Source organism: Paenibacillus sp. N3.4, from assembly GCF_008017805.1.
Lineage (GTDB): Bacteria > Bacillota > Bacilli > Paenibacillales > NBRC-103111 > Paenibacillus_E.
Map to the genome: position 1 here is coordinate 1 of NZ_VRTT01000005.1, position 115343 is coordinate 115343.

100 protein-coding genes, 16 tRNA genes, 1 rRNA gene, 6 pseudogenes and 3 riboswitches (1 of these 126 running past the window's edge) are annotated in these 115343 nt (G+C 45.4%); of the genes and pseudogenes, 92 read left to right on the forward strand and 31 right to left on the reverse strand.

Translation table 11 applies throughout. The features are described 5' to 3' along the window. The 24 genes from FU659_RS04275 to FU659_RS04390 form a co-directional block, all read left to right on the forward strand. A 23S ribosomal RNA gene (locus tag FU659_RS04275) occupies nt 1-101 on the forward strand; the annotation flags it as partial. A gap of 146 nt (nt 102-247) precedes the next feature. Next, nucleotides 248-323 (forward strand) — tRNA-Asn (locus FU659_RS04280). Nucleotides 324-326: 3 nt separating this feature from the next. Beyond that, a tRNA-Ser gene (locus FU659_RS04285) sits at nt 327-418 on the forward strand. Nucleotides 419-433: 15 nt separating this feature from the next. After that, nucleotides 434-508 (forward strand) — tRNA-Glu (locus FU659_RS04290). 14 nt (nt 509-522) lie between these two features. Continuing rightward, a tRNA-Val gene (locus FU659_RS04295) sits at nt 523-598 on the forward strand. Between the two features lie 80 nt (nt 599-678). Further along, nucleotides 679-755, forward strand: a tRNA-Met gene (locus FU659_RS04300). 28 nt (nt 756-783) lie between these two features. Next, nucleotides 784-860: transfer RNA gene (locus FU659_RS04305), tRNA-Asp, on the forward strand. Between the two features lie 26 nt (nt 861-886). Next, nucleotides 887-962, forward strand: a tRNA-Phe gene (locus tag FU659_RS04310). Between the two features lie 18 nt (nt 963-980). After that, nucleotides 981-1056 (forward strand) — tRNA-Thr (locus FU659_RS04315). Nucleotides 1057-1134: 78 nt separating this feature from the next. Next, nucleotides 1135-1219, forward strand: a tRNA-Tyr gene (locus FU659_RS04320). 12 nt (nt 1220-1231) lie between these two features. Next, nucleotides 1232-1305, forward strand: a tRNA-Trp gene (locus tag FU659_RS04325). 20 nt (nt 1306-1325) lie between these two features. Continuing rightward, nucleotides 1326-1398 (forward strand) — tRNA-His (locus tag FU659_RS04330). A gap of 22 nt (nt 1399-1420) precedes the next feature. Continuing rightward, nucleotides 1421-1492 (forward strand) — tRNA-Gln (locus FU659_RS04335). Nucleotides 1493-1500: 8 nt separating this feature from the next. Continuing rightward, nucleotides 1501-1575, forward strand: a tRNA-Gly gene (locus tag FU659_RS04340). A gap of 12 nt (nt 1576-1587) precedes the next feature. After that, nucleotides 1588-1661 (forward strand) — tRNA-Cys (locus FU659_RS04345). A gap of 7 nt (nt 1662-1668) precedes the next feature. Beyond that, nucleotides 1669-1757 (forward strand) — tRNA-Leu (locus FU659_RS04350). 20 nt (nt 1758-1777) lie between these two features. Next, nucleotides 1778-1856, forward strand: a tRNA-Leu gene (locus FU659_RS04355). Nucleotides 1857-2051: 195 nt separating this feature from the next. Next, complete coding sequence (locus FU659_RS04360; RefSeq protein WP_147946425.1) at nt 2052-3824, forward strand: sensor histidine kinase; 1773 nt, start codon at nt 2052-2054, stop codon at nt 3822-3824. Then, nucleotides 3814-5430: a response regulator gene (locus tag FU659_RS04365; RefSeq protein ID WP_147946426.1), complete on the forward strand. Its 1617-nt coding sequence runs from the start codon at nt 3814-3816 to the stop codon at nt 5428-5430. Before FU659_RS04360 ends, FU659_RS04365 begins: the two co-directional genes overlap by 11 nt. Before the next feature lie 174 nt (nt 5431-5604). Next, nucleotides 5605-6582, forward strand: coding sequence for an ABC transporter permease (locus tag FU659_RS04370; RefSeq protein ID WP_147946427.1), 978 nt, complete (start codon nt 5605-5607; stop codon nt 6580-6582). Nucleotides 6583-6617: 35 nt separating this feature from the next. Beyond that, nucleotides 6618-7529, forward strand: a complete 912-nt coding sequence (locus FU659_RS04375; protein WP_147946428.1) for a carbohydrate ABC transporter permease — start codon at nt 6618-6620, stop codon at nt 7527-7529. A gap of 70 nt (nt 7530-7599) precedes the next feature. Further along, a complete protein-coding gene (locus tag FU659_RS04380; RefSeq protein ID WP_147946429.1) occupies nt 7600-9168 on the forward strand; it encodes an ABC transporter substrate-binding protein in 1569 nt (522 codons plus the stop codon). Nucleotides 9169-9396: 228 nt separating this feature from the next. After that, nucleotides 9397-10167 carry a class I SAM-dependent methyltransferase gene (locus FU659_RS04385; protein WP_147946430.1) on the forward strand — a complete coding sequence of 257 codons (771 nt, stop codon included), beginning with the start codon at nt 9397-9399 and terminating at the stop codon, nt 10165-10167. A gap of 75 nt (nt 10168-10242) precedes the next feature. Beyond that, the gene (locus tag FU659_RS04390) at nt 10243-11457 is read left to right on the forward strand and encodes an ROK family protein (protein WP_147946431.1); all 1215 of its coding nucleotides are present in this window, start codon (nt 10243-10245) and stop codon (nt 11455-11457) included. Here FU659_RS04390 and FU659_RS04395 read toward each other — a convergent pair. Then, entirely contained in the window at nt 11447-12172 is a 726-nt protein-coding gene (locus FU659_RS04395; RefSeq protein ID WP_261807605.1) for an alpha/beta fold hydrolase, read from the reverse strand. The genes FU659_RS04390 and FU659_RS04395 overlap by 11 nt on opposite strands. Before the next feature lie 354 nt (nt 12173-12526). Here FU659_RS04395 and FU659_RS04400 point away from each other — a divergent pair, with 354 nt between their 5' ends. Beyond that, nucleotides 12527-12904 carry a hypothetical protein gene (locus FU659_RS04400; RefSeq protein ID WP_147946433.1) on the forward strand — a complete coding sequence of 126 codons (378 nt, stop codon included), beginning with the start codon at nt 12527-12529 and terminating at the stop codon, nt 12902-12904. Here FU659_RS04400 and FU659_RS36235 read toward each other — a convergent pair. Next, entirely contained in the window at nt 12901-13074 is a 174-nt protein-coding gene (locus FU659_RS36235; RefSeq protein ID WP_222708479.1) for a hypothetical protein, read from the reverse strand. The genes FU659_RS04400 and FU659_RS36235 overlap by 4 nt on opposite strands. A 19-nt stretch (nt 13075-13093) precedes the next feature. On the opposite strand from FU659_RS36235, the gene FU659_RS04405 reads away from it, so the two are divergent. Both FU659_RS04405 and FU659_RS04410 read left to right on the forward strand, forming a co-directional pair. Further along, nucleotides 13094-13348: a response regulator gene (locus FU659_RS04405; RefSeq protein ID WP_147946434.1), complete on the forward strand. Its 255-nt coding sequence runs from the start codon at nt 13094-13096 to the stop codon at nt 13346-13348. Further along, nucleotides 13345-14076 (forward strand): sensor histidine kinase, encoded by a 732-nt coding sequence (locus tag FU659_RS04410; RefSeq protein ID WP_187273890.1) that lies wholly within the window; start codon nt 13345-13347, stop codon nt 14074-14076. Before FU659_RS04405 ends, FU659_RS04410 begins: the two co-directional genes overlap by 4 nt. A 44-nt stretch (nt 14077-14120) precedes the next feature. Here the strand turns inward: FU659_RS04410 and FU659_RS04415 are convergent, their stop codons facing one another. Further along, nucleotides 14121-15107 (reverse strand): RluA family pseudouridine synthase, encoded by a 987-nt coding sequence (locus FU659_RS04415; RefSeq protein ID WP_147946436.1) that lies wholly within the window; start codon nt 15105-15107, stop codon nt 14121-14123. A gap of 170 nt (nt 15108-15277) precedes the next feature. Here FU659_RS04415 and FU659_RS04420 point away from each other — a divergent pair, with 170 nt between their 5' ends. From FU659_RS04420 to FU659_RS04430, 3 genes are all read left to right on the forward strand, one after another. Further along, nucleotides 15278-15502 (forward strand): hypothetical protein, encoded by a 225-nt coding sequence (locus tag FU659_RS04420; protein ID WP_147946437.1) that lies wholly within the window; start codon nt 15278-15280, stop codon nt 15500-15502. Nucleotides 15503-15593: 91 nt separating this feature from the next. Continuing rightward, nucleotides 15594-17357, forward strand: a complete 1764-nt coding sequence (locus tag FU659_RS04425) for a B12-binding domain-containing radical SAM protein (RefSeq protein WP_147946438.1) — start codon at nt 15594-15596, stop codon at nt 17355-17357. Nucleotides 17358-17478: 121 nt separating this feature from the next. Then, nucleotides 17479-17760, forward strand: coding sequence for a pyridoxamine 5'-phosphate oxidase family protein (locus FU659_RS04430; RefSeq protein WP_261807606.1), 282 nt, complete (start codon nt 17479-17481; stop codon nt 17758-17760). A 95-nt stretch (nt 17761-17855) separates the two neighbouring features. On the opposite strand, the gene FU659_RS04435 is transcribed toward FU659_RS04430, so the two are convergent. Then, a complete protein-coding gene (locus FU659_RS04435) occupies nt 17856-18083 on the reverse strand; it encodes a DUF3934 family protein (RefSeq protein WP_147946439.1) in 228 nt (75 codons plus the stop codon). Nucleotides 18084-18296: 213 nt separating this feature from the next. Here FU659_RS04435 and FU659_RS04440 point away from each other — a divergent pair, with 213 nt between their 5' ends. After that, a complete protein-coding gene (locus tag FU659_RS04440; protein WP_147946440.1) occupies nt 18297-19799 on the forward strand; it encodes an IMP dehydrogenase in 1503 nt (500 codons plus the stop codon). A 94-nt stretch (nt 19800-19893) separates the two neighbouring features. On the opposite strand, the gene FU659_RS04445 is transcribed toward FU659_RS04440, so the two are convergent. The 3 genes from FU659_RS04445 to mnmL form a co-directional block, all read right to left on the reverse strand. Then, complete coding sequence (locus tag FU659_RS04445; protein ID WP_147946441.1) at nt 19894-20859, reverse strand: type I phosphomannose isomerase catalytic subunit; 966 nt, start codon at nt 20857-20859, stop codon at nt 19894-19896. A 70-nt stretch (nt 20860-20929) separates the two neighbouring features. After that, nucleotides 20930-21508, reverse strand: a complete 579-nt coding sequence (gene mnmM / locus FU659_RS04450; RefSeq protein ID WP_147946442.1) for a tRNA 5-(aminomethyl)-2-thiouridylate-methyltransferase MnmM — start codon at nt 21506-21508, stop codon at nt 20930-20932. A 58-nt stretch (nt 21509-21566) separates the two neighbouring features. Further along, nucleotides 21567-22526, reverse strand: coding sequence for a tRNA modification radical SAM protein MnmL/YtqA (gene mnmL / locus FU659_RS04455; protein WP_147946443.1), 960 nt, complete (start codon nt 22524-22526; stop codon nt 21567-21569). 144 nt (nt 22527-22670) lie between these two features. On the opposite strand from mnmL, the gene FU659_RS04460 reads away from it, so the two are divergent. Further along, complete coding sequence (locus FU659_RS04460) at nt 22671-23282, forward strand: WGxxGxxG family protein (RefSeq protein ID WP_147946444.1); 612 nt, start codon at nt 22671-22673, stop codon at nt 23280-23282. A gap of 488 nt (nt 23283-23770) precedes the next feature. Next, complete coding sequence (gene trmB, locus FU659_RS04465) at nt 23771-24508, forward strand: tRNA (guanosine(46)-N7)-methyltransferase TrmB (RefSeq protein ID WP_147946445.1); 738 nt, start codon at nt 23771-23773, stop codon at nt 24506-24508. Between the two features lie 119 nt (nt 24509-24627). Here trmB and FU659_RS04470 read toward each other — a convergent pair whose 3' ends face one another. Further along, entirely contained in the window at nt 24628-25701 is a 1074-nt protein-coding gene (locus tag FU659_RS04470) for an MGDG synthase family glycosyltransferase (RefSeq protein WP_147946446.1), read from the reverse strand. Between the two features lie 5 nt (nt 25702-25706). Then, entirely contained in the window at nt 25707-26234 is a 528-nt protein-coding gene (locus FU659_RS04475; RefSeq protein WP_147946447.1) for a phosphatase PAP2 family protein, read from the reverse strand. A gap of 177 nt (nt 26235-26411) precedes the next feature. On the opposite strand from FU659_RS04475, the gene FU659_RS04480 reads away from it, so the two are divergent. From FU659_RS04480 to FU659_RS04620, 30 genes and pseudogenes are all read left to right on the forward strand, one after another. Next, the gene (locus tag FU659_RS04480) at nt 26412-27608 is read left to right on the forward strand and encodes a glycosyltransferase family 4 protein (RefSeq protein ID WP_261807607.1); all 1197 of its coding nucleotides are present in this window, start codon (nt 26412-26414) and stop codon (nt 27606-27608) included. Between the two features lie 348 nt (nt 27609-27956). Further along, nucleotides 27957-29191: pseudogene (locus tag FU659_RS04485) on the forward strand (glycosyltransferase family 2 protein). A 221-nt stretch (nt 29192-29412) separates the two neighbouring features. Further along, the gene (gene infC, locus FU659_RS04490; protein WP_147946529.1) at nt 29413-29913 is read left to right on the forward strand and encodes a translation initiation factor IF-3; all 501 of its coding nucleotides are present in this window, start codon (nt 29413-29415) and stop codon (nt 29911-29913) included. Between the two features lie 32 nt (nt 29914-29945). Continuing rightward, a complete protein-coding gene (gene rpmI / locus FU659_RS04495) occupies nt 29946-30149 on the forward strand; it encodes a 50S ribosomal protein L35 (protein WP_147946448.1) in 204 nt (67 codons plus the stop codon). Between the two features lie 40 nt (nt 30150-30189). Then, complete coding sequence (rplT, locus tag FU659_RS04500) at nt 30190-30549, forward strand: 50S ribosomal protein L20 (RefSeq protein ID WP_147946449.1); 360 nt, start codon at nt 30190-30192, stop codon at nt 30547-30549. Nucleotides 30550-31155: 606 nt separating this feature from the next. Beyond that, the gene (gene ilvB, locus FU659_RS04505; protein ID WP_147946450.1) at nt 31156-32895 is read left to right on the forward strand and encodes a biosynthetic-type acetolactate synthase large subunit; all 1740 of its coding nucleotides are present in this window, start codon (nt 31156-31158) and stop codon (nt 32893-32895) included. Nucleotides 32896-32898: 3 nt separating this feature from the next. Next, entirely contained in the window at nt 32899-33390 is a 492-nt protein-coding gene (ilvN, locus tag FU659_RS04510; protein ID WP_147946451.1) for an acetolactate synthase small subunit, read from the forward strand. A gap of 151 nt (nt 33391-33541) precedes the next feature. Beyond that, the gene (gene ilvC / locus FU659_RS04515) at nt 33542-34534 is read left to right on the forward strand and encodes a ketol-acid reductoisomerase (protein WP_147946452.1); all 993 of its coding nucleotides are present in this window, start codon (nt 33542-33544) and stop codon (nt 34532-34534) included. 352 nt (nt 34535-34886) lie between these two features. Then, the gene (locus tag FU659_RS04520) at nt 34887-36434 is read left to right on the forward strand and encodes a 2-isopropylmalate synthase (RefSeq protein WP_147946453.1); all 1548 of its coding nucleotides are present in this window, start codon (nt 34887-34889) and stop codon (nt 36432-36434) included. A 91-nt stretch (nt 36435-36525) separates the two neighbouring features. Next, nucleotides 36526-37722, forward strand: coding sequence for an aminotransferase-like domain-containing protein (locus tag FU659_RS04525; RefSeq protein WP_147946530.1), 1197 nt, complete (start codon nt 36526-36528; stop codon nt 37720-37722). Nucleotides 37723-38058: 336 nt separating this feature from the next. Further along, the gene (locus FU659_RS04530; protein WP_187273892.1) at nt 38059-40071 is read left to right on the forward strand and encodes a sensor histidine kinase; all 2013 of its coding nucleotides are present in this window, start codon (nt 38059-38061) and stop codon (nt 40069-40071) included. Beyond that, nucleotides 40068-40775 (forward strand): response regulator transcription factor, encoded by a 708-nt coding sequence (locus FU659_RS04535; protein WP_147946455.1) that lies wholly within the window; start codon nt 40068-40070, stop codon nt 40773-40775. The genes FU659_RS04530 and FU659_RS04535 overlap by 4 nt, the downstream gene beginning before the upstream one ends. Nucleotides 40776-40915: 140 nt before the next feature. Next, nucleotides 40916-41383 (forward strand): SRPBCC family protein, encoded by a 468-nt coding sequence (locus FU659_RS04540; RefSeq protein ID WP_147946456.1) that lies wholly within the window; start codon nt 40916-40918, stop codon nt 41381-41383. A 53-nt stretch (nt 41384-41436) separates the two neighbouring features. Beyond that, complete coding sequence (locus tag FU659_RS04545) at nt 41437-42117, forward strand: lysoplasmalogenase (RefSeq protein WP_147946457.1); 681 nt, start codon at nt 41437-41439, stop codon at nt 42115-42117. Next, a complete protein-coding gene (locus tag FU659_RS36820) occupies nt 42092-42217 on the forward strand; it encodes a hypothetical protein (RefSeq protein ID WP_261807608.1) in 126 nt (41 codons plus the stop codon). The genes FU659_RS04545 and FU659_RS36820 overlap by 26 nt, the downstream gene beginning before the upstream one ends. 203 nt (nt 42218-42420) lie before the next feature. Continuing rightward, the gene (locus tag FU659_RS04550) at nt 42421-43059 is read left to right on the forward strand and encodes a hypothetical protein (RefSeq protein WP_147946458.1); all 639 of its coding nucleotides are present in this window, start codon (nt 42421-42423) and stop codon (nt 43057-43059) included. After that, the gene (locus FU659_RS04555) at nt 43056-46133 is read left to right on the forward strand and encodes an S-layer homology domain-containing protein (RefSeq protein WP_147946459.1); all 3078 of its coding nucleotides are present in this window, start codon (nt 43056-43058) and stop codon (nt 46131-46133) included. The genes FU659_RS04550 and FU659_RS04555 overlap by 4 nt, the downstream gene beginning before the upstream one ends. A gap of 193 nt (nt 46134-46326) precedes the next feature. Further along, on the forward strand, nt 46327-47148 hold the full coding sequence (locus tag FU659_RS04560) for a VanW family protein (protein ID WP_147946460.1): 822 nt from the start codon (nt 46327-46329) through the stop codon (nt 47146-47148). A gap of 120 nt (nt 47149-47268) precedes the next feature. After that, on the forward strand, nt 47269-47685 hold the full coding sequence (locus tag FU659_RS04565) for a MerR family transcriptional regulator (RefSeq protein ID WP_147946461.1): 417 nt from the start codon (nt 47269-47271) through the stop codon (nt 47683-47685). Next, nucleotides 47682-48215 carry a hypothetical protein gene (locus FU659_RS04570; RefSeq protein WP_147946462.1) on the forward strand — a complete coding sequence of 178 codons (534 nt, stop codon included), beginning with the start codon at nt 47682-47684 and terminating at the stop codon, nt 48213-48215. Before FU659_RS04565 ends, FU659_RS04570 begins: the two co-directional genes overlap by 4 nt. An 11-nt stretch (nt 48216-48226) precedes the next feature. Further along, the gene (locus tag FU659_RS04575) at nt 48227-48811 is read left to right on the forward strand and encodes an ATP-dependent Clp protease proteolytic subunit (RefSeq protein ID WP_147946463.1); all 585 of its coding nucleotides are present in this window, start codon (nt 48227-48229) and stop codon (nt 48809-48811) included. Between the two features lie 173 nt (nt 48812-48984). Beyond that, entirely contained in the window at nt 48985-50064 is a 1080-nt protein-coding gene (gene leuB, locus FU659_RS04580; RefSeq protein WP_147946464.1) for a 3-isopropylmalate dehydrogenase, read from the forward strand. A 233-nt stretch (nt 50065-50297) separates the two neighbouring features. Beyond that, on the forward strand, nt 50298-51833 hold the full coding sequence (locus FU659_RS04585; RefSeq protein WP_147946465.1) for a spore germination protein: 1536 nt from the start codon (nt 50298-50300) through the stop codon (nt 51831-51833). Beyond that, on the forward strand, nt 51830-52945 hold the full coding sequence (locus tag FU659_RS04590) for a Ger(x)C family spore germination protein (protein WP_187273893.1): 1116 nt from the start codon (nt 51830-51832) through the stop codon (nt 52943-52945). The genes FU659_RS04585 and FU659_RS04590 overlap by 4 nt, the downstream gene beginning before the upstream one ends. Before the next feature lie 105 nt (nt 52946-53050). Continuing rightward, complete coding sequence (locus tag FU659_RS04595) at nt 53051-54079, forward strand: GerAB/ArcD/ProY family transporter (RefSeq protein WP_397355076.1); 1029 nt, start codon at nt 53051-53053, stop codon at nt 54077-54079. Further along, entirely contained in the window at nt 54076-55194 is a 1119-nt protein-coding gene (locus FU659_RS04600; RefSeq protein WP_147946467.1) for a Ger(x)C family spore germination protein, read from the forward strand. The genes FU659_RS04595 and FU659_RS04600 overlap by 4 nt, the downstream gene beginning before the upstream one ends. Nucleotides 55195-55301: 107 nt before the next feature. Further along, nucleotides 55302-55850 carry a peroxiredoxin gene (locus FU659_RS04605; RefSeq protein WP_079414036.1) on the forward strand — a complete coding sequence of 183 codons (549 nt, stop codon included), beginning with the start codon at nt 55302-55304 and terminating at the stop codon, nt 55848-55850. Between the two features lie 82 nt (nt 55851-55932). After that, complete coding sequence (locus FU659_RS04610) at nt 55933-56316, forward strand: glycine cleavage system protein H (RefSeq protein ID WP_187273894.1); 384 nt, start codon at nt 55933-55935, stop codon at nt 56314-56316. Between the two features lie 161 nt (nt 56317-56477). Continuing rightward, entirely contained in the window at nt 56478-57266 is a 789-nt protein-coding gene (locus tag FU659_RS04615; RefSeq protein WP_147946469.1) for an ABC transporter ATP-binding protein, read from the forward strand. A gap of 3 nt (nt 57267-57269) precedes the next feature. Beyond that, a complete protein-coding gene (locus FU659_RS04620; RefSeq protein ID WP_147946470.1) occupies nt 57270-58904 on the forward strand; it encodes a hypothetical protein in 1635 nt (544 codons plus the stop codon). A gap of 48 nt (nt 58905-58952) precedes the next feature. On the opposite strand, the gene FU659_RS04625 is transcribed toward FU659_RS04620, so the two are convergent. The 7 genes from FU659_RS04625 to FU659_RS04655 all read right to left on the reverse strand — a co-directional run bounded on the left by FU659_RS04625 (nt 58953) and on the right by FU659_RS04655 (nt 70942). Continuing rightward, complete coding sequence (locus tag FU659_RS04625; protein WP_147946471.1) at nt 58953-60917, reverse strand: glycoside hydrolase family 15 protein; 1965 nt, start codon at nt 60915-60917, stop codon at nt 58953-58955. Nucleotides 60918-61136: 219 nt separating this feature from the next. Next, nucleotides 61137-64088, reverse strand: a complete 2952-nt coding sequence (locus FU659_RS04630) for a 1,4-alpha-glucan branching protein domain-containing protein (protein WP_147946472.1) — start codon at nt 64086-64088, stop codon at nt 61137-61139. Beyond that, complete coding sequence (locus tag FU659_RS04635; RefSeq protein WP_187273895.1) at nt 64085-64642, reverse strand: DUF4912 domain-containing protein; 558 nt, start codon at nt 64640-64642, stop codon at nt 64085-64087. The genes FU659_RS04630 and FU659_RS04635 overlap by 4 nt, the downstream gene beginning before the upstream one ends. Before the next feature lie 118 nt (nt 64643-64760). Then, the gene (locus FU659_RS04640; RefSeq protein WP_261807610.1) at nt 64761-65009 is read right to left on the reverse strand and encodes a hypothetical protein; all 249 of its coding nucleotides are present in this window, start codon (nt 65007-65009) and stop codon (nt 64761-64763) included. Between the two features lie 47 nt (nt 65010-65056). Further along, the gene (locus FU659_RS04645; protein WP_147946474.1) at nt 65057-67465 is read right to left on the reverse strand and encodes a sugar phosphate nucleotidyltransferase; all 2409 of its coding nucleotides are present in this window, start codon (nt 67463-67465) and stop codon (nt 65057-65059) included. Between the two features lie 57 nt (nt 67466-67522). Next, the gene (locus FU659_RS04650) at nt 67523-70426 is read right to left on the reverse strand and encodes a 1,4-alpha-glucan branching protein domain-containing protein (protein ID WP_261807611.1); all 2904 of its coding nucleotides are present in this window, start codon (nt 70424-70426) and stop codon (nt 67523-67525) included. A 12-nt stretch (nt 70427-70438) separates the two neighbouring features. Next, nucleotides 70439-70942 carry a DUF4912 domain-containing protein gene (locus FU659_RS04655; RefSeq protein ID WP_261807620.1) on the reverse strand — a complete coding sequence of 168 codons (504 nt, stop codon included), beginning with the start codon at nt 70940-70942 and terminating at the stop codon, nt 70439-70441. Between the two features lie 169 nt (nt 70943-71111). Between FU659_RS04655 and FU659_RS04660 the strand changes: the two genes are divergently transcribed. Then, nucleotides 71112-71534, forward strand: a complete 423-nt coding sequence (locus FU659_RS04660; protein WP_147946477.1) for a hypothetical protein — start codon at nt 71112-71114, stop codon at nt 71532-71534. Between the two features lie 58 nt (nt 71535-71592). Here the strand turns inward: FU659_RS04660 and FU659_RS04665 are convergent, their stop codons facing one another. Continuing rightward, nucleotides 71593-72378, reverse strand: a complete 786-nt coding sequence (locus FU659_RS04665) for a LytR/AlgR family response regulator transcription factor (protein ID WP_147946478.1) — start codon at nt 72376-72378, stop codon at nt 71593-71595. A 176-nt stretch (nt 72379-72554) separates the two neighbouring features. Here FU659_RS04665 and FU659_RS04670 point away from each other — a divergent pair, with 176 nt between their 5' ends. After that, complete coding sequence (locus FU659_RS04670; RefSeq protein WP_147946479.1) at nt 72555-73184, forward strand: hypothetical protein; 630 nt, start codon at nt 72555-72557, stop codon at nt 73182-73184. Here the strand turns inward: FU659_RS04670 and FU659_RS04675 are convergent. Next, nucleotides 73155-73796, reverse strand: a complete 642-nt coding sequence (locus FU659_RS04675) for a helix-turn-helix domain-containing protein (protein ID WP_187273896.1) — start codon at nt 73794-73796, stop codon at nt 73155-73157. The genes FU659_RS04670 and FU659_RS04675 overlap by 30 nt on opposite strands. A gap of 197 nt (nt 73797-73993) precedes the next feature. Here FU659_RS04675 and sigI point away from each other — a divergent pair, with 197 nt between their 5' ends. The 5 genes and pseudogenes from sigI to FU659_RS04700 all read left to right on the forward strand — a co-directional run. Beyond that, on the forward strand, nt 73994-74776 hold the full coding sequence (gene sigI, locus FU659_RS04680; protein ID WP_147946481.1) for an RNA polymerase sigma factor SigI: 783 nt from the start codon (nt 73994-73996) through the stop codon (nt 74774-74776). A gap of 24 nt (nt 74777-74800) precedes the next feature. After that, nucleotides 74801-76180 carry an anti-sigma factor domain-containing protein gene (locus FU659_RS04685; RefSeq protein WP_147946482.1) on the forward strand — a complete coding sequence of 460 codons (1380 nt, stop codon included), beginning with the start codon at nt 74801-74803 and terminating at the stop codon, nt 76178-76180. A gap of 210 nt (nt 76181-76390) precedes the next feature. Continuing rightward, complete coding sequence (locus FU659_RS04690) at nt 76391-77458, forward strand: aldo/keto reductase (protein WP_261807612.1); 1068 nt, start codon at nt 76391-76393, stop codon at nt 77456-77458. Between the two features lie 32 nt (nt 77459-77490). Further along, nucleotides 77491-78999, forward strand: coding sequence for a leucyl aminopeptidase (locus FU659_RS04695; RefSeq protein ID WP_147946484.1), 1509 nt, complete (start codon nt 77491-77493; stop codon nt 78997-78999). A 108-nt stretch (nt 79000-79107) separates the two neighbouring features. Then, a pseudogene (locus FU659_RS04700) lies at nt 79108-79467 on the forward strand (SDR family oxidoreductase); the annotation flags it as partial. Nucleotides 79468-79532: 65 nt separating this feature from the next. Here FU659_RS04700 and FU659_RS04705 read toward each other — a convergent pair. From FU659_RS04705 to FU659_RS04715, 3 genes are all read right to left on the reverse strand, one after another. Beyond that, complete coding sequence (locus tag FU659_RS04705) at nt 79533-79997, reverse strand: RidA family protein (RefSeq protein ID WP_147946485.1); 465 nt, start codon at nt 79995-79997, stop codon at nt 79533-79535. A 68-nt stretch (nt 79998-80065) separates the two neighbouring features. Continuing rightward, complete coding sequence (locus FU659_RS04710; RefSeq protein ID WP_147946486.1) at nt 80066-81157, reverse strand: alanine racemase; 1092 nt, start codon at nt 81155-81157, stop codon at nt 80066-80068. A gap of 18 nt (nt 81158-81175) precedes the next feature. Next, a complete protein-coding gene (locus tag FU659_RS04715; protein ID WP_147946487.1) occupies nt 81176-81898 on the reverse strand; it encodes a GntR family transcriptional regulator in 723 nt (240 codons plus the stop codon). A 560-nt stretch (nt 81899-82458) separates the two neighbouring features. Here FU659_RS04715 and FU659_RS04720 point away from each other — a divergent pair. From FU659_RS04720 to FU659_RS04745, 7 genes are all read left to right on the forward strand, one after another. Next, nucleotides 82459-83820 (forward strand): extracellular solute-binding protein, encoded by a 1362-nt coding sequence (locus tag FU659_RS04720; protein WP_187273897.1) that lies wholly within the window; start codon nt 82459-82461, stop codon nt 83818-83820. Nucleotides 83821-83881: 61 nt separating this feature from the next. Then, nucleotides 83882-84571: a carbohydrate ABC transporter permease gene (locus FU659_RS35115; RefSeq protein ID WP_187273898.1), complete on the forward strand. Its 690-nt coding sequence runs from the start codon at nt 83882-83884 to the stop codon at nt 84569-84571. Further along, the gene (locus FU659_RS04725; protein WP_261807613.1) at nt 84502-84792 is read left to right on the forward strand and encodes a carbohydrate ABC transporter permease; all 291 of its coding nucleotides are present in this window, start codon (nt 84502-84504) and stop codon (nt 84790-84792) included. Before FU659_RS35115 ends, FU659_RS04725 begins: the two co-directional genes overlap by 70 nt. 18 nt (nt 84793-84810) lie before the next feature. Beyond that, nucleotides 84811-85512, forward strand: a complete 702-nt coding sequence (locus FU659_RS04730) for a carbohydrate ABC transporter permease (RefSeq protein WP_147946490.1) — start codon at nt 84811-84813, stop codon at nt 85510-85512. Beyond that, nucleotides 85473-85730, forward strand: a complete 258-nt coding sequence (locus FU659_RS04735; protein WP_187273900.1) for an ABC transporter permease family protein — start codon at nt 85473-85475, stop codon at nt 85728-85730. Before FU659_RS04730 ends, FU659_RS04735 begins: the two co-directional genes overlap by 40 nt. Beyond that, on the forward strand, nt 85727-86719 hold the full coding sequence (locus tag FU659_RS04740) for an N-acetylglucosamine kinase (protein ID WP_147946492.1): 993 nt from the start codon (nt 85727-85729) through the stop codon (nt 86717-86719). Before FU659_RS04735 ends, FU659_RS04740 begins: the two co-directional genes overlap by 4 nt. After that, complete coding sequence (locus FU659_RS04745) at nt 86716-88026, forward strand: 6-phospho-beta-glucosidase (protein ID WP_147946493.1); 1311 nt, start codon at nt 86716-86718, stop codon at nt 88024-88026. The genes FU659_RS04740 and FU659_RS04745 overlap by 4 nt, the downstream gene beginning before the upstream one ends. Before the next feature lie 161 nt (nt 88027-88187). Here FU659_RS04745 and FU659_RS04750 read toward each other — a convergent pair whose 3' ends face one another. Next, complete coding sequence (locus FU659_RS04750; RefSeq protein ID WP_147946494.1) at nt 88188-88745, reverse strand: hypothetical protein; 558 nt, start codon at nt 88743-88745, stop codon at nt 88188-88190. A 129-nt stretch (nt 88746-88874) separates the two neighbouring features. On the opposite strand from FU659_RS04750, the gene FU659_RS04755 reads away from it, so the two are divergent. Continuing rightward, entirely contained in the window at nt 88875-90149 is a 1275-nt protein-coding gene (locus FU659_RS04755) for an MFS transporter (protein ID WP_147946495.1), read from the forward strand. Nucleotides 90150-90152: 3 nt separating this feature from the next. After that, nucleotides 90153-91073 carry a Gfo/Idh/MocA family protein gene (locus tag FU659_RS04760; protein WP_147946532.1) on the forward strand — a complete coding sequence of 307 codons (921 nt, stop codon included), beginning with the start codon at nt 90153-90155 and terminating at the stop codon, nt 91071-91073. A gap of 141 nt (nt 91074-91214) precedes the next feature. Here FU659_RS04760 and FU659_RS04765 read toward each other — a convergent pair. The 3 genes and pseudogenes from FU659_RS04765 to FU659_RS04775 form a co-directional block, all read right to left on the reverse strand. Beyond that, nucleotides 91215-92449 (reverse strand): annotated as a pseudogene (locus tag FU659_RS04765) (MFS transporter). Nucleotides 92450-92601: 152 nt separating this feature from the next. Next, nucleotides 92602-93075, reverse strand: a complete 474-nt coding sequence (locus FU659_RS04770; RefSeq protein ID WP_147946496.1) for a MarR family transcriptional regulator — start codon at nt 93073-93075, stop codon at nt 92602-92604. A gap of 196 nt (nt 93076-93271) precedes the next feature. Next, nucleotides 93272-93895: pseudogene (locus FU659_RS04775) on the reverse strand (transposase); the annotation flags it as partial. 75 nt (nt 93896-93970) lie between these two features. Here FU659_RS04775 and FU659_RS04780 point away from each other — a divergent pair. From FU659_RS04780 to FU659_RS04790, 3 genes are all read left to right on the forward strand, one after another. Beyond that, complete coding sequence (locus tag FU659_RS04780) at nt 93971-94966, forward strand: helix-turn-helix transcriptional regulator (protein WP_147946497.1); 996 nt, start codon at nt 93971-93973, stop codon at nt 94964-94966. Nucleotides 94967-95049: 83 nt separating this feature from the next. Then, nucleotides 95050-95436 carry a VOC family protein gene (locus tag FU659_RS04785; RefSeq protein ID WP_147946498.1) on the forward strand — a complete coding sequence of 129 codons (387 nt, stop codon included), beginning with the start codon at nt 95050-95052 and terminating at the stop codon, nt 95434-95436. A 12-nt stretch (nt 95437-95448) separates the two neighbouring features. Next, nucleotides 95449-95970 carry a DinB family protein gene (locus FU659_RS04790; protein WP_147946499.1) on the forward strand — a complete coding sequence of 174 codons (522 nt, stop codon included), beginning with the start codon at nt 95449-95451 and terminating at the stop codon, nt 95968-95970. 108 nt (nt 95971-96078) lie between these two features. Here the strand turns inward: FU659_RS04790 and gcvPB are convergent, their stop codons facing one another. The 3 genes and pseudogenes from gcvPB to gcvT all read right to left on the reverse strand — a co-directional run bounded on the left by gcvPB (nt 96079) and on the right by gcvT (nt 100010). After that, entirely contained in the window at nt 96079-97539 is a 1461-nt protein-coding gene (gcvPB, locus tag FU659_RS04795) for an aminomethyl-transferring glycine dehydrogenase subunit GcvPB (protein ID WP_147946500.1), read from the reverse strand. Continuing rightward, nucleotides 97536-98890, reverse strand: a pseudogene (gcvPA, locus tag FU659_RS04800) (aminomethyl-transferring glycine dehydrogenase subunit GcvPA). Before gcvPA ends, gcvPB begins: the two are co-directional and overlap by 4 nt. 29 nt (nt 98891-98919) lie before the next feature. Beyond that, nucleotides 98920-100010: pseudogene (gene gcvT, locus FU659_RS04805) on the reverse strand (glycine cleavage system aminomethyltransferase GcvT). Between the two features lie 99 nt (nt 100011-100109). Next, nucleotides 100110-100215, reverse strand: a riboswitch (glycine riboswitch). A gap of 3 nt (nt 100216-100218) precedes the next feature. Further along, nucleotides 100219-100319, reverse strand: a riboswitch (glycine riboswitch). Between the two features lie 193 nt (nt 100320-100512). Between gcvT and gcvH the strand changes: the two are divergent. The 4 genes from gcvH to FU659_RS36240 all read left to right on the forward strand — a co-directional run bounded on the left by gcvH (nt 100513) and on the right by FU659_RS36240 (nt 103031). Next, complete coding sequence (gcvH, locus tag FU659_RS04810; protein WP_147946501.1) at nt 100513-100902, forward strand: glycine cleavage system protein GcvH; 390 nt, start codon at nt 100513-100515, stop codon at nt 100900-100902. Nucleotides 100903-100929: 27 nt separating this feature from the next. Continuing rightward, the gene (locus FU659_RS04815) at nt 100930-101523 is read left to right on the forward strand and encodes a sulfite oxidase-like oxidoreductase (RefSeq protein ID WP_147946502.1); all 594 of its coding nucleotides are present in this window, start codon (nt 100930-100932) and stop codon (nt 101521-101523) included. 690 nt (nt 101524-102213) lie between these two features. Next, the gene (locus tag FU659_RS04820; protein ID WP_147946503.1) at nt 102214-102684 is read left to right on the forward strand and encodes a hypothetical protein; all 471 of its coding nucleotides are present in this window, start codon (nt 102214-102216) and stop codon (nt 102682-102684) included. Between the two features lie 155 nt (nt 102685-102839). Continuing rightward, nucleotides 102840-103031: a hypothetical protein gene (locus FU659_RS36240; RefSeq protein WP_222708480.1), complete on the forward strand. Its 192-nt coding sequence runs from the start codon at nt 102840-102842 to the stop codon at nt 103029-103031. A gap of 290 nt (nt 103032-103321) precedes the next feature. Here the strand turns inward: FU659_RS36240 and FU659_RS04825 are convergent, their stop codons facing one another. After that, nucleotides 103322-104599, reverse strand: a complete 1278-nt coding sequence (locus FU659_RS04825) for an erythromycin esterase family protein (RefSeq protein WP_147946504.1) — start codon at nt 104597-104599, stop codon at nt 103322-103324. A gap of 235 nt (nt 104600-104834) precedes the next feature. Here FU659_RS04825 and FU659_RS04830 point away from each other — a divergent pair, with 235 nt between their 5' ends. From FU659_RS04830 to FU659_RS04850, 5 genes are all read left to right on the forward strand, one after another. After that, complete coding sequence (locus tag FU659_RS04830; protein ID WP_147946505.1) at nt 104835-106373, forward strand: bifunctional GNAT family N-acetyltransferase/carbon-nitrogen hydrolase family protein; 1539 nt, start codon at nt 104835-104837, stop codon at nt 106371-106373. Nucleotides 106374-106387: 14 nt separating this feature from the next. After that, a complete protein-coding gene (locus FU659_RS04835; protein ID WP_187273902.1) occupies nt 106388-107281 on the forward strand; it encodes a nitrilase-related carbon-nitrogen hydrolase in 894 nt (297 codons plus the stop codon). 245 nt (nt 107282-107526) lie between these two features. Then, on the forward strand, nt 107527-107883 hold the full coding sequence (locus FU659_RS04840) for a gamma-glutamylcyclotransferase family protein (protein WP_147946507.1): 357 nt from the start codon (nt 107527-107529) through the stop codon (nt 107881-107883). 43 nt (nt 107884-107926) lie between these two features. Continuing rightward, nucleotides 107927-109966, forward strand: a complete 2040-nt coding sequence (locus tag FU659_RS04845; RefSeq protein WP_147946508.1) for a molybdopterin oxidoreductase family protein — start codon at nt 107927-107929, stop codon at nt 109964-109966. A gap of 180 nt (nt 109967-110146) precedes the next feature. Continuing rightward, entirely contained in the window at nt 110147-111889 is a 1743-nt protein-coding gene (locus tag FU659_RS04850; RefSeq protein WP_147946509.1) for a methyl-accepting chemotaxis protein, read from the forward strand. A gap of 118 nt (nt 111890-112007) precedes the next feature. Here FU659_RS04850 and queF read toward each other — a convergent pair whose 3' ends face one another. Next, the gene (gene queF / locus FU659_RS04855; RefSeq protein ID WP_147946510.1) at nt 112008-112508 is read right to left on the reverse strand and encodes a preQ(1) synthase; all 501 of its coding nucleotides are present in this window, start codon (nt 112506-112508) and stop codon (nt 112008-112010) included. A gap of 105 nt (nt 112509-112613) precedes the next feature. Beyond that, a riboswitch (PreQ1 riboswitch) is annotated at nt 112614-112657 on the reverse strand. Nucleotides 112658-112908: 251 nt separating this feature from the next. On the opposite strand from queF, the gene FU659_RS04860 reads away from it, so the two are divergent. Continuing rightward, nucleotides 112909-114723, forward strand: coding sequence for a PAS domain S-box protein (locus FU659_RS04860; protein WP_147946511.1), 1815 nt, complete (start codon nt 112909-112911; stop codon nt 114721-114723). Between the two features lie 177 nt (nt 114724-114900). On the opposite strand, the gene FU659_RS04865 is transcribed toward FU659_RS04860, so the two are convergent. Beyond that, a protein-coding gene (locus FU659_RS04865) for a type 2 periplasmic-binding domain-containing protein (protein WP_147946512.1) crosses the window boundary here: on the reverse strand, nt 114901-115343 show its end. The gene runs 1126 nt beyond the window's last position; only the last 443 of its 1569 coding nucleotides appear in the window; its start codon lies beyond the right edge, outside the window — the gene reads right to left on this strand; the stop codon is at nt 114901-114903.

The following is a 115343-nucleotide window of genomic DNA, read 5'->3' on the forward strand; positions in this document are numbered from 1 at the left end:
GTATGTAAGACCCCTTGTAGACGACGAGGTTGATAGGTTCGAGGTGGAAGTGCGGCAACGTATGCAGCTGACGAATACTAATCGGTCGAGGGCTTAACCAAACAATCCCAACCAAGTGAAGATAAGCTTTGTAGCAAATTCCGAATACTTGATTGGGGCCCAAGAACAAACCTAAGCAAATCTAACTTTACGCAAGTTTCGTATCTAGTTTTCAAGGAATAAACCTTGAAGTCATCAATGTTTCTATTCCCTGATAGCTCAGTTGGTAGAGCACTCGACTGTTAATCGAGTTGTCACAGGTTCGAGTCCTGTTCGGGGAGCCATATGGAGAGGTGTCCGAGCTGGCCGAAGGAGCACGATTGGAAATCGTGTAGGCGTCACAAGCGTCTCGAGGGTTCGAATCCCTCTCTCTCCGCCACTACTCTTTATGTAAGGCCCGTTGGTCAAGCGGTTAAGACACCTCCCTTTCACGGAGGTTACAGGGGTTCGAATCCCCTACGGGTCACCATTTTTACTTACCATGGAGGCTTAGCTCAGCTGGGAGAGCATCTGCCTTACAAGCAGAGGGTCGGCGGTTCGATCCCGTCAGCCTCCACCATTTACCCAAAAAAGTGAAGTGCAGCTTTGTAGCAACGCCGATTACTTTTTCGGGGAATATAAGAAACATGCTTTTAATGACGCGGGGTGGAGCAGCCCGGTAGCTCGTCGGGCTCATAACCCGAAGGCCGCAGGTTCAAATCCTGCCCCCGCAACCAACCTCTTAAATGAGGTCATGATAAACACGGAGCTGTGGTGTAGTGGCCTAACATGCCTGCCTGTCACGCAGGAGACCGCGGGTTCGAATCCCGTCAGCTCCGCCATTTTTATGGCATTAGCAACAAAGCTTGGCTCGGTAGCTCAGTCGGTAGAGCAGAGGACTGAAAATCCTCGTGTCGGCGGTTCGATTCCGTCCCGAGCCACCATTTTTCTTAATTGAATAAGCCGTTGTAGCTCAACTGGTAGAGCAACTGACTTGTAATCAGTAGGTTGGGGGTTCAAGTCCTCTCGACGGCACCACAAATCCCAAAAAAAGTGAAGCTAAGCTTTGTAGCAATGCCGATTACTTTTTCGGGGCCCGGTAAGGATTTATATCATGGAGGCTTAGTGAAGTGGCTAAACACGGCAGACTGTAAATCTGCTCTCTCCGAGTTCGGTGGTTCGAATCCATCAGCCTCCACCATTTACTTTTTCTAGGGGCATAGTTTAAGGGTAGAACAAAGGTCTCCAAAACCTTTGGTGTGGGTTCAATTCCTGCTGCCCCTGCCAAAAAGTAACTTCATATTGTGGCGGTCGTGGCGAAGGGGTTAACGCACTGGTTTGTGGATCCAGCATTCGCGGGTTCAAGTCCCGTCGTCCGCCCATTATTTTTAAAAGCAAGCATTGGGGATTAGCCAAGCGGTAAGGCAACGGACTTTGACTCCGTCATGCCAAGGTTCAAATCCTTGATCCCCAGTTTTATATGCGGAAGTGGCTCAGCGGTAGAGCATCGCCTTGCCAAGGCGAGGGTCGCGGGTTCGATCCCCGTCTTCCGCTCCATTTAATTTTTAAGGCGCCATAGCCAAGTGGTAAGGCAGAGCTCTGCAAAAGCTTTACCCCCAGTTCGAATCTGGGTGGCGCCTCCACGTACAAGCCGGAGTGGCGGAATCGGCAGACGCACAGGACTTAAAATCCTGCGGTAGGTGACTACCGTACCAGTTCAAGTCTGGTCTTCGGCACCATAAGTTTTACAAAGTAATATGCCGGCATGGCGGAATGGCAGACGCGCTCGACTCAAAATCGAGTCCGAAAGGGTGGAGGTTCGAGTCCTCTTGCCGGTATAATAAAGAAAGATCCTGAGAGATGATAACATCCTTCAGGGTCTTTTTTTGCATACAAAAAAGTTTTTAGAGTCAAAGTTGTAGTTTACAGCCAGCATGCTATAATTATTCCACAAACTTCCATTAAAACGAAACTAATTCTATCTACCCTAGAAGAGTAATTTTACAATGGTTAAGAGAAGGATGCGATAATCATTGAACTGGAGAAAATCTCTGACTTTTAAATTTGTAGCCGGATTCGTAATTATTATTTCTCCACTTATCATTTTCTTGTTTTATAATAATTTGTATGCAATTAGCGTCGTACGTGAACAGGTATCCAGTGCGAATAAAAACTTACTAGCTGATTATGTCAAGCAAGTGGATAAACAAATGAAGGAGATTAACAACTATTTGAATTTGGTTAATGACCGTGAGCCGGATGTGAACTGGTTGAATTTTATGGAATATGGCACCGATGATTATATGCTGACTAAGCAAAAAATATTTACTCGTTTTCAGGTTGATTTAGGTTATTTCCAAGTAATCGATACGATATTTTTGTATAACATTAAGGACAAGGATATTGTATTAAACACACGATCGGACTATTATTTGAACGAAAAGGTGATTGGGGATTATATTGAGGCTCATCCTCATGACGATGCAACCCAGACCACAGGGGCCTGGCAGGTTATTAAAGTAGGTAATGAGACGGCATTTATGAAGTTAATTAGAAATAATAATTTGGTTGTAGGTTGCTGGATTAAAGCGGATACGGTGGCTGAGCCATTAAAGTTTCTGGATGCGGACAATGGTGGCGGTTCTGCGATTATGATATCTGATGGAACGGTAGCATCGGATACGAAGCTTACACACTCACAAATTTCTATCATTGCTAATCCTCCGCAAAAGGCAGCGAAGCCTTTTCAAACTGTAACCGATTACAAAGATGGACGTTCTTACCTGATTGTCGACATTCCTTCGATTATGGTTCCTATCAAGTATGTAGTTCTTATACCAGAAGCAAGCATGTTGAAAAATTTGCCTTTTTTTCGTTTAGCCATCTACGTAATTCCCTTGGGGGGATTGCTGATTCTGTCGTTTTATTTTGTTTTTGTGCGAAAAGTACTGCTTACCCCGATGAAGAAGTTAATTCGAGGCATGCAAAGAATTACAAGAGGGGATTGGGATGTCAGGTTAGAGCAAGATAATACGACGGAATTCGCTTTCGTCATTCGAACGTTTAATAACATGGTCGGCGAAATAAGCAATCTCAAAATAGATGTGTATGAGCAGCAGTTGCTAACCAAAGAGGCTGAATTCAAGCATTTGCAAGTACAGATCAAACCCCATTTTTACTTAAACTCTTTGAATATCATTACGAGTCTAGCAGCGACCAAGCAATATGATGTTATACAGAAAATGGCTAGATATTTAGCGGAATATTTCCGTTTTAATATAACAACGTCTCGTCGTACAGTGACTTTGGAAGCGGAAATCAAACATATTCGTAATTATTTAGAAATCCAGAAGCTTCGTTTTCCGAATAAACTGACGTATGAGATTAATCTCCCTGATTCCTTGGCCGGGTGTTCTATTTTGCCACTCACGATTCAAACCTTAGTAGAGAACTCAATTATTCATGGCTTTATGAACCGTCGTCAACTTTTTGTTATCCAAATCGATATACACGAGGAATCTTTATGGATTGACGGCAATGAGGAAACTAATGTTTGGGTCTGTGTGCAGGACAATGGGGTCGGCTTCACGCCCGAAATACTGAAAAGGCTGCAAACAAATTATTTAAACGATCATTCAAGCAGCGAGCATCTGGGGTTACATAATGTTTTATTACGGCTGCAAATGCGGTACGGGGATCGGGCACAATTAGTATTCAGCAATGCAGTAAATGGTGGTGCGATCGTACAAATCCGCATTCCCGCAGTTTATTTAGAAGAGAAGGTTGAGAAGACCGATGACATATAATTTATTAGTTGTAGACGATGAATTCTACGCGGTGCAGGGCGTCACGCAAGGCATTGATTGGAAGGAGCTAGGCATTGGGCATGTTTATGAGGCCTTTGACTCAGAAGAGGCTGTGGAAAGACTGCTACAGTCACCAATTGATGTGATGATATGTGATATTGAAATGCCCAATAGGAATGGGCTTGAGTTAATTAAATGGGTAAAAGTGAATTCTCCCTCGACGGAGACGATATTTCTTACTGGTCATGCAGACTTCTCGTATACGCGAACTGCGTTGCAAGCAGGGTCATTTGATTACATGTTAAAGCCTTTTGATTATGATGAGCTTAAAACGGTCGTCAAACGGGCTATCGAGAAAATCACGGAGAAGCGTGAAGCCCAAAGTTTCAATGAAGTGCAGCAGCGTTATTATTCGTTATTTCAAACACATAAGCCGTTACTGGAAGAAAAGTTTTGGCAGGATCTCCTTTCTAGGCGAGTGGTTCCTTCTCGTTCGTCTCTATCGTCATTAATTGCTTCGTATGAGTTAAGTTTTTCACCAGATAGTTATGTCTTGCCAGTACTGATATCGGTAGAGTTGTGGAAAAAAGAGTTAAGTGCGCGGGATGAAGACATTATGGAATATGCGCTGCGCAATGCTGCCGGAGAAATCATTTTGGCTAGCCATGCTGGGGTCGTGCTTCAGGATCGAGGAGGCAATAATCTGGTTCTGTTTTATTTACCTCAGGATCATGCTCAAGCTTTGAATGCCAAGGAACTTATAGATCGTTGTAAGCATTACATTCGTTCATGCAATCATTATTTCTACTGTAATTTAAGCTGTTACTTGGGTGAAGAGATAGAGTTTAACGGCCTTCTGGAAATGTATGTAGAGCTGCTGGAGACAGAGCGCAGTAACATCACCCAAGCGAACAGCGTTATTTCCTTCGGAGAACGCCGCGGACCTGCTGGACAGACCTTTTCGATTCCGTGGGTGTCGGGGATATCCGTATTATTTGATTTAGGCAGCAAGGAGGATGTAAGACATAAGCTGGATGAAATATTCTCCATGTTGGAGGCTGAGCCTAGTCTAACGATAGAAACACTTGAATCTTCATTTCATGCATTGGTGCATATGATTTTTCAAGTATTTCATAAGCGTGGCTTTACCATACAGGAGGTGCTGGCTCCCCGGGATCTGTCCGATAGCGCATCGGTGACGCGTTCATTCCTTCAGTTCAAGGCTTGGTGTTATCGTGTCATATTAAACAGCATGGACTACATTATTACCCACGAAAAAGGAGAAGCCTCTGTTATTCAAAAGATTTCATCCTATATAGACGATCATTTGCGGGAGGATATTACCCGTGAACAAATTGCTGAGTACGTTCACTTTAATCCAGCTTATTTGTCCCGATTATTTAAAAAGGAGACAGGCAGCTCTTTGACCGACTACATGCTTGCCCGACGAATCGACAAATCGAAGGAGCTGTTAACTACATCTCAGTTGAAAATTGGCGACATCGCAGAAATAGTGGGCTATGAAAACGTCCCTTATTTCACGAAAATGTTTAAAAAATCCACAGGTCGAACGCCAAGAGAATATCGGAAAGAACAGCAGCATTAAGATGAGCCATCGTCCGTTTCCATCGGGAATGGCTCTTTTTTATGCGAGAAAGTAACCAAAGTAGAAGAAATGAGGTCACAATGAGTTATAGAGTGCAAACAAATCCCCCCCTATAATGAACTTATAAGCGAGAGACACAAACATACGAACTCGGAGCAGATAGGGGGAACATCAATGAGCAAAGCAGAAGCTCAACAGCTGCCTGCAAAGATCAGTGATCAATTACGGGTTGGATCGACAAAAAAAACGAGCTATTTTTCACAAAAGAAAGCGCTATATTTCATGCTGCTGCCAGGCGTGCTTTATTTACTGCTTAACAATTATTTGCCTATGTTTGGTATCATCATTGCTTTCAAAAAAATTAATTACACGGATGGAATCCTCGGCAGTCCATGGGCGGGATTTGATAATTTCAAGTATTTGTTTGCTACAGCCGATGCATGGACGATTACTAGAAATACGTTATTGTATAACGGGTTATTTATCATACTTAATCTCATTTTCGGTGTGACCATTGCAATCCTATTAAACGAAGTAAAGAAGAAGTTTTTATCGAAATTTTATCAATCGATCGTATTTCTGCCTTACTTTTTATCGATGGTAGTTGTGGGCTACGTAGTACTAGGCTTTCTGAGTATGGAAACCGGATTTATTAATAAATCCATTCTGGAGCCGCTTGGTTTTGAAGGCATTGACTGGTATTCAGAATCAAGTTACTGGACTCTTATCCTTCCGATCGTTAACACTTGGAAATATGTTGGCTATTCGTCAGTCATCTATCTGGCAGCGATCGTCGGCTTCGATCAGGAATTGTATGAGGCAGCTACTTTGGATGGAGCGACGAAAATGCAGCAATTTCGTTATATCACGATACCGCTGCTTTATCCGCTAATTATTATTACTACGCTGTTAGCTATTGGACGAATTTTTTACTCCGACTTTGGACTGTTTTATCAAGTTCCTTTAAATTCAGGACCGTTATTTCCAACAACGAATGTTATTGATACATACGTGTATCGTACATTCTTAATCAACGGAGATATTGGGATGTCATCCGCAGCAGGCTTATACCAAGCTATTGTAGGCTTTGTTCTGATCCTTGCCAGCAACAAGCTTGTCCGCAAGGTCAGTAAGGAAAATGCCTTATTCTAAACCATACACAATTGTCAGCGCTAGGGGGTTTATAGATGTCACAAACATTTACACAAAGTAGAAAAGTTAGTGGACTTGATGTGTTCGTGCATTTGTTGTTTATAGTCATAGCTATCTTATGCATCGCACCGCTTATCTTGGTCATTTCGGTTTCATTTTCAGATGAAACATCGATTATTGCGAATGGGTTTAAGTTTTTTCCAGAACATTTAAGTCTAAAGGCTTACGAAATCTTGTTCAAGGATTTTAGTCAGATTCTACGTTCTTATGGGATCTCGATATTCGTAACTGTTGTGGGTTCAGTCCTCAGTTTAATCTTAATCGCCTTATATGCGTATCCGTTATCCAGGGAAGATTTGAAATATCGAAATGCCTTTGCTTTCTTCATTTTCTTCACGATGTTGTTCAACGGCGGCTTGGTGCCTTGGTATCTGGTTTATGTCAATATCCTGCATGTAAAAAACACGGTCTGGTCACTCATTTTACCGCTATTAATGACTCCTTTCTTCGTTATCGTGATGCGCACTTTTTTTGTAACAACGATTCCAAGTTCTTTGCTTGAATCAGCTAGGATCGATGGTGCCAGTGAATTGAAAACTTTTTTAAAAATTGTTCTTCCTCTATCCTTGCCGGTTCTTGGCACAATAGCTCTGTTCAATACGGTGAATTACTGGAATGATTGGTTTCTTAGCTTGGTTTTCATCAGTGATAGTCATAATATTAGCTTGCAATATTTGATGTACAAAACACTGCTTAACATTCAATACATTACTTCGAACTCTGCCGTATTGAACGGAATTTCGAGCGGAGGCGGTCAGATTGATCTGCCATCCCGAACGCTTCAAATGGCAATGGCGGTTGTCGGTATCGGTCCAGTCGTAATCGCTTATCCGTTCTTTCAACGCTATTTCGTAAGAGGGCTAACGATTGGTGCGGTAAAAGGCTAGCCCCGGGTTTATCCCGGTTTCTATATAGGTTAGTATTCATTTATACAAACATATCTAAGGAGGGTTTTAAATGAAGAGAAGTAACAAAACAATGTTAACCGCACTTTCAAGCATGATGCTCGTTAGCATGGTTACGGTTGGTTGCGCTAAAACGGAGACAACCGGCACAAAAGCGTCACCTGCTGCAACTGCCGCAGCAACGACTGCCGTTGCAGCCACACCGGAAGCCAAAGCTAGCGGTAAAACAGAATTGGTGACGCTTTACTATCCAGGCGCAGAACAAAAAGATGTGAAGTCTGTTGAAGAAGAAGCGAATAAATATTTGAAAGACAAATTAAATGCGACAATTAAAATCAATGCGATTGATTTCGGTCAATGGAACGATAAACTGAATTTGATGATCGCCTCCGGCGAAGAAGCGGACATTATTTTCACAGCTGCATGGCAAAATTATACGGTTAACGTTGCGAAAGGCGCATTCTTGCCCTTGAACGATTTGTTAGCTAAGAACGGTCAAGACATTGTGAAAAACTTGGACCCTGCTTTCTTGGAAGGATCCAAAATTAACGGTAAAAATTACGGAATTCCAACGAACAAAGAGTTGGCAGCTACTCGCGGCGTTCTCTTGCGTAAAGATCTTGTAGATAAATATAAAATGGATCTGACGAACGTAAAGACTTGGAAAGATCTTGAGCCTCTGCTCAAAACAGTGAAAGACAACGAGCCGGGTATTACTCCATGGTTTATTTCGAACCAAGGAAATGGCGGCAGCAGTGGTATTCTGGATAACCTGGATTGGGATTATCTCGGTGATGCTTCCGTACCAGGCGTAATTTCGAAAACAGGCAAAGCTACAAAAGTATTAAATGCATTGGAAACACCGGAGTACAAAGAAGCAGCTAAGCTTATCCGATCTTACTACAAGGCGGGCTACGTTAATAAAGATGCAGCAACAACGACTGTATTCCCGAAAGATCAAGCAAAAGCAGGCAAGGTGTTTATGTGGACAGATGGACTAAAACCGGGTAAAGATGCTGAAACGGAAGGGTATGTAGGTTTTAAATTAACACAGTTGGACTTAACAGTGCCTACGATTTCAACAGGGGATGCTTCCGGCGCGATGTTGGCTATTTCCAAAACATCCAAACATCCAGATTTGGCTATGAAAGTGATTAACCTTCTGCATGCGGATAAAACGTTCAATAACTTGATCAACTTTGGTATTGAAGGTAAACACTATGTAAAAAAATCCGATACGGTGATTGATCTGCCACCGGGCAAGACAGCACAAGATACAGGCTATAACCCAGGCGCACAGTGGGAACTAGGTAACCAATTCCTGAACTACCTTTGGACAAATGAAGATCCAAACAAATGGCAAAAATTCAAAGATTTTAACGCGAAAGGCGTGAAATCTCCAGCACTTGGTTTTGCATTTGACAGCGAACCGGTTAAAAATGAAATTGCGGCTTGCGCCAACATCGGCAACCAATATGGTCCAGCACTTTCAGCAGGCTCGGTAGATCCGGACGAAGTCATTCCTAAGTTCCTGGAAAAATTGAAAGCTGCCGGTGTGGATAAAATTATTGCAGAGAAACAAAAACAATTGGATGCCTTCTTAGCGGCAAATAAAAAGTAAGCATGAAGTTGCAAAAGAGTTGGAGCCCTTGGCTCCAGCTTTTTTGTTCGTAGATAAGAAGTATATGTCTATACATTTGCTTCGCATCTACCATGACAAACTCGCTCGTCCCTGAAGGACGACGAAGTCGTTTATCCTTGCATCAGCGAAAGAGGGGAGGACCTTTAGGCGAGAGCCTTTTTTACGAAAATCAAGCTAGCGGCTGAACAAGAGGCATTCCCACCCCATATGGTAGAAAAGAGAAAGTGCATCAAACGTGGAGGTGTAGGTGCTATCGAATATTTAGATATGTTAGCAAAGCTGGGCGTAGGTAACGCGCATCCCGGTGGGTTCGGGGAGACGGTTGAACAATTGCGCAAGTACCCCATAGAGAAGGGGAAGCATGTATTGGAAGTTGGATGCGGAACTGGCAGGACCGCTTGCTACTTGGCCGAACAAGGCTGCCAGGTGACTGCCGTCGATATTCGTCCTGAAATGATTGTGAAAGCGATCAAAAGAGGTATTCAACAGAAAGTTGATGTTCGTTTCTTGGAGGGCGATGTTTGTCAATTGCCGTTTGAGGATCATACGTTTGATGTTGTCTTGGTGGAGTCAGTGACGAACTTTGCTGATGCGCAGAAAGCTGTCTCCGAATACTATAGGGTCTTAAAGCCGGGAGGAAAGCTTTATGATCGCGAAGTGATTCGGGTCAAGGAGATGACAGTAGGGGTACACCGTGCTTTGTGCAGCTTCTATGGGGTGAATAAAATTTACAGCATGGATGAATGGAAACAACTGCTTGAAAGCAGTAACTTCAGCCCAGTTGAGTTCTCCGGTGCACACCCTTTCCCGTTGACAATGTTCGAAGACCAAGTCCAGCATCCCGACCCAGTACATTTATCGGATAAACAATCGTTCATGGACCCGCGGGTTTGGCAAATAACGGCGAGATACGATGAGCTTGTCAATAAATATCATCCTTATATGGGGTACACACTCATGATAGGTTCTAAGAGTTAAGAACAAAGAGAGGCAGGAATCGCACCCCCTAATGGCGAATTATTTGAGAAAGATTATCATTGGGGGTAGTGTCTTTTGAATGTGGAAGTCCTAACAGAACGTATTCCGAATCGGAAAGCGAAAGAAATTTATGAGCGGATTTGCCGTCAAACAACCGTTTCCAAAACAGAGCTGTTAGATCAAAGCGGTTTGACTGTTTCTACATTAACACGATTGTTAGAAGAGCTAACGACGCTTGGACTCATTCTTGAGTCCGGTTTCGGTGCTTCGACGGGGGGGCGTAGGCCGATTCTTTACGAAAAGAATCCGGCCTATGCCTACATATTTGGTTTAGAAATATCCAGAACGCTGTCAAAGCTTGTGCTTGTAGATTTAGCAATGACAAAGCTGGATGCCAAAAGCTGGACCATGACTGCTGAAATGACACCGGATGAGCTCATTCGGCTGATTACGGAAGAAGCTCACCGCATGCTCGCTCAGCATCAGATCGATAAATCCATGCTGCTTGGAATTGGCATTGGCGCGGTTGGACCTGTAGATCGCCAGTCAGGTGTGATTCTGGAGCCGTCCTATTTCCCTGCCAATGGCTGGCGAAATGTTGAAATTTGCAGACGTCTAACAGAGCAGCTAGGTATTCCAGCGTTACTTGATAACGGTGCAAATACAGCCATTCTGGCTGAATCTTGGTACCAACGCACACAAAGCTTTAAGCATTTGCTCTATATACATGCCGGTATTGGCTTACGCTCTTCAATGGTTTCTGAAGGAAAGCTCATTTACGGCGCAGTCGATATGGAAGGCTCTGTCGGACAGATGATTATTCAGACCGATGGTGTCCCTCATCGTGACACTTCCGGCAACTACGGAGCGTTAGAGTCGTATGCTTCCTTATATGCGATTGAAAAAGCGGCACGCTCTGCACTCAAACAAGGAAGATCAACCCTACTCTCCCATTTGATCCATGATCCGGAACAGTTAACCTACTCCCACGTCTTACAGGCGCTCAAAAAAAATGATCCCCTTGTTGTGGAGATCATTTCGGAAGCAGCGACTTATTTTGGCATTGGACTGGCCAATTTATTAAATATTTTACATCCCGAGAAAGTGATTTTGGGAGGGCCCTTAATTGCAGAAGGCGAGTTGTTCTTTCAAATCGCGACACAAGTGGCCATACGTAAAGCGTATTACTACCCTGCGTATCAGGTTGTATTCAGTAAAGGGCAGTTAGGTGAAGAAGCTCTTGCTATGGGAGCAGCGGTGCTAGTTATGAACCAACTGGTTAAACTGTAATGTTGTTAAGAAAGTTCACGAGATGAGCATTAAAAGCTTCGGGCTTCTCCAGCGGCGTTAAATGAGAGGCAGCCGGTATGACATGAAAGCTTGCATTCGGAATTTGTTCAGCCATTTTCTTCATGATCTCAGGGGGAGCGATAGCATCCTGCTCACCCGCGATAACGAGTACCGGCACCTTAATGGAGCTGAGAAGGTTAGCCGAATCGCCGCGGTATGCCATAGCCAAACATGCATGGATAAGTCCTTCAGGGGACATTGATTCCATAACCGTGTTTAAGTTTTCCACCAGCGTAGGATGATCTCTTCTCGTTTGTTCCGTCAGCAGCTTAGGCAGCATAGCATCTCTAGCTGCAATCGCTCCATTGTCGTATAAAGAGATGGCCATATGTAACCGATTTTTACGAGCGTCGTGTCCGTCGGCTTCTGGTCGCGTATTTGCCAGTATGACCGCTGAGAAGCGCTCAGGGGCTTTACGCAGTAGAGCAAATGCTACATATCCGCCCATTGAGAAGCCGCCGAGAGCGGCTTTTTGTATACCCATTTGATCCATGAAGGCAAGGATATCATCGGCATACTGGTCCAAAGAGATATTCGTTGTCGGTACCTCTGATTGGCCTAGTCCACGTAAATCTGGTGTAATCACGCGATAATTTCCGGCTAAAGCATCGACTTGCCAGTGCCACATGTGATGATCCAGCGGAAAGCCATGCAAGAGGATGACAGGTGAGCCTTGCCCTCTTTCTTCTACAAATAATTCGGCGCGTTAATCGTTTTTTTCATGTACGATCGCACTCCCTTTATGAAATATAGGATATTTCAATTGCTGCATGGCTCCATCAACCAATTGGACATATTTACCACTCATAAAGTCCCAGATGACATACCGATAGTAGTTCTAAGGGAGCAGAATGTAGATAAATAGCGAAAAAGTTATGTCTTCATACTTTCATTATGGTTAACTCATACTTCTTTAACATTTCATTGGTATTCTCAGATTATACCTCTTGTTAGTAACCATTTAAAGCGAAGTATGAAACATTTAATTTAGTGAGATGGGGTTATCGAGATGACAAAAAAACCATGGTCCACCCAAGAATTGGACAAGCTTATCCGCCTTTCCGCAGAATGTCCCCCAGTTGTTATCGCGAGGGAGCTAGCGCGCCCTGTTACATCCGTACGTAAAAAAATGCGTGAAATTGGCGTCAGTTATGTCTCTGGTGAGCAGTGGAAAAGAAGTCAGATTCAATACCTCATTTCGGATGAAGGTGCTTCTTTCAAGAAGAACTTAACCCAAGAAACAAAAGAGAACGAGTTCGAGTCGCCTGTCCTTGATGAGTTTTGGACGACTTTAGTGAAAATGGCTAGAGTTGCGAAAAAGAGGGGGAAAAGGGTGGATGTACTCTCTTTCATTGATACATACCGCAAAATTCGAATTGGTGGTTAAACGGATCGGCAATCATTCATAAAAGGTAAAATCCGTTTCGACGCGATTTTACCTTTTTCTTTTTTCATCTGTAAGGAAAAGACCAGCACTACGCTATGACCGAACAGCTTGATGCAATTGTTATACATATGTAAGCTTTGTTTGATTTTTTTACGGTATACTAATTTCAAAGCTTGAGGAGGAAAACGTATGAGCTCACTCGTTCTTGTCGTTGATGATGAAACGAATATTATCGATGTATGCACGGTGTATCTGCAGCGGGAAGGATATCAGGTCATTGCTGCGACGAATGGCGAGGAAGCCATCCGTTTGTGGAGGCTGCATAGACCGCAGCTTATTCTTCTTGACCTCATGATGCCTGGCAAAAACGGCTGGCAAGTTTGCGAAGAAATTCGCAACGACCTGCCGAATTCCAACGATTGGCTGCACAATTTAATCAAATGACGAGCAATCTGAATGAGAGCTTTCAGAAATTGAGAACAGCAGAGGCTTCTCGTAAAGAGCTTATAGCGAATGTTTCCCATGACTTGCGGACACCAATGGCCTCGATCCAAGCCTTCGTTGAGGCTTTGCAGGATGATGTGATTCAGGATAAAGCAACCTTTGATCGGTATTTGCAAACGATCCGGCTCGAAACAGGGCGCTTGGATGGCTTGATTCAAGAATTATTTAAGCTTTCGCAGTTGGATGCCGGGGGGACTGTCTTTGCGCCTGAACGGTATGATGTTGACCATTTGCTGCTCGATGGCTTGCAAAGCTTAGCTTTTCATTTGGAGGAGAAACAACTGAAGATAGAAGTTGATTTGCCGGATCGACTGCCTCCCGTGGCTATCATGCCGCAGGAAATGAAGCGGGTGCTGTCCAACATTCTGCACAATGCGATACGCTATTCTCCGTTTGGAGGGACCATTCGTCTGAAGGCAGAACAGATTTCTGATCAGTTTGTACGTTTGGATATTGAGGATCAAGGTGAAGGCATGGAGGAGAGCGATCACATTAAAATTTTTGATCGGTTTTATCGTGCAGACCCATCAAGAACGCGTGCGAGTGGCGGAGCGGGATTGGGACTTGCGATCGCCAAGTCTATTGTTCATTTACATGGCGGTGCCATAGGCGTAGAGAGTCAAAAAGAGAAAGGAAGTCGGTTTTGGTTTACGATTCCTATTTATTAATATGAAAACCGCCCGAGATATCTCGGACGGTTTTTTAGTATGCTTTATTTTAATGGGGCATTTTCCTTAAACGGGTTCATAAACAATTTGGGAATCGGCGTCTCATAACGCATAAGCTCACCGGTAGTGGGATGCAAGAAGGCCAGCACGCGCGCGTGAAGTCCTAGTCGGCCGATTTCCTTTGTTTTCGAACCGTATTTCTTGTCTCCGACAACGGGGTGACCGATATCTTGCATGTGCACACGAATTTGATTTTTACGACCGGTCTCCAGATTCACTTCAAGCAGCGAAAAGCTTCGGTTGGTTTGAATCGTTTTGTAATGGGTAACGGCGTGTTGGCCGTCATTGGGATAAGGTGTAGAGAACATTTTGAGTGATTTGGCATGTTCCTTGAGCCACGATGTAATCGTACCCTCCGGTTTTCTCACAGAACCTTCTACCAAAGCGACATAAGTGCGCTCTTTCACACTTTCTTGCCAAGTGTTTTGCAGATGCTGCTGGGCTTTCTCGGTTTTGGCAAACATCATCACACCGGATGTATCACGATCTAGTCTATGCACAACGAAAATACGGGCTTTCGGGTCGTGATTGCGCACATGCGCGGTCAGTTGGCGATAAGCCGTTACTTCATTTTCCTGCGTATTCGCTGCGATCGAGAGGAGGCCGGCATCCTTTTGAACAACAATGACATCGTCATCCTCATACATAATGGTCATGCCTGCCAGTGGAATGTCTTCGACTAATTTATCTTTGCTGACTATCACGGTTTGCCCTGGAACCAGAGGGAAATTATAGGCCGTTGTCGCTTTGCCATTCACAGAAACTTGTCCACGGGCAAGAATGGCTTTGACGGCATTTCGTCCTAAACTGGAAAGCTTATCTATTAAAAAAGGCAGCAATTCGGAAGCTTCCTTGACCGTATATTGTCTTACGTTCGGTTCCGAACTGCTTTTCGATGGATTCTGACCCTGGCTGGGGCTGGGCCTGAATTTCGGCTTTTGGTTCAGTTGTTTATTTGGTTTCTTTTGCATCTTGTAAAACCTCCTGTGCGATCGTCCACCATATTCTCCATACAATATACCACGTTAGGAAAAGCAAAAGAAACGCTAAAGAGCGCTACTCTTACGAAAAGTATGGATATGTCGTAGAGGGGGAAGACTATAAAGCAAAATAGGGGCTACGAGAAGGAGAAAATTCCACGATGCTGCTGTATCAATTAACGCAATGGTTTGAAGAGAGAAATTCGCTGCAAAAAGCTTTACTTAGCGGAGTAGAAGATCCGACGGGGGATTTGCAACTGAGAATGCGGGAAGTCGAAGAGCAGCTCTATTCGCAGGCAGAACGTTGGAGGAATGAGATAGGGGAAGCTTCTTATGTGCAGTTCCCCTATGAGGCGCCATATTTGAAGGATGACATGGTTCTATAGTGCATTTGGCAGGCGCTGCCTTTGTATTTCCTCGGTTTTCGTGTAGAATTAGGTAGAACAATAAACGAGAACAGAACGAGGTTTTTATATAATGAAAGTACTTGTATCTACACTTAATGCCAAATTCATTCATACCTCCTTAGCTTTGCGCTATTTAAAAGCTTTTTGTGAAAAAGACTTTGATGTGGAAATATCTGAATATACGATTAAAGACCCCGTGATGAATGTTGTCTCGGATATTTATCAAAAAGCTCCGGATGTGCTCGGTTTTTCGTGTTACATTTGGAACATTGAAGAAACCATCACGATTATTAAAATGATTAAAAAGATTAGACCCGATTTGCTGATTATGCTCGGAGGCCCTGAGGTTTCCTACGATACGGAGTATTGGATGAACCGCATACCTGAGGTTGATTTCATCGTGATGGGCGAAGGGGAAGAAACCTTTCATCAATTGTTGACCGAAATTTCAACGACACGCAAGTATCACTTCGTTTATGGACTCGCTTACCGTAAGGGTGAGGAGGTCATTTTGATGCCGGGCAGACCCAAGCTAAAGTTGGACGATATTCCTTCTCCTCATCGTTTTGCTGAAGATGTGCCGAGCTTGGCTAATCGGGTTGTTTATTTTGAGACGAGCCGCGGCTGTCCCTTCTCTTGCCAGTTCTGTCTGTCCAGTATTGAGGTAGGTGTCCGTTATTTCGATATGGAGCGCACAAAGGCGGATTTGCTTTATTTAATTGATTCGGGCGCAAAGCTGATTAAGTTCGTGGATCGAACCTTTAACATTAAGCGGGATTATGCGATGGAAATTTTTGAGTTTCTGATTGCTAATCATCGCGGCACCGTCTTTCAGTTTGAAATTACGGCAGACATTATGCGTCCAGAGGTGCTCGATTATTTAGCAGAGAATGCCCCGCCGGGCACTTTCCGTTTCGAAATCGGCGTTCAGTCTACGAATGATACGACCAATGATTTGGTACAGCGCCGTCAAAATTTCTTTAAATTGAGCCGAACGGTTTCAAAGGTGAAAAACAGTTTGAAAATCGATCAGCATCTCGATCTTATCGCGGGGCTTCCGGAAGAGGATTACAACTCGTTCCGTAAGACGTTTAATGATGTATTCGAGCTGGGGCCGGAAGAATTGCAGCTTGGATTTCTGAAAATGCTTCGCGGCACAGGGATGCGCAACGATGCTCATAAATATGGTTATGTGTATATGGACCATGCGCCCTATGAAATCCTGGGGAATGACATTTTGCCATTCACGGATTTAATTCGTATTAAGCGCGTTGAAGATGTGCTGGAGAAATATTGGAATGCCCACCGTATGGACCATACGGTTAAGTACCTGATTGCGCAGGAGTTTACGTCCGCGTTCGATTTTTTCCAAGAGTTCGGTGATTTCTGGGAAAAGCGCGGTTGGCAGAAAATCGGGCATCAGCTTGAAGACCTGTTCACCCGTTTGCGAGAGTTCCTGAACGATCGAGGAACAACGCGTATGAACATCGTGGAAGGTCTTATGAAGATTGATTATTTCCTGGGTCATAAATATAAGCCGCGCAAAATATGGTGGGACTTCACCTTGGAAAAGTCGGAGCAGAACGCTTACTTCAGACTGCTCGCTGAACAGCCTGAACGCGTGAGCGGAGAGTTCCACCGTCTCCGCATCAATGAAAAGGACCTCCATAAGCATACGATGCTGGAGGTTATGCCGTTCGCTTTGCAGACGTATCTGCAAAGCGGGGAGATCGACACAAGCAGCGAGGAGCTGCTTGTGGTGCACTACCCGCCGGATGCACAGCAGCCAGCCAGCTGTTACGCCATGCCGCTGGAGCCAGCAGCGGTTATCTAATAAAACGAAGCCCCGCTCTTTCCTTTCAAGGAGAGCGGGGCTTCTGTATGTGTATCGCGTGCAGTCAGGTCATCGCGAGGTATTTGATTGAAATGCGATCTGATGGGGTAATCAATGTTAGTTGAAACATAAACTTCATGACCCGAGAGGAGAGCTATCTAAGATTGAAACGTCAACGAAACAACTGGAAGAACAGATTGTAAAGGTGTTGGACGCAAACCATGTATGTTCGTTTGGCACGGTTGACGGCAAGAAACCAAAAGTGCGCTACATGGCCTTGTTTCACGATGGCTTAACGCTTTATTTGGCGACGAATAATAAAATGGATAAAGTGGATGAAATTACACCGTCAACGATTGAATACATGGCCAAAAATGCCAAGCCTCAGGTTTGGAAAAAGTAAGAACATGCATAGTGTCCATAGCAAAGAAGCCTCCATACCACTACATTCAGTGGATGGGGGCTTCTTGATTCCTATTTAAAGGATGGACGCCTTGGTTATAGGGTCTTGGAGGCTGGCTTTATTGTTTTGATCTCTGTTTTTTTAACCGATGTAGCGACTTTGGCGCCGCCATTTTTGTTTTTGGAGGCTTCAGCTCCTTTGACACCAGGACCGGCAGCTGTCGTTTTTCGAACCGGCTTTCCTTTGCTGCTGGCTTTCCAACGTGTCCAGCCCTTACTGTCAGTGCCTCTTCCCGTTCCGCCTTTACCCTTCGCCTTGCTCATATCCGTTCTTCACCTCATTCTTATCAGCTTTCATTATACCATCAATAAGGAGAATAACATCCCACCGGACGCATTTACCTAAAATCGAGCTCACTATGGCAGCATTCATTCATGAGGTTGATTTGTTTTCCTTAAAAATCCATTGACCATAATGGACGTTAGTGATAAGATTGAAAAAATTTACCTAAGGAACAATGAGGAGGAAATCGTAAAGTGGCCACGTATTACTTTGAACCATCCCGCACATTCAGTGAGTTTCTGTTAATTCCCAATCTGACGACCAAGGAATGCAACCCGTCAAATGTGAAGCTTCAAACCCCACTAGTCAAATTTAATAAAGGTGAGAAGCCTGACATTTCGCTGAACATCCCGTTCTCTTCTGCTGTCATGCAATCCGTGTCCGATGATGGAATGGCGATTGCACTCGCGCGTTGTGGCGGGATTTCATTTATTTTTGGCTCGCAATCCATTGAGGAAGAAGCACGTATGGTACGGAAAGTAAAAGGATACAAAGCCGGTTTCGTCATTAGCCGCTCCAATTTGACACCAGATCATACGCTTAGGGATGTATTGGAACTCAAGAAAGAGACAGGTCACTCTACGGTCGCAATTACCGATGACGGTACAGCGAATGGGAAATTGCTTGGGATTGTAACAGGACGCGATTATCGGACAAGTCGTGATCCTCTTGATCGACCGATTCATCTTTTTATGACACCATTCGATAAATTGATTTACGGGAAATCAGGGATTTCGTTATCGGATGCGAACAATTTAATTTGGGATCATAAATTAAATTGCCTCCCAATTGTGGATGAACAGCAGCAACTGGACACGCTTGTTTTCCGCAAAGATTATGATGAACATAAAGAAAATCCGCTAGAACTGCTGGATGCGAACAAAAGCTACATTGTCGGGGCAGGAATTAACACGAAGGATTACATGGAGAGAGTGCCTGCACTCGTTGAAGCGGGCGTAGATATCCTGGTCATCGATTCTTCCGATGGTTACAGTGAATGGCAGCGTGAAACCGTTCAGTACGTGAAACAAAATTTTAATGTAAAAATCGGAGCAGGTAATGTGGTTGACCGTGAAGGCTTCCTATACTTAGTGGAGTCTGGTGCTGATTTCGTGAAGGTTGGCATCGGCGGCGGTTCCATCTGTATTACACGGGAGCAAAAAGGGATTGGCCGCGGACAAGCGTCTGCAATTATGGAAGTGGTTGAAGCCAGAGACCAGTATTTCAAAGAAACAGGCACCTACATTCCTATTTGTTCAGATGGCGGTATTGTCCATGATTACCATATTACATTAGCACTGGCTATGGGGGCAGATTTCGTCATGATGGGTCGCTATTTTGCGCGATTCGATGAGAGCCCGACCCGCAAGCTGCGCGTAGGGAACAACTTCGTTAAAGAGTTCTGGGGCGAAGGCTCGAACCGCGCACGTAACTGGCAGCGTTATGACACAGGTGGCAAGAACAAGCTATTATTCGAGGAAGGCGTCGATTCCTATGTGCCTTATGCGGGAAGCTTACAGGAGAACCTGGACAGAACGATTGGCAAAATGAAGTCGACAATGTGCAACTGCGGATCACTGACTTTGGATGAGCTGAAAAACAATGCAAGAATCACGCTTGTTTCCGCAACTAGTCTTGTAGAAGGCGGCGCGCATGACGTGATCTTGAAAGAAAGCAGTTTAACAGAGGAAGAATAAATAACAGCAAAAGGCTCTCCATGGTCATCGAAGATGACGGATGGAGAGCCTTTTATATTGAGGGTGGATGCACCTGAGTGAATCCCTTATACACCTATGGCAAATAACTGCGAATCACTGTCATGCTGCCTTCAAGCGAGTAGCTGCCAAGATCGGCTGGAAGCAGAAAACAGTCTCCCGGTTTTGTGGAAATGCTGCCATCAGCCCATGCTAGTGTGCCATTGCCGTCTGCAACAACGAGAATAACGAAGCTTTCCGGGGAAGTAGCAAGTTCCCATTTGGGGCCTACTAGACCTTTTTCTACAGTGAAAAAGGGAGATTCGGCAAGGGTTAACCAAGTGCCTGCTTGCCCAATATCAGTTTTCATACGTGTGGATCCAGAGCCTTCGTAAGCAATAACATTCAAGGAATCTTCGATGTGAAGCTCACGCAGCTTGCCATCAAGACCTGGACGTTTGTAGTCGTATAAGCGGTAAGTGGTATCTGAGTTTTGCTGAATTTCGGCAACTAGGACCCCAGCGCCAAGCGCATGAACTGTTCCTGCCGGTATGTAGAAAGAATCGCCTGCTTCTACTGTGACTTCTTGCAAGCAATCCAGAATGCGATCTTCGGCAATAGCTTGCGCCAAGCTCTCGCGTGTAACGCCTTCTTGCATACCATATATAATTTTGGCGCCCGGTTTGGCATCAAGGATATACCACATTTCTGTTTTGCCCAGTTCACCGGCAGCTAAGTTCTCGTAGTGATCATTCGGATGCACTTGTACGGATAAGTCATCCTCGCAATCCAACAGCTTAATTAGAAGTGGAAAGCGACCGTTCTTTTCGGAAAATCCTTTGGTGCCGAATAAAGTGCTGCCATATTTCTCGCGAATTTCATCAAGGCCTAAGCCTGCCAAGGGTCCGTTAATGACTTTTGTGGTTCCGTTGGGATGATCACCTATCATCCAACCTTCGCCAATAGCGCCTTCCGGAAGTTCAAAACCGAACTTCTCCAGGGCTCTTCCTCCCCAGACGCGTTCCTTCATTTCAGGTTTAAATTGAAGCGGGTATGATTTCAAAGCTCTCCCTACTTTCTGTAAATTTCCCTATTAAGCAGCGTTTATACGCTCTCTTGATTATAGCATGCGGTTATCTTTTTTCTACTGCCAGCAAATAGGGAGCATGTTGATTCGTATTCATGAACTGGTAGCGAAGCACCTGAAAGGCTGCTAGGGATAGCTCGCGAGCCCAATGCTCGACGGCAGCTGTCTCTTCTGAACCTCCCTCGTGACCGCTGTATAGCACGATGGTTACGACACCACCCTTGCGCAGCAGGCGGAGGGCCGCTTCCAGAGCAGGAATCGTCGATTCTTGCTTCGTGATTGTAGCCGCATCGGCACCAGGCAAATAGCCGAGGTTAAACGTAACCGCGGCTACCTTGCCGTGGCGGTCCTTCGGCACTGCCGCTTCCATGAGCTCATGACTGCATAAGCTCAGCTGTACATAAGAAGATGCGTCTGGGAGATCCTTCTCCAGACGCATCAGGGTTTGATCCAGTGCTTGCTGTTGGATATCGAAGCCGTATACGTGCCCGCGGCTTCCCACCAGTTTTGCCAGAAATAAGGCGTCCACACCATTGCCGAGCGTCGCATCAATAACCGTATCGCCGGATTGCGCCCGCTGTTGGATGAGTTGATGGGCAAAACTTAAAACAGAAACAAATCCCATAGGATGAAAGCCTCCAAGCATGCTTGCAAATTTTTTGGCGCTAGTCAGCTCGCCTCAATTAGTTTAACTTGCCAGGCCAGAACTTGCCTTGCCAAGTGTTTCTTCTTTTGAGCTCCGCGTCGAAAGCATTCAATACTTCCCACTTCTTCAAGCTCCACATTGGCCCAATTAAGAGATCACGAGGAGCGTCCCCAGTTAGACGATGTACAATCATCTCTGGCGGCAAAGTCTCAAGGGTATCTACAATGAGCTCAACATACTCATCTTTTTCCAAAAATTGCAGGAGACCAGCTTCATACTGTTTGACCATAGGTGTTTTTCGCATCAAATGAAGCAAGTGAATTTTAATGCCTTGAACATCCATTTGAGCAACAGCTCGTCCCGTATCTAGCATCATCTCGCGTGTTTCCCCAGGCAAGCCATAAATGATATGCGCGCAGGTGCGTATATTATGCTTTCGCAGCTTCGCCACGGCGTCCAGATAACACTGCGTATCATGCGCGCGATTAATTAGCTGCGAGGTAGATTCGTGGACGGTTTGCAGCCCCATTTCGACCCAAAGATAGGTTCGCTCATTCAGCTCCGCTAAGTACTCAATAACATCATCTGGCAAACAGTCCGGTCTGGTAGCAATAGAAAGTCCTACAACACCCGGCTGCTGTAAAATGACTTCATAATATTCTCGTAGTTGTTCAACAGGCGCATAGGTGTTGGTGTATGCCTGAAAATAACCAATATATTTAGCCTCAGGCCACTTCTGGTGTTGAAGATCGCGTATCGTGTTAAACTGCGTAACCAAATCATCGCGGCGGCTTCCGGCGAAATCACCTGATCCCCGCGCACTGCAAAATGTGCAGCCGCCTGTCGCTATATTCCCATCGCGATTAGGGCAAGTAAAGCCTGCATCAAGCATCACTTTAAATACTTTTTCGCCGAATACTTCTCGCATTTCATAATTCCATGTATGGAAACGTTTGTCCCCCCACAATAGAGGTGACTCCTGGATACTTATAGACATAAGGTCGTGCCCCTTTCCAACACTATTGTAGCGAAAATCAGACCTGAAAGCGACCCCTGTCTTTCCAACAAGTTCCCCGTTAAAGTAGCTCTAAGAGCACATGATAACTTGGCATAACCATTACAAGTCGAAAGGGGAATGAAGATGAAGAAATTTCGTACTGTAACTTTAACGGTAGCTCTTACGGCGGCAATGAGTTTGGGTGCGCTGGGTGCCCATGCCAACACAATGGGGACGACAACGACGAATAGCTACACGGGAAGCACAGGTACGACGAGCACGGGGATGACGGGAACGGGAACTATAGGAACGGGTACAGGAACGACAGGAACTTCAGGAACAATCGGGAGCATGGGAGCAGGAACTACGACACCATCGGGCTACACAGGAAGCAATTATGATGCAACGGTAGGAACGGGAACAGGCGTGAGTGCATATCCAAGCTCAAGCCCTTATCCGAATGTGAGTGGAACAGGTGTGAGTGCATATCCAAGCTCAAGCCCTTACCCGAATGTAAGTGGAACAGGTGTAGTTGATCAAATCAAAGGTTACGGCAACAATATGTTGGATCGTATGAGCACAACGGGGACTGGAATTAAACACCACGATGGCAATTACGATACATCATCTATTCGTACTTATGCGACTACAGCAACAGATAAGTCGTCTATGAACTGGGGATGGCTTGGACTGCTGGGATTAATCGGGCTTGCTGGTCTGCGTGGAAATAACAGAACACGTTCGGAAGAACATTAGAAGCCAAGCCATTTTACTATTCACGTAGCACGCCCTCCTGTCGGAGGGTGTTTATTTTTAGAGAGCTTATATGTTTGGTTAGGGTTAAGCGGAAGCTTAATCCTTATTAATTTTTTGTCAAAAATGTGGATATGGTATGTCTAGAAAGATAACACTGTTTTTCATTGCTACAGCAGTCAGTCCAAGCAATAACTCCACTATAACGCTGCAAAACGTGCTTACAGATAGACAAGTAGATCAAAAGCGACATATTTGGAATTTTAACACTGTTTTTCATTGCTACAGCAGTCAGTTTATGCAATAACTCCACTATAACACTGAAAAACGTGCTTGCAGATAGGATCGTCAGGATTTTCTGGCGGTTTTTCTCGTCGTTTTTTGTAAACTGTGGCCATTATGACATTCCTACATCAGAGATCCCTTTGATTTTTTCTCTGGAATCGTCTATGATTTGATTCGATAGCTTGGACGTGTAGGAGGCCTATTAGATGCGTTTACGGGGAAGAAAAGGAATTAGGGAAGATATAGAAAGTCAGAAGGAACTTGTGGTCTTGAATGCGAAGGATCATAAGGGGAAATGGGCCGAATTATTCGGCAACAACAATCCTATTCATGCTGAGCTTGGCATGGGTAAAGGACGGTTCATCAGCGAGATGAGCAAGAAGTATCCCAACGTGAATTTTATTGGCGTTGATATGTACGACGAGTTGATTCGCAAAGCCAGTGAGAAAGCGAAAGCCGCTCATTCCAATAGCCAAGAAGAAACAGATCAAGATGCTCCGCTTAGTATTCCTAATCTAAAGCTGATGCTTTTCAATATCGAACATATTGAGGAAGCTTTTGAGGAGGGTGAGCTGGAGCGGGTTTATCTGAATTTCAGCGATCCATGGCCGAAGAAGAAGCATGCGCGCAGACGCTTGACTCATCCGGGATTCGTAACGAAATATCAACAAATCCTCAATAGCAACGGTGAGATTCATTTGAAAACCGATTCCCAATCGCTATTTGAATTTTCTTTGAATTCTTTTGCGGATATGGGGTTGAGAATGCGTAACATTTCCTTGAATTTACATGTGGATGGAATCCATCCTGATCATGTAATGACAGAGTACGAAACCAAATTCGCCGGACAAGGGATGAACATTCATCGCTGTGAAGTTGTCATTGGAGAAGCTGCACTTGCGGCACATCTGGAACAATTGAATCAGCCGAAACCTGAATCCTAGCCAATGAAGAAAAAAGACGATTTCCGCTGCTAAGCGCAGTAGGAGATCGCCTTTTTCGTTTATACATCAACCGAGTAATTCCATGATGACCTCGGAGCAATCGGTCGAAGGCAAGCTCATCATTTTAAGGGAATTCGAGCGCGTTTAGCCTCCACGTCGGTATACCTGCCGGCAAGCATCGCCAGCCAGTTCGTGATCGTATCAGCAGACCGGATAGGCTCCCCAAACCCATGCTGTGTGAAATAATGCAGGTTTTCTTCTTCCTGACCCGGTATCGGATCGTAAAACAGCATCGGAATTGACTTTGCCATTCCCTCCGAGCAGGTCATGCCGCCGGGCTTGGTTATGAGCAAGTCGGATACTTCCATTAGCTTGCCAATCTCATCGGTAAAACCGAGCAGCCGGATATTCGGATGTTGATAACGAGTATCCATAGCAAGCTTGGCCAAGGCACGTTCATTATTCCCGGAACAGAAGATGAACTGAATATGATCTCTCCATCTCATCAGATGCTCGCTAAGCGAATGGCCGCCAATGAGTCCCCAGCCACCTCCCATCACAAGCACGGTAGGCATTTGCTTCAACTGGAATTGCTGTCTGATGATTGCTTTATCATGGGCTTCGCGAAAGCTAGGATGGACAGGTATGCCCGTAATTTCGACTTGCGCTTCAGATATACCGCGACCGAGCAATTTATTTTTGACGTCTTCTGTCGAAACCATATACTTATTGACCTCTTCGCTGATCCATGTCCCGTGTACATCGTAATCCGTAATTACCGTACATAACGGTATGGCTAGGCCGGCTCTTTTTAAACGAGATACGACAACACTGGGAAAAGGGTGGGTGCAGACAATAGCCTGCGGTTCCCACTGGCCTATAATGGCTGCCGTTTGGGCATAAAAAATGCGGTGCAACGCCAATTGCGTCAACCGGTTCAACGATTTTTTATATTGAGAGCGGTATAATTTACCGTATAGTTTGGGTTGAGAGGTTAACGTCTTTTTGTACGCATGGAAAATCCACGGTGCTATAGTTGGATGCAAAAAGGAGCCTAGTTCCAATACACGTGTCTCGATATGCGAGCAGCGCCGCTCTAAGGTAACGGCCAGTGCATAAGCTGCTTGAGTATGGCCGGCTCCGAAGCCTTCGGAGAGAATCAGCACTCGTTTTTTACCTTGCGAAACATCCATTTTGTTTACCCCCAGAAAGCTACTGTCGCTAGAGAAGCCGTCGTTCCGATCAAACAGCCTACGATACAATCAGAAGGATAATGAAGCCCTAAATAAATGCGCGATAGGCCAACTATGAGTGCGAGTGGTATGAGAACAAGCGCAAGCGAAGGCATTGCCGCAACAAAAGGGAAGATGATAGAAAAGATAGCGGTTGTATGTCCGGATGGAAAAGAATGATCCGTCAATGGGTTTTTGCCGATAATCGTTTGTGGAAGAACCAAATAAGGCCTTAATCGCGGATATTTTTTTTTGATAATCGCCACTGGAATATGGCTGATTGTTAAAGCAATAAGGGCTTGAATGCCTGCTGTTCGCAGCACGCCTTGACCAAATAAAGCGCAGCATAAGGAAATGACAATAGATGCTGTTGCCCCGCCTAAATGTGTGATTTTAGAAAATAAATGATCAAGGAAGAAGTGCTGGATACGTTGATTCACAAAGTGGAACATACGTGTTTCATGATCTTGAAGCCAGTTCACGACTTTGCTCATGAGTAATAGCCTCCTTCATAAAGTAGGATTCTTTTAATGTCCTATTTTCATTGTAAAGAACGTTTATTAAAAGAAGATTAACGCAGTAATAAACTTTTTAACAATATAATTTTACGCTCCTCTGATTTGTCGTTAACATTCCTGTGCTAGCATGATGTCGTAGAGGGAGATCAAGTAATGAAGGGGCTGATGAGGTTGCGAGTTGCCTTATTTACGGATACGTTTCTTCCAGATGTGAACGGTGTGGCGAGGACGCTGGGAAGATGGACACAATTTCTGGAGGCCAAAGGTGTTGCTTGCCAAGTTTTTGCTCCCACAAGTATGACAGAAGGTGACGAGGATCCATTTCGCGTGGAGCGTTTTTACAGTATTCCCTTTTTATTGTACCCCGAATGTCGACTGGCTATCCCTAACCCTCTGCATATTCGTAAATCGCTCCATGCCTTCAGACCTACGATCATCCACTGTGCGACCCCGTTTAACTTGGGCCTATTCGGCCTTCATCATGCCCGTAAGCACAAAACTCCACTTGTCGCTTCTTACCACACTCACTTTGACCAGTACTTAAGTCATTATAAAATTCCCTGGGTTGAGCCGACGCTGTGGAAATATATGCAGTGGTTTCACCAAAGCTGTCAGAAGGTGTATGTCCCCTCTAGGTCAACTTTGGATCATCTCCATGCCAAAGGTCTCAGTAATTTGGAAATTTGGAGCCGCGGTGTCGATACAGAGCGATTTAGACCTATAGCGGACCGACGGACTGTGTTGGCGGATTACGGAGTAGACCCTGAGAAATTCGTCCTTCTCTATGTGGGACGATTGGCCCCTGAGAAAAGTGTCGAAATCGCGTTTGAAAGCTTTGTAACTCTCCCTGAGCACATTAGAAGCCGCTGTCACTTGGTTATTGCAGGCGACGGACCGTCTGCGGCCATGTTTCGCGAATGCTATGGAGGGCAGTCGGATGTGACATTGACCGGTTTCGTGCAAGGTCAGCCATTGACTGAGCTTTATGCGGCGGCAGATGTGTTTCTCTTTCCTTCGTCCACGGAAACTTTCGGGAATGTGATTCTGGAATCGATGGCCTGCGAAACAGCGGTGATTGGATCTGCCGCAGGCGGGGTAAGAGATACTATAGAGCATGAATCGACTGGTTTGTTGTGCCCGCCAGGCGATGTTTTTGCTTTTTCACAAGCGATCATCCGATTATATGAATCGAACGACTTGCGGTTTAAACTTGCGAAGGCAGGCAGGGAATATGCTATGCGGCAATCATGGGATCGCATATTTCATAAGCTGTTAGTCAGCTACGAATCCGTTGTTGAGGCATCCATGGAGAACGCACTGCATGTTTCTTCCCAACGAATGATTCGCTAACCGATCAAATTCACAGAAGTTGTCAGAGGCATCGCAGGTGACTTATAATAAAGCCCGAGTTACATGGAACCGAGTTAGTTCGTCTAAATGGTGAACTTTTTGTGCACAATAAAATGAAAAACGATGAAAACAGGACATTAACGATCTGATTTCAAGCACTTGCTGCCTAGTCTTTGCGCGTTCCCCATAAACCTGAAAGAACTGACGATATTTCGGTTTTTGTAGACTTTGACAAATGGGGGGAAAGAGAGGAAAATCAAGAACGGTTATTCACCTGTACATAAAACTGCGCATAGGCGTATAAAAAGATAGCGTGTGTGCATAAACAAAAAAGGGGGACTTTGCTTCATGCTCGACAATATTGTGCTTACCTTTCAAATTGGCTTGGCTTTGGTAGGAGCGTATCAATTGTTTTTAACTTTTTTCGGATGGTACCGTCCAAAAAACAAACAGAAGTTTGCCCCGCAGAAATCGTTTGCTGTCTTAGTCGCCGCTCATAATGAGGAGCAAGTTGTTGGTGCATTGATCGAGAATCTCAAAACTTTGGATTACCCCAAAGAGTTGTATGACATCTTCGTAATTTGCGATAACTGTACCGACAATACAGCGGATATTGCCCGTCATCATGGTGTCTACGCCATGGAACGTCATAACCCTAACCTCAGAGGAAAAGGTTATGCGATTGAATGGATGCTGAAAGAGCTGTGGAAACGTGAACGTCAATACGATGCGGTAGTGATGTTGACGCGGATAATTTATCAAGTCCCGATTATTTAATTCACATGAACAATGATTTATGCTCAGGTTCAAGAGTTATTCAAGCCTACCTGGACAGTAAAAATCCGACAGATTCCTGGGTGACAGGTTCATATGCGATTTCGTACTATTTTGCTAACCGTTTCTGGCAAATGCCACGTACGAACTTAGGACTTGCCAATTACTTGGGCGGTACCGGCATGTGTTTTGAATCCAAGCTGCTTAAACAGATCGGTTGGGGAGCTACCAGCCTTGTTGAGGATTTGGAATTCTCGATGCGTTGTATCAAGATGGGGATCAGGCCGACTTACAACTACGAAGCCATTGTGTATGATGAAAAGCCTTTGACCTTTAAAGTATCAGCCAAACAACGTCTTCGTTGGATGCAAGGACACTTTGATGTCGCTAAGCGCTACTTCTTCCCGCTTTTATGGCAGGGGATCAAGGAAGGCAGTTGGACCAAGATAGATGCTGCAATATACTCGGCTAACGTGTATAACTTCTTCTTCGGTGCCATTATCAGCGTGCTGCTGTGGATCAAATCGGTGACTCCCGGTTGGTCTGCGACACCTATGCTAGCCGATATTAACCCGGTTTTCTTCAACACGGTAAGTATTGCTATTTACATTCTGCTGCCGATCTCGATGTACGTTGAGAAAGCGCCGGGCAAAGTGTACAAATACTTGATTCTTTATCCCGTATTTATGTTGTCTTGGTGGCCAATTACGTTCTATGCGTTCTTTACGCAAAATAACAAACAGTGGAGCCATACCGAACATACACGCGTTATTCGTCTTGATGAAATGAAAAGCAAACAAGTGAGTTGACATCCCTTTCGCGACATGTTATTATATTTCAAGTAAAAGAAGAAGCGCCCGCTTCTCACCTGACCGACACCGTTGGCTGGTTTGAATGAATCATCATGTATGTAGAATAGGTTTAGATAAACCTGTTATTGATGAAGATGTGGGCCAATGCGCCCACATCTTTTTTATATGGATAGAGAGTTACATACTATGTGGAGGTGGAACATATTAGCAAAGACCATATGATTAACGATGAGATTCGCGTAAAAGAAGTGCGCCTGATTGGGGCGGATGGAGAACAACTCGGCATTACGCCGATTCGCGAAGCTCTTCAAATTGCATTGGACGCGAACCTGGATTTAGTGAACGTGGCACCGACGGCGAAGCCGCCTGTATGCCGCATCATGGATTACGGTAAATTCCGTTACGAAACACAGAAGAAAGAAAAAGAAGCTCGCAAAAATCAGAAGATTGTGGATATCAAAGAAATTCGCTTAAGTGCGACAATCGATGAACACGACTTCCAAACGAAGCTTCGCAATGCGGTTAAGTTTCTTGGCGAAGGCGATAAAGTTAAAGCCAGCGTTCGATTCCGTGGTCGTGAAATTGCACACTCCGAGATCGGCCGTAAGGTGCTTGAACGTTTAGCTACAGAAACGGCTGAGATCTCCTCGCAGGAGCGTGCTCCTAAGCTTGAAGGACGCAGCATGATCATGATTTTAACGCCGAAAGCTACCGTTTAAGGCGAGTATACTAAATTAGGAGGAACAACACCATGCCAAAAATGAAAACACATAGCAGCTTGAAAGGCCGTTTCAAAATTACTGGCACAGGCAAAGTGATGAGATACAAACAAGGTAAAAATCACTTGCTTTCTGGTAAATCGTCCCGTCAAAAGCGCGATTTGTCCACGAACCCAGTTATGGCTCCAGGCGATGTACGTCGTCTGAAACAACAACTATCCAACATCAAAGGTTAATATTCGAACATTATATATATATCCCGGGAGGTAGTTCACAATGGCAAGAGTCAAGGGCGGATTCGTTCGCGCTCATCGTCGCAAGAAAATTTTAAAACTAGCAAAAGGTTATTTCGGTTCCAAACATCGCTTATTTAAAACAGCCAAAGAACAAGTAATGAAATCTTTGGTTTACGCATACCGTGACCGTCGTCAAACGAAACGTAATTTCCGCAGACTGTGGATTACACGTATCAACGCAGGCGCTCGTCAAAATGGTTTGAGCTACAGCAAATTGATGCATGGCCTGAAATTGGCTGGTATTGACATCAACCGTAAAATCTTGGCTGATTTGGCTGTGAATGATTCCAAAGCGTTCAACGATTTGGCAACAGCTGCAAAAGCAAAAGTAAACGCGTAAGCTTGGCTTAGCGTTCCAAGGAGCTTGTCCCCTTTTGGGGGCAGGCTCTTTTATATAGAATTAGATTGGATTTGAAGGCGATTTGCTGATCGGCAGCCTCTAATTTTCCTGATGGATAGGGGCTTATCGGATCCATTTTTGTTTTATTCAATGAGACTATTGACTAATGCTCGAGGGATGCATATAATTATCTCTAAATCATATTCTAATATGGTCAATCAACACTATCGAATCGGCTATGAAGAGGAAGAAGTATTAAGGGCACTTATGCGCAGAGAGCGTTGGAATTGCTGAAACCATCGCCTTAATCCCTTAGGTACAAGGTCACCTCGGAGCTGTTTTCCTGAAACATCCGGCACGCCGTTATGGATAGGGAAAATCGGAATAGCACACGTTACCGTGCTGAGGGTATGAATCCTAGCGGAGCATACCTGCTAAGGCTATGAGCTGTGAGGCGCATGGCAAATTTGGGTGGTACCACGGAAGCTTAAACCCCTTTCGTCCCGTTTAACACGTTACGTGCGTGTACGGGATGAATAGGGGTTTTTCTTATTTTCAAAAAAAAGCTTGATTCACAAGAACTGACTTTTCGAGAGGAGGATCACAATGAATGTTCAAACTGAACCAAAACGCTCAAAAGAAGAACTGATTGACAAGCTGACACAGCCGGACCTGATTACAGGCTCTGAGATTTTGCTGAGAAGCTTATTGCTGGAGGGTGTGGACTGCGTCTTTGGATATCCGGGCGGAGCTGTATTGTACATCTATGATGCGATGCACGGCTTTGATGACTTTAACCACCTACTGACGAGACATGAGCAAGGCGCCATTCATGCAGCCGATGGCTACGCTCGTTCAACAGGCAAAGTTGGCGTTTGTATCGCAACTTCCGGACCGGGGGCAACGAACCTCGTCACAGGAATAGCTACTGCATATATGGATTCCGTTCCACTGGTCATTATTACAGGGAACGTAGCAACAAACTTCATTGGTACGGATGCTTTCCAAGAGGCGGACATTACCGGTATTACGATGCCGATTACGAAGCATAGTTATCTGGTTCGGGATGTTGAAGATCTGCCGCGCATCATTCATGAAGCGTTCCACATTGCGAACTCTGGTCGTAAAGGTCCGGTTCTCATTGACATACCGAAAGATGTTTCCGCTCATAAAACGATATTTAAACCTGCTACAGATGTTAGCATCCGCGGCTATAACCCGACGGTTCAACCTAACAAACTGCAAGTAGACAAACTGATCAAGGCTATTGAAGAGGCAGAACGCCCGGTTATTATCGCTGGCGGCGGGGTTGTTTACGCAAATGCATCCGAAGAATTGATCGAGTTCGTTAACAAAACGCGTATCCCTGTTGCTACGACATTGCTTGGCTTAAGCGGCTTCCCAAGCGCACACGAGCTTTGGCTCGGAATGCCGGGAATGCATGGCACGTATACAGCGAACCAAGCTATTCAAAACGCGGATCTCCTGATTTCCATCGGTTCCCGATTCGATGATCGCGTGACGATGAATCTGAACGGATTTGCGCCAAGAGTGAAAAAAATCGCGCATATTGATGTGGATCCTGCGGAAATCGGCAAGAACGTGAAAACGGATATCCCTTGTGTCGGCGATGTGAAAGCCGTACTGGAATATGCAAACACGAAAGCGAAGTCAGCTAATAGTGCAGCTTGGATCACAGAACTTCAGGATAGTAAAGAGAAATTCCCGCTGAAGTATAATGATTCTGAGAGTGAATTAAAACCACAATTCGTGATTGAAATGATCAGCGAAACGACCAAAGGCGAAGCTATTGTAACGACAGACGTTGGACAGCACCAAATGTGGGCCGCTCAATTCTACCGTTTCAAAAACCCGCGCTCCTTGGTAACCTCAGGTGGGTTGGGTACGATGGGCTTCGGATTCCCATCCGCGATCGGCGCACAAATGGGGAACCCGGATAAACTGGTTGTGTCTATTAATGGCGATGGTGGCGTGCAAATGTGTGCTCAAGAGCTTGCAATTTGTGCGATCAATAACATTCCGGTGAAAATAGTCATTATTAACAACCAAGTACTTGGCATGGTTCGCCAGTGGCAGGAAATCATCTACGATAACCGTTACAGCCATATTGATTTGGCCGGCAGCCCAGACTTTGTGAAGTTGGCAGAAGCTTATGGCGTTAAAGGCTTGCGCGCTACAACGAAGGAAGAAGCACGCAAAGCATGGCAAGAAGCACTCGATACACCAGGTCCTGTCGTTATTGATTTCGTCGTTCCAAAAGGGGAGAATGTCTTCCCAATGGTGAAGGCGGGCGATACGATTAGTGACATGTTAATGGGGGATTAAGGGATGACGACAACGAAGCATACGGTTTCCGTACTAGTAAACAATCAGCCTGGTGTCCTGCAGCGTGTATCCGGCTTGTTTGGACGCAGAGGCTTTAATATTGAAAGCATCACGGTAGGAGAGTCCGAAGAAATCGGACTTTCCCGGATGGTCATTGTAACAACGGGCGACGATAATACCTTGGAGCAAATTTCCAAGCAGCTGTACAAGCTGATTGACGTTATTAAAGTTATCGATCTCAGCTCCAATCCAATGGTAGCCAGAGAGCTTGCTCTTATTAAAGTAAATGCGGAGCCAACGATGCGTCCGGAAATACTCGGAATCGTAGAGACTTTCCGTGCAGCGGTTGTTGATATTGGGCCAACATCAATTATCGTGCAAGTTGTGGGAGATTCAGATAAAATAGATGCTATGGTCGAATTGCTTCGTCCATATGGCATTCGCGAACTTTCCCGTACAGGAGTTACAGCGATGATTCGCGGTTCGGTCAAATAAGCAATAAACACGTGATGGTAAAGAGGTAAAGCCTCCTTGAGTGGGGCTTTCAGCGGTTGACTCTTTAGCGCTTGAAAAGGGTAAACCGTTGAAACACCCACTCAAGGGGTAGACAAAACGGATTCATCATATCAAAGGAGGATTTATTCGAATGGCAGTTACTACTTATTATGAAAAAGATGCAGACTTAGCGGTACTTAAAGGCAAAACAATTGCAGTGGTTGGTTATGGTTCCCAAGGGCACGCACAAGCACAAAACTTGCGTGACAGCGGATTGAACGTTATTATCGGTCTTCGTGAAGGCCGTTCTTGGAACGCAGCAAAAAATGACGGTTTCGAAGTTGTATCCGTTGAAGAAGCGGCAAAACGCGCTGACGTGATCCAAATCTTGATGCCGGACGAAACACAAGCTCGCGTATACCGTGAGTCCATTCAGCCTAACATGAAAAAAGGCGCAGCGATCATGTTCTCCCACGGTTTCAACATTCACTTTGGTCAAATCGTAGCTCCTGAAGGTACAGATGTATTCTTAGTAGCTCCTAAATCCCCAGGCCACATGGTACGTCGTACCTATGTAGAAGGATTTGGCGTTCCTGGCTTAATCGCAATCGAAAAAGACGCTACTGGCAATGCAAAAGCTATCGGTCTTGCTTATGCAAAAGGTATCGGTTGTACACGCGCAGGGGTTATCGAAACTTCCTTCCGTGAAGAAACAGAAACAGATTTGTTCGGTGAGCAAGCTGTTCTGTGCGGTGGTGCTTCTGAACTGGTTAAAGCTGGTTTCGAAACTTTAGTTGAAGCAGGCTATGCACCTGAAATGGCTTACTTCGAGTGTCTGCACGAATTGAAATTGATCGTTGACATGATGTATGAAGGCGGACTTGCTTCCATGCGCAGTTCCATCTCCAACACAGCTGAGTACGGTGACTATGTAACTGGACCTCGTATCATCACAGCTGAAACGAAAAAAGCGATGAAAGAAGTTCTTTCCGACATCCAACAAGGTAAGTTCGCTCGCGACTTCATCTTGGAAAACCAATCCAACTTTGCATTCATGAATGCAACTCGCCGCAACGAAGCTCAGCACCCAATCGAGGTTGTTGGTTCCCAATTGCGCGAAATGATGCACTGGATCAAAAAGTAATCATTCATTAATCAAATAGATGTTCATTCCACAGGGAGTGTTTGGGGAGAATTTCCCAATCACTCCCTGTGAATACTATAAAGACGAGTAAAGATTTAAACTGTGTCTATTAAATCTTCGAAGTACAGCTCAGTGGAGGGCTCAGTGTTTGCCGGAGAAGCGTAGCGCTCGCCTTTGAATTTGTATGGTAACCCCATATTCAATCAAGGCATACAAATTCAACAGCGATCGGAGCAAATGCTGAAGACCGGAACGGTCAGCAGTTTGGATTAGGTTTTAATCCATTTAATCGAAAACTTAGTAAATGCTTACGAAGCAAGTTTTCTATCGAAAACTCTTAGGAGGTGACATCGTGCGCAAAATTTACATCTTTGATACAACGCTCAGAGACGGAGAACAATCACCGGGTGTGAATCTGAACGTCCAGGAGAAGGTCGAAATCGCTCTTCAGCTTGAAAAGCTTGGTGTCGATCGCATGGAGGCTGGTTTCCCAGCTGCTTCACCAGGAGACTTGGCTGGCGTTAACGCCGTTGCCAGAGCTATCAAGAACTCCTCTGTCATCGGTCTTTCCCGTTCCCGGGAGAATGACATCGAGGCTGTCCGCGAAGCGCTGCAAGGCGCACAAGATCCTTGTATTCATTTGTTCCTGGCGACATCTCCGATTCATCGGAAGCACAAGCTGCGCATGGAGAAGCATCAAGTTCTCGAGACAGCTGAGGCTGCGATTAAATATGCCAAAAAATATTTCAGCAAAATTGAGTTTTCACTTGAGGATGCAGGCCGCACCGAGCTAGATTTCATCGTTGAGGTTACAGCGATGGCTATTCGCGCGGGCGCTACCGTTGTCAATATTCCGGATACCGTGGGTTATATGACCCCTTACGATTACGGGAATATTTTCAAAGTCGTCAAGGAACAAGTGCCGGGCGTTGAAAAGATTCAACTCAGCGCGCACTGCCATGATGACCTTGGTATGGCTACGGCTAACGCGTTAGCCGCTGTATTGAATGGTGCTGATCAAATTGAAGGCACCATCAACGGAATCGGTGAGCGAGCAGGGAACACCTCGATCGAGGAGGTTGTGTTGGCGCTCGAAACGCGCCAAGACTTCTTCCAAGCGAAAACATCGCTTGTGTTGAACGAGATTTACCGCACCAGCCGTTTAGTCAGCAAGCTGACCGGCATGGTGGTGCCAGGCAATAAAGCGATCGTAGGCGCTAACGCGTTCGCTCATGAGTCCGGCATCCATCAGGATGGGATGCTCAAAGAAAAGACGACCTACGAGATTATCTCCCCTGAAACCATCGGGGTTAAGGAGAGTAAGCTCGTGATGGGTAAACACTCCGGACGCCATGCGTTCCGTGAGAAGCTTATCGATCTTGGCTATGACCTTGGTGAGGAGCAAGTCAATGTCGCTTTTGCCAAGTTCAAAGATTTGGCCGATCGTAAGAAGCAAGTCGAGGACGAAGATATTCGCGCGCTGATCGAAGAGAAAATGATCGAGACGCCGGAAATTTACGCATTAGGCGCGCTTCAGGTCGCTTATGGCAATCAAATGACACCTACAGCAACCGTGCATGTTCGTTTGCAGGATGGCAGCGAAGTTGCGGAAAGCGCAGTCGGTAACGGCTCCGTAGATGCGATTTACAATGCTATCGATAAAGCAACGAAGGAAGAAGTCGAGCTGGATGACTACTCGATTAAATCCGTTTCCCACGGCAAAGACGCACTAGGCGAAGTGCACGTTGTTCTGAAACAGAATGATGTATCCGTTCAAGGCCGCGGTATATCGACAGATATTCTTGAAGCAAGTGCCAAAGCTTATTTGGATGCTGTGAACAGGCTCATTGATAAACGCAAAAATCCGACAAGCAACAGAAGCAACGTCACGTTAATATAAGTATACTTAGCCTACAGGTTCAAATGGATAAGCACCTCACCTCCACGCGGGAGGAGGGGTGCTTTCTACAATGCGAAAGGATGCGTCCATTATGAAATATCGGTTTTCTAAATCGCTGGAAGGTTTTTCATCCTCGGCGGTAAGAGAAATTCTCAAGCTGACCCAAGGAAGCTCGATCATTTCCTTCGCCGGCGGCTTGCCTGCTGAAGAGTTTTTCCCATTGGATGCGGTTAGCGATGCATTTCAACGAGTAATTGGCGGAGGGAAGTCAGCGCTGCAGTATGGATTGACCGAGGGCTACAAGCCGCTGCGTGAGTCCCTATGCAAGCGTATGGCTGCTAAAAATATGCATGTGACACCGGAAGAAATGTTGCTGACGACAGGGTCTCAGCAGGCTATTGATCTGTTGACACGTGTGTATATTGATGCAGACGATGTTATTTTGGTAGAAAGCCCGACATATCTTGCAGCTATTCAAGTTTTCCAAGCTAAAGGTGCTAAGATTTATTCGGTGGATAGCGACAATGACGGGATGATTCTTGAAGATTTGGCGGCTAAAATCGCGAAGCATAATCCGAAAATGGTTTATGTCATTCCTACTTTCTCCAATCCGGCAGGACGTGCCTGGAGCTTGGAACGACGCCAAGGCTTGCTCAATATTTGCCGCGATGCTGAAGTTCTCATATTGGAAGATGATCCGTATGGGGAAATTCAGTTTAATGAAAAAGAGACGTATCCTACGATTTTCTCACTGGGTGGGAAAGCCGAAGGCGGAGTCGTTGTATACACAAGCACCTTTTCTAAAACGGTCGCTCCTGCTTTCCGTGCAGGCTGGGTAATGGCGGATGAAACGGTTATACGCCAACTCGCCCGTTTCAAACAATCGGCTGATTTACATTCCAGCACGATTGATCAGCAAACGCTGTATCATTTGCTGGAGAATTTTGATCTGGATGGTCATATTTCATTGATTCGTGAGCACTACCGCGATCGAATGAAATTCATGTCGGGCCTACTCAAGGAATTAAATTGGCCTGGATTGAAGTGGGAAGAGCCGAAGGGCGGCATGTTCATCTGGGTCGAGCTCCCTGCGCATATTCGCGCTGAAGACTTGCTGAAAATCGCGGTAAAAGAAGGCGTAGCCTTCGTGCCCGGCTCCACATTCTTCGCTGAAAATCCGCAATATAATACAATGCGTCTGAACTTCACACATACTGATCGAGCGAATACCATTCTAGGTATGCAGAAGCTCGCCAAAGCGATGGAATCTTATTTGCAAAATGCCTAGCCCTAACACCGAAAAGCACCCAAAGCCTCAATTGGCTGAAGGTGCTTTTTTCATTGAAATTGACATGGGATAATTTACAACTTATCGTAAAAAACTTTTTGATAAGATGTCAATTACTGATTTGAGGTTGAGCCAAAAATGATATAATCTTTCTATCATAAAAATTTCGAATCTGAACAAATGGAAAAAGAATGGACAGATGGGCTATATGATTAGTGAAAGAGTGGGCGTATGAGGAGACCAACGTACAAACTATATTTTCTGTTTCTAGCATTCATATTATTTCTAGTATTTCCCAGCACATCTGCTTTAGGAAAAAGCACTCAGACTGAGGCAGTGAAAGGTATTATCGATTTATCGGCGTGGAATGGGGAGCGAGATGGGTTGCAAAATCTGGATGGCGAATGGGAGTTTTATTGGAATCAGTTGTTAACTCCCGCTGATTTTACAGTCGGTCTGGATAGCGATGCTCCCTCTTATGCTCACGTGCCGAAGGTGTGGGAGGGACAGAAGTCGGGCGGGCAAGCATTATCGAATCAAGGCTATGCGACCTACCGGCTGAGGATTCGAACAGAAGCTGCGGACAACGGTACCGATATGGCGCTCTATGTTCCAAGTGTCGCGACCGCGTATCAATTATGGATTAACGGGGAGCTGGCGGCAGCGAACGGGAAGGTAGGAACGAGCAAAGAAACGATGATTCCTGCGAATTTCCCTAAACCAGTGTTTTTTCATTTGCAGGGCAGCCAGACCGACATAGTCATTCAGGTGTCTAATTTCGTGCAACGCAAAGGCGGTTTGTGGGAATCTTTCCGCATAGGCGTTTCGAAAGATGTGATAGTTAGCAGGGAAAAAGAGATAGCGTTTCAACTACTCATGATAGGCAGCTTGTTTACGATGGGTTTATATCATATCGGCCTCTTTCTGGCGCGCAGAAGGGATAGATCGCCGTTATTTTTCGGGTGCTTCTCAATGGGGATGGGACTTCGAGCGATGGTCACCGGGCCTACGTTAATCACGTATCTGTTTCCGCAAATCCCTTGGGAATTTCAGGTTCATTTGGAATATTTATCGGTCGTTTTTGCCCTATTGATGCTGATCATGTTCTCCTACTCACGATATCCGGGTGAAATGCATCGCAAAGTGAGAGATTTGTTTGTCATAGCCAGTGTGGCCTATAGTTTATTTGTCCTCTTGACGCCAGCGTTGATATACACGTACAGTATGTTGGCTTTTCAAGCTGTTTCTGTGTTGGCAATTTGCTATGTCATCTATGTTTCTTTTTGGGCTTTCCTGCGCCAAAGAGAAGGGGCATCGCTTAACATAGCGGCGGTACTCGTCCTCTTGGTATTAGTGCTCAATGATATTCTCTTTTACAATCATATTGTTGCAACCGGAGATTTGATGCAGCTTGGCATGCTGTTTTATGTGTTCATGGAGTCCGTTAATTTGTCGCATCAATATTCAAAATCGTTTGCTCGTGTTGAGAGCATGTCGGCGCAATTGCAAGAGTGGAACGAATTGTTAGAAGACAAGGTACAAGAAAGAACCGAGGCGCTGGAACAATCCCACGCAAGCATTCAGACGATCAATCAGGAATTGGTTAAAATGGAACAGTCGCGTCGTCATCTCTTATCAAACATTTCGCATGAACTGGGCACTCCGCTTACGCTCATTCAAGGTTATGTGAAGGCTGTTTTGGACCGAATGGATGAGGATAACCGTGATCGATATTTGCGGCTAACTTATGAAAAAACAATGGTTTTGGACCGCATTATCAGCGACTTGTTCGAGTTGTCGAAGTTCGATACGGGGAAAATTAGGTTTGATTGCCAAGCGGTTGATTCAGTGGCGTTTTTTCGCTCGTTATTTGAAAAATTGGAGCTGCCTATCAAGCAAGAAGGCCATAGCTTTGCGTTTATCGATAAAACCGATTCTCAAGCAGACAAACAACTGATCGTATGGATCGATGTTGTGCGAATCGAGCAAGTTGTGATGAATCTGTTGTTCAACGCTCAAAAATTCACGCCCGCTAGCGGTTCCATTCATCTTATCATCGAAAAGTTCGGCTTCCTTGAGAAGGGCGACCTAGGTTTAAAGGTTAAAGTCCGGGATACAGGAAATGGCATTGACGATGAAGATATACCTTTTGTTTTTGACCGTTTCTATCGGGGAAGAGAGTCACACAAGAGCCGTTCGGCTGGAACAGGCCTCGGTCTGGCGATCTGCAAAGAAATTATTGAGCATCATGGGGGGACGATTGATGTGGAAAGTAAAGCTGGCAAAGGAAGTACGTTTACCTTTACGCTTCCAGCGATGATCGATATGGAAGGGGGAGATGATGTATGACAGAGGGCGCAAAAATATTAATCGTCGATGACGAAAAAGAAATTCGGGAACTGATCGGCCTCTACTTGCGGAATCACGGGTTGCAGGTCGTCATGGCGAAAGACGGGAGTCAGACGTTGGAGCTATTGAAGCAGGAGAAGCCTGATCTGATAGTTCTTGATATTGTGCTTCCCGATACGGATGGCGTAGAGTTGTGCAGGCGCATTCGCGAGCACTCGGATATACCGATCGTTTTTCTAAGCTGCAAAAGGGAAGCGGACGATATCATCGTGGGACTTGATACCGGCGGGGATGATTACATGACCAAGCCGTTCGATCCGATGGTGCTCGTCTCTCGAGTGAAAGCGAATCTAAGACGGGCGGCAGCCGTTCAAAAACGCGGCAAGGAAAGTATGCTTATCACGTGCGGCGAATTGCAGGTAGATTTGCAAAGCTTGGAAGTTTTGGTGAAGGGTGAGCTAATCGATTTGTTCGCTAAAGAGCGGCAGCTATTGCTTTTTCTGCTGCACAATCCGAACCAAGTGTTTAGCGCGGAACAGCTGCATAGGCAGGTGTGGGGCTGGGACAGCTTCAGCGACGAACGGACGGTTATGGTGCATATTAGCAATTTACGCAAGAAGATTGAATCTGATCAATCAGCGACCAAGTACATTCATACGGTTAGGGGCTTCGGATATAAATTTTGCTGGGATAATAAATTTTAGTTTCAGACAGAGCGATTATTCCTTACGTGGAATGTCGCTTTTTTTTAACCGTTTTTAAACTTGGACTGTTATCATCTAACGTAAATAAGGACTTTATTGTTTTACAAAATGAATTGTTTTTGGGGAGGAACGGAAGGGCTTTGTATACGTATAATTTTGAAACAAATTGGAAATTCGAGTCTGATATCAATCAAGTTTGGGGACTGATCGGCGGATTTAAGTATAGCGATTGGTGGAGTGGAGTAAGTTCTGAGCCCATATATCAAGGCACTAGGCAAGATGGGATTGGCAATAAGTATCATTATGTTTTCCGCACGAAGCTCCCCTATCAGCTAGCTTTCGTGGCGGAAATAGTAGGGAAAGAAGAGCCCAAGTATCTAGAAATCAGAGCGACTGGAGAATTGGAAGGCAGAGGGGTTTGGACATTATCGCAAGAGGGTAGCCTAACTCATGTCCACTATGTGTGGCAGGTAAATGCAAATAAGAAATGGATGAACTTGTTAGCCCCGATCTTGAGACCTGCGTTCGTTTGGAATCATGATCAAGTTATGGATCAGGGTGCTAAAGGAATCGCTGCTGCTTTAGGAGTAAAACTGCTTTCATATTAAGTGTTGCCGAGATAGAAAACAGAGGGCGTCGCCCCCTAAATGGAGGTATTGACATGTATCGAAAGTTATTAATAGCCGCTATTATTTTTTCAGGTCTAGGCTATCTTTTTGCCTTAGCAGGTGAAAATATGACGATGCGTTGGATTTTAAAGCCAGGAACTATCATTCTCATGATCTTACTGGCGGCAACAATACGAAACGTTGCCAAAACCTATAAAAATTTAATCATTGCAGGATTATTTCTCTCCGCTATTGGCGATAGTTTCTTATTGTTATCAGGAAAGCAATGGTTTACGTTTGGGCTGGTTGCTTTTTTAATCGCACATCTCGTTTATGTCGCTGCTTTTGTGACTCGTTGGCGGTTTTCTCCCTTCCATTTACTTGCTCTAATTCCGATTGCGACATACTCTTTTTTGCTCTTAAACAGACTCCATGCAGGTATTCTTGCAGGTGGAAATTCCGGATTATGGATTCCAGTATTGGTTTATGTCGTTGTGATTTCTATTATGATTTGGAGCGCTGTTATTAGTAGAAGCTGGATTGCCATAGTAGGCGCAATTTTGTTCTTCATGTCCGATTCACTGCTTGCTTGGAATATGTTTGTCATGTCGGTTTCGTGGGCGGGATACGGGGTAATGATCTCCTACTACCTTGCTCAATTTTTACTTGCTAACAGCATTGAAAGATCAAAGAAGAGTGCGATCACTTATGAAAACCACAATTCGTCCATATGAACAATCCGATAAGGCAGGAGTTTGCAATCTGCTCAATCAAACGAGCAACACGCCGATTGGCGAAGACATGTTTGAGATGAGCGCTAAAACTTCTTATTAAAGGAGAAATAAGCGATCCGAAACTACCCGTGAAGAGATCGTTCAATAGGCTTGAGACCAAAGTAACCGGTTTTCCTGACGATAAGGAAATCGGTTTTTGTCGTTTTCGTCGAAAAATGTTTTTTTATGAATGTTTTTTAACCAGTTTTAAACTTCTGCTGATAGATTGATAGAAAACATAGAAAGAGATGAGGGAGAATACGTATGTTTTCAGCTGGCCTGCATCACAACAGGATGCGATATCGTCGCATCGCCATCATTTATACGCTTTTGTCCGCACTGCTCGTTCTGACCTGGGGTGCGCCCGTACAGGTGAAGGGAGCGGGTGCCGTATTCACGGATTTCAGCGTCGTGCCTGAAACAACCGCGCTGTACAGCGGCTATTTTTCAGGCGGAACTTACACGAAGGAAACGCCGGCGTATCATTTTAACATGACTTCAGCGGACGCCTTGCAGGCGGGAGATACAATTGAAATCCTGCTGCCGTATCGTTTCAATTTTGTTGGAAACCCGAATTCCTATGGAATGTGGACGACGGATGTCAGTGTGCCTTCGAGCAGTGTGGAGGTCAAGGTGAATGGTTCAACGCTCTCTCTATTCGATTCCGTTACAACGCAAAAATCGGATGATTGGCAGCCGATGGTATTCTTTCATTTAAACCAGTCGATACCTGCCGGGGGGATCATCGACATCAAGCTGGCGAATTTCCTGATCACGCCGGATTATCATTATGTAGACCCAAAAGCCTCGCAATTTGCGGTCAACACCAGTTCAAATTCGGTTCAACGGACTGCGGTCAGCAATATTTACTTGCGCAGTGTAGTGAACTTCGTCCGGATATGAGCACGTATGCGGCTGCGGCGAATACGTCCTACCAATTCAAGTTTACTGTGATGCAGCAGATTGCGCCTACGGATTCGATCACTTTGAAATTCCCAGCGGGCATTACCTTACCTGCCGCAATCGACGTCTCGAAGGTACTGATCGGCGGAGTGCCTGTTGCTATGGCGAATGTCGTTGGCGACAAGCTGCAGCTAAAGCCTAGTCAGCTGCTGCCGAGCTATTCGGTTGCGTTCGTCACCATCGACGCAACGGCCTTGATTGCCAATCCGGCAGCACCCGGCTATTATACGTTTGAAATTTCCACCAGCGTCGATACGCAGGCTGCGTCGGGACGTATCGGAATTATCTCGACAGGAGGCGCTTCATTAGCCGATAACCCGTATTCGGATAAAGGCTATGTTGAGATCGATAGGGATGGCAATTTGCGATTCCGGTTCACCGGCCCGACGATTCTGAAGGGGGGCGATACAGTTACGGTGACCAGTCCTGCGGGCACAGTACTAAGTGGTACAGCCATCGCTGCCACTGATATTCATATCGAATCGGGCATGGGCCAGGAAAATGATGGTTATTCGCCGGCTTCTGTCACCCGTTTGGCAGACAATCAGCTGCAATTCGTCCTTCCTCCGGAATATTATTTGATTCCAGATTATTCTCTCACGTTCTCCATTCCAAACCTGTTCGATCAATATGGAGTGTACGATATGCAAGTGACGACCTCGCAGACGGTCAAGCCTAACACGGTGCCGCTCATTATCACTCCGGACAAGGTCCAGGAGTTTAGTATCACGACTGGTAATCCGTGGGCTGATGAGACGAATGTGCCGTATACGTTCAGCCTGCAGCCAAACGAGCCATTGGTTGCTGACGATGACGATTACATCATGCTAAACCTCCCGACACAGTTGAAGGTACCCGTTGTTTTGGATCCAAGTACGAATTCGGGGACGATCGATCCGAACCTGGTTCGGGTGAATGGGGTTCCAGCCAAGGAAGCGATCTATAGCAGCTATTTTGGCATGTCCATCTTAAGGGTAATCGTACCTCAAAATATCCCCCTGCTCGGGAGGACGGAGATTGCAGTTAGCGGCAATGCCGGCTGGACGAATCCTGCGGAGGGAACATACGCGTTCAGCGTTTATCCGAAATACTCCAGCTCCAGCTCGGCATCAGTATCGGTTCAGTATAAAAAGATTACCGGAATCAGCGCAGCTCCCCAGACCGTACAACTTCAGCTTGGCGGCAAAGTCAGCCAACAGCTGAAGGTATTGGCGCAGCAGCCGAACAACAGCGTGTTGGATGTCACGGAGGCTGTATATGGGACGGCATACCGGAGCAGCGACAGCACGGTGGCTACCGTTACAGCCGACGGTTTAATTGAAGCCAAGCAGTCGGGCACTTCGATCATCACGGTTACGAGCGGCGCATACAGCGACACGGTGAGCGTGACTGTAGCGAAAGCGGACGTGCCGCCGCCAGTGGACGAGACCACAGGCATTACGGCAGCGCCGAGGACGGTGCAGCTTCAGCTGGGCGACAAAGTCAGCCAACAACTGACGGTCACAGCAAAGCTGTCGAACAACAGTATGAAGGATGTAACGGATGCTGTACATGGGACGGCGTACCGGAGCAGCGACAGCAAGGTGGCTACGGTTACAGCCGACGGTTTAATTGAGGCAAAGCAGTCGGGCACTTCGATCATCACGGTTACGAGCGGCGGATTCAGCGACACGGTGAACGTGACTGTAGCGAAAGCGGACGTGCCGCCGCCAGTGAACGAGATCACAGGCATCACGGCAGCGCCAAGGATAGTGCAGCTACAGCTGGGCGATAAAGTCAGCCAACAGCTGACGGTCACAGCACAGCAGTCGAACAACAGTGTGAAGGATGTAACGGAGGCTGTATATGGGACGGCGTACCGGAGCAGCGATAGCACAGTGGCTTCTGTAACAACCGGTGGCTTGATCGAGGCCAAGCAGGCAGGTACTGCAGTCATTACGGTGACGAATAGCGTATATAGCGTCACGATTAATGTTACGGTTAATCCGGTCTATAGCGGACCAACAACGGCACCGTCTTCTTCCACGGAAACAACCTCAACTGGTACCGGTTCAGCGGAAGAGCTGTTAAGTGTGGAGAAGGAGATCATTGCTAAAATAGGGGGAGCGGTTACGCTTCCGAGTGCAGGTTCAGTCATGATTCCACCAGAGGCGCTGCCGGTCGATGGTAAAGTTAAGGTCGCCGTTCAAGGTAATCCATCTTCTAATATAACGGGGCGAGCGAATATCAGCCGGGTTGTAGATTTTACGAGCAGTACCGGGACGAATTTAAACAAACCGATCCAGATAAGTTTGAAATATGACGGCTCGTCAATTGCACCCGGATTAAAGCCTGCCGTGTATGTGTTCAATCGGACGCAAGGCAAATGGTTATATGTCGGAGGCGTTGTCACCGGCAACGGCACGATCGCCATTGATGTGAATTATTGGGGTACATTCGCGGTGTTCTCTGCGGAGCAGCACGTTTTCATCGATATGAATGGTCACTGGGCAGCACAATATGTGGATCGTTTAGCCGGCAGAAATGTCGTCGACGGCTTCGAGGACCGTACATTCCGGCCGGATCAGTCGGTTACCCGGGTGCAGCTGGTCAAAATGATTGCCGATGCGTTGGCATTGAAAGCTACCGGAACACCGACCTATTTCGCTGACAGCAATCTTTTGCCGGACTGGGCCAAGGATACCATTGCGCAAGCGGCCCAAGAGGGTTTGATTCAAGGCTACGAGGAGAAAGGGAGCGCATGGTTCAAGCCGAACCAGCCGCTGACGCGAGCTGAACTCGCAGTCATTCTCTCCAGAGTACTGGATCGGAATGCCGTCCATGCTAGTAAGGGAGTAGCGGCATTCACGGATCAAAAAGACATCCCCGAATGGGCGCAGCCAGCCGTGATGGCGGTCTCAGGTGCAAACATCGTGAGCGGCTACCCCGATGGGTCGTTCCGCCAGGCAGGTTATGTGACGAGAGCCGAAGCGGCAAAAATGATTTATATGCTGCTCGAGTCGCTTCATATCTAGATATAATGCGCAAGCAGCAAGCTAGCATAAGCATGAACAAGCATGAGCAAAAGTATAGTAGGGCAGGCGAATGAGTTCCATTTGTCTGTCCTATTTTGTGCATGAAGATATTCAAAACCATTGACTTGGAAAAAATTACAAATTAAAGTAAAGGAAGTTTATATGTCTCCCATTCATAAAAGGAGGTATTCGTATGCTCAAGCCCGTCAATCGAAGCAAAGCCAGAATTTATCTTGGTAAAAAGGCCTATCGGCTAAAGCGCTACCTGCAATGGTATTTGGATGGAAAACGTTATGCGGCAGCGAAGCAAGCCGACCCTCTACCTTATCTCATATTCACCCATCGAACACCGTTGTTAAGAAAGCTTAAGGATGTCGATATGTGGCTCCAACATAACAAAGTGACGAATCTCCGTCTAGCTGCCAAGCAATTAAACGGTGTCGTTCTGAAACCAGGCGAGACCTTCTCTTACTGGCGCTTAATCGGGACAACGACACGGAAAAAAGGATACGTCGACGGAATGGTTCTTTTTCATGGACAGGTAAAGAGTGGAATCGGAGGAGGGTTATGCCAGCTATCCAACCTCATCTACTGGATGACGCTGCATTCTCCACTTCGCGTAACCGAGCGGTATCGGCACAGCTATGACGTGTTTCCTGATTCCGGCAGAACGCAGCCTTTTGGCAGTGGTGCCACCTGCTTTTACAATTATTTGGATTTACAAATCCGCAATGATACAGAAGATGTCTACCAACTCGTTGTATATCTGACAGATACTCATTTGGTGGGGGAGTGGCGAGCACAATTACCATCTCTCTATTCGTATGAAATCTATGAAAAAAAGCACTGGATTACCTCTGAATACTGGGGAGGTTACGTGCGCCATAATGAAATATATCGCAGAGTCAGGAACTTGGAAGATGAGCTGCTAGCAGATGAATGGATGACTGAAAATCATGCGATTATGATGTATGAACCCTTATTGACACAAGGGGTTGTTAAAGAAATGGTGTGAAGGAAATCATCTGATTTGCAAAAAAACATGTGTTACAGTATACTGTAACACATACACTAAACTGTACGAATGGATCACTAGATGTGCACGATTCATTCGATGTTGAAAGGTGGGAATTGCATGATTTATACCGCGAAACAAACAGCCGAAATGTTGCAAAAAGATGATCCGCAAATGAATATTCGAACAGTCAGGTACTATACGCAAATTGGGATGATTCCTCCGCTCGAATTGGAAGGAAACAAGAGGGGATATACGCTGGATCATATTTCCCATTTTCGAGCGATACTTACTCTTTCCAGAAGCGGGGAAACGTTAAGTCAGATTCAAGAGAAGCTGTCAGGACTCTCGATAGATGAAGTTGTTAAGATCGGCGACAAGCTTCGTTTATATCAATCGAATCAAATCGTCCAAAGTGAAACGCACGTTATTAATGAGGATGTCATGATTTCGATGAGTCCTAGAATTTCTGCAGAGCTTAAAACGAAAATGATCCAAACCGTAACAAAATTAATGAAGGGGGCGGGTGAGTTATGATCAAAGCTCGATTAGCTAAATCGATTCTTGAACATGAAGAAGGAATGAACCATCTGTGGATTCAATTTGCTTCAATCGGTGAGGTTAAGAATGCGCAAATCAAGATTGTTCTTCCTGCCGGCGTTCATCGCGCTCCTAATCTTAGTCACTATAAGGAAAATGGTTTAGGCGATATTCTCATCGCTGAGCCACAGCTTTCACATGATATTTTGATTGAGTTTTTTACCTGTGAGCCTGTGTCTTGTGGTAAAGAAACAATAAGCATTATATTAGCTTATACGGATAAAGAAGGACAAAGCATTCGCATCGAAAACACGATTCATTTCAGGATTGTTGTGGAGGAAGATACGGATGAGATTCAGATCGATGAGAAGGTTGTGAATAAAATAAAACAATTAAAGGCTGGCTTGGATGAAAGCTGTCCGACAGATCGCATCGATTATACACCGATGAAAGTGTTTAAAATAGACCCGCATCCAAGCTCAGAACTAGAGAAAAAGTATCGTGTGGATGGACTATTCGTGAATTAGGAGGGAATAAGATGACCTTGGTACCTTTTGTGATTGAGAGTACGGGCAGAGGCGAACGGTCCTATGACATTTATTCTCGTATGCTGCAAGACCGCATTATTTTTCTGACCGGAGAAATTACCGATGCTGTTGCCAATACGGTGATTTCTCAGCTGCTTTATCTGGATGCCATAGATTCAGACAAGGAAATCAAGCTCTACATACATAGTCCGGGAGGCTCAATATCCGCGGGATTGGGGATTTATGATGCGATGCAATATATCAAATCAGACGTCAGTACACTTGGTATCGGTTTAGCCGCATCGATGGGTGCGTTTCTTTTGGCAAGCGGTACGAGAGGCAGGCGATTCGGGTTAAGACATAGTGAAATCATGATTCATCAACCTCTAGGCGAGGCCCGTGGGCAATCTACCGACATTGAAATCCGTGCAAATCGAATGTTGAAAATGCGACATAAATTAAATGTTATCCTGGCCAATCATACGGGGCAGCCAATTGATCAAATTCAACAGGATACAGATCGCGATTTCTTTATGTCGGCAGAGGAAGCTGTTCATTATGGCCTGATCGATCGTATTCTTACAAATGAAACATAGAGCGAAGGAATGTGTTTGAACAGATTATTTGTTTGTTTATAGGAAATACCTATAAAAGCAATAGATTTTATATCTAAGTAAGAGAGTCTAGTTATGCTACAATGAGAGCAGTAAATCATGATAGTAATGCCTGCGAAAGCAAGTTTTGATAATCTAAGGAGTGAATGATAGTCATGGCAGAAGTAAAGAAAATTGCAGTAATCGCTGGAGACGGTATTGGTCCAGAAGTCGTTGCAGAAGCGGAAAAAGTATTGAAACGTACCGAAGAATTGTTCGGTTATCAATTTGAAACAGAACACGCTTTATTTGGCGGTATTGCGATTGACGAGAAAGGTACACCACTTCCGGAAGAAACGTTGAAAGTTTGCCAATCCGCAGACGCAGTCCTTCTGGGCGCAGTTGGCGGACCTAAATGGGACAACAATTCCAAAGAGCTTCGTCCGGAAACAGGTCTTCTCGGTATTCGTAAAGCGCTTGGTTTGTTCTCCAATATTCGCCCAGCCTTTATTTTTGATTGCTTAAAAGAAGCTTCCACGTTGAAGCCTGAAGTTCTTGAAGGCACAGATTTGATTGTTGTACGTGAATTGACAGGCGGGATCTACTTTGGTGAGAAATTCCGTCGTGAAACTGCGAATGGTCAAGAAGCTGTGGATACATGTGCTTATAATGTAACTGAGATTGAGCGCATCGCTCGTCAAGCATTCGAAATCGCCCAAACGCGCCGTAAGAAATTGGCATCCGTTGACAAAGCGAACGTTTTGGAAACTTCCCGTCTATGGCGTGAAACCGTGAATCGCATTGCAGTTGACTACCCGGATGTTGAGCTAGAGCACGTACTCGTTGACAACTGTGCGATGCAATTGCTGCGTCGTCCATCCAGCTTTGACGTTATCGTAACGGAAAACATGTTCGGCGACATCCTGAGTGATGAAGCAGCGATGCTGACAGGCTCCATCGGTATGCTGGCATCCGCATCGCTTGGCGAAGGCAGCTTCGGCTTGTATGAGCCGGTACACGGTTCCGCTCCTGATATTGCAGGCCAAGGCATCTCCAACCCTATCGCGACGATTCTATCCGTTGCCTTGATGTTCCGCTTGACCTTCGGATACCACGAAGCAGCAGATTCCATCGAGCGTGCTGTGAAAGAAGTGCTGGATGCAGGTCACCGCACAGGCGACATCGCTGTTGATAAGAGTTCAGCTATCGGCACCCTTGCTATGGGCCAACTGATCGTAGACGCTATGCGTAAATAATTAAAGCTTGTCAGCAAAGGCATAGAATGCTTTTGACTGACAAGCTTTTTTTTCATTTCTGCTGCTCAAAGCAAAAGACTGATCATTTTAAAAAACTTGTTGAAGAAGGCATGAAAATTGCTTTCAGGCGACAAGTTTTTTTAGGTTGCAAAATGTACAGGTCATTGGTTTTTGAATTATTTTACCTATATTTGGGGAAACTTTGAGTAGATGATTAGGAATGAGGTAAAACGATGGGAATATTCAGGAGATGGTTAAATGGAAAAAAGGCAGTTCCAATCAAAAAATCTTCCGATCTTCTTTATCAGCCGATTTCAAGGATCCTCGATCATAATCTGGTTACCCTGAAGGGCATATTTAGTCATACACCAGATCTTGTTACTCGTCAGTTTCAATTAAGAACAGGGGATGATGCATTACTTGTTTATATGGAAGGGCTGATTGATAAATCGGCAATCAATAATAACATCTTAAATCCGCTCATTTATGAAATCGAAACGGTTAATGATATTTGGAACTCATCCATTACGATTGCAAAAACAGAAATTGTAACCTTATGGTCAGATATTGAAGAAGCAATTTTTCAAGGCAAAAGCATCCTGTTGATTGATGGACAGACGCGCTCGCTTGTGTTGTATACGCAAGGATGGCCTCAAAGAGCGATTAAAGAACCACAGATCGAATCGACGTTAAAGGGGTCGCATCAAGGATTTGTGGAGACCTCCGGACAGAATATTGCTCTTATCAGACGGTATCTTCCTAATCGTGAACTGAAAATTAAGGAGTACTCAATCGGATCCCGAGCAAGTACCAGAGTTTCTATGATGTATTTCGAAGATATTGTTCAACCTGATTACGTGAAGGAGATGGAGGATCGTCTGTTGCAAATTGACGTGGATGCCATATTAAATACGGGAGAATTAGCGGAATTTATCGAAGATCATCCGATAAGTCTCTTCCCCCAGTTAATTATGACGGAACGTCCGGATGCTGCTGCTTCTCATATTTTGCAAGGTAGAATAGCAGTTGTTGTTGACCACTCGCCCAGTGTGATCATTGCTCCTGTCACCTTTTCGGCGTTCTTTCAAAGTGTCGACGATTACAGCAATCGCTGGATCATAGCTTCTTTTCTACGTTTATTACGCTATCTAGCCTTAATTACGACGATTTCTTTATCGGCTGTATATATAGCCATTGTTTCGTTTCACTATGAAGTACTTCCTTTGGATTTATTGGTATCGATTGGGGAGTCCAGAGCAAAGGTTCCTTTTCCTCCGATTGTAGAGGCGTTTCTCATGGAGATAGCCCTAGAGATGTTAAGAGAAGCAGGTTTACGTCTTCCGGGTCCTATTGGACAAACGATAGGTGTCGTAGGGGGCATTGTTATCGGTCAGGCGGCGGTCCAAGCGGGAATTGTAAGTAATATTATGGTCATAATCGTTGCCATTACGGCTATTTCCTCGTTTATTATCCCGGATTATGACATGTCATCGTCGCTGCGCTTTCTTCGTTTTCCAATGATGCTTATGGCCTCTTTGTTCGGTATGATAGGCATTGTGATTGGGCTGATGATTATCGGGGTTCACCTTATATCAATGGAATCGTTTGGAATATCCTATGGAAGTCCCATTGCTCCCATCCGACTATCTGATTGGAAGGACGTATGGATTCGTGTCCCTATGTGGAAGATGAAAAAACGCCCGCTCTCAACCGATCCCACGCAACTAAACAGACAGGGGATAAACAGAACAGGGGAAGAACAACCATGAAATGGAAGGACATTTTCTTAACTTGGGGAGCTTTATTACTTATTACTGGGTGCGGAAAACCAGTTTATATAGAGACCCAACAGTTTCTTCTGGTTGAGGGTATAGATCTTGATGACGACAATAAGTTGGTCATCTATTCATCTAGTCCTATCTTCAGTAGAGAAGCTAAGGAGAGATATAAAATCACAACCACAACTGTGGATACAGTGCGTGAAGCAAAGAAAAAACTTGAGGCCAAAATAAACGGTAATATTGCACTTGGGAAATTGCAAAGCATTCTTATAGGAAAAAAAATGATCCTGCAAACAAACGTATTACCCTACTTGGATGTCTTCTTCCGCGATCCTAAAAATGAAATAAATGCCAATGTGATTGTGGTTGACGGTTCTGTTAAAGAGGTGATGGATACGAATATGAATGATAAAGGCCAAATGGGGGGGGTGATCAAACAATTGGTAGAAAGCACTTATCAAGGACGAATTTCAGTGCTAACAACACTGCAGAAATTCCATCAACAAATGATTGATAAGGCAATTACGCCATGCATAACTGAATTGAAGGTAGAGAAGAATGATCTCGTTATTTCAGGGAGCACTCTTTTACATAAAGATGGTACTATTGCTGATTCTTTGAATAATCAAGAAAGTTCTCTGCTGCTATTATTACAGCACAATACGAGCGATCCTATACCGTTGACGTTTCACCTTCCTGCTGAGATTTTTCATACAGATGAAGCAATATCATATGTCAGTATCAATATTAGAAAGGCAAAGACAAACATCCTAACAAAATACGAAGAAAACCATTTTTTAATCGATATTCAGTTGAAGGTCCAGATCGAGTTAACGGAACGCATGTTTAATTTAGACATGGAGAAACAGGGCAAACGATTGGAACAGTCTATTGAAGAAGAACTAAAGAAAGAATGCGAGACTTTAATCAAAAAGGCGCAAAAGCATCAAATCGACCCCTTTGGCTATGGGACTTATGTGCGGGCGCACGAGTATAAAGACTGGATGAAGATAGAGGATAACTGGGGAAAAGCGCTGTCGGAAGCAACAGTGAATATTTCTCCTAAAGTCGCCATCAAAAGTATCGGAGTTTCCGAATAAAGCTAAGCGGACAGAAAAGGGGAAGGTTAAAACCATGAATAAATATTCGTTTAATCAAATCTCCTTGAAGCAATACATCTTTATTATATTTGAAACCCAAGTCGGATAGGTGTCCTATCCCTTCCCCGCGATTTAGCTAAAACTGCTGGTACCGATGGATGGATGTCCATTATTGTGGGATGGATTTTAACAATTCTTCTAAGCTTTGTCATCATACGAATTATGGAGAAAAATCCCGAGTGTACTTTATTCGAACTTTTGCCTAAATACTTTGGTAAGTGGATAGGAAAAGGTTTGGTAGTCCTATGGATACTGCTCGCGGCATACGTAGCGACTACAGTTATGTTTTCAACGATTCATATCATAAAAATATGGATCGTTCAGGATATACGGAACTATATCCTAATGATCCTGTTTACCATTCCTATCTATATGATCACTAAGCAGGGAATAAGGGTGATTGGAATCTTTGCTGAGCTTGTTTTTATAGTCACATTGTGGATGCCTTTCTTGTTGTTATTCGCACTAAAGGATACGCAATGGCTGTACCTTCTTCCGCTTGGAAAAGAAGGATTGTTGCCTATTCTGTCTACCGTTAAATCAACCATATTTTCTTTCCTAGGGTTTGAACTTACTTTCATTTTCTATCCATTTCTCAAGGACAAGAAATCAGCATTCAAGGGAATTGTTATTGCAAATTCATTAACGATGATGATTTATTTAACGACTACCATCGTCTGCTTTATTAAATTTTCTCCAACTGAAATCACAGATTACGTATATCCTGTGCTCAACTTATTGAAGCTTATCCGATTACCTTTTTTGGAAAGGCTGGAGATCATCTACCTGTCCTTTTATTTATTTATCATATTTATGACGATCATTCCTTACCTCTATGCGGTCGTACTAGGAACAAGCCAATTATTGGGCAAGCAGGACCATCGAAATTCTTTGCGAATCCTGTTATTCCTATGGATCCTATTGTCCTTCTTTTTTATCCCTTCTTCTTTCCAAATAACCCAACTTGCCAACTGGTGGGGGATGGCAGGTATATATAGCGCTTTCGGTTTCCCTATTTTCCTTTGGATTTACGGATGGATTTTTCACTCCGTTAGAAAGGAACAGAAACAATGAAAAAATTCAATTCTCTTTTTTTAACATGGGTACTATTTTTGCTTGTAACGGGGTGTGGTAAAGCCGTTTATATTGAGAATCAACAATTTGTTCTAACAGAGGCTATAGATTTTGATGAGAATAATCATTTAGTCGTGTACACATCAACTCCTGTCTTCAACAAAGAAGCTAAAGATAAATATAAAATTACATCGTCAAGGGCTGATACGATGCGTGAATCAAAAGTGATGATTGACAGTAAGACGAGCGGCAGCCTTGCTTACGGAAAATCGCAAAATGTGTTGATAGGAAAAAAACTGCTGCAGAAAAGAGATGCACTTCCTTATTTGGATGTTCTTTTCCGCGATTCCCGAAATGAGATTAATGCGAATGTGATTGTAATTGATGGGACGGTTAAAGATGTGATGTATACCAATATGAGTGATAAAGGACGAATCGCCAGCGTCATTAAACAATTGGTAGAGAGCTCCTATCAGAGCAGAATTACAGTACAAACTTCCTTACAGAAATTCCATCAACAAATGATGGATAAAGCAATGACTCCTGCTGTAACTGAAATGAAAACAGAAAAAAATGAACTCGTGATTTCAGGTACTGTTCTTTTGCATAAAGATGGCACCTATGCGGCTTCTTTAAATAATCAAGAAAGTTCTTTGCTCCTATTATTGCAACGCGATACGAGAAATAACATACCGTTAACGTTTCACTTTCCTCCTGAAAAGTTTCATACGGATGAAGGAATGTCTTTTGTGAGCTTCAATATAAAAAAGGCCAAGCAAAAGGTCAAGACGAATTACGAAGGTGACCATTTTACAATCGATATCGAGATGAAGGTTCAGATCGATTTGACGGAGCGCACGTTTACCCTAGACTTAGAGAAGGAGAGAAAACAGCTAGAACAAGTCATTGAAAAAGAGTTGAAAAAACAATGTGAGGCATTACTCAAGAAAGCTCGAAAGTATCAGGTTGATCCCTTTGGTTTTGGGATTTATGTGCGAGCACACGATTATCATAACTGGAAAAAGGTTGAGGATAACTGGGGAAAAGCGCTCTCTGAAGCGACTGTAAATGTTTCTCCTAAAGTTCTCATCAAGAGTATTGGGGTTTCTGAATAGTATATTATAATAATTATTAATTAATATCCGATCTAATTATTGACTTTCAGGTAGGCGGATGGTACCATTTTATACGAATAAGATAGAATAGAGGAGGAATTATACGCATGGCAGAACGTTTAGTTGGTAAACAAGCTCCTGATTTCACAATGGAGACAGCTACAGGCGATGGTAAAGAATTTGGTAAAGCTTCTTTGTCCGATTACAAAGGAAAATGGTTAGTATTATTCTTCTACCCATTGGATTTCACATTCGTGTGCCCAACAGAAATTACAGCACTTAGTCATGCTGCTGCTCAATTCAAAGAATTGGACACAGAGATTCTTGGTGTTTCCATCGATAGTATCCATACACACAAAGCATGGATCAATACACCGATTAATGATAATGGTCTTGGCAAATTGGAATTCCCGCTTGCTGCTGACATCACGAAATCCGTAGCTCGTGACTACGGTGTTCTGATCGAAGAAGAAGGTATCGCACTACGTGGTCTTTTCATTATTGATCCAGAAGGCGAATTGAAATATGAAGTTGTTAACCACAATGACGTAGGTCGCAGTGTAGAAGAAACACTTCGTGTGCTTCAAGCGCTTCAATCCGGCGGATTGTGCCCAATGAACTGGAAACCGGGCGACAAAAACCTGGTTGTAAAATAAGCTTTGAATACATAGACAAGCTCCTCTGGTTAGCATGCGAATGCAGGCTAGGGGAGCTTTTCTTAGTTGGAGGAAAGTGATCATGTCGGTACCGTTGTATTTAAAGTATACGAAAGATCATTACTGGATCCGCCAAGAAGGGAATCAGGCTATAATTGGCTTAACGGAAACGGGTCTTATAGAAATGGGAATGGTTCTATTTATTGAGCTCCCTGAGCGTGATGCTGTAATGAGGCGAGGAGATTATATAAGTTCAGTTGAGACGGCGCAAAGTGAACACGATTTGTTCGCTCCTTTATCCGGCAAAGTGACAGCCGTCAATCTTTTGCTGGAGCGGGCTGCGATGATTTTGCATGAGTCTCCTTATGATAAAGGGTGGTTATTCGCCATGGAGTGGAGCGATGAATCTGAATTTGCTCATTTATGGGACGTGCAGACGTATGAGCAGCAGTTTCCGCTGGATTAAGTTTCTAGAGAAGAACGAAGGACTGCTGCATAAGCGTCTTGCGTTCTTTTTTTGTTTGGGCGGTAGGTGAGAAAATAATCGTACAAATGATACGCAGAATCCATTTATTTTTGATATGATAGGGAAGTGTGGAGTATAAATATTACAATGTAGGTGAGAAAATGGGAATTTCCGAAAAAACTGTCCTCTCGATGAAAGAGCTGCGTATGAAATATGAGGATAACTATGTGCTGCGCGGAATAGATTTGGAAGTAGAACGAGGTCAAATTATTGGCTATATTGGTCCGAATGGTGCCGGGAAAAGTACGACCGTCAAAATTATGCTAGGCATTGTTACCGGTTATACAGGTAAAGTTCATATATTTGGTAGAGATATAGCGGATGGCGATACGGCGTACAAGAGTCGAATTGGATTCGTGCCTGAAATGGCAGAGATGTATGATAATTTAACAGCTTGTGAATATTTGACCTTTATTGGGGAACTTTACGGCATGTCGTATGACGATGCTGAATACAAGGCGAGAAGACTTGTGAACAAATTAGGGTTGGAGGATGTGTTTCATGCCCGCATCGCTTCCTACTCTAAAGGAATGAAGCAGAAAGTAATGCTTATCTCCAGTCTGCTGCATGACCCGGATTTACTGTTTCTGGATGAACCGTTAAGTGGATTAGACGCGAACAGTGTCATGATCATCAAAGAAATATTGATACAATTGGCAAAACGGGGAAAGACGATCTTTTATTCGTCGCACATCATGGACGTTGTGGAGAAAATCAGTTCCCGCATCGTTTTGCTGAGTGGAGGAGAGATTGTGGCGGATGGCAGCTTCGAGGAACTGAAGGAACAATGCAAGGAAGGATCTCTGGAGCAAATTTTTAATCAATTGACCGGCTTTCATGAGCACCAGGAGATTGCCGAACAATTCGTCTCCATCGTAAATGAGGATTAGCCGATGAAAGATTACTTCTCCCTTCGAGTACTAGACAAGTTCGCGGTCATTTTTAATAAGCTTGGTGCCGATTATCCGGTTATGAGACGAATCATTCAGCAGAAGTTAACGATGGATGGAAGAAGAAGCACGACGATTCTTCAAGGAAACTTCAACAAGAAGGCAGCTAAGAACAAAGACAGCAACCAGTTTCACAAGTCGTTATGGATCTATGGCATTATGGGATTATTGATGGTTCCTTTTCTTTACATAGGTAACCACTTTTTATTTCAAATGAGTCTGGTGTTCGGGTTCTTTTCATTTCTGATTATGACTACGATGATATCTGACTTTTCGTCCGTGCTTTTGGATGTTCGGGATCACAACATCTTATTGACCAAGCCAATTAAGAGGCAGACAATGAATCTAGCTAAAACGGTTCATGTAAGCTTATATTTGTTTTATTTGACGAGCGCGCTTATGGTAGCCCCCTTGTTAGCGGCATGCATTCGTCACGGTATTTGGTTTACCTTGCTGTTTGTGATTGAAATCATACTTTTGGATTTATTTTTTCTTGTCCTCACAGCTCTTTTGTATTTATGTATTCTACAATTTTTTGATGGCGAGAAACTGAAGGATATCATTAATTATGTTCAAATCAGTCTAACTATCTTGATAACTATATCCTATCAACTCATTTCCAGATCCTTTCAAATCGTCCATATGGATATTAGCTTTCAGTTGAAATGGTGGCAAATATTGCTACCTCCTGTATGGTACGGCGCATTGACAGAAATGCTTTTCGAACATACCTTAGATAGATTTCATATCTTATTTTCTATATTAGCTTTTGTCATTCCGATCCTTGCCATCTTGCTGTATAAGCAATTCATACCCACCTTTGAACGCAATCTGCTCAAGCTTTCTAATGATGGTACTCGAGGAAAGCAGAGAAGAGGACTCATCCGGGATCAATATCTGAAGTGGATATGTCCGGATCCCAAGGAGTGGGCTTTCTTCCGATTTGCAGTCCATATGATGAAGAATGAGAGAGAATTCAAGCTTAAAGTGTATCCTTCGATTGGATTTTCGGTTATATTTCCGTTTATTTTTATTTTTAACGAGCTAAGAACGTTATCATGGTCGGAACTGAGTGCGAGCAAATGGTATTTAACGATTTACTTTACACTGACACTCATTCCTACGGTCATACTTATGCTGCGGTACTCAGGGGCGTATAAAGGGGCTTGGATATATAAAGTTACCCCACTTGCATCCACCGTATCGATGTACAAAGGAACATTGAAGGCAGTGATGGTCAAATTGTTCTTTCCTATGTTTGCAGGCTTAAGTGCTGTTTATATCGGCATATTCGGCTTAAGAGTTGCGGTTGATTTCATCATTGTGCTGTTGAATGCATCTGTATATGCAATCATTTGCTTCCGCAGTATGAAGAAGGCACTTCCTTTCTCGGAGTCCTTCCAATTTGCCCAGCAGCTGGATGGTTGGAAAGTATTGCCTCTTCTACTGCTCATAGGCGTTATGGGAGGCGTCCATTATTTGAGCATTTCCATTGCCTATGGCCCTTATTGTTTATTGGTCCTCGTAACTCTGATCCATGTTGGGCTATGGCGATATGCTTTCCGAGGTCGCGTATAAAAAAGAGCCGCTCCTGCATCTTGCAGAAGCGGCCTTTTCAAGCTGGGGCTATGTGTTGGTAAGCTGTTTATACTTTTTAAGATACTTCACTACCGTGAGGACATAAGTGGCGTGTGACCATGTAAGCGGAGCAACCGAGACAGGATCTCCGTTAAAAGGATCTAATTGTTCAGGGAGCACGCCGCTTTCCATGGCATGCTTAACGACCCATTCCAACGTTTGACGCGGGGCTTCAAGATCGGCCAATGTTTTGGCGTACTCAATTTCCCACTCAGCGATCCACAATGTACAGATGATCCAAGGGTTGCCGGGCACATTTTCAATATCCGTAGAACGTTGGAAGTAATAATCGTGATGATAGCGGGCAGATCCACCGATATCCGTCTTGATGGTGAGGCCATCTTTATTCGCTCTCATCGTACTCACAACACGCTCATCGTCAGCAGGTAGAACGCCGAATTCGAATATGCCATAAACCGAGCTTTCCAGTGTCATATCTTTGACCCATTCGCCGTCTTCCATATACAAGCCGCGAACAAAGCGTCCTTCGTTTTCGTCCCACAAGTGTTTAAGAATACCGGCTTTAATTTTCTCAGCTGTATGCCTATAGCGATTGCTGCGTTCTTCATCTCCGAACAAGTTGCTGAAGTTCGAAGCTGCGATAAGTCCACCGTAAACGGCTGACGCCGTGAAAGTGAAAATACCGTAGCGCTCCTCCCATAGATCATAGCTCGGTTTCGGCAGGCTCAGTTCTTGATCAATGTAGGTAGACATGAATCTGGCTGCTCTGCGAATCAGATTGCGATAGAGAGATTGAGCGAATTCCAAGCTTCCGTGCTTCTGGAAATCTTGCCAGAGAGCGAACAGCACAAGAGCCGTTTCGTCTTCTTGAATAGGAAGCTGCACACGTCCCGAATGAATGTAGGGATGCCAACTGGAGCCAACAGTGCCGTCCGGATTATATTTATGATGCAAGTAACCTTCGGGTGACAGCACATTCGCACAGAAGTTGAAGAATGGAATAATCATACCTTGATAGCCAGCCATGGACATCGAGTAAGCGATTAATGCGCCATCCCTTGGCCACATATAGCTGTAATGATCGCGATTGCTCTGCATGATGTCAGAATCGTTTGCGGCGATAATCGCCCCATTCACGTCTGTTTGCGTTCTGACGATCAGCAAGCTTTGCTTGTAGAGGCGCTGAACGCTTAGCGGTAAATCGCCATAATCTCGCTCAGACTTATTCGCCCAACGCTGCCAATACACGGTTACACGGTCAAGCAGCTTACCCGGATGGCTTTCTTTCACATAAGCATCCAGCTTTTTAACTTCCTCGAGGGTTTTCCCTGCGCCCATCCAGTAGTAGAGAGTTTGATTGGAGCCTGGCGGTACGAACAGTCGAAACGAGATCGTACTATCCACGGAGCCTTGTGCAATAGCATTGCCCATGAGATGGCCATCCTCGGCATCGCGCCATGTTCCCTCTGCATTATAGAATCTTTTGACACCTGTAGAATACTGATAAATGCCTTCGGTTCCCGTACTCCCGTTAAACATAAAATATCTGTCTTTTTTATAATGAAATACCGTATTGGTCATAGGATAATACGCGGCTGTATCGCCAACTTCTGTTTCATTAATCAATAAGTCTTGATTGAAGAACATACGGACCTCTCGAACGGTATCCTTGTGATTCGTAATTTGAATACGTTTCAAATAAATATCCTCACGCTGATGAACGGCATCATTCATGAGCAGGGTTACACCAAGACCCGGATGTGTAGCTGTCACCTCAGTAACGAGAGAATCCTCGACATAAGAGAGGTTGAATTCCCATTCCGGGGCATTCAGCCAAGCGAATTCGCCATCTACCCATAAGCCTACACGGCATTGATAGCCACCAATATGGTTAAGCTGGCCTACGAAAGGATAGTACAGATCTCGCATATAGGAATGCTGATCCAGATTAATAAGAAATTTTCCGTTTCCGATGACCAGATGTCTGGGCAATACAATCACTTCCCCACTCTTTTGTTTGATCGCGATTCAGAACCTGTCCTTGAGGTATCCAACGTGGATATCGCGTCTATCTACTTGCATGGTTTAGGACATAATCAGCAAAGGGCTTGCCAATAGGTTACCTAATTATTACCAAGGAATCAATGATTCTTTGAAAAAATTCTGAAAATTCCAGCTGATCACGCTTACATCCTGGCATAACTGCCCATATTATTTTATTATTTCCTTCTGCGCGGGGAATATACCTTCATAAAACGAGCCGTTGCTTGTTAATTTTTTGTAAGATTGTGTCGTAAGTCTACTAATCTGCCTCCAATTATAAGAGACTTGTACTTTGGATAAGGCAGCAGCTGCAAGCTTAGCGGCTTCTTCGGGCCGATGCAGAAGAGCAACAATTTGAGCGGCCAATGCGTTGACGTCTCCAGCGGGTACTGTGCAGCCATTCCTACCATGATCGACGATTTCGGCAAGGCCCCCTGTATCCGAGACGATGAGTGGTGTGCCGCTGGCCATAGCTTCCAAGGCAACTAAGCCAAACGGTTCATAGAGGCTTGGAAATACACAAAGCTCTGTCCGTTGAAGCAGTAGGCATTTGTCGCTCTCATCTAAAAAGCCGGTGAAACAAACGCGATCACCGAAGCGGGCTGCCTGACGTTTAAGAGATTCAAACTCGGGTCCTGTACCTCCAATGACAAGTTTGGCTTCCGGAACAAGTTTGAGTACTAAGCGCATAGCAGAAAGGAGAACATGAACACCTTTTTCGAATACAAGACGCCCAAAGAAAGCAAGGATTCGATTAGGGCTTTCATCATCAGAAAGCGCTTCGCTCAGAAGCGGATTAACATGCAGGATGGATGTTTGCTGATTGCGGAAGGGCATAACGCCATTGGGTAAACAAATCACTTTGTCCGAGGGTGCATGAAATAAGTGAACAACCTCTTGCTGCATAAAATGACTGCAAACGATGATTTGATCCGCATTAGCTACCAACCTAGCTTCTAATTCATGTATGCGATGTTGACCGGCTGTTTGCAGGTTTCCTTGATTCCGGCCATGCTCAGTCGCATGTATAGTGGCAAAGAGCGGCAGCTGCAAAGCTTTTTTACTCTCTTTAGCCGCATACACAACCATCCAATCATGAGCATGCAGGATATCAAAAGATACCCCTTGTGCAGATAGATGAAGGATTTTGTCCGTGAATGCCATATTCATTTGAAATACCCAATCCATGAAGTTTAGTTCCCCCATAGACTGGAGAATATCGACACGATGAATATGAACCCCCTCTGATAGCTCATCCGAAAGGCAACCGCTCGAATGACAGGTTATGACATGCACGGAATGACCGGAAGCAGCAAGCTGTCTGGATAAATCGCATACCGCTCTGGCTAGGCCGCCAATGACGCGCGGCGGGTATTCCCAGGCGAGCATTAGAATGCGCAGTGAATCAGTATGATTTACCGCCGCCGTCTCACAAGGAGACGGTATCGGGGATAATGTTTGGTAAAGACGATACTGGAGGTCCGGTAGAAATGGGGTTCTTCGTTCCGAACGAATGACCATTTGGGATAGCTCGGCATCAGAAGTGACGACATCCGTTCTTTCGATATGATCCAACAACTGATGACATTGAGATAAATGTGTTTCTATCCGATTCATCGCATATTCGGTAACCGTCTCCGCGTCAATGATGAATGTCCAGTCGCTGCTTTGCGCGAGCATGAGCTCTCGCGCAGCTTGGTTGAGCGCCCGCTGCTGCAGCTTCGACAGCAGCTCGGGGTGCGGGTGCTTCTGCGCAGCAAGCACCAAGCGATCCTCCGCCGCGTGCAGCAGCGGATGAACCCATTGGCTGCGCGGCTGCAGCCAGACCTCGGCATAGCCGCCCCGGCCCCAGCTCGACACGGGAAGCTCCGCTTCCGTGGTTGGCGCATGGGCGGCGGCGTAGCCGCCTAACGTAGTCGTCGACACGACTACGTCTTCGTGCTGCGCGGCTGCCAGCCCGCGCAGCACAGCCTCAAGCCACTGGTGGCCTTCGTACCACCAGTGCCCGAACAGCTCGGCATCGTAGGGACATACGATGACCGCAGGCTCTTGCGGCTGCGCTGCATCGCGCTCGCCGGCGAGGCTGCGCAGCTGCGCTACCCGGCTGGCGACGAAATGCTCAGCATGCTGCTGAGCTTTCTGAGCGGCGCGCGCCGGGTGGTAAGGCGCTTTGGCGTCGCCCCCGGCCGCGCCAGTGACGCTATAGTACTTGAAGCCCGTGTGAATGCGCTCGCCATCCGGCAGCACATAGGGCTTCAAGTACTCCCACTCGGCCCCGCCGCTGCGGCCGAGGTCATAGCCGATATCGCGGTAATACTCGCGATAGTCGACATCGCTCGGGTAGCCAACTTCGGCGCTCCATACTTGGGCGCCAGCTTCGAGATCCCGAGCGAATGCGCAGGCACCGCCTCGGGTGCGTAGCGGGGTGCCTGCAGGGTGAACGACCGACGAGGACCTCAGTGCCAACGTGTGTGCGTGGGCGTCCACGACGAAGTAGCGGAGGCCTAACGCCTCAAGATGCGGCTCTAGCGCAGGCGTATAGCCGCACTCCGGCAGCCAAATGCCTGCCGGAGAGGTACCAAAGTGCCGCCGAAATTCTGTAACGGCGGCTTCGAGCTGCGCGCGCAGCGCGGCGTCGTTCTTGACAAGCGGCAAAAAAGCATGCGTGGCCGCGCACGTTATCAATTCGATGCATCCGGTATCGCTTAGGTTGCGGAGCTTGCCGATTAGATCACCTCGCAGGTGATCGTACAGCGCCATTAGCCGATGATATTGATTGGCATAATGCATAGCTGTAGGGCCGAAATCAGCATCTCCCCACAGCCGAATAACTTCTCGCTGAGCTAATTCGCACAAAGCGGCTAGATGATTTCGCAGCCTCTTCTTCATGCGTGGATCTTCCATCATGGCTAGCAGAGGGGGAGATACCGATAAGGTAAGGCAGAAGGGGATATGGTCTTCAAGCAGTCGATCCATCATCTCAATGAGAGGAAGATAGCTGTCCACAACGGCCTCGAAAAACCAGCGTTCTTCCAATGTAACGGTCTCCTGTTCGTGACGAACATAAGGAAGATGGGCATGCAAAAGCAAAGCAACATAACCGTGAACGGCTGCGCTCAATCCGTATCGCCTCCAGATTCCGTATCTACGGAGTATGCAGTAGTTGGTGTGTAGATCGAATAAGCAGAAAATTGCTCATAGGGTACAGATGGTCCTGAATGTCTAATGGAGTCGTAGGGGAGAAACTGTATATGATATTGGGCGGATGTAGGGGTGCTCCCATGCTCATCCATCGAAGCTATCCATGGCAAACAGACCGAATTGGAGCGCAGCAGCGGGATAAACTGCTGCTGATCATTTCGAATACCCAGATCAGCCACATAGTGCTTACCGGGGTGAAAGCCAGAAAGAAAACAGCATTCATCTTGTGGCAGCACCATTGCTGAAATCTCATTCGCGTGCATGCCATCAAAGGATAAATCCGTCACGTCATAAATGCGCAGCGAAGGCTGAAGCAGCTGCCAGTCCTTCTCGTAGTGCTCCAGTATCATAGCGCGTTTTCTTTCAGACAGCCGCCAGTATGCGAAGAGTACTGTGGGGGACTGTACAAGCAGATGGAGCGTGTCCCGATCTATTGGATCGATGGAGAGCGAATGGATAGGAATCAGACTCACCTTTCCTCGGTGTAATGTGGAATTTATTTACTGTAGCGTTTAAGCAATATTGTAGCATATGCATGACGCAAACGAAAAATCTCCGCCTTTCGAAAAAGGGGAGATCGCGGTATAACATTTACTTGGCTGGACCCTGTCCTTCCATGTATCTATTTTCCGTAAGCCGCATTAAGGAGTCATATCGATTCGCCGATGTAAAGATCAAGAGGTATTCATCCTGCTTTACGTTGGTATAAGATGCCTTGAAGCCGGTATGATATTGGACGGTCATGCTGGAGGATTGATCGTCATACTGTACAAAAGCAATCTGCCTTGAAACGCTCGAAATCATATTCACGCCGCTCTCTCCTTCAACTTCAGACTTCATTTAAATAACGTCTGCATTACGAATTCATTCTTTTATCATTTTTATGCTTACTGAAGGACGTTTAGAATATGCTCCCGATAGGCGTGGACGAGCGTTTGTGCTTGATCAAGGTCTGTTGATTGCGCAACAACCTGGAATACAGGATCATCTGCATCAGGTAATAACAGCACCCAACCCGTGTCATGATAAAATTTCATACCATCCAGCAGTTCAACCCTTGTGTCCTTCGTCCTCTCCATCATGCTTCGCATCACTTGACCCTTGTAATCCCATGGGCAGTCGATCTGTTCCCGATGAAGATGAAAGCTGGGAAATAAAGAAAGCAGTTCCGACAGTGGAACGCCTGTCCTATCCAGGTGGAGAATGACGAGTCCGATAGCAAATAAAGCATCGAACAGGGGATGCATGCTGGTCTCATGAGTAGCTTCAAGAACAGCGCGGGACCCTTCTTTTGTTCGGACGATTGTGGCCCCAAGTCCTTCAGCAATGCTTTCAAGCAAGTGTGGAGCGCTGACGGGAGCGCCAATGGTCGTTCCGGGACGACTATGCAGGTAGCATAGGTATAAGAAAACGGTTTGTAAATCACCGTCAACGACATCGCCTTTCTCCGTAACAAGCTGCATGCTTTTCCCATCGTCATGTAATCGTAATCCGAAATTCGCTCCTGATAGGGGAAGAAAGCGCTGGAAAGGTTCTTGTGTGCTTGTCGTTGTCACATGAATAGCTTCAAGGCCTAATTTCTCGAAATACGGAAAAATAATCGGCTGCAGCCAGGGACTCGCTTCAACGATGACACGAAGCGGCTGATGAGTCTGTGTGTCACGCTCCGCAGCTATTTCTTGGGCTAATGCATTGATGTACGTTTGGAACCAATGGAATTGCTCGCTGTAATTGCCGATTTGCGCCATAGAGACGCGAGCGTAATCTTCCTGCACAAAGCTGTTCTCGACCTTGCGCTCTGTTGATTTGGGGATAGGCAGCCCCGCGGCGTCGATACAAGACAAGCAACAAACCCCATTCTCTTTCCCCGAGAAGTCGATATGAATACCGCCGACAGTGCCCAGATGACGAATGGCAAAACTAGCCGCAGGAGCGAAAGCATCACCCAAATCGATAACATGTGTGCCGACAGACTGCAAGCTAGCCGTTAGGGTTCGTCTCAGCAAACGAGCGAAAGCATGAGGAGATGAGCTGACCGTCAAGGTTTGATGCGGAGCGACGGTTGCTCCATAGGCTGTAGCGAATTTAGCGACCAACTCCGGCGTTAGATCCAAATTTGGAATGCCGCTAACCCCCTGTGCTTTAAACAATGACTTGGAGGCGTTATCACCCCAGATATAAGAAGTATGAAGACTCGTTTTATCCCGTAGTTGTTTATAGGGCCAAATCTTTACGTTTGGCTGGATGTGACTTTTGGCGCCAATAACGACATGATTGCCGATAACTGAACCATCTCCCAAATTGGAGGCTTCTTTACAAACGATTCGGCTGGTCAGCGTAGAACCAGTCAATTCGTTATGCTCCGCAATATGATTATGATCCCATAATACACTGCGGGTTAGCTTGCTCCCCTTGGATACGCGGTTATTTTGGCCGATAATGCAGTATTCTCCGATCTCCACATCATCTTCGAGCGTCGTTCCTGTTCCGATGTAAGCCGGTCCAACAATATGCGCGCTCAGACTCGTTTCCACCCCTTCAGCGATGTAAACGCCCGGCTTAATCTGAGTTCCGGCAATATGGATCTGAACTTTCCCATCGAGCATATCAAACTGGGTTTGACGATATTGCTGGAGGTTGCCGATATCTGACCAGTAGCCTGAGCTGACGTATCCATAAAGGCCTTGATTATCTTGGAGCAACGCCGGGAAAAGATGCTGGCTGAAATCAAAGGCTTGATTCAAAGGCACACGTTCCAACGTTTCAGGTTCCAGAATATAAATTCCCGTATTAACCGTATCGCTGAATACTTCGCCCCAGCTTGGTTTTTCCAAAAAGCGAACAATTTGGCTTTTGTCATTTGTCATCACGACCCCATATTCCAAAGGGTGACTGACATGCGTGAGAATCAAGGTGGCTTGGGCTTGTTTCTTCTTATGGAAAGCGATTGCTTCTGACAAATCGAAATCAGTCAGCGAATCTCCGCTAATGACGATAAAGGTATCGTCCAGAAACTCGTGCGCATTTTTGACGCTTCCGGCTGTGCCCAGTGGAGAGGTTTCTTCGAAATAATGCATATTCACACCGAAAGCCTGCCCATCACCAAAATAATCACGAATGACTTCCGGTTTATATTGCATGGTGACCGCAATGTCGCGAATGCCGTGCTTTTGCAGCAGTTCAACAATATAGGCCATGCAAGGCCTACCGATGAGAGGCACCATCGGCTTAGGGAGATGACACGTCAGGGGGCGAAGACGCGTTCCTTTGCCTCCCGCCATTATGACAGCCTTCATTGTTATACCTCCTTTGCGTTTTGCAATAGCAAAACGGACATCGTAAGCAAGTTGTTTTTATAGGTTTACATAAGCCTGAATCGAAGATTGGTCGTAAGTCAGTTTACGGTACTCTTGCAGCATATTTTGAGCGATGTGGCTCCATTGATAATGCTGTTCCAGCAACTGGTAAGCATGACTGGCCATCTTGTCTGCTTGCTCAGGGTGCAGCAGCATTTCGGTGATGTGCCAAGCTAATGAGTCTACATGACCTGGCAGCGCCTTATAGCCGTCTACGCCATGTCGTATGATTTCCGCCAAGCCCCCCGTATCGGAGAGAACGACAGGCTTGTGGTGAGCCATCGCTTCCAAAGCGACGATACCAAAAGGTTCATACAAGCTGGGAATGACGCATACATCAGCCGATTGATAGAGCTCAGCACGATAGGTATCGTCAACGAAACCGGTAAATAAGACGCGATCTCCCAGATGTGCGGCTTGATCACGCAATGCCTCCTCCATAGGTCCCGTTCCGGCGATAAGAAGTCGAGCTTGCGGGACTTGGGAAAGTATTTTGGGCATCGCGTCAACAAGAATGTGTATGCCTTTCTCATAGACAAGGCGACCGATATAAAAAATGATTTTATTTGCCTTTGCCGGTTTATCTAACTGATCGTCGATAAGTGAAAGAGGGCTCGGAATCTGAATGCCGTTCGGGTAAATGCTTATTTTATCCAAAGGCAAGTTAAAGATACGCCCGACTTCATCTTTCATATAGGAGCTGCATACAAAAACGCGATGCGCCTCGTAAGTAAGTTTCCACTCTAGTTGATGAATATTCCGCTGCAGCTCAGAATGAAGATTGCCTTGATTCCTTCCCCATTCGGTAGCATGAATCGTAGCAACTAGCGGAATGCCGTAGCTAGCCTTTATTTCTTTGGCGGCATGTGTAACCATCCAATCATGGGCATGAAGCAGATCGATGCGTCCACCGTTTTCTTTCCATTTTACAAGATGATCCGTCATGGCCAGATTCATTTCGAACGTCCAGTGGTAAAAGTGAGTATCACCGGAATATTCGACGGGAAGCCGATGGACATAGACATCGTTCATCTTTTCAAAACAGGGAGCGCCGTAATGGGAAGTTGTAATCACATGCACGATTTCTCCTCTTGCAGCTAAAGCTTCGGACAAGGCATGAACGGCTCTGGATAAGCCACCGACATTTTTTGGGGGATATTCCCAAGCTAGCATAAAAACATTCGGACGATGTTTCGTTTCCTCCAGTAAGGTTTCCCATTCCAGCCTGCTTGGAATAAGTGGAATAGGAGATACAGGATGGATGCTTATGTAGTCCTGAAACTGAATGTCGGGAAAACAAGAATCCTTCTTCTCTAATTCAGCTAAAAAGGCTTCATCTACTTGTTCTCTATCGATTTGGTCACAGAGATGGTGGAAACAACCGAGATGATCTTTGGTCCGTTGAACGGCGTAGTCGACAACGGTTTTGGCATCCATGATGAAAGCCCAATCACTGCTTTGTGCGAGCATCAATTCTCTTGCGGCTTGGTTTAATGTTCGCTTAAGCACTCCCGCCGTTAGCGCACCATGGCGGGCTAAGTGCTCATGTTTCGTTGCAAGCTGGATCATGTGCTCCTCTGCTTGATGAAGATGGCGATAAATCCAGTCGTTATTCGCTTGCAGCCATACTTCGGCTGAGTGGTTGCGCCCCCAACTGGACTCGTTCAATTTGCCGACATCGGCTATCGGATACTCCTGTAAGTATTCACCTGGAGTTATCATTTTGATCGTATGTTGATCATGAAACAATGTCCGGCATACTCTTTCAATCCAATGCGTACCTTCGTACCACCAATGGCCAAACAGCTCAGCGTTGAAGGCGGAAACGATGATGGGGCTGCGATCCAGCCAACGATGCCAATGATCCGCTTGTTTTTGGAGGTTGGATACAAAATGATAAGCGTGTTCAACCGTTCTCTCTAATGCTTTTTTGGGCTGATAGGGCTCATGGTGTCTGCCTTTGCTTGTAATGCGATAATATTTGATCCCGGTGTTAACACGTTCATGCTTAGGGAGTAGGTAAGGCATTATGTATGACCATTCTTTTTTATCATGTAAACCCAAATCCCAACCGATATCCCGGTAGTATTCTCGGTAGTTGAAATCTCCCGGATAGCCCTCATCGGAGCTGCGCACTTGTTTGGAAGATTCCGGGTCCAGCGGAAATGCACTCACACCGTAGGGTGTCAGAAGAGGAGCATACAATTCCCGATTGGGCTGTGGTGAAGCAAAGGCAATAGCGGTGGAGTCGCAGAAGAAATAGGCGATTCCCGCTTGCTTCAGAATTCGATCGATACCAGCTGTAAAACCGCATTCCGGCAGCCAGAATCCGCGCGGCTTACGGCCAAAATGTCGCTTGTAATCGCGTACAGCCGACATAATCTGCGCCTTTACGGCCTCTTCAGTCTTCATTAAAGGGAGAAACCCATGAGTAGCTGCTGAGGTGACAATTTCGATGAACCCGTTATCCTGATAACGTTTAAATTCGCCTATGACATTGCCGCCACAGCTTTCGTAGCGCTTTTGAAGCTCAAGAAAATGGGCAGCGTATTTTTCTGCCAAGGGAAGAAAAGAGGGTTTGTTCTTCAACCTAACTTGTTCTTTTTCAGCGAGCTCAATCAGCTTGTTTAAGTAAACGCGATACTGCTCTTGCATGAGAGGATTGCTGAATAAAGCAAGCAGGGTTGGCGTTATAGAGAAGGTGATGCGGAAATCCACATGATCGATGGCAAGACGGTCCATGACTTGGAGTAAAGGCAGGTAGGTTTCTGTCATGGCTTCGTAATACCAGCGTTTTTCTATAACATCCTCCTGGTTATGATGGCGAACATAAGGAAGGTGAGCATGCAGGACTAAGGTAAAATAACCCTTTAGCTCAGGCTTCGCTTTCATACGATTCATCAATGGATATCATCACCTCGCGTAAGGGGAATAAGTTTGTATATTTTCAAAATAGTGAGGCTTTATTCGATTGAAGACACTCTCGGTTTGAGCTTCGGTAATTACGCTTTGGATCGCTTCTCCCCATTCAGCTTCCCCAGCCTTGGGTGTTGCGACACTGTTGGAGCGAAGAAGCGGGATAAATTGATGCTCGGCTGTGTATGTACCGATATCAACGAGGAAATTGCGGTCTGCACCCAACTGATACAGGAATGCCTGCGCAGCATCCTGCTGTGTGGTCACATCCCAATAACCGTGAGCATTGCTCCCATTAAAATAAATATCCGTCACGTCGTAAATGCGTATGACTTTAGGAAGCGCACCATAGTCGCATGCGAAGTGCTGGGAGAGAAGCCATCTCCTTCTATTGCTGATTTCCCAATAAACATAGAGCGAATGAGCATCCAGCACCATAAGATGGAGTAAGTCCTTGTTGTATCGATCGGGAACTTCGAATCCCGCGACAGGCAAAGCCATCAAAGTGATTCCTCTTTTCTTTCTAACATTTGACTGTTTAAGGATGCGCCTAAACCAAGAAAAATATGCGTAGATTGCTAAAAACTAGCGTTCGTCTAAAAGAGGAATTTCGCTCATTTATGGCGAATATATTGAATTAATCCGGGTATACGAATAGGGAGGGATATCCATGAGTTTTTGTTGTGGAGCCAGTATGATTGGAACAAAAGGAACCTTGAAGCACATTCGTACACAAATTCACAATGTGCCCATACTATTTTGCCCGGTATGTCACCGTATAGAGGTTCATTATCTTGTAGAGAACGAGTACGAGATATTAGCGGAATATGCACATGGAGACGGGGCAGCCGAGGTTGATTTTCAGGAATATGTTGATGGCAAGGACCATCTCTTGCATGACAATTGTGTGAATCATGAAGGCGAAGAACCTTTAGATATAGTTCGCAGCCAAATCGATATGGCGCTCGATCTGCTGGGTGTCGCTAAATCCATTCAGGATACGGAATGGGAAGAGCAGCTGATGAAACGCTTAAAAATGCTTAGCGTACGCAGAGATAAGCTGAAAAATAAAAAAACCTCTAAACGAATCTAGAGGATTGGTCCCATAGCGTAGCCATTTACCTTCCTGCAGAAGGGTAGATGGCTATTTGCTATTTATGCTCCGAATGGAGTTCTTGCAGCAGCTTGGCAAACTCTTTCTGCAAATTTCTGCTCAAAGGGATTTTCACTGGCGTATGTTTCAAATGAATCAGAAATCTTCGCGAAGTGGGAAATCCGCTTTCTTTCTCATACGAAACGACATACCGCATATTAATCAGAAAACCCTTGAAGGGATTGTACATAAGGGGTGAGCTTTGGGCCAGGATGTCAGATAAATTTGAGCTGGATTCCATATGCGCTCCATTTGCCAGATGGATTCTTGTTAAACGCTTGTCTTCCTTTTCGATGAAAAGAATGGAATCCTCCGAAATCGGCAGCTGAGACTTTTGATTTTTGACAGTTATCCAAGTTGTTGCCATAGGCTTTGGTGCTTGAACGGCTTGGCTCCGCTCTAATTGGATTTCTGCGACCGCTTTCCTAATCGCAGCTTGAAACTTGGGCAGCATGACAGGTTTAGACAGAAAATAAAGGGAACCTAAATCATGAAAGCTTGTTAACACATGGTCAATATTTGTCGTACCGCTTACCATAATAACTTTCTGATGGTAGCCGTCCTTTCTTAAAGACTGGACCATGGATATGCCATCTAAGTTCCCTTCTAAACCAATATCCACAAGCAATATGTCAGGCTGCAGCTGATCGTAGGATTGAATGAAATGTTCGCCATCGGAAGCAATCGAAATGACTTTCAGCCCGCATTGTTGACAGTAACTTTCCAGCAATTTACCGGCCCAATAGTTATCTTCCACGATGGCAACCGTGAAAAGGTGACTCATACTTCCTCGCTCCTATCATTTCGCGCATGATCCCTCTTACAAGGTGACAACTTAGGTTCAGTAACAGCCAACTTAGTCCATGTTGAAGAAAAAAAAGCTGCTCTCATGTATAATTAAAGTATGGACTCAATCACGCATGCTACGTCTTTGCTGACTTAGAAATGAGGGAAATGTAATTGTTTACATGGGTGAAATTTATCCTTACGTTTATCGATTTCGCAGCTATGATACTATTAGCACTGACCTTGTTCAGACTAAAATGGAAGCCTTACTTGAAACAAGTATGGATCGCTGCACTGGCAGGTACACTTCTTACTTTATTCGATAATTGGCCCATTATATATATTTGCATCATGTGCATCTTATTGGTTACAGTCTGGAAATTCAGCATTGTTCCCGCGATTCTGATTGCTTTATCGGGTTACATTTGCTCGGTCATCGCATCAACGGGCGTACTTATTTTTTGTGATATGACACAACTTATTGCCTACGCAGGAATGGAAGAGAGTCCACTCACGCTTAATCTCATGCTGCTCTTCACCCTCTTGGCCAAAAGTGGAGTTCTCTTGGTTTTGATTAAACGAAGGCTCGGATTTACTTTCTTGACGAATTACACAACCCTTCCTCTTTCGAAGGCAAATATAGGTTTATATCTTTTCATTATCGTGGTCTTTCTTGGGATTGTTTTCCGTCAGGCTTATGCAGATAACGTGATCAGCGCGCTCATGCCGTTCCAAATGTTAAGCATGGCAACTGTTCTTTTCCTATATGTGATGTTAAGTAAGGAACTTGGCTTTCAAAGATGACAAAGGCGCACTGGAATCATTTTCAATTGCAAGACCATTATTTCGAGCTTCATATTCAAGAAGTGTTTGGTGATATTTTTTTTGCGGTAATGCAGCAAGTGTGACGCAAGGTTCTTCTTCATAGAGATGAAAGTAAAGTTTGCCTTCTGCGGGGGCATACTTTTTTATTTTGTTCAAATTAACGAATAAATGAGTATCCAGTTTGATAAAATCATGATCCATTAGCTGTTCTATAAAACTTGTGAAGGCTACAAGGGATTCCACATTTTCTTCTGTTGTACCTTCCTGTGTATAATAAGTAATGTGTTTAATGCCAAATTCAACGTACCATACAAGATCCAAGCGGATTTGCAGGGATGCTTGCGAAGCGGATGCTTCCTCCAAATAGCCTGCCTTCATTAACAAATCCGTATATGGGTATTGATAGGCATGCGATAGCTTTCTCAAGGTGTCAGGGGATGGTTTGATGGCCTCATTCGTGGTACGATTACGTCCAAGTTCCAAGTCCCTAATATAAGCATGAGACAAGCCGCTTTTACTTGCTACTTTGCGCAAGGACATTTTACCGCGCAGTGTTTCGAGAAACTGTCCAAAGTTATTGCCTAATTCCAAATGAAACACCTCCCATGCCATAATTGTAGCGGATTCGTCGTTAAAATAAAACCTTGCTTAAAGGTTTTATTTGCCATTTGGTGATGATTTGGCCATGTATGTTATAATAAATGTACTTTTTATTTGTTCTGTCATATCTTCATACCCCCCGAATTGTTATAGATAGGGACGAAACTACTATATTGTGAGGTGGAACGGTGCTACTGGTACTATTTAAAAAATTCCTCGGGAAGAAAGAATCCAGTGGAAAAAGTGATGCCCACGCCTCTCCGTTAGAGGTAACCATACATCAAATACAAGCAGGAGACCTACGACTTCGGAATCAGTTCATTACTGATTATCAGCCCTATGTGGCAAAGGTTACAAGTAGATTCTGTAAACGATACATCGATCCCGCGAGGGATGACGAGTTTAGTATTGCTTTAGGTGCTTTTAACGAAGCCATTAATCAGTATTCTTCGGTGATGGGGAGATCTTTCCTGGGATTCGCCGAAACGGTCATGCGAAGAAGACTTATTGATTTTTTACGCAAAGAGCAGCGTTTCAAAGGGCAGATACCCTACAGTTCATTCGATCAGGAGGATGAAGAAGATAATTTAATTAATCCGATTGAAGTTCATCAAGCGATTGAAGCCTATGAGAAGCAGAAGGGGATCGAGGAACGGCGGAGTGAGATCATTGATTTTAGTCGATGTTTAAGCGATTTTGATATCAATTTTGCCGTACTTGCAGAAATATCACCTAAACATGACGATTCCAGACAAATGTTGTTCGGCATCGGTCATACGCTATCTCAGGATGCAGAACTTATGCGCACTCTTCTGACGAAGCGGCAGTTGCCCATTAAAGAGCTGCTTGAGCAGGTGCAGGTTTCCAGAAAAACGTTGGAGCGAAACCGCAAGTACTTAATAGCCATTGCCCTTATCTATAACGGTCCCTACCCTTATTTACGGGATTACTTACATATGCGAGATGAGTAGGCAGAGGAGAAAGGAGAAGCAGCCATGAATAAGGGAATCGTGATGGAATTAAGCGAGAACTCCATTATTGTCATGAATCCAGACGGCCGATTTGATAAGCTTCCAAGGGGAACGAGGAACTGTGAAGTAGGCGAAGAAATTCTGTTCGTACCTTCCAAGCGTGTGCGAGTTCCGCAAATGGCTATTGCATCGGGACTCGTAGCCGTCATCGTATTGTGTTTTGCCTTGGTTTCATCTTTGATAGGTGGTGTTCCAAGCGGTCAAGTTGTTGCCTACGTGACGATAGATATTAATCCAAGTATAGAAATGGGTATTGATAGTAAGGAAGTTGTTCAGGATTTGCGAGGGTTAAATACCGACGGGGCTGACTTGATCCAAGCGTTGGTGTTCAAAGGCAAGAGTTTGGCGGATGTCACGTCCCAAATACTCGATAAAGCGGAACAAGGAGCGCTAGCTAGGGGGGAAGGCGATATTATTATCAGCTCCACTATCGTTGAACCCAGCACCGCGTTAAATGATGAAACCATTGCATCCAAACTTAAAGAGCAGGTCAATAAGCATATTGAGCAAACACATCCTGATCAAGTGAAAAATTATGCAGTGACAGCATTTGCGGCACCTGAAGAAGTAAGGCAAGAAGCCAAAGCAAGCGGCGTTTCTGCAGGGAAATACGCGGTATATCTCAATGCGGTAGATAATGGTGCGAAAGTGTCATTAGATGATATTAAGACTGTTTCAATCCATCAGCTTGCCAAAGACAATGGCGGGATTGAAAATCTGGTTAAACCGAACAAACCGATTGATAAAGCGTCTCTGAAAAAGCTGATCGATGAAGAAAAATCCGGTAAGCTTAGTGAAAAGATACAGCAAATTCAAGATGAGAAGTCGGATAAAGAGAAAAACGATAAAAATGTTAAAAACAGTAACAATGACAAGAATAACAAGAATGATAAAAATAATAAAAGCGATAAGAACAACAGCAATAACAGCAATAACAGCAATAACAGTAATAACAGTAATAACAGTAATAACAGTAATAACAGTAATAACAGTAATAACAGTAATAACAGCAAGAACGATAAAAACGGTAAGAATGATACGAATACAAAGGCAAGTGAGAAACCAACGGCTACGTTAGGGTCGAAGAATGACAAGAATGACAATAAGAATGATGGCAATGGTAAGAATGATGGAAAAGGCGATGACGAGAAAGATCCAACGAAAAAGCCATCACCTACTCCAAAGCCTACTATTAAACCGACGAGTACAAGCAAACCCACAGCAAAGCCAACTGCAAAGGCAAGCCCCACACCCAAAACGGATAATGAGAAAAGCTCAGATCCACATGGGGATTCCAACAATCGAAATAAAGACGGAAATAAGCGCAACTCTAACGATGATTAGAAATGAATCGGCAAATGCAAAGTCAAAACAAACACCGCGAAAGCTCGTTTTTTAACGAGAGGAGCTTTTGGGGTGTTTGTTTTTATGCTATTCCAGAGAGCTCATAGCAGATAAAAGTTTAAAAGCGATCTTCGCACGATAGGCCCTCCTTCACGCGGATTGCACTTGCCATGGATGAATGCATGGCACGTACTGCTGAGTTGTATTACAATGATTGTATATGCAATTATCAAATTAGTTGGTTTTGGAAGGGAGATTTCGGTATTGCGTTATTCAACTTTTGGCAAATCCGGCTATAAAGTATCTTCACTTGGATTTGGTGCCATGAATCTTCCGGGTGTACCTTTAGAGCAAGCGAGAGAAGCATTAAATTATGCCTTGGATCACGGCATTAACTATATGGACACGGCAGCCGCTTATCGGAACAGTGAGGAAATTATAGGTGAGTGCATATCTCATCGCAGAAGCGAGTATTTCTTGGCTACCAAGACGGGAGCGCGGGATTATGAAACGGCGAAAGCCGAGATTGAGCGCAGTCTGGTGCGGATGAAAACGGATCATGTGGATTTGTTGCAAATTCACTATGTCAATTATGTAAGTGAGTATAAAAAAGCGATGGATGCAGGCGGGGCTTATGAAGCAGCGCTTGAGGCTCAGCGTGAGGGGAAAGTCAGATTTATTGGTATCTCCGGACATCGTCCGGATTTGTTGGCGAAATGGATTACGAAGGGGCAATTCTCTCAAATTTTGTTCCATTTGAATTTAGCGCAGCCTTTTGCTTTGGAAGAATTGATTCCAAAAGCGACGGAGATGGGTTTGATGAAGGTGGCCATGAAGCCGCTGTCCGGTGGGTTTATTCAGCCAGTGGACAGAGCGATTCGTTATCCTTACAGCCAAGATGTGCATGTCACCATTTCCGGGATGGTCAGTGTGAAGGAAGTGCAGGAGAATCTGGCTGCACAAGAACTTGAGGTAGGCGCAGAAGAGCGTCATGAGCTTGAACAGTTAGCTGTTGAACTGGGGCAGCACGATTGCAGACGTTGCAACTACTGTTCATGTCCATTGGAAATTTCGATTCCCGATGTGATGATTGCCAGTAAATTCCGGGAGAAGTTCGGGTTGCTGCCAAAGGGCGACGGATTTTTCCAAAAACAAAAGGATAGAATAATAGGGTGTGCCGATTATGAGCCTTGCATAGAAAAACCACTATGCGAAGAGAAATGTCCCTATCATCTTCCTATGCAGTCGGTTGTGCAGAAGGCGGCATCTTTTTACTAATTCGTGCTTTAGAAGAGCAAGGAGAATAACATATGTTTGCTAAAACAACGGAAATAACGACGGGGATCTTCAAGTCGTATACGAATAATGAGTGGGGGGCAGACGGGTTACTCGTCTGCCTGAGTGAGCTTGACCTGAGCCAAGAGGTGATTCTGGGTCAGCCGCAGTTGGATCAGACCCTTCAGCGCTTGCGCGATAAGGGGATATTCACGGGCGCCTCGGGAGAGCTTGAGGCGCTGCCGACGCATGGGCTGCTGCCGTACGCGTACGTGCTCGTGGCGGGGCTCGGCCCCGTCACGAACCGCGATACGCTGCGCGCAGCCGCGGTTTTTGCAGCGCGCGAGGCGCTCGCGCTGCGGCTCGAACGCTTGGCGGTGAAGCTGCCAAGCGCCTTCGACAGCCGGTCAGCCGCCTCGGCGCTGACCGAAGGGCTGCTGCTCGGTACGTACCGCATCGCGGCGTACCGGAAGAACGAGCCTGCGCGCGCGGAGCTGCGCCAGGCAGTTTTGCTCACAGAAGCGGCTGCGGATGCAGCGCTTCTGGAGTCGGCCATCGCAACCGCTGAGGCGGTTGCGGAGGGCACGAACTATGCCCGGGATCTGACGAATCTTCCGGGCAATAAGCTCGTTCCGGCTTCCCTTGCAGAGGAAGCCGTACGGCTCGCCCAGCACTACGGCTTCGCCTGCGAAGTGCTGGACGAGCACGAGATTGCCGCCCGCGGGATGGGCGGCCTTACCGCAGTTGGCGCGGGCAGCGCCAACCCGCCGCGCATGATCACCCTCCAGTATAAGGGTGATCCGGACTCCGCCGACGTGCTGGGCCTCGTCGGCAAGGGCGTGACCTTCGATACCGGCGGGATCTCGATGAAAAAGCCCGACGGCATGGAAGAGATGATCAGCGATATGGGTGGCGCTGCCACCTTGCTGGGGGCTTTGCATGTCGTAGGGCAATTGAAACCTAAAGTGAATCTCGTTATGGTTATCCCTTCAGCAGAAAACATGACATCAGGTGCTGCATATCGCCCTGGTGATGTCGTCACCATGCTTAGCGGCCATTCCGTTGAGGTACTGAACACCGATGCAGAAGGCCGCATTATCTTGGCTGAAGGTATCACTTATGCCAGGCAATTGGGGGCTACTCATCTTATTGATGTGGCCACATTGACAGGTGCTGTCCTTATTTCTTTTGCTGATGTAGCGACCGGCGCGGTTACGAACGATGATGAGTTTTTGAAGCCGCTGCTGCAAGCAGCCGCTGATGCCGGGGAAAAAGTATGGCAGTTTCCGAACTATCCGGAATACCGGGCCATGCTGAAGAGCGATGTCGCGGATATCAAAAACGCTACATCCTCAGATCGCTGGGCAGGAGCGATTACTGCCGGACTGTTTATTGGTTATTTTGCCGAAGAACTGCCTTGGATTCATCTGGACACTGGCGGCACCGCTTGGCTTTGGTCGGACAAAGGGATCGAGCCCAAAGGGGCAACAGGTGTGATGGTTCGGACTTTAGCTGCTTATTTATGCGGTGAGGCGCTAAAATAAAAATAGCAAATTGTGTTTAAAAAAATCACCTCGCTTTTGAGTTAGCGTAACACTTTCATGAAATTCATGAAGGTTCAGGCACTCAATAGGGGGTGATTTTTTATTCATCATATGGAACAAAACGGTCGTATTATCAATTTCTCTACGTCAGTTATTGGTCAAATGTTCCCAACCTACAGTGTGTATGCAGGAACGAAAGGAGCCGTAGAGCAGTTTACTCGTCAATTGGCCAAAGAGTTGGGTCCAAAGGGTATTACTACGATTAATGCAATTGCCCCAGGGCCGGTAAACACTGAGCTATTCGCTGTTGGTAAGACGGAGGAGCAAATTGAGGGTATCCGTGAAATGAATGCTTTCGGACGCCTAGGGGAACCTGATGATATTGCAAACCTCGTGCTGTTTTTGGCCAGCGAAGAATCTCAATGGATTACCGGTCAAACGATACGCAGTAACGGAGGAGATGTATAGAAAGTTGATGCTTGCACACGAAAAAAAGCCCTACTCAGGGCTTTTTTGCATGGCAACACAAGCGTCTATTCTCTAACTTCAACAATAAGTTCAATCTCTACGGGCGTATTAAAAGGAAGCTCATTGGTTCCTATTGCGGAGCGAGCGTGCTTGCCATTTTCTCCAAAAACCTCAATCAGCAAGTTAGATGCTCCGTTAATGACATAGGGTTGATCGCTGAACCCTTGGGCGCTGTTTACAAAAGCAAGCATTTTGACGATTTTGACAACACGATCGAGATCCTTTAAATGATGCTTCATCACGGATAGACAATTAATAATGACCTGTCTTGCCGCTTGTTGGCCTTGTTCGATGGTCAGTTCACTGCCTAACTTCCCCTCGAACATGAGCGTGCCGTTTATACGGCAATCTTGGCCTGATAAGTAAAGCAGGTTACCGGTTTGATTGGCTGGGATGTAGCTGAATTTGGGTTCACCGATTGGGGATAATTCGATTCCTAGTTCTTTTAAGCGGTTTTCAATAATAGACATGTTGACTCTCCTCATCCATTCATTATTTGTTGGGGTGTTAGAGCATGCATGTGGCCTGGCAACAATGTCTACTCCAACATGCCGCGCGCCAAAATAGGGTGTTCTGTGAATTGATCACTGTTTTTGAAATACAACTGATTATGAAGGTTTAATGTGCTGCAAATATGGTTAGGAATAATACGGATACGATCACCGATTTGCAGAGAAGACTGTGGAGACAGACGAAGGATGCCATGCTCTTCGGAAAGTCTTTCCAATACAGCGCCCGGTTCCTCCAAGATGTAGCCGAAGCCTTGCAGTTGTAAGGGATGTGTACCAGGTTGAACATCGGTTGCGAATGTTTTGCTGCCTCCGTCGATGATGGCATATTCAGCAGATGGTCTGCTGATCACAGTGGCCATTATGTGCGCTGCGCAATCACTCAGGGCCGAAACACCCAATTTCGTTTGCATCTGATCATAGAAGACATAAGTGCCTGGACGAATTTCTGTAATACCTTTAACGGCGGCTGCATAAATGCCTGTAGGTGTAGATCCGACGCTTACTTCATGAATGGGAATGCCTTGCGCTCTCATTTCATCGGCAAGCTTGACCATTAAGGTTCCTTCTTGAATGCCGGCGCTTTGCAAATCCAGGGTCGGTAAGCCGTCCAACAAGGCGCCGCGGAACGTGAAAATCCCGTCTAGCTGCAGAGAAGCTAAACCTTGAATATATTGAGCCAATTGTAAGGCTTGCTCGTACTGAGCGCCGGTGCGCTTAAGCCCGGTATCGATTTCCAGACGCACATGAAGCGTACAATTGTTCTTCTGGGCCATCACGGATAGCTGCGTGGCTCCGACATAGCTGTCTACGCCCACAATGAGGTGAATCCGGCGGCTTAGCTGGATCGTTCTCTCGATTTTGGACTCGGTTACAAGCGGATAAGCGACGAATATGTTATCAATTCCATGGTTCGCCATAACCTCAGCCTCGGATATTTTGGCTACGGTAATGCCAATGGCGCCAGCGTCCATCTGTTCCCTGGCGATGGAAGGAAGCTTGTGGGTCTTGGCATGAGGCCTAAGGTGAACGCCATACGGCTTGGCTTTGTCGGCCATGGTTTGTATATTGTTCCTCATGATGCTCGTATCAACGATAAGACAAGGCGTTTCCGGCTGCATAGAAAGGTCACCTTTCGTTTATAATTTTCGTTCGAATGTGAATTTGGCGCGATCGCCTCGGAATATTTCGTGTGAATATTCCACAGGTGTATGGTTTGTGGAATAAGTAACGGTATTGAGGAGAAAGGTTGGAGCTCCGGTCGGAGCATTCAAATGCTTGCCGATAGCTTCATCGATTAGTATGGGCTCCATGGATTCCACACAATGAGACAACTGTACAGAAAATTTGTCTTTCATTAGCGCATAAAGGGAGCCGGTACACTCTTCCTTTGTAAGTCCGGGCGTTACCTTCCATGGAATATAGGTAATCGAAAACAATAAAGGAATATCATCCGCATATCGGATTCTTTCCAAACGAAAGACCGCATCCTGCTCGGCAATGTTCAACGTTTTTGCTAATCGTTTATCTGCCGAAACGACGGTAAGTTCAATAACCTTGGTCTCGATTTGTTGTCCGCGCCCCTTTAAATGCTCTTTAAAGCTGCGGTAGGGAGCTACTGATTGCTCCACTTTAGGCAAGGATACAAATGTGCCTTTACCTTGAACCTGATAAATGTGACCTTCTAGCTTGAGCTGATTTAAAGCTAGCCGGATCGTCGTTCGGCTGACACTGAACTTCTCGCACAAGTCAGATTCTGTGGGGAACTGCTGCCCTGGCATATATTTGCCTTCTTCAATCATTTCATGAAGCTTTTCCTTCACTGTATAATAAAGCGCTACGCCATCTTTTTTGATGTCCATGGTCAAACCTCCGAATAATAACTTACCTTCATCATGAACCATCATACCACTATGTTATTATAACAACAATACGATTTTCTGCAAAAGTATGCTTAACAGGAGGAATGTTCCATACAAATAATTGATTGTAAAAAAGCATAATATAACGAATTAATTGTTGTATGTGTCATGTAATATAACATATAAGAAAAAAACCAGTCAGGACAACGTTTTCATTTGTTTTCAAAAAAAATGTGTGTGAATATAGTTGACGCATTCGAAGGGACGTAATATACTCGGATTAGCTAAACGATCAAAAAACAAATAGTTTTGTATCAAAATTTGTTACAACAACAGTATGAATGAATGAAATTTATTTTAAATTATTGGGGGATTGGAGGGGGATAACCAAATTTACACAAGAAAAAGAAGCATATTGGCATAATTTGTTATTACATTAATATGAATAAGTGAATTCATATTTGAAGGTGATGCTCATTGCTTCAAAAAATCCCCTTCTTTTGTACGGATCAAGGCAACACATCATGCAGTTCATGCATTTATTATTCGGAGGTGTACGTATGAAGAAAGAATGGAAAGTGTTAACGGTTTCTGCGATGAGTTTGGTATTGCTTGCTGGATGTGCGGGAACGCCTAATTCGGGTCCTGCTCAAAGTACAGACAAAGGAAGCGGCGGAACAGGACAGACAGCAAGCACCCTGGATTGGAACAAAACAAGTGACCCTTCATTAAAAGGCCAAGAAATTAACGTTCTCTGGGCTGTTTCCAAAGGAGCAGAAAGCCCCCGCGTCGCGATGGTGAAGAAATTTACGGATGAGACCGGAATTAAAGTAAATATTATGGGAGTCGATTATAACTCTTTATATTCGAAAATAACGACATCCGCGTTGTCTAATTCTACGGACCTGGATGTTGTCGAAATGGATACGATTTGGGCCGGGCAATTTCTCAAGGGAAATCTGGCGGAGGACTTAACAAATGTCATTCCTAAAGATGTTCAAAGTTTGTATACGCCTTCATCGATTGGGTCTGTTACTTATAATGGACATTTAGTTGCTATGCCATGGTATTCAGGCACCAAGCATTTGTATTGGAACAAAGACCTGTTGACGAAGGCCGGTATTGATCATGCTCCGAAAACATGGGATGAATTCCGTGAGGCTTCCAAGAAGCTAACCGCTAACGGCATTTATGCATCCGGTTGGTCGTGGAAACAATCTGAAGCCCTGATCACCGATTATGTAAGCTTGGTTTATGGCTTTGGCGGGCAATTCTTCGATAGTAATGGTAAGCCATCTTTCAACAAAGGCGGCGGCTTAGATGCATTGAAATATATGGTCGATATTCTTAACAAGGACAAAACGGTAGATCCTGCGAGTCTGCAATGGTCCGAGTCTGATGTAACCCGCGCATTCTCGGCAGGCAAGCTAGCCATGATTAGCGCTTGGGAAGGTCATTACCCTGATTTGAACGACCCCACTAAATCCAGTGTCGTGGACAAGACGGATGTTGGCTTAATGCCAGGTCAAGGAAGCGTCGTTTCCTCAGCAGTTACTGGCTCTGAAGGCCTTGCTTTAATGAAAAACAGTAAACATAAGCAAGCGGCTCTTGCTTTCTTGAAATGGGTAGGCGAAAAAGAGTACCAACTGGACGAGTTCAAAATCGAAGGCCAGTATCCAACTCTGCAAAGCTTGTATAAAGATCCTGAGCTCTTAGCGGCGGATTCGACGAAGACAATTGGCAAAATCTCCGAGCAATTCAACTACGGTCATGATCGTCCGAATGCTCCTGGTTATGTGAACTGGTCTGACATCCTGGCAGCCGATCTGCATCAAGCACTGCTCGGCCAAAAGACACCGGAAGATGCCTTGAACGATGCGGTACAAAAAGTTGAAAAAGCAATTGCTGAATCTGGAAAATGATAACGGGGGCTTGCGGTTAGCTCAAATGGGCTAGCCGCAGCATTCTCCATAAGGAGGATATATGGATAAAACGTATAGAGCCAAAAAAAAGATATCCTTAAATAACGATCAGAAAAATGTGCTGTTGGCGCTATTATTCATTTTACCTACTGCTTATTTGTTAGTGAAGACGTTTGTATATCCTGTGTATCAAACGATTATTTGGAGCTTCTACCATTACAATCTCATGGATGGTTCAGACTCCTATTTTGTCGGATTCAAAAATTATCTGGATGTCCTGCAGAGTTCAGATTTCCAGCTGGCGATGAATCGGACTCTTGTTTTTACACTGCTTTCCGTCGTCTTGGAGCTGATCTTCGGTTTTGTTAGCGCGCTGCTGCTTAATCAGAATTTTAAGGGAAGATCTTTTTTTAGAGCGGTTATCATTATTCCTTGGGCCCTGCTGACGTTGGTTAATGGGTTAACCTGGGAGTGGATTTTACAGCCGGGATACGGTGGCTTGACGGTCATTTTGCATCAGCTTCATATTCTTGCGCCTGATGTTAATCCGGTATGGCTCGCAGATTCCAGTCATTTGGTTTACTTTGTTGTTCTTGCGGATGTTTGGAAGATGACGCCTTTTATCACGATTATTTACTTGCAGGTCTGCAATCCATTTCTTCCGATTTGTATGAAGCCTCCATGCTGGACGGAGCGGGATTCTGGAGTAAGATCCGGTATATTACCGTACCACAGCTTATTCCATCGATGATGATGGCGGTTGTTCTGCGAACAATGGGTGCTTTTAAAGTTTACGATGTGTTAACGGTCTTTACCGGTGATGCAACGACCTCCGTTTCGTACTTAACCTTTAATAATGCGTTTCGGTATTTCTTCCTTGGGAAGGCATCAGCCATGGCATGGATGACAGCCATTGTCATTCTTATTCTGGCTATCATTTATATACGGTTACTGAATAAAAAAGAAGATTAGCAACCCGGAGGTGGAAGCATGCACCCAAAGAAAAGTAAGTGGGATCGAATGTTCAAGGCGTCCAGCACGGATTTGTTTTCGCCATTTTATTTGTGGCTAGGCTTAATCGTGTTGACGGTTTGTTCGCTAGGACCTTTTGTCTACCTCTTTTTATCTTCGATTTCACAAGAAGTCGAACTGATTAATGGACATATTATTCCGCACGCGCCAACCTTGAAAAATTATGTAGGTTTGTTGACCGGAAGCAATGCAGTAGTGTTTGTTAGTGCGCTTAAGAATAGTATCGTCGTGTCGGTATTGGTTACGGTGATTTCTATATTTGTCGGTGTTTTTGCGGCCTACGCTTTTTCCAGAATTAAATTTCCATTTCGAAAAACCGGCTTATTCGTCGTATTGGCGATGCAAATTATGCCTTCAATTAGCATTATTACACCTCTGTATATCATCATTCGCGATGGCATCAAGGTGGGAATTCCATTTACAGGCGTGTTCTTTCAAACACCTCCGTTATTAGATTCTGTATGGGCGCTAGTATTCTCCTATACTTCATTTAGTTTGCCTTATGTTGTATGGCTTTTGGCGGGATATTTCCAAACGATTCCAAAGGAGCTTGAAGAAGCGTCCTATGTGGATGGAAGCAGTCGATTCGGAACGATGTTTCGCATCATTTGCCTTTGTCGATGCCGGGTATTGCGGCAACAGCCATCTTCGTATTCCTGAATTCTTGGGATGAATTCTTGTTCGCGAATGCCTTTACACAGACGTATGCGTCCAAAACATTGCCCATTATGATTGCGGAATTCGTTGGCAAACATAGCATTGACTGGGGTTCCATGACAGCAGGCGGATTCTTGGCATCTTTGCCTCCCGTTATCATTTCACTGTATCTCTATAAATATATTATCGGAGGCATTACAGCCGGAGGTGTGAAAGAATGAGCGATTCCACCTATATTCTCGGTGTTGATGGCGGGGGCTCCAAGACCTATGCGGTTATTGTCAACGCCCTAGGAGATAAAATCAGCAGCGGCGTTTCAGGCTCAAGCAATCATCAGGTTGTTGGGATCGAAAAGACGCTTACTCATATCAAGGAATCGATTGATCAAGCGCTGCAAGCCGCGGGGCTGTCTCACGCAGATATCGCCTTTGCTCAATACGGCATGGCAGGCCTTGATCGCGAAAGAGATTACGAGATTGTGAGGCCTGCCTTAGCAACACTTCCTTTCAATCGTTGGGATATGGTATGCGATACGATGGAGGGTCTGCGGACGGGGAGTCCCGACAATGTTGGCGTCGTGCTTCTCTGCGGCAGCGGAACGAACGCGGCGGGCAGGAATGAAGCAGGTGAAAGTATTCAAGTGGGGGGCATCGGTTATTTGTATGGCGACTCCCTTGGGTCTAATTATATGGCGACTACGATGTTTCGAGCAGCGGTTAGGTCTTGGGAAGGCCGTGAAATTCCGTCCATACTGCCGGATAAATTGCTTAACTACTTTGGATTCAGCCATATGGAAGATCTGATTAACGATTTCTTGGATCGAGAAATATACCAAATCCGCGAGGGTAGACTTACAGTTTCTCTGCATGAAGCTGCCAACGAAGGGGATTTGCTGGCCATTAAACTGTTGAAGGAAGCGGGCAGAGAATTGGGTATCACAGGCAATGCTGTGATTCGCAAGCTTGGCGGGTTCAAGAAACAACCGATTCCGATTGTGCTGGTAGGCAGTGTCATTCAGAAGGGGCGAAGCCCGATTCTTTTGGATGAATTACGCAGGACATTGGAACTCGAAAATGGAGAAATTGAATTGATTATTCCCGAAATGGCTCCTGTATATGGAGCGATTCTGCTAGCCATGGACCATTTGCAAATCCCAACAAGTGAAGAGATACATCGGAAATTTACTGTAAATGGAGGATATGAATCATGAAGAAACCACATTTGAAAATTGCTGTTATTGGCGGGGGATCATCCTACACGCCTGAGTTAATAGAAGGTTTTATTAAACGTTATGAAGAATTACCGGTCAAGGATTTATATTTGGTGGACATTGAAGAAGGTCGTGAAAAGCTTGAAATCGTTGGTAATTTGGCAAAAAGAATGCTGGAGAAAGCGAACGTACCGATCCAAGTCCATTTGACCTTTGATCGCCGCGAAGCCATTAAGGATGCTGATTTCGTAACTACACAGCTTCGTGTAGGTCTGTTGGAGGCACGCGGCCGCGATGAACGCATTCCACTCAAATACAATTGTATTGGTCAAGAAACGACAGGTGCTGGCGGATTTGCCAAAGGATTGCGGACGATTCCGGTCATTTTGGACATCTGTAAGGATATGGAAGAGCTTGCCCCGAATGCGTTCTTGGTCAATTTTACGAACCCAGCCGGGATGGTTACAGAAGCTGTGCTTAAATATTCCAAAATACGTACCATTGGTTTATGTAATTTACCGATCGAAACCAAAATGCAAATCGCCGGTTTAATGGATGTGGACGTGTCCAAGATTGATATTGAAATGGTCGGCATCAATCATTTGAACTGGACGACCAAAATCTTCGTCGATGGCGAGGATCGCACAGACGAAATTTTGTTCCAAGCCTCAGGAGAAAGCAAATTTACGATGACGAATATCCCTGGATTCGCCTGGAGTCAAGAATTTATTCAATCCTTGGGTTCTTTGCCATGCGGATATCATCGCTACTATTATATGAAAGAAAAAATGTTGAAGAAGCAGTTGGAAGAAATCGAAACCAAAGGAAGCCGTGCGGAAATCGTGAAGCAAGTTGAACACGAGCTGTTCGAGCTTTACAAAGATCCGGATCTTGCGATCAAACCGAAGCAGTTGGAGCTGCGGGGAGGCGCTTTTTATTCAGAAGCCGCACTCAACTTGATTTCCTCCATCTACAACAATAAGAAAGACGTGCAAATTGTGAATGTCCAAAATAATGGCACGATTCCAAGCTTGCCTAACGATGCTTCAATCGAAGTGAATTGTGTGATCAGCTCAGATGGCGCGAAACCTGTGCAAATCACAACACCGATGAATGCCAAAATTCGCGGTCTTTTGCAGGTTGTCAAAGCTTATGAAGAGCTTGCGGTCGAAGCGGCGGTTAAAGGTGACTACCATGCTGCGCTTCAGGCACTAACCATTCATCCGCTCGTTGGTTCTGTGGATATTGCAAAGCCATTGCTGGATGACATTCTTGCGGAAAATAAACAATATTTACCTCAATTCTAAGTATAAGAGGAGCAAGTGCTTTACAATTAAATAAAACAAACAGCGTTGGCTAGGAAGTGCCGACGCTATTTGTTTTGCCTTTGAAAAAGCCATAAACAAAAAGAAGTCCCAGACTAGATGATTTCTAGGTTGGGACTTCTCTCGTTCGCAGGACTATTCGGTTAAGCGCCGATACTTTGACCCGCTGCTGTAGGGCGTGAGTGAGGCATGAGCAATAGCTCACTTAAGTCTGACATGCTTATAACCAGACGATTGATTTCATTTGTTGTATAAGAAAGCTGCTCTGTTCGCTGTTCAAGCTGGGCGAGGGAGATCCCAATCCAGTTTTTCTTGCTGCGATCTAAGAGTAGGTCAAATTTCAGTACAGTCATTGTTGCCGCAAATGGATCTGGCTTTACATAAACATCTTTCATAATATCATCCAGATGGAAGTAAAGTTTGGCTCGATTCCAATTCACATAACCAGGATCAAACAGGATAACCAGTAAATCTGAGTCCGCAGCATCCGCGTTTTCCATTTTGATCAGTCGGACAGCGCCTTTGGCTTGATTAGGCTTAATAAACTGGCTGGTCCGAATATCAGGCAGAAAAGGAACGATTAGCAGAGGACACACGCTAGCCACATATAAATAAGTGGTTGACTGGAATAGAAGAGAGAGTACAATGAAAATCAAAAAGAGTAACGAGCTTATGAGGAGTCCAAATGTTTTTGGTTTCATAACGATACAATGTTCCCGCCTGACATGATAGATTAGGTAGACAGAACTATTTTAACATAACCAGGCCTCATATTGTAAGCTGTAAGATCAGCCATTTCGACATTTGCATGTAATTGAGGAGAACACCCTATGAAATTGTTAAGTGCATTTGGTAAACCCAGGAAAAAAATATCCTCTAACCGGCGAAGCTTACTTGTGGCTACCTTTGAGGGATTTCCGGCCGTTATTATTTTTCAACTATTGGGAGGACCCTTCCTGACCGGATATTTGCTATATCTGGGAGCTACATCAACGGAGATCGGCTTTGTTCTGGCGATTACAACGGTCGTCAACGTCATCCAAATTGTCATGGCTGTGATGATGCAAAAATTCAGAAATCGCAAATTGATCCTGCTTATTTTCGCTTCCTCACACCGGTTGTTATGGACCTCTGTTGGGTTGATCCCGTTTATTTTCCCCAAAGATCTATGGGTAATTATGTATATGGTGTTATATACAGCCGCCCATTTGGGCAATGCTGCTGGTGGTGTCGTGTGGACATCTTTAATCAGCGATGCCGTGCCAGGTCCCGTACGGGGGCGCTATTTTGGTGTTCGGAATACGATATTAGGCGGAGTAAGCTCACTGGCGCTTTTTGTCGGGGGACAAATATTGGATCGTTATCCCGGTGGTCAAGGCTTTGCATATTTGTTTATGATTTGTGGCGTTTGTGTGGTTTTAAACATTTTGGCTTTCACTCTATATCCTAACCCGCCATTTGAGCCTTCGACGGCTACGAACCCGGTGGGCATGATCGGTAAGCCACTGAAAGATCGCACTTTCCTCAACGCTATTATGTTTCTGGCTGTTTTTTTATTCGTACAGGGGATCACGGTGCCCCTCTTCTCCTACGTCATGTTGAAACTTATGCAAATTAATTATGAGACGGTTTCGCTCATTACTGTGGTGCATACATTGGTCATGATGGCCAGCTATTATGTATGGGGTAATCTCAATACTCGTTACAGTGCTCAAACCTTGCTGTTATGGTCATTGCCGATTATTGCCTTGGCTTGCTTGCTTTGGGGGGCGATAGCCTTCATTCCAGCCATTGTTGTGTTATACGTCGTGCATATTGTGCTCGGAGTAGGATTAGGCGGATTCAATCAAATGGTGTTTACATTTACAATTGGAGATACGCCAAAGAGTGAGCGTCCGATGTATATAGCAACTTACTCGGCAATAACCGGCTTTGCAGCATTCCTTGGTCCTATTTTTGGCGGAAAAGTGTATGCGCTTATTTCGGATTCACCTATGTGGATACAAATATATGGAGTATCGACACTGGTGGGCGCTGTTTTACTCGTGCTTGGATTGTTGGTAGGACGATTGGTATTAGGCAAACAAATAAGGAGTGGAGCATAAATGATTAAAAAAAGAGTTGCTTTAGTCGGTCTTGGCGACATCGCACAAAAGGTTTATCTACCGCTGCTGTCGGTGAATGAACAAGTAGATCTAGTTGGGATTATGAGCTCTACACCGTCAACGGTTGAACGTGTGAAAAACAAATATCGCATTCCATACGGAACAACGAAGCTGGAGGAGCTGCTAGCGCAAGGATTGGATGCCGTGTTCATTCATAGTCCGACTCCTACGCATTATGAGATCACGATGAAATGTTTAGAGCAAGGTGTAGCTGTCTATGTGGACAAGCCTTTATCCTATGTTTGGGAGCAATCCGTGGAGATGGCTGCCTATGCAGAACGAAAAGGTATTTTGCTGGCGGCAGGATTCAATCGCAGATTTGCACCCCTCTACATCGAAGCTAAACAATGGCTGCAAGAAGCTGGTGGATTCGACTGGTGTTCAGCAGTCAAGCATCGCATTAAGCAGCAAGGACATAGCGCCAAGGAAACGCTCTACGACGATCTCATTCATATGTTGGACCTTTTGTTATGGATGGGAGAAAGCCCCTATGAAATTCATACATATAACCAACAAGTAAATGAACAAGGAAAATTACTGCACGCTTCAGGAACACTGGCATTCGGCTCTTCGCTCGGCAATTATAGTATGGTAAGACTGGCAGGCATTGATTTGGAAAAAATCGAGCTGCACGGAAACGGAAGATCCGTAGAAGTAACGAATCTAGAGACATCTGTGTTTTATGAAATGGGGGCAGCACCGCGAATCCGCTCATTTGGCAGTTGGGATACGGTGCTGGAACGTCGTGGCTTTGCCGGAGTTGTTCAGCATTTTTTGGAGAGCATAGACAATCCCAACGCTTGCAGCATCCGCGGGGATTTGGTTCTAAGCTCGCATCAGTTGGTTGAACGATTATCTATATAAATAAGATCATCTAAGCCCAATCTCCTAGAGATTGGGTGTTTTTCTTAGTAGGACGGCGAAGTCGTTGATCCTTGACATTATAGAATTTATAAATTTTCGGGGTTTGCTCTATTGCATTGTCATTCCATGTAAAGTAAGTATTTACATATTTACATGCGTTCTCTTATATAAAACTGGTATTGCCGCTGCTATAAGGATCATACCCATAAAAGCGGGTGCGGCATGACCAAGTGATACATAGATTTGACCTCCAATGATAGGCCCAATCATTCTTGCTAAAGCCTGAATAGATTGGCTACCTCCTTGAATCCTTCCTTGTTCACCAGAATCGACAGACTTGGAGAGCATCCCATTGAATGAAGGCCCAAAGATCGAATCACCAAAACCAAATATAAACATTCCAGCGATAAGAAGAGGATAGAACGAGAACAAAGTAGATGCTGCAATAAGACTGTAGCCTATAATCTCCGAAACCATTCCAAGAATTGCTATCTGTTTATCACTAAGTTTTTTCAAAAGCTTTGGCATTATGAAACCTTGTGAAATGATGTCTTGGACGCCCATAATTGAAAACATAAGTCCGATTAGTGCGGGCTTCCAACTGAAAGTATCCATTGTAAATTGTGAAAAAACTGCCTGTAAAGATCCGTTGGGTATCCAAAGTAAGAACGCTGAGACAAGCAGCCTATTTAAGTTTTTCGTGGAAAGTATGTTTGCAAGCTGTGTAAATGGATTCAGTCTTACAAAGGTAATCTCTTTCAGTCTATTATTCTTGGCAAGGCTCTCAGGCATAAAAAAGAATCCATAAACAACATTCAATAAAGTTATTACTGCTCCAAAATACATGGGTACAGAATAACCAAACTTGGCAAGTAATCCGCCTAGAGTTGGGCCAATGACGGTGCCTACACCTACAACCGCACTCACCCATCCAAAGTATTTGTTCTCTGTTCTGGAGGAATGATGTCTGCAAAGTAGGCGAAGATAGTGCCTATGCTCCCGCCTGTTATACCCTCTATTATACGCCCAGCAAATAGTACCCATAGAGCTCCTCCTATGCCAAAAACTAAGTACCCGATTGCGGAACCCAAAAGGCATACTAAGAGCAATGGACGACGGCCAAATTTGTCGCTCAAAGCTCCAAGTACGGGGGCCGCAAAAAACACGCAGAATGCATAAACAGAGGTCAGCAGCGTAACAACTATAGCTTGTTCTCCCGGATTGCTTGTATAAGGCTGAACTGAGAATGGGACGACAGGTGCTATGATACTGAAGCCTATTCCGCAAAGAAACACAGAGATAAGACCGAATATTAAAGCGTGTTTATCTATGGTTTGTTCTGTGCCCTGTTTATTATGTGATCTAAAGATGGACATCTAAATTCTCTCCTCAAAAGTTATTATTTTATTTCCTTGTCAACAAAATAATAATTTTATTTTGTTTCCTTGTCAACAAAATGATAGCAATAAAAATGCAGCCTGTTCTCAATAGAGCCCGGCTGCCTGTGGTTTCATTTTCATTATTCAAATTATTCCGACTTAATATCTATACCCAGTTTCTTTATTTCTGCATCCAGATGCCTACTATACTTTTCCACGAAGCTAAGCATACTGTCAAATTGTTCCTCGGTTACCTGCTCAAATACGGCTTTATCCCGCTCTTGAAACTCTTTGTGCAGGTCCTCATGGATTTTATAAATTACTTTCCCTTGCTCAGTAAGCCTAAAATAGATTTCTTTCTTGTTATCCGACTTCTGGTAGCTTTCGATAAGGCCTTTTTTTATGAGCTTCTTAGTTATTTTACTTATGGCACCGAGAGTCATATAAAAGGACTCCGCAAGTTTTGTCACGTTGGAATCTACATTTTTTTCAATGTATTCGATGCAATGTACTTCAGAAGACTTATAACCCTTAAGACTGTCTTCCATCTTATCCTTATTAAGCCAAACCATCTTGTTATATAAGTCCCTGAAACCCATTATGACCTGTTCTTCTTTGTTCATGGCCTGTCCTCCCACCCGTTGGTGCATTAACAATATTAAAATAATTATTTTTAAAATGGAATTGACCTTGTTCCTCGCTATATTCTATTCATAGGAATAAAATCCTGTAGGCGGGAAGCGTGAAAAGGGGTACACATTCCCTGCACGGAAAAAGGGATTAAGTTAATTATCTATGATATATTTATTATAAGCAACATGGCGGCTTCCCCGTCTGCTCCTTAATCCGTTCACTCCACGTTCTACGTTTTAGCATTCGCTTTGCCTTGACAATCTATCTTCTCGCTGCTTTTTGCCATTCACTGACCAACTTCTTGCATAGGCTCTTGATCCGCCGCGAGTAAACCTCATAGTAACAGATCGTCTTAAAGTTCTCATCCGGGATATGCCGTATGAGTCTTCCGATGAATTCTTCTACGGAGATCACTTCTCTTTTCTCTTCTCCGTCCGTCTCATCCCGGTAACGAAACGTTACCATTTCCCCGTCATACTCTTCTATTCGGCTAACCGCTATCGCCGGTCTTCTTCTTCCACCCATCGTCACGAGCATATGTACATGAGGATTGAAGTTGAGACGTGACCGAAACGTATGCAGCCCAGCTATAATGCCGGGAGTCACCTTGTGCTTCTTCTCAAAATGCTCTTTGATTATCCGCACAGCCTCATCCATAAATTCTTTGAGTAATTTTTCCCGATGAAGTAAGAATACCTCACGTAATCCTTCGTCGATTGTGAAGACGACATGCCGGTGGTTCACTTGGAATACGTCGTGTTCCAAGAGCCGCGCCCATTCCTCTTTTCTACTTCCTTCAGAACATTGGGACGAAGTTTATCCTTGTCGCCATCTATAGTATCATGGAAGAAACTTGAAAAGATTTCCTTGGAAAGGAATACGGGCATGTCCAAAGCAGATCATATGCTTTCTATTTTATGGCTACTGAAATCTCAAAAACGAGTAACAGCTAAACAACTAGCTGATAAGTTGGAAATCAACATCCGGACGGTTTATCGCTATATCGATGCTTTGTGCGCAAGCGGTGTTCCTATTATTTCTGATTCCGGCCATCATGGCGGCTACAGCCTACTTGGTGAATTTCGCGATTCGCCGCTGGTTTTTGATCAGGAGGAACAAAAAGCACTCATTCAAGCTGCCGTTTTCGCTCATGAAGCGGGATACCCTTTTGGAGAGAAGCTTAGTCAAGCGATCGCCAAATTAAAAGTCTACACGAATCAAGATCAACTCGATTACATTCAGCTTCATGAAAAGGGGCTGGACGTCATCTCGCCACAAGCCGATGCCTCCCAAGTAGGGCTGCTTCAGGCATTAGAAGTTGCGGTAGCACAAAGCTATACCCATAACATCGATTACCAAAAAGGCTACGGCACGCACACGCAAGCTCGTTCTTTAGATCCATACGGGCTTGTTAATTGGAAAAGCAAATGGTATGTAGTCGGTTACTGCCATCTTCGACAAGAGGTTCGGAGCTTTCGAGTAGATCGTATTCGGACGCTTACAGCTACAGAGAAGCGTTTTGAGAGGCCTGTGGATTTCTCTGCACGGAAATTTCTGTTATCTGGTCTGCTGCCTTCGGCTGCGGAGCAGGATAAGCTCATCTCCGTCCGAATAACAGGAAAAGAGCAAGCGCTCGATGATCTTTGCGGACATTGGGTTTTGTGTCATGGACTGGTGGAACGTTCACGGCTAGAAGCACATTTTAAGCTGGAAGAGGGGGCTATTTTGCACAGTCTTCCGTATTTCCTGCTTCAGTATGGAGGGACGATTCAAGTGAATGAGCCGCAATTTCTCAAAGAACAGATGGTGGAGGTGACGCGTAATTTACATCAGTATTACAAGGGAAATCTTCATGAAGGGAATTCTGGGAAAGTTGACTGACCGTCTTTGTCAGTGAACATTGGTTATGATAAGTGTATGAAGCATGCATACATGTTGGAATAGCCAATTGGAGGAAAAAGACGATGAATTTATTGCAGGTTCGTATCCTTGTTCACGATTTTCAGAAAAGCGCAGCTTTTTATAAAGACGTATTGGAGTTAAAAGCAGATTGGTATGAGGAATCTATGGAGTACGCCTTATTTAACACGGGTGCTGCTCGCATTGAGCTGTTATCCCGCAAGGCAATGGGGGAAGCGATAGGGGAAGAACTTCGGCAAGGTGAAAGCTATGAGACTAATTTCATCTTGAACATGGAAGTGGATGATGTGGACGCCGAGTACAATCGTTTGCGGGATAAAGGGGTCTTGTTTGTGAAGGAGCCTTTTGATCATCCGGCTTGGCAGGCACGACTTGCTCATTTTCGTGATATAGACGGAACTTTAATCGAATTCTATCAAGCGGTAAAATAGGGGAAATGAACGATGTCTAACATTACGATTAAAAATTATGAGTACCACGTATGGGCCAATAAGCGCGTATTCCAGAGGCTTCGGGAGCTGCCCGAGGAGATTTTGCAGCAAGAGATAGGCAATGTTTTCCCAACCTTACATGCAGGTCTTGTGCACATATATCGTGTTGACACCGTTTGGTTTTCTGCCATGAAGGGAAGCACATATGAACAAACTAAAGCTTTGCTTGGCGGCATTGAAGAGAAAACAAGCGGCAAAAGCTTGGAGCAGTTGGAAACTGTCTACGATGAATTGGCCAACATGTATCGTGCATTTCTAAGTAGCGATGTGGATTTGCTGGCGGTGAAAGAGTATCCTCACCCTGTACACGGCATCCTGTATGCGAATACAGAAGATCTCATCCAGCATATCGTCAACCACGGTACTTACCACCGCGGCAACATCAGCTCCATGCTTCGTCAATTGGGATATGCCGGTGCTTCAAGCGATTATGTGTTCTTTTTGTATGAATGGCAAGCGGGAAATAATGAGTAGGATAGTAGGATGATGCCCCGAAAAAGCCCCGAATCGAGCAACTTAATGCTGTTGATTCAGGGCTTTTAGGTATATTGCTGACCCGCAGGTTGACAGGCTTTTTCCTACTTATCCACAGGTACAGTTCAAAACAGGTTTGCGTGCTGCGAGAGCTTCATCCATACGGCTGACGACGGTGGTATAAGGGGCGTTCTTTACCAGATCGGGATTCTCTTCAGCTTCTTTAGAGATGGCGATCATCGTGTCGATGAATGCGTCCAGCGTTTGTTTGCTTTCCGTTTCAGTGGGCTCAATCATGATGCATTCTTCGACACTGAGCGGGAAATAGATGGTTGGCGGGTGATAGCCAAAATCGAGCAATCTTTTGGCTATATCGAGTGTACGAACACCCAGCTTTTTCTGACGATTGCCCGACAGCACGAATTCGTGCTTGCAGAAGCGGGGATGAGGCACATCAAAATAAGGGGTTAAGCGGGAAAGCATATAGTTGGCGTTCAGAACGGCATATTCAGAAACCTTGCGCAGACCTTCCGGACCAAGCGTGCGGATATAGGTATAAGCCCGGACGAGGATGCCGAAGTTGCCATAGAAGCTTTTGACTCTGCCGATGGTTTGAGGGTAGCTGTAGTCGAAGTAAAAGCTGCCGTCATCATGCTTCGCGACAAGCGGAGTGGGCAGGAATGGAATCAGCTTTTCTTTGACGCCAACAGGGCCTGCTCCGGGTCCGCCGCCGCCGTGCGGGGTGCTCATGGTTTTGTGCAGGTTGAGATGTACGACATCGAAGCCCATATCGCCTGGGCGAGTGATACCCATAATCGCATTAGCATTAGCGCCGTCATAATAGAGCAGTCCTCCCGCAGTGTGAACAATTTCGGCAATCTCGACAATTTGTTCCTCAAACAAGCCAAGCGTGTTTGGGTTAGTTAGCATGAGCGCAGCCGTATCGGGGCCAACTGCTTTGCGGAGTTCATCCAGATTGACGAGACCGCGTTCATTGGATTTAATCGTGATAGTTTGAAAGCCAGCTACGGAAGCGCTGGCAGGATTGGTGCCGTGAGCGGAGTCGGGACAGATGACTTTGGTCCGTTTCTCGCCGCGGCTCTCATGGTAGGAACGAATCATCATCAACCCCGTCCACTCGCCATGAGCACCGGCGGCAGGCTGAAGGGTTACGCGGTCCATGCCGGTGATAGCTTCGAGGTCATGTTGGAGATTGTAAAGCAGTTCCATAGCGCCTTGGAGCGACTCTTCAGGCTGATACGGATGTATGTTGGCGAAGCCGGGGAAGCGGGCAACGTCTTCATTAATTTTCGGGTTGTATTTCATTGTACAGGAGCCGAGCGGATAGAAACCGTTATCTATACCAAAATTACGACGCGAGAGAGCGGTGTAGTGACGGATGACATCGACTTCATAGACTTCAGGCAGATCGGGCGGGCTCTGACGCTGGAATTTGGCAGGCAGAGCATCGTTCAAGTCCATTTCGGGTACATCCGATTCAGGCAGCGAGTAAGCGGTTCGACCGGGATGGCTCATTTCAAAAATGAGCGCTTTGCCGTCATTTTTCATATAAGTTCCTCCAATGCTGCTGCGAAGGCATCGATATCTTCGCGCGTTCGTTGCTCGGTGACGGCGATCAGAATATGATTGGCGAACTCGGGGTAATCGCGGCCAAGATCGTAGCCGCCAATGAAGTTATGTTGAAGGAGCTTGCTGTTCAGCTCCGCTATATTCGTGCCGTCCGGCAGCTTGACGGCAAATTCATTGAAGAAGCTGCCGGAAAGGGGCAGCGTGAGCTTATCGGACGCGGCTAAACGGTTCGCCGCATAGTGAGCTTTCTGGACGTTTAGTTTGCCAACGTCCTGAATGCCTTGCTTGCCCATCGTGGACAAGTACACGGATGCGCAAAGCGCGAGAAGCGCTTGATTGGAGCAAATATTTGACGTAGCCTTTTCACGTCGGATATGCTGCTCCCGCGCTTGGAGCGTAAGCACGAAACCGCGTTTGCCATCGCGGTCAACGGTTTGGCCCACGATGCGCCCAGGCATGCGGCGCATCCAGCTTTCGGCGACGGCGAAGTAGCCGCAGGTCGGCCCGCCCAGCGCAGCTGGGATGCCGAGCGGCTGGCAGTCGCGACGACAATATCAGCGCCGAGCTTGCCCGGCGCCTCCAGCAGCCCAAGCGTGAGCGGATTCGCGCTCACGACGAGCAGCGCGCCCGCGTCATGCGCGAAGGACTCTGCAGCCGCGATATCCTCCAAGCAGCCGAAGAAATTCGGCGATTGGACGATGACGGCTGCTGCTGCGTCGCTGATCTTGGAAGTGAGATCGTCGAAGTCAGTCACGCCCTCTGGCGTGATCCCGATCTCCACGACTTCCAAGTTCAGCCCGCGGGCGGTGGTACGCAGGATCGCGCGTGCCTCTGGGTGTACCGCGTGCGAAACAAGCAGACGGCTGCGCTTCGTCGCGCCGCTGGCTAATGCGCCGGCTTCGGCCAGCGCCGTCGCCCCATCGTACATCGAGGCGTTCGCTACGGCCATGCCGGTGAGCTCACAGATGTACGACTGAAATTCAAAAATCGCCTGCAGCTCGCCTTGGCTGATTTCCGGTTGATAGGGCGTATACGCTGTGTAGAACTCGGAGCGTGAAATGACATGATTGATTACCACCGGAAGGTGGTGATCGTAGATGCCAGCGCCAAGGAAGCTGGCATACCGATGGAAGTCGGCGTTGCGATTCGCCAGACCGCTCATGTAGCGCAGCAGGCTTTGCTCGTCAAGCGCCTTCGATACATTCAGTTCACCCCGGAAGCGTACCTGCTGCGGAATATCTTGAAACATCTCTTCCATCGTTGAAATGCCAATCATCTCCAGCATTTCCTTCTGATCCTGCTCGGTAATCGGTAAATAGCGATGCTTCATGAGGCGTTAGGCTCCCTTCGACACGGCGGTCATTTTATTCTTTTGTAAAAAGGGGTGGCAACGATGGTGGCTTTTACCTGTGCCCCTCTAATTTGTATGGATATTTCCGTACCCAGTTTACTATAGGCTGATTCGATTAATGCCAAACCCACGTTTGTTTTGTAAGTGGGGGATTGGGTCCCTGTGGTCACTTCGCCAATCTGCTTCCCATCGGCATAGACCGCATAATGCGGGCGGGGGATGCCGCGTTCCAACATTTCGATCCCGACGAGCTTGCGAGGTGTGCCGCTAGCTTTTTGTCCTGCGATCACATCACGTCCGATGAAATCACCTTTATCCAGCTTTACAAAAAAGGAAAGTCCGGCTTCGAGCGGTGTAATATCTTTGGAAAGCTCTTGCCCGTAAAGGGGCAGACGAGCTTCGAATCGCAGCGTATCGCGAGCGCCTAAGCCTGCTGGCACAAGACCATGATCATGACCAGCCACTAGGAGCAGCTTCCAGAGCTTCACAGCATCCTTTTGATCGATATAAAGTTCGAAGCGTCCTCGCCTGTGTATCCCGTGCGCGATAGGAGCGCTTTAACCCCTGAAACATCAACCTCTGGAAAGAACCGAAATGTCTGCAAAGACTGAATGGGGGCGTCTGTCACTTTAGCCAAAATCTGCTCGGCATGAGGCCCTTGTAAAGCGAGCATTGCCGTTTCATCGGATATATTAGTTAGCTGTACGCTTCCCTCGATATGCTGCTGCATCCAATCGACATCCTTATCGATGTTCGAAGCATTGATGACGAGCATATAGTCGTCTTCTCCGAGCTTATAAACAAGTAAATCATCAACGACACCGCCATTCGGATAACAAATAAGACTGTATTGGCATTGACCTGTTTCTAGTTTGCTTACATCGTTCGTGGTCAGTTTCTGTAAAAAGGGAAGGGAGTCTTCCCCGTTTATACGGACTTCTCCCATATGAGAAACATCAAAAAGTCCCGCCTGTTGTCGGACGGCGTCATGTTCCTTTTGGATGCCACCAAACTGCACGGGGAGCTCCCAGCCTCCAAAATCAATGACTCTCGCTCCATGCTCTGCATAAATCGGGAAGAGCGGTGTTCGTTTTAGCATGCGCTTATCCTCACCTTCGATCCTAAGTTTGGGTTCTGATCGTATTTTGCCCAAAAAGCAAAAAAGAGCAAAACGTATGCAACACAAACATACCTTTTGCCCTGTCCTTTTTACCTGAGAGTTACCCTGTGGACTTCCCGTCCGTCAAGTTTCCCCTTTGGTGTTCGTTTTCCCGCTATGCACGGCAGCACGAAGCTCTCCAGAGTTGCGTCCGATACAGGTCCTTTTGCCTGAGAGATTCACCCACCTCTTGGGGCTTACTCCTTCGGCGCCGCGAGCTTGCTCTGCGGTCTCTCCCTGTACCATCATTCGCCAATATGAAATTAGATTTCCTATCCTTATTATGTGTTCATGTTGGGGGAAATTGTCAATTGAAACTTGTGAAGAGAAACGATCCGATAAGTTTGGAAAGATGGGTGTCATTTACTGCCCGGCCTTGACTTGATGTTTCTGTTAGATTAAGCTAAAAGCAAAATTTGCTGGTAAAGTGAGGGGTAAAACGATGAGTGAGGTACAAGCCAATTTGTTATACACCAAAGAGCACGAGTGGGTACAGAAGCTGTCGGAGACTAAAGTTCGTGTAGGTATAACCCATTTTGCCCAAGATCAGTTGGGTGATATTGTGTTTGTAGAGCTTCCTAAGGTTGGAGCAAGCATAACGGCTGAAGAGAGCATCGGCAGTGTCGAGTCAGTTAAAACAGTTTCGGATATTTTTTCACCGATATCGGGCAAAGTAACAGCTGTTAATCTTTCGTTAGAGACTTCTCCGGAACTGGTGAACAGTGCACCCTTTGGTGAAGGTTGGATCGTCGAAGCGGAAGTTTCAGGGCCAGAAGCGTTGGAAGGGCTACTTACCGCGGATGAATATGCTTCTTACATCGGTAACGACTAGAAAATTTCTAGGAATGGAGGCTATCCCATGTTATTTGGGCAGAAGTCACAGGAAAGAAATGACCGCGTTCCTCCCGGACAAACGTTAACACAAAGCTGGCCTGTGCTCCATTATGGGTCGGTGCCCTATTATAAGGATATGAGCCAATGGGACTTGCGTCTCTTCGGTTTGGTTGAAGAGGAATTTAGTATGAGCTATGAGGATTTTATGGATCTTCCGCGCAAAGAGTTCGCCAATGACATTCACTGTGTAACCACGTGGTCCAAATTGGATAATGTGTGGGAAGGCATTGCTGTGTCGGAGCTTATGAGCAAGGTCAAGCTGAAGCCGGGAGCGACACATGTGATGCTCCATGCCGAGCATGGGTGGACAACGAATCTTCCGCTGGAGGACTTCCTTCAGGAAACATCATTCCTCGGGATTCGCCACAATGGCGAATGGCTGACGCCGGATCATGGGTATCCGGTACGCATGGTGGTGCCGCATCTCTATTTCTGGAAAAGCGCCAAGTGGCTGCGCGGCATTGAGTTTATGCCGAAGGATAAACCGGGGTTCTGGGAGCGCAATGGATACCATATGTACGGCGATCCTTTTCTCGAGCAAAGATACGATTTTGATTAGAAATGGCTGTTAACTACATGTAAAAGAAGCCCACTCATCTTTGATCGGAGGGGCTTCTTTTACATGTATTTATCTAATATAGGTCTAATTACTAGGATTGATCCTACAAATGTAGGTGAAGAAAGAACAAGGCTAATAATCGGAAAAATTTTATATTTATTGAAACGAGTCAGTGAAAATATACTCATGTATATACCTATCCAACATATGAATGTACTAAAGTATAATAAAATGAAGTTGGAAAAAATAGGCCCTTCCCAAGAATGATTAAGTATATTGATCACGCTGTATAGAAAATATGAAAAGCTATAGATCCCAAATGACAATGAAAGTAGTGAAATTAATAACATTTGAGGTTTGTTATTTTGCATTGAATTCAACTCCATAACTACAAATTTCACCAATAATAAATGTAAGTTAACCCGCCAAGTCCTGAGATAAAACTCCTATATTCTTATAATAGGATTAAAGAAAATATTAAGTAAGTACTAAATTATTATAGTACTATTGATGCTATGTGGGAAAATAACTCTCGTTAACAGCATATATTGCACACACCATGGTAAATGGGTACTTTGAGATGCGTATGGTGATCCCTGGTCCGAACAGCGCCCGTGAAGGGTGACTTGTCATTTGCAGAGTGCTCTAGCCGCCTTAACTAAAAATATGTGTTTACGTATATGAGTAATCGTGATTCTAGCAATACAGCTTTTCTATTTTGGGGTTTCTGACCCCTGGCTTGACTTTGTTGTTCCGTCTATACAGTTTTCGATGGAGCTTTGCTCGGAAGCCCCTCATTACGATAATGATTGGCCTTCCGATATAACCGTATGGGTGAATGGTTTAGAGATAGGGACCTGGACTTCGCCGGGAGATTTTGGAGGGCGGCGCGGGAAGCTGAATCCAGCGTGGTGGCCGGATTTGAGTACGCAGTTTGGGTCACTGAAGACTTGGCGTGTCGATGAGACACGGAGCACGCTGGATGACGTTGAAGTTTCCACGACAACGCTCCAGCAATTGTCTTTGTTAAGCAACAGCTTTATTGGCATGAGGATCGGTGTAAAAGAAAATGCCAGATTTAAGGGTGGACTAAATCTTTTCGGCAAACGATTTGGTGACCATGAACAGGATATGGTGATGAGAATTTATTATATGTTGTGAGCGGCTGTTATCTTTTGATAACAGTTTTTTCAACATTTTAGAACGTATATGTTTTCAGGCGAGGACTGAGGGGTTATCCCTTTAATAATTTTTTGTTGAAATTAAAGTCTGGAATCGAGCATGTTTGAGATAATAGTTTTTCGATGAACGTGGTCATGGCTAGTTACTCTTTTCATGGAGAATCTCCGGGTGTCGAGAAAGTCTCGGCTGCCGGAGATTTTTCTCTTTATGATGCGGCGAAATGGTTAGCTTCTGAGCGTGTTATCCAACTCCGAACGTGCTTTTGGCGTCGGGATCGACTTCAATATGTTGAGAGAGCCTTTCCTTTTTTTGACGGGGACGCCTAAGGAACTCAGCAAGCCTTATTGGATCAAATAACAAAGAGTTATCGTTTTAACGAACTCCAGACGCGTAATTGCAAGTAAAAGCGCATCAAATCATTCATCATTGACTCCATAACGTCGCCTCAGTTCGTTAGAAGAGTGGACAGGCTCATTTCACGTCGATAAAGACTCTACGGTTCGTTAGCGTAGACAACACATGCGCACGCGTGATGGCGCCAAATCGCGAATAGAAGTCCTTGCTTCTGCGACAAAAAGCTGCCCCAAAGCTAGATGAGCCTTGAGAGCAGCCCTTTTTAAAACCTACCTGTTGACAAAGGAATGGCGAGTGGACGAACCGCATGGCTTTCGTCCAAATGCAAGAAGGCGTCATACCGCCGCGCCATAAGAGAGGGCACATAGTTGCCCCTCTCATACGACGGGTGGTACACGACACCGATGGCACGATGCCCTAACGGCTCGTGCCCCAGAATCGGATCCTCCCTGCGCAGCAGGAGGATCTGGTCATGCGCGCCGGCGCGATGCATCAGCTCTTCCCAACTACCCGGCTGGGCAAGGGGCACTTGCATCGTCGCCACCGGCGCATCCCAGGCGGTCGCGGCCATAACGGTGCCGCGGTAAGTACCGAAGCCGATGGCGAACACATCGGCTTCGCCGTGCGCTTCGCGCACAAGCTGGCCGACGTTGACCATGCCGTCGGCCTCCATATCCGTTGCACGCGCATCGCCGATGTGCGTGTTATGCGCCCAGACGATGACCTTGGCGTCTGGGCCGTGCTCTTCGGCGAGGCGGCGCAGCGCCTCGACCATGTGTTGATCGCGGACGTTCCACGACTCCGCATCGTGACGGACCATCGTGCGGTAGTAGTCCTCCGCGTTCACGGCAACAAGCGCGTTCAACTCCGCGCTTAATGCCGCTTCGCTGTCATCCTCATACCGCACGCGTTTGTCGTGAAGCGCCTGGAGCAGCTTCACGACATCGTCCTTGCAGCTTTCCCCATAGAAAGCTGCGGCAACGCCGTAGCTTTGCCCTTCTTCTTCGTAAGCATCGAAACAAGCAAAGGCTTTATGCGCAAGAGCCAATTGCTCCGGTGTGCCATGTTCTTGGAGATACCGTGTGATTTCCTCTAATGACTCCCATAGACTGTAGACATCTAGTCCATAAAAACCGACTCGTTGATCCATGGGCTTGTCCACATTGTGCTGTTTTATCCACTCGATCAGCGCCAATACCTCTTCATTCGCCCACATCCATGTCGGCCACCGATCGAAGGCTGCGAGCACGTCACGCGCGCTGGGTTTGGCATCTGGATAATGCTTCACATACCGATTCACTTCATAGCAGGAAGGCCAGTCCCCTTCAACGGCAATAAACTTAAAGCCTTTGGTTTCTATTAATTTGCGGCTTAGTTCCATGCGCAGCTTATAGAACTCCGAAGTGCCGTGCGTCGCCTCACCAAGTAAAACATACCGCTTGTCTCCGATCGCCTCCACCAGAACGTCCAAATCATCTGCTCTATGCAAGCGCACGGCTTGTTCTTTAATTTGGTTGACGATAATTTCGTCCAGATTCATGATAGCAAGCTCCTATTCCCAGGTTGAGTCATTTCATCTGTAGTATGTACAAAAATTACATAAAAAAGCGCTCCCTTGCGGCGTTAGAGAAGAAGATAAACGAAATATTAGTCAATTAGGTCTGTCTTATAAGCTTTTTCACAAACCTGCCTCCATGTGAATCATGGGGGATTTTGTGTCTTATTTTACAAGTAACGGGGAATAATACCTGCAAATACTTGTAAAAGGAGTCGCTATGACATCTGAACAAATTTCACAATTCGAGACGAAAATTATTATCAGAAATATAGAGCAGAAAGATTTTGGGCAAATCATTGAGCTGCAAAAAATATGCTTTCCTAACATGAAGCCTTGGCAAATCGATCAAATGGAAAGCCATACGCGTATTTTTCCAGAGGGTCAGATCTGTGTGGAAATCGATGGGGAGATCATAGGCTCCTGTTCGAGCTTGATCGTCAATTTTGACCATTATGTAGAACAGCACACCTACGCGGAAATTACAGATAAGGGCTATATTCGGAATCACAATCCCCGCGGTGAAAATTTGTACGGGATGGAGGTTATGGTGCATCCCGAGTATCGTCGGATGAAAATTGGCAGACGTTTATACGAGGCACGTAAACGTTTGGCGGAAAAGTTAAACCTCAAAAGCATCATCGTCGGCGGTCGCATTCCAGGTTACCATAACTACAGCGATAAGATGTCGCCGAGAGAATATGCCGAAGAAGTGCTGCAGCAAAATATATATGACCCTGTGTTAACATTTCAAATGATGAACGGCTTCACGTTGAAACGAATCCTTATCAATTATTTGCCCGATGATGAAGAATCGGAACATTTTGCAGCTTTGTTGGAATGGAACAATATCGACTATAAACCTTATATAAGTAAAATTCACTATAAGCAGTCTTTTCCCGTCCGCGTGTGCGTCATCCAATATATGCTGAAAAAAATTGACTCTTTCGAAGAATTCGCTACACAGTGCGAACATTATGTGGATGTGGCATCCGATTATAAATCAGACTTCGCGGTATTTCCGGAAAATATTAGCATGCAGCTGCTTTCATTTCTTGAAGAGCGTTCGCCAAGCTTAGCTATTCGGAAATTAAGCACCTTTACCGATCAATATATCGAATTGTTTACGGAATTTGCTGTCAAATATAATGTGAATATTATCGGCGGCTCTCATTTTGTCGAGAACAATAACCGCCTTTATAATGTGGCTCATCTGTTTCGTCGGGATGGATCGATTGAGCAGCAGTACAAGCTCCATATTTCACCGAATGAACGCAGGTGGTGGGGAATCAATGGAGGCATGCAATTGGAAGTGTTCGATACCGATTGCGGTAAAATATCGATACAGCTGGGCAGTGATATTGAATTTCCCGAAATCTCCCGTATTGTCGCTGAGGAAGGAGCGCAAATGATTTTCGTGCCCTTTTGTACGGAGGATAGACAGACCTTTCTGCGGGTTAAATATTGCGCGCAGGCGCGAGCGATTGAGAACCAGGTGTTCGTTGTCACATCGGGGACAGTAGGCAACCTGACCCATGTGGACAACGTGGACATCCAGTATGCGCAATCAGGTATTTATACGCCAGCGGATTTCTCGTTCCCAAGAGACGGTATTGCAGGTGAATGCAGCGAAAATACGGAGACCGTTATTATGGCCGAGGTCGACCTGGAAGTTTTGCAGCGTTATCGCAAGTCGAATGACGTGTTGACGTTCAGGGATCGTCGTACAGACATCTATTCGCTGCAAATTCGGTCGTGAACATGGAGCCGATTTTGAGAAAAATAACACTTGCTTCCGTCCAATACGGACTTTCTGATCTACAATCTAAGGAGCAATTTTGGGACGGATTGGCTTCCAAAATCCGTGAAGCAGCGGAAAAGGGTGCTAATCTTGTTGTATTTCCTGAGTACGTGACCGCGCATTTGTTGAGCCTGGAGCCGACTATGACGAATGAAGAAGCTTGCGTTTATCTGGATAGCTGTACAGAAAGGTATGTGCGCTTTTTTCAACACTGCAGCCAGGAGTGGCAGGTGCTCATACTCGGAGGCACGCACGTTTGCAAAGAAGAAAAGGGGTTCGTCAATAAAGCGTTTTTGTTTTTTCCGGATGGTCGCATGGAAACGCAAAACAAGATTCATTTGACTCCGGAGGAGCAGGTCCGCTGGCCTTTGACAGCAGGTGATGAGCTGAGCGTATTTGAAACGGCATGGGGACTTGTAGCGATTTTGACATGTTATGATATTGAGTTTCCGGAATTAGCCAGAGCCGCCGCGGAACGTGGGGCAGAATTGATCTTGTGCCCTTCCTATACAGATAATGCATCGGGCTATAGTCGTGTAAGGTTTTGCGCGCAAGCCAGAGCCATAGAGAATCAGCTTTTTGTAGTCGTAAGCGGGTTGGTAGGCGCTCTTGCAGAGGGTCGCCCGCAGGTTGACCAAGGATATTGTCAGGCGGGCTTGTTTACGCCATGCGATTCCCCTTTTGCTCAAGATGGCGTGGAGCGGGTAGGAAAGCTCAATGAAGATATGGTTGTCATGGCTGAAATAGACTTTGCTAAGCTTTGTGAAAATCGGCGCGGCGGCGCAGTAGCCCCCTTCTATGATCGCCGGCCAAATCTGTATAAACAACAATCCGGGAAAATGGCTGTAGAGAAAACAAGACGGTAATTTGTCCTACAACAAAGAGAACCGTGTAAGTGTGAAAGTGCACCCAAACGGTTCTTTTTCACGATTGGAACCATACATGCAGATTGAAAACCGCTTGAAAAAGGAAAATATATCCTTTTGTATGATAGGATGGATTTGATCCATCGATTTTAATAGGAAATGCGGCATTTGATCATTTTATAGGCAGGAATATATAGCGATTGAACAGAAAGAATATTCCTATATATGCTGAGGGGGGAAATTATTTGTATTTATTTACGTACGGAACAATGGCTTTAAATAACCCACTAGTCGCCAAGGATTTAAAACTAATTTCCTCAGATTGCTGGGTTCGAGGTATACTATGTGATACCGGACTAGGGTTCCCTGCTTTGGTAGAGGGGGAAAATAAGGTTCGAGGTAAGCTGGTTTTAATTGAATCTGAGGATGTGCTTAAGGTGATTCTGGGAATTGCAGACAGCCTTAATGATTTAAATCCTTCCCATGTTTTTTCACTAAAACCGATTACTGTTCATACAGATAACAGTTCCTATGAGGCTGAAGCTTTTATGTACAATCACAGTAATGGTTTAGAAACAATTGATTCTGGTACTTGGATATAAGTAAAAGAATTCGACAATTGGCAGGAGCGTTAATCGTTATGAAATGAGTGAACAATTAAATGGTATCTTCCCAGCCGTATGTCCGCTAGATTGCCCGGATCAGTGCAGTCTATTGCTTCATAAAACAGCTGGTAAAATTGTGAAAATAGAGGGTGACCCTTCCCATCCGGTCACACAAGGCGCAATTTGTAATAAAGTCAGGAATATGAAAGAGAGATTGTACGACGACAACCGGTTGCGATTTCCATTAAAGCGGGTCGGGCCTAAGGGCAAAGACAGCCGATTTGAACGCATTACCTGGGACGAAGCGATAGCTACGATTACGGATCGGTGGAAAGATCTAATCGCAAAGAATGGCCCTGAGTCCATATTGCCCTATAGCTTCTACGGCAATATGGGAAGGATCGGCACGGAGGGCATGGACCGCCGTTTTTTTAACCGAATGGGAGCCAGCAGGCTGCTGTATTCGATATGTGAATCGGCGGGAACAGAAGGTTACACCTATACGATGGGGGGCAGCTTTGGAACTGACCCGGAGGATACGGTACATGCCAAACTGATAATCATGTGGGGGATCAATGCCGTCAGTACGAATATGCATCAGGTCATGTTGGCTGAGAAAGCTCGTAAAAATGGCGCTCAAATCATCGTCATCGATGCTCACAAAAATCAGACAGGCCGATGGGCAGATTGGTTCATCCCGATTTTACCGGGAACGGATGCCGCACTTGCCCTTGGATTGATGCATATTCTGTTCTCGGAGAATTGGGTAGACGATGCCTTCCTAAAACAGTTCACGGTCGGGCACGAAGAGCTGAGAGAGCATGTTCGCCAGTATGAGCCGACTGTGGTTGCTGCCATAACAGGTGTTCCCGTGGAAGACATTTACCGGCTAGCACGCCTTTATGGCCAAACTTCGCCGTCCTTTATTCGGATCGGCAATGGGATTCAGCATCATGATAACGGTGGCATGTGCGTTCGAACCATCGCATGTCTGCCAGCCTTAACCGGACAATGGCTGCATCGAGGGGGAGGCGCAATCAAAGGCAATGGCGCTTATTTGGAGCATAATGTATCAGCGCTGCAAAGGCCGGATCTGCGTGAGAAGTCAACGCGCCAAATTAATATGAATCTGCTGGGGAGCGCTTTGTTGGAGCTGGACCCGCCTATTCATGCGCTGTATGTGTACAATTCCAATCCAGCGCTAGTTGCCCCCCATGCCAACAAGGTGCGGGCAGGACTGGAGCGGGATGATTTATTCACCGTCGTGCATGATTTGTTTTTGACCGAAACTGCGAAGTATGCCGATATTGTGCTGCCCGCCACCTCGTCGTTCGAAAACACAGATTTCTACCGTTCCTACTGGCACCAGTATATACAAATTCAGCTGCCTGTTATTGCGCCTTATGAGGAAAGCAAAGCGAATGTAGATGTGTTTCGGTTGTTGGCAAAAGGGATGGGATATGAGGATCAGGCTCTACTGGAAACAGATGAAGCATTGATCCGACAAGCACTCGATCATCCTGGAAATCCTGCGCTGAAAGATATTACGTACGAAGGATTACTGAAAACTCAGTATGCTAAAGCGCAGATAAAACCATTATTCCCTGGGCAATTAAGAACGCCAAGCGGGAAAGTTGAATTATATTCGACTACAATGGCGCGAAAAGGGTTCCCGGCACTGCCGACATATGTCCCCTTGTTCGATGAGGGAGATTTGCCGTTTCTTTTCATTCCCGCACCTAATCATAATTTCCTGAATTCCACATTCGCTAACAATGAAAAGCACGTTCGTATGGAAGGAAAGCCGAAGCTTCATATGAATGTGAAAGACGCGGAGACATTGGGCTTAGCAAGTGGGGATTGGGCCAGGGTTTGGAACGATCGCGGGGAATGCGAGTTGGTCGTACACGCCGGAACGGATGTACTACCGGGCGTCGTCGTGAGTCAAGGCTTGTGGGCAGATTCAAAGGACGGTAAGGCGCTGGTCAATGCCTTAACTCCTGACCGTGTTGCGGATATGGGCTCAGGGGCGACCTTTTTCTCGGGGCGTGTTCATGTAGAGAAGCGCCAAAATGAGTAATGATGAGCTTTCAGGAACACAACGGTTTAGCTGTTGTGTGCTTGAAAGCTCTTTTTTTGGAGCTGTGCACAGTAATGGAACATGTTTTCCAAAAGTGCTGCTTATTTTATACGTAGTTAACGAATCTTTTGTATAGTTTAAGGTGGAGAAGAGCCTAGATCATGAGAGAAGAGGGATACCATGCGAAATCGATTGCTGAGGGTTACGGTAGGCAGGAAATTATTTCTTTGTTTTATCCTTGTTTTGCTGCTTACCGGTATTGTAGGGTGGATGAGTTTCAAAAATATGAGATTCATGCAGCAGCAAAGCGATGAAATTAGCAAAGTATGGATGCCGGGCGTTGAGGCCGTCAATGCCATTAGCTACTTAATCGAAAATGTTCATGCCTTGGACATGCAGTTATTTATATTGACCGATTCTTCCCAGCTGCAAACTACGGAAATACAAGGGATGGCCGCATTAAGCAATGTGGACGAGCGGATAAAGCAGTTTGAAGGAACGCTTGCCACTGAGCAGGAGACGCGAAATTTTGATGCTTTTCAAAAACAATGGGAGAAATATAAAGGTTACCATCAGACTTTCGTTGAACTCACCAAGGAAAATAATTTGAGCAAAGGTTTGGGAAAAAGGGATACAGAGGTTCAGACGCTGCTTAATGAGGCAAATAAAACCTTTAGCGGCATGCAAAAATATTTGGATGTTCTGGTAACCATCAAGCACGAAGGGGCCATGGCAGCAGCAGCAAGCAGCACCGACATTTATAAGTCAGGGCAGATCAAGATGCTCTACCTGCTTATATGCGCTGTTGTTGTTGGTTTAAGTCTGGCGATTCTTATTACGATAAACATTTCCAAGCCTGTCAGGCGGGTGTCACGCGCTTTGCAGGCTGTAGCTCTCGGGAATTTAACCGAACCTGATGTATACGTTAGAAACAAGGACGAGATTGGTGAATTAGTTGCTGCTTTGAACCTAATGAAATCGAATGTAAGAGAGATTTTGTCTCATATTCGTGATGCTTCCACATCCGTGGCTAGCTCTTCGAAGGAACTGCTGTCTCACTCGGAACAATCCTCACGATCTTCCCAAGAAGTGGTTGAAGTCATGCAAAAAGTCGCAAATGGGGCCGAGCTGCAAGTGAGGAATTATGAGGATACAAGCGTCGCCATGACAGAGATGTCGATTGGTGTTGGGCGTATTGCCGAGACCTCATCGGAAGTATCAGATATTTCTATGGAGGCGTTCCGCGAAGCGCAGCAAGGTGAACAGGATCTGCAAGCTCTTGCTCAAAGCATGAAAGGGGTAAGTGACACTGTTCACCAAGCAAATGGCGTCATTCAAGACTTGGAGGGTCACTCACAGGAAATCGATCAGATGATTGGTTTCATGAGCAGCATCGCTAAGCAAACGAATTTGCTTGCCTTGAATGCCGCTATTGAAGCAGCACGCGCGGGGGAAGCGGGCAAAGGCTTTACGGTTGTGGCTGCTGAAGTTCGCAAGCTTTCGGAGCAGTCTGCCCAATTCGCTGGGCAAATCACAGAGCTGGTTCAGCAAATTCTCACGAATACTGAGTTTGCTGTGCAAACGATGCAGCATTGTTTGCGGGAGGTAGATTTCGGGAAAGAGAGGGTTCATACAGCGGAAGCCTCATTCCATCGTTTATATACAGCTTCTGAGAAAGTTGTCGTGCGCATTCAAGAGGTCGCTGCGGCAGCCGAAGAGATGGCTGCTACCTCGGAGGAAGTAACGGCATCTGTTGCAGAAACCAGTTCACACGCGAATAATTCTTCCTCTTATGCCCAGGACGTAGCTTCCACAGCCGGGCAGCAGTTGGCTTCGATGAACACCATCACGGCGTCAGCCGGAACGCTAAGCCACATTGCCGAAGATTTACATAAAAGTGTAGGTAAGTTTCAGCTGGAATAAGTTAAGAAATAGGCAATCAGAGCTCAAACAGACCACGTCATCTACATCTGTAGATGACGTGGTCTGTTTGTCTCTGACTATTGTTGTACAAAACGAATTATGCGAATGGATGAAAACCTTAGCGGTTGTCTATTTTCTCCGGATATAAATCATGGTTCATCAGGCGGTGATCAGCCATGGCTTCATATTTGGTCCCTGGCTGGCCCCAGTTACAGTAGGGATCAATAGAGATACCGCCACGTGGGGTGAATTTCCCCCAAACCTCGATGTAGCGTGGCTCCATGAGCTGGGTCAAATCATTCATAATAATGTTCACACAGTCTTCGTGGAAATCACCATGGTTGCGGAAGCTGAATAAGTAAAGTTTAAGTGATTTGCTTTCAACCATTTTAATATTCGGGATGTAAGAAATGTAGAGCGTAGCAAAATCCGGCTGTCCCGTTACAGGGCAAAGACTTGTGAATTCCGGGAAGTTGAATTTTACGAAGTAAGCTCTATCCGGATGCTTGTTGTCAAAAGCTTCCAATAAAGTAGGGTCATAATTAAACACATACTTGGTTCCTTGATTGCCTAATAAGGTAATCTCTTTCAAATCTTCGTTGCTTCTTCCTGTGGACATGGATGGAATCCCCTTTCTTTTTCTGAACGAAAAGAAGACTGAGATACTAGAAACGGACTCTGTTTCCAACTAATAAACACGAAAAGAACGATACCTACGGTACGTTTTTTTTTAGTTTTTTATAGAGGGAGTTCACGAACCTCTCCTAGGAGCAGCTTATGCTCGTAGATGTGTCTTCTTTAGTTTTCTTAAAAACTTTACCACAAACGCTGTTAAAATGCATTATACCTATTCGTTACATATTATGGATAATGATGCGGCAGGTCTGTAGCCAAGGGAAGGGAAGACATTGTATACTTACTAAATAATATAAGATCTAATCCACGGAAAAAATAAGATCTCATCTTCCGGAAGCAAGACAACTTTTCTGACATACGCGTAAGGTAGGGTGACATTTATAATGATGGGAAAGAGCGGAAATTCCGATAGCAATTCCATGTTTGCTCTGTATGCTCATGCACCGATTGGTGTCGTTATGGTTAGGCCGGATGGACGAATTGTGAAGGCAAATCGCTTATTCTCCGAGTTTATTGGGCATACGGTGGAAGAGCTGAAAGATATGAATGTTTATCAAATCACACATCCGGAGGACAGATACATTAGCTTGGAACATATTTCTAAAACGGACGAATCAGATAAGGGATTCCGTTTAGAGAAACGATACGTGCACAAAGATGGACATACGATTTGGGGACTTGTTCAGGGGTTGAATAGAAGTCTAGTCGAGCATAAACTTTTTTTGCCTAATTATTTAGCATTTATACAAGATATTACATTTCTTAAAAGGCAAGAGGAAGAACTTCGGGCAAATAAAGAGAAATATGAATCGTTTGTCCAACACGCTTCGGATGGGATTGTTATTTATGACTTAGAGGGTCATGTCCTTGAAATTAATAAAGCTTTCACGGATTTATTTGGCTGGGAAGAAGGTGAAGTAAAGGGGCTTAAGTTCCCGATCACGTTTCATGACCAATTGGAATTATCAGAAGATTTGATGCGTACAGTGACCTTAGGCGGAGTCGTTCATAACATAGCTGCTTTGAAGAAGCATAAGGACGGAACGCCTATCGAGATTAGCATGTCAGTTTCGCCCATTCATAATGTACATGGAGAGATCGTGCTGCTAGCTGCTACATTGAGAGATACCCGAGTTCATAGTGCACTGACACGTCAAACTAAACAGCTTGAAGAGTCGTTTAAACAGTTGATTGAAAACTGGCCGGACGCCTTTATTGTTGTCAAACAAGATCGATGTGTATATAGTAATCAAGCCGGTTTAAAGTTAATGAGAGCCGAATATCCGGAGCAACTTATTGGGCATTCGGTATATGAATTTCAGTATAAGGAAAATTATGAAGATATTAAGATGATGATGGAGCAGATTCTTAGTGGACAGACGCTTCGGAATATACCATACAAGTTCTATCGCGTGGATGGCCGTTCCATTGATGTTGAGTTCACCGCTATTCCTTCTATGTATGAGGAAGATCCAGCCATTCACTTATTGCTCCGTGATATCACGGAGCAGATAAAAACGGAAGAGCTGATGCGTATTTCGGATAAATTGAATGCGGCCGGGCAGCTCGCAGCAGGCATTGCCCATGAAATTCGCAATCCGTTGACGGCGATCAAAGGATTCGTGCAATTGACGCAGTGGAAGTATCCGGAATCTCGTCATTATTTTGATATTATTAAATCCGAAGTAGAACGTATTGAACTTATAACCGGGGAGCTGCTGCTACTGGCTAAACCAGAGATGAAGTCCGCTCAGACCAAGGATGTATGTGGAATTCTGGATCAGGTCAGTACACTTTTGGAATCGCAAGGCATCATGAATAATGTACAAATTATTACCGATTATTCCGGATCGCCTTTAAGCGTGATGTGTGATGCAAATCAACTGAAGCAAGTATTCATTAATTTGCTCAAAAATGCGATCGAAGTCATGCCAAAAGGCGGCGAGATTAGGATTCAAGCAGAAGCGGATCATGAGCAGGTGAAGATTGCGATAATGGATCAAGGACCAGGTATCCCTCCGGAACAGTTAGGTCAGATCGGACAACCTTTTTTCACAACGAAGTCGAATGGGACAGGACTGGGCCTTACCGTTAGTTATAAAATCATACAGAACCATGGGGGAAGTATTAATGTCCATAATGACCCAAGCGGGGGCGCTGTATTCACAATTAAGCTACCATATGTCAAATTGAGTTGAACACGGTTAACAGGGTAGATGGTTATTATATTTTATCATCAGGGAACGTGTAAAAGGGGCATTCGAGATGTTTTAAAAGAATGTCTCTTTTTGCTTGTCTCGTGACTGTAGTCATGAGAGGTTCAAAAATTAGTCATGGCTTGTTGTAATTTTCCAAACCTTTCTGCATGATTTCGATCATATCATCACATGTATGCTTTTCAGTTTATTGACGTAAGCTTCCCATTCCTGATCGATACCGCCTTTGACGACCCAGCGAATGAAAGTCTGCCTTACATAGGCCTTGACGTTTATCTGCAATTGCGTTAGTTTGTCGCGGTCGTCGGGCGAGTAGGCGACATAGTCAGGAAAGAACTTGTCGAGCGGAGCGACGATCGGCTCGTAAAGCGCTACGGCTTGGGAGCGATTAGAATTGCTGTTTCCCGGCAAAAAGCGGAGTTTGGCAGCCAAATCCGGCGTCATGGCCGAGAGAGCATCCACATTGGGAAAATCGCCCTCGCTCCCGGTTTCCGGAAAAATGTCGTAAGTACCATCGCTATTTTTCCTCGTCCCTTGTCCGAATAATCCATACGTTTCTTGTACAGTCCAATCGGGATCGGCCAACAAATCTGCCAGACGTG

Bases quoted from the DNA above. Each gene is read 5' to 3' on its own strand.
- FU659_RS04685 (WP_147946482.1), top strand. From the start codon at position 74,801: ATGAATAAGGGAATCGTGATGGAATTAAGCGAGAACTCCATTATTGTC.
- FU659_RS04550 (WP_147946458.1), top strand. From the start codon at position 42,421: ATGTTTTCAGCTGGCCTGCATCACAACAGGATGCGATATCGTCGCATC.
- FU659_RS04755 (WP_147946495.1), top strand. From the start codon at position 88,875: ATGAAATTGTTAAGTGCATTTGGTAAACCCAGGAAAAAAATATCCTCT.
- FU659_RS04475 (WP_147946447.1), bottom strand. From the start codon at position 26,234: ATGAGCAAAGTCGTGAACTGGCTTCAAGATCATGAAACACGTATGTTC.
- FU659_RS36820 (WP_261807608.1), top strand. From the start codon at position 42,092: ATGAAAACCACAATTCGTCCATATGAACAATCCGATAAGGCAGGAGTT.
- FU659_RS04780 (WP_147946497.1), top strand. From the start codon at position 93,971: ATGTCCAAAGCAGATCATATGCTTTCTATTTTATGGCTACTGAAATCT.
- queF (WP_147946510.1), bottom strand. From the start codon at position 112,508: ATGTCCACAGGAAGAAGCAACGAAGATTTGAAAGAGATTACCTTATTA.
- FU659_RS04725 (WP_261807613.1), top strand. From the start codon at position 84,502: ATGCTGGACGGAGCGGGATTCTGGAGTAAGATCCGGTATATTACCGTA.
- FU659_RS04380 (WP_147946429.1), top strand. From the start codon at position 7,600: ATGAAGAGAAGTAACAAAACAATGTTAACCGCACTTTCAAGCATGATG.
- FU659_RS04735 (WP_187273900.1), top strand. From the start codon at position 85,473: ATGCCGGGTATTGCGGCAACAGCCATCTTCGTATTCCTGAATTCTTGG.
- FU659_RS04815 (WP_147946502.1), top strand. From the start codon at position 100,930: ATGTTATTTGGGCAGAAGTCACAGGAAAGAAATGACCGCGTTCCTCCC.
- FU659_RS04425 (WP_147946438.1), top strand. From the start codon at position 15,594: ATGAAAGTACTTGTATCTACACTTAATGCCAAATTCATTCATACCTCC.
- mnmM (WP_147946442.1), bottom strand. From the start codon at position 21,508: ATGGGATTTGTTTCTGTTTTAAGTTTTGCCCATCAACTCATCCAACAG.
- FU659_RS04585 (WP_147946465.1), top strand. From the start codon at position 50,298: ATGGGAATATTCAGGAGATGGTTAAATGGAAAAAAGGCAGTTCCAATC.
- infC (WP_147946529.1), top strand. From the start codon at position 29,413: ATGATTAACGATGAGATTCGCGTAAAAGAAGTGCGCCTGATTGGGGCG.
- FU659_RS04545 (WP_147946457.1), top strand. From the start codon at position 41,437: ATGTATCGAAAGTTATTAATAGCCGCTATTATTTTTTCAGGTCTAGGC.
- FU659_RS04690 (WP_261807612.1), top strand. From the start codon at position 76,391: ATGATTGTATATGCAATTATCAAATTAGTTGGTTTTGGAAGGGAGATT.
- FU659_RS04600 (WP_147946467.1), top strand. From the start codon at position 54,076: ATGAAAAAATTCAATTCTCTTTTTTTAACATGGGTACTATTTTTGCTT.
- mnmL (WP_147946443.1), bottom strand. From the start codon at position 22,526: ATGTCTATAAGTATCCAGGAGTCACCTCTATTGTGGGGGGACAAACGT.
- FU659_RS04660 (WP_147946477.1), top strand. From the start codon at position 71,112: ATGAGTTTTTGTTGTGGAGCCAGTATGATTGGAACAAAAGGAACCTTG.
- trmB (WP_147946445.1), top strand. From the start codon at position 23,771: ATGCGTTTACGGGGAAGAAAAGGAATTAGGGAAGATATAGAAAGTCAG.
- FU659_RS04740 (WP_147946492.1), top strand. From the start codon at position 85,727: ATGAGCGATTCCACCTATATTCTCGGTGTTGATGGCGGGGGCTCCAAG.
- FU659_RS35115 (WP_187273898.1), top strand. From the start codon at position 83,882: ATGGATAAAACGTATAGAGCCAAAAAAAAGATATCCTTAAATAACGAT.
- FU659_RS04415 (WP_147946436.1), bottom strand. From the start codon at position 15,107: ATGCAAAAGAAACCAAATAAACAACTGAACCAAAAGCCGAAATTCAGG.
- FU659_RS04565 (WP_147946461.1), top strand. From the start codon at position 47,269: ATGATTTATACCGCGAAACAAACAGCCGAAATGTTGCAAAAAGATGAT.
- FU659_RS04575 (WP_147946463.1), top strand. From the start codon at position 48,227: ATGACCTTGGTACCTTTTGTGATTGAGAGTACGGGCAGAGGCGAACGG.
- FU659_RS04590 (WP_187273893.1), top strand. From the start codon at position 51,830: ATGAAATGGAAGGACATTTTCTTAACTTGGGGAGCTTTATTACTTATT.
- FU659_RS04770 (WP_147946496.1), bottom strand. From the start codon at position 93,075: ATGAACAAAGAAGAACAGGTCATAATGGGTTTCAGGGACTTATATAAC.
- FU659_RS36240 (WP_222708480.1), top strand. From the start codon at position 102,840: ATGGCTAGTTACTCTTTTCATGGAGAATCTCCGGGTGTCGAGAAAGTC.
- FU659_RS04435 (WP_147946439.1), bottom strand. From the start codon at position 18,083: ATGAGCAAGGCGAAGGGTAAAGGCGGAACGGGAAGAGGCACTGACAGT.
- FU659_RS04650 (WP_261807611.1), bottom strand. From the start codon at position 70,426: ATGAATCGTATGAAAGCGAAGCCTGAGCTAAAGGGTTATTTTACCTTA.
- FU659_RS04720 (WP_187273897.1), top strand. From the start codon at position 82,459: ATGAAGAAAGAATGGAAAGTGTTAACGGTTTCTGCGATGAGTTTGGTA.
- FU659_RS04710 (WP_147946486.1), bottom strand. From the start codon at position 81,157: ATGCAGCCGGAAACGCCTTGTCTTATCGTTGATACGAGCATCATGAGG.
- FU659_RS04655 (WP_261807620.1), bottom strand. From the start codon at position 70,942: ATGGCTTTGCCTGTCGCGGGATTCGAAGTTCCCGATCGATACAACAAG.
- FU659_RS04640 (WP_261807610.1), bottom strand. From the start codon at position 65,009: ATGAAGTCTGAAGTTGAAGGAGAGAGCGGCGTGAATATGATTTCGAGC.
- rplT (WP_147946449.1), top strand. From the start codon at position 30,190: ATGGCAAGAGTCAAGGGCGGATTCGTTCGCGCTCATCGTCGCAAGAAA.
- FU659_RS04695 (WP_147946484.1), top strand. From the start codon at position 77,491: ATGTTTGCTAAAACAACGGAAATAACGACGGGGATCTTCAAGTCGTAT.
- gcvH (WP_147946501.1), top strand. From the start codon at position 100,513: ATGAGTGAGGTACAAGCCAATTTGTTATACACCAAAGAGCACGAGTGG.
- FU659_RS04460 (WP_147946444.1), top strand. From the start codon at position 22,671: ATGAAGAAATTTCGTACTGTAACTTTAACGGTAGCTCTTACGGCGGCA.
- FU659_RS04605 (WP_079414036.1), top strand. From the start codon at position 55,302: ATGGCAGAACGTTTAGTTGGTAAACAAGCTCCTGATTTCACAATGGAG.
- FU659_RS04560 (WP_147946460.1), top strand. From the start codon at position 46,327: ATGCTCAAGCCCGTCAATCGAAGCAAAGCCAGAATTTATCTTGGTAAA.
- FU659_RS04400 (WP_147946433.1), top strand. From the start codon at position 12,527: ATGACAAAAAAACCATGGTCCACCCAAGAATTGGACAAGCTTATCCGC.
- FU659_RS04420 (WP_147946437.1), top strand. From the start codon at position 15,278: ATGCTGCTGTATCAATTAACGCAATGGTTTGAAGAGAGAAATTCGCTG.
- FU659_RS04480 (WP_261807607.1), top strand. From the start codon at position 26,412: ATGAAGGGGCTGATGAGGTTGCGAGTTGCCTTATTTACGGATACGTTT.
- FU659_RS04665 (WP_147946478.1), bottom strand. From the start codon at position 72,378: ATGAGTCACCTTTTCACGGTTGCCATCGTGGAAGATAACTATTGGGCC.
- FU659_RS04410 (WP_187273890.1), top strand. From the start codon at position 13,345: ATGACGAGCAATCTGAATGAGAGCTTTCAGAAATTGAGAACAGCAGAG.
- FU659_RS04715 (WP_147946487.1), bottom strand. From the start codon at position 81,898: ATGGACATCAAAAAAGATGGCGTAGCGCTTTATTATACAGTGAAGGAA.
- FU659_RS04615 (WP_147946469.1), top strand. From the start codon at position 56,478: ATGGGAATTTCCGAAAAAACTGTCCTCTCGATGAAAGAGCTGCGTATG.
- FU659_RS04825 (WP_147946504.1), bottom strand. From the start codon at position 104,599: ATGAATCTGGACGAAATTATCGTCAACCAAATTAAAGAACAAGCCGTG.
- gcvPB (WP_147946500.1), bottom strand. From the start codon at position 97,539: ATGAAAAATGACGGCAAAGCGCTCATTTTTGAAATGAGCCATCCCGGT.
- FU659_RS04470 (WP_147946446.1), bottom strand. From the start codon at position 25,701: ATGGATGTTTCGCAAGGTAAAAAACGAGTGCTGATTCTCTCCGAAGGC.
- FU659_RS04860 (WP_147946511.1), top strand. From the start codon at position 112,909: ATGATGGGAAAGAGCGGAAATTCCGATAGCAATTCCATGTTTGCTCTG.
- FU659_RS04570 (WP_147946462.1), top strand. From the start codon at position 47,682: ATGATCAAAGCTCGATTAGCTAAATCGATTCTTGAACATGAAGAAGGA.
- FU659_RS04750 (WP_147946494.1), bottom strand. From the start codon at position 88,745: ATGAAACCAAAAACATTTGGACTCCTCATAAGCTCGTTACTCTTTTTG.
- FU659_RS04645 (WP_147946474.1), bottom strand. From the start codon at position 67,465: ATGAAGGCTGTCATAATGGCGGGAGGCAAAGGAACGCGTCTTCGCCCC.
- FU659_RS04610 (WP_187273894.1), top strand. From the start codon at position 55,933: ATGTCGGTACCGTTGTATTTAAAGTATACGAAAGATCATTACTGGATC.
- FU659_RS04620 (WP_147946470.1), top strand. From the start codon at position 57,270: ATGAAAGATTACTTCTCCCTTCGAGTACTAGACAAGTTCGCGGTCATT.
- FU659_RS04525 (WP_147946530.1), top strand. From the start codon at position 36,526: ATGAAATATCGGTTTTCTAAATCGCTGGAAGGTTTTTCATCCTCGGCG.
- FU659_RS04790 (WP_147946499.1), top strand. From the start codon at position 95,449: ATGTCTAACATTACGATTAAAAATTATGAGTACCACGTATGGGCCAAT.
- ilvB (WP_147946450.1), top strand. From the start codon at position 31,156: ATGAATGTTCAAACTGAACCAAAACGCTCAAAAGAAGAACTGATTGAC.
- FU659_RS04850 (WP_147946509.1), top strand. From the start codon at position 110,147: ATGCGAAATCGATTGCTGAGGGTTACGGTAGGCAGGAAATTATTTCTT.
- rpmI (WP_147946448.1), top strand. From the start codon at position 29,946: ATGCCAAAAATGAAAACACATAGCAGCTTGAAAGGCCGTTTCAAAATT.
- FU659_RS04375 (WP_147946428.1), top strand. From the start codon at position 6,618: ATGTCACAAACATTTACACAAAGTAGAAAAGTTAGTGGACTTGATGTG.
- FU659_RS04365 (WP_147946426.1), top strand. From the start codon at position 3,814: ATGACATATAATTTATTAGTTGTAGACGATGAATTCTACGCGGTGCAG.
- FU659_RS04555 (WP_147946459.1), top strand. From the start codon at position 43,056: ATGAGCACGTATGCGGCTGCGGCGAATACGTCCTACCAATTCAAGTTT.
- FU659_RS04730 (WP_147946490.1), top strand. From the start codon at position 84,811: ATGCACCCAAAGAAAAGTAAGTGGGATCGAATGTTCAAGGCGTCCAGC.
- FU659_RS04405 (WP_147946434.1), top strand. From the start codon at position 13,094: ATGAGCTCACTCGTTCTTGTCGTTGATGATGAAACGAATATTATCGAT.
- FU659_RS04785 (WP_147946498.1), top strand. From the start codon at position 95,050: ATGAATTTATTGCAGGTTCGTATCCTTGTTCACGATTTTCAGAAAAGC.
- FU659_RS04535 (WP_147946455.1), top strand. From the start codon at position 40,068: ATGACAGAGGGCGCAAAAATATTAATCGTCGATGACGAAAAAGAAATT.
- FU659_RS04830 (WP_147946505.1), top strand. From the start codon at position 104,835: ATGACATCTGAACAAATTTCACAATTCGAGACGAAAATTATTATCAGA.
- FU659_RS04745 (WP_147946493.1), top strand. From the start codon at position 86,716: ATGAAGAAACCACATTTGAAAATTGCTGTTATTGGCGGGGGATCATCC.
- FU659_RS04845 (WP_147946508.1), top strand. From the start codon at position 107,927: ATGAGTGAACAATTAAATGGTATCTTCCCAGCCGTATGTCCGCTAGAT.
- leuB (WP_147946464.1), top strand. From the start codon at position 48,985: ATGGCAGAAGTAAAGAAAATTGCAGTAATCGCTGGAGACGGTATTGGT.
- FU659_RS04705 (WP_147946485.1), bottom strand. From the start codon at position 79,997: ATGTCTATTATTGAAAACCGCTTAAAAGAACTAGGAATCGAATTATCC.
- ilvC (WP_147946452.1), top strand. From the start codon at position 33,542: ATGGCAGTTACTACTTATTATGAAAAAGATGCAGACTTAGCGGTACTT.
- FU659_RS04385 (WP_147946430.1), top strand. From the start codon at position 9,397: ATGGTAGAAAAGAGAAAGTGCATCAAACGTGGAGGTGTAGGTGCTATC.
- FU659_RS04370 (WP_147946427.1), top strand. From the start codon at position 5,605: ATGAGCAAAGCAGAAGCTCAACAGCTGCCTGCAAAGATCAGTGATCAA.
- ilvN (WP_147946451.1), top strand. From the start codon at position 32,899: ATGACGACAACGAAGCATACGGTTTCCGTACTAGTAAACAATCAGCCT.